The following is a 115,343-nucleotide window of genomic DNA, read 5'->3' as shown; positions in this document are numbered from 1 at the left end:
AAAAATCCAATATTTTTTCCTTTAAACTCCAGCATCGGAATATCCAGCCCTCTGTCTGCAAATACTGAAAGGTTTAACTGGTTTCCATTTTTTACTTCATAAGCGTGTACGCCTTTTGCTTTCCCACTATTATATGTAATATCCCGGATACCATAGAGGGAAGATAAATCTCCTGCTTTTTTCAAATATTTACTTTTTTCACTTATTTTCATTCTGTTTCTCCCTTATGACATTAAATCACACCTTTTTGCAGCATAATGTTGGCATAATGGGCTGTCGTGGCAGTCTGTACAATGACATAGGCCTTTTCTGCCTCCTTATAAAACTGATATCTTTCCAGCATTCCAAAATTTTTGAATTCTTCTGTGGTACTGTTTTTCTCTATGATTGTTTCATATTCTTTCCAGATTTCGGGAACGGGCTCATCCGGCAAGTGCTTCATCAGTTTTGCAGATTCATTCACATAACAGTCCAGCGGATAATACTTCAGCATTACCTCCAGAAGCTCTGTGATTTCTACTCCTTCCAGCTTTAGGTATCTCCTTGCATGGGAGACAGCAGGAAAATTGGCATCTGCCAGAACCAGCACATCACTGTGTCCCATCTCCATCATATATTTCATTAATTCCGGGGAAATAATCCCGGGTATCATTTTCAGCATATTCACTCCTCCGGCAAAACCCCGCAGACTTAAAATCGGCTGCTGCCACTGCCTGCGGGGTCCATCTATTTCTTCTAATAATCGAAGTCTTCCACATTATCCTTGGTAATTACAAGCGGATCACCCAAAAGTACCTCTCCGTCTGTAATCAATGACGAACCAAGACGGTCCGTTGCAATCTCTGACGCATCCGCTGCCACATCGCCGTTAACAAGCTGGTATGCCGCCTGTACCGCCAGATATCCAAGATCCATGCTGTTCCAGAGGACTCCTGTTTTAAAAGGATTCTCATCATTTAAAATGTAAGATTTTAATGCATTCGGTGTAGCAACTCCTGTCAGGACAATTTCATCCGCATCCGGCTTGTTTGTCGCAGCCTCATATTGTGAAGCAAGTGCAGGTGCGGTCATAGATGTAATTCCAAATGCACACTGAATCTTGTTTTCTCCCTTTCCCATCCTGGAAATTAAAGTCCCGGCCTGTGTCTGCACCTCTACTTCATCAGCTCCCGGATAATAGATATCTGAATCCTTATTCTGCAGCTTCATCCAGTTGTATTCCTCAGTCTCAATCAGCTTCTGCACATTACTGTTCCATGCCTCTACGTTGGTATCTGTTTTCGTCTGTCCCATAATAGCAACATTTGCCGGATGGTCAGGACCATACCCTTTTTCCTTCAACTGTGCTGCAGCATTCTCTACCAAAGCTTCTGCTACACCTTCATATGATGCCTGGTTAATAAATAAATCTCTGGCATCCGCTTCAGAATCTGAGTCAAATGTGACAATCTTAATTCCTTTTTCCCTGGCTTTCTTTAAAGTCGGTGAAATCGCACTGGCATCCACACAGCCGACGGCAACCGCATCTACTCCCTGAGCAATCCATCCCTCCAGCAAGTCGACCTGTTTCTGGTTTGTAGCCTGATCCTGGGGAGGCCCGTCATAAAGCATCTCTACATCTACTCCCGCATCCTGCAATTCTTTAATTGCATCTTCAGCACCGGTCTGGCATGCATCCCAGTAATTTTCACCTTTCATTTTGGGCAGAACTGCAATTTTAATTTTTCCATCTTCTTTTCCCTTGTCAGTTCCTGCAGATGTTGTCTCTCCGGCCTTTGTACATCCTGTCATACTCCCGATAACCATAAGACCTGCCAATAAAGTTGCCAATACTCTTTTTTTCATGTGCCTTTTCTCCTTTTCCTTTTTATAATGAAATGTACCGCCCGGGCTTCATTTCCTAAAGCAATGTTTCAGCCTATGCACCACTCTTTATAAAATTTTCTTTTACCATTTTCATCTTTTTTACTTTTGTTTTTCTGTTCACCAGTTCATATGCAATCAAGCTGATAATCAGTATGGTACCATGCACAATTGTCTGCACATCCACGGGAATGTTCAATACTGTCAGACCGCTGTTCAGCACACCTATAATCAGTGTTGCAATCACTGTGCCTTTCATATCTCCCACACCGCCTAGAATGCTTGTGCCTCCCAGTACCACAATTGTGATAACCTTCAGATTAATGTTGGTCCCGGCGTCGTACCTCAGGCTGGAAAATCGCCCCAGCATAATCAGGGCCGCCAGTGCACACAAAATTCCCGAAAGTACATAAATCCAGATAATCATTTTCTCAATCTGTACTCCGCAGTACCTTGTTGCGTTCTCATTCAAACCAATTCCATAAAGCCTTCTCCCAAAAGTCGATTTTGCAAGCAGAATACAAAAAAGCACTGCACATAGAATAAAAATCAGAATCTGCACAGGTATTCCCGCAAACAGCATTCCACCGACAGATTCTGCACCGGTGTAAGCATAGACGCTATCCCCCCCGGTCATTCCTCTTGTAAGGCCGAGAAATAAGAACATAGAAGCTAATGTCGTAACCATTGCAGGTACCTTTATTTTCGCAATAATAAATCCATTGAAGAATCCACAGAGCGCTCCTGCCAGAAATGTTACCAGTACTCCCGCAAAACTTCCTGCTCTTTCTGCTGCCATTGCTCCCAGCACTGCCGAAAGAACCATAATATTCCCTACGGAAAGGTCAATCCCTCCGGTAATAATGACCAAGGTCATTGGAAGTGCAATCAGCCCAAGTTCCACTACATTCCGCAGAACTACGTTCAGCATATATTCCGGGGACAAGAAGACCGGATTTGAAATTGATACCACAGCAAAAACAATTACCAGAATCAGGAGCAACGCTTTATTAAATGTAAATTTTATCTTTTTCATTTTTTCATTCTCTCCTCTTCTTATGCTGCCTGTATCCGGCGCTTTTTCTTGATTTTTACCGCACTGACTACTACCGAGACAATGATGATGGCTCCCATGATCGCATCAGACCAGTCCGGGCTGATTCCAAGATAATTGATTGCCGGTGATACCAAAGCCAGTATAAACGCACCAATTACTGTACCTATCAGTCTGCCGCTGCCGCCTGCAGTACTGGTCCCCCCAAGCACAACCGCCGCAATAAATGTCATTTCTTTTCCGTTTGCCATCGTTGTTGTTACACGCTGGCTGGCTGTTGCTATAATGACAGCCGTAATCCCGTACAATACTCCTGCCAGAGCATAAGCAATTACCACTACTTTATCTACATTCACACCTGCCAGCCTGGCTCCTTCTTTATTATTTCCAATTGCATACAGCTTCTTAGAGAACTTAGAATACTTCATAAACAACAGGAAAATCACTGTTACCGTAAGCATCAGAACCGTACTGGCCGGAAAAACACCAAATATTTTTGCTTTGTACGCCAGCCATGTAAAATTCTCAGGCAAATCATAAACCGACCCATTTACAACTAACGGAAGAACCCCCTGAAACAGCTGTGTTGTCGCCAGTGTTGCTACAATTGCCGGAATTCTCATTTTTGTAATAAACAGACCGTTTATAAGGCTCAGTATACCTCCGATTACCATAACAGCAGGCAGGAAAAGCCAGATGCTCATCCCCCCCTTTCCAAGAAAGGCCGCCACAATACACAATACAGAAACCAGTGCCCCCGCCGATACATCAATGTTGGAAGTAATAATAATCAGATTCATTCCTATGGCAGCGATTAGGGTATAGTTAAAACGGTTCAGAAGATTCATCAGATTACTGATATCATAGAATCCCTTTGCAAAAACCGCGAGGAACAACATGGCTGCAACTAAAAACAAAAGCAGGTAAAACTCTGTCGTCAGGATTTTTTTCCACGTGTCATTTTTTTCACTACTCACTTCTTTCCCCTCCTTCCAGAGCTACTTTTAGCACTTTATCCTGCGTTGCTTCTTTACGGTCAAAACATCCTGCAATTTTGCCTTCCTTCATTACATAGATCCGGTCACACATGCCCAGAAGTTCCGGAAGTTCACTGGATATCATTAAAATAGTCAATCCCTGCCCGGTCAGTTCACTGATGATTTTATGTATTTCTGCTTTGGCATTTACATCCACGCCCCGGGTCGGTTCATCCAAAATCAAGAGTTTCGGCTCTAATGCCAGTGCTTTCGCGATGGCTACCTTCTGCTGATTTCCTCCCGAAAGATTATTAACCTTAAACTCTGCTCCCGGCGCTTTGATTGCAACAGACTTCATATATTTCTCAGCAACATCCTTTTCTTTCTTTTTGTTAATAATAAATTTATTTGAAAAATTCTGAAGCTGCGGCATAGAGATATTTTCCTCAATACTCATATCAACAACAAGGCCATACTTTCCCCTGTCCTCAGATACGTATACAATGCCCTGTTTCATTGCTTCCGTATAACGGGAAATTGTAATTTTGTTTCCCTCCAGCTCCACTTTTCCCTGGGCCATGGGCGCCAGCCCACACAGCGCCTCCATCAATTCCGTACGTCCTGCACCTGCCAGTCCTGCAAATCCCAGAATCTCTCCCTTTCTTACAAAAAAACTGATATCATCCAGAACCCCCTCATCATAAAAGCCATTCACCTGAAACACAGTATTTCCCAATTCTGTTTCTGTCTTTGGATAATAACTGCCCATCTGACGTCCTACCATATCCGCCACCAGTTCATCCTTATTTGTTTCACTCACATTTTTTGTAGAAATATATGTACCGTCACGCAATACTGTGACCCGGTCGCATATATCAAAAATTTCTTCCATACGATGGCTGATATAGACAATTCCAATCCCTTCTGATTTCAGATTTTCTATAATTTCAAACAGCGCTTCCACTTCTCTTTCCGTAAGAGATGCTGTCGGTTCATCAAAGATAATAATATCTGCATCAAAAGTCAGGCTTTTTGCAATCTCTACCATCTGCTTCTGCGCCATCCCAAGTGTTTTCACTTTCGTATCCAAATCCATCTTTGTATTCAGGCGTTCAAAAATCTTCTCCGCCTTTTTACGCATCATCCGGTAATCCAGAACAGGCAGTACTCCTAAAATTTTCTTATCCTCTTCATGTCCGAGAAACATATTTTCAAGTACTGTCATCTCCTCAAAAAGACTTGTTTCCTGAAAGATAATTGATACTCCTTTTTTATAAGACTCCATCGGATTTTTAAAAACCTGCTGTTTCCCTTTTACATATATTTCTCCGGAATCCGGCTGATAGACCCCGGAAATCACTTTCATCAATGTGGATTTTCCGGCTCCGTTTTCTCCGCACATAGCATGTACTTCTCCGGCTTTTAAATGAAAATTGACTTCACTTAAAGCCAGTACTCCAGGAAAGGTCTTTACAATATTTTTCAATTCCAGAATGGTTTCCCCCATATCCCTTCCTCCTGTTCTTTTCTGATTTTTGCATTGCTGTTTTCTTCTTACTCCAAAGCCAGGTCCGGATTATCGGAAAAGTGCTTCAGAATAACAATCGGGTCTGTAGAAGAGTGATTTTCAATCTTAATTCCTTCTTTTGCCGCCTTTTCTGTCACAAAAAATTCATCTTGTGTAAGCTGTCCATAACGGATTAACGCCGGTGATTCTATTTCCCATACCCCAAAGGTCCCATGCCCTTCCAGGCAGATAAGTCCATATGGTGCATTGTCCCTGATTACAACAGTCTGACCCGGCAGGACTGTCAGACGTTTTGCACTTACACAGTCACACTTATAGCAGATCCATTCTTCCACGTACCCTTCATTCATCATTTCTTCCAGCGGGCGCACAGGCTTCGGAGTCATATAGTTATGCTTATGGAAATCAGGATCTATATTTTTCTCCCAGTCAATTACATCCAGCAGATATTCATAATTTCCTTTTTCTTCCTCCGGACAATTCTTCCAGAGAAGGTCTTCTTCCACTATCTGGCCGTTTAAGAGGACTGACTGATACATGGCATATACATCAGATGCGAACTGAGGCTCGTATGTACACAGAGACCCCGGAGCATGCATTACCCCCGGATCCACATGGAATCCTGTATCCGCTTCAAGCTTATAAGCTCTGGAAAGTGATAATATATTGTTGTCACCCTTTGTAAAATTCCTCAGGCTTTCCAGCACCTCTTCCTTTGTGGTCTCCGGAGTAAATCCAAAAAATGTAAACGGAAATTCTCCCCCATGGTTATTCAGCTGCGATGGGAAAAAATACATTTCCGGTTTTCCATCTGCCCCGACCCTGGCCGCGTGTTCTTGCCGGTGGTGGATATGATGGGGAAGTGGTCCTGCATTATCAAAAAACTTAGAAAACATGGCCCAGCGATGATATTTATTCCAAAGAGTTTCCCCAATAATTTCTGCTCCCAGTAGTTCCACCGCGTCTCGTAAAAGTACTTTCTCTTTTCCTTCCCCGTCAATTACAATATAGCTGAGACCTTCATCCTCGGGGGTTCCTGGTCCGTTTTCTGCCCATGTTGTAGAGGAAAGCCATCTTTCATCAATTCCTCCTCTTGTTCCCAAAACCGAATAATCATCCGGATGTAATTTAATTCTTTTTCCAGGTCTGCAAAAAGCTCTTGGTACCCATGTAGGTGCCAGTCTGAATACTCCTTCTCCCTGCTCTAATGCTTTTTCAGCCAAACCTTTCTTATTCATATTTGCCTCCTTGTTCGCTGATATTTATGAATTTTTAATGTTACGTTGTGTTTAGATTATCATTCCAGAAAACGTTCGTCAACCTTTTGTCATATTTTCAGCTTTTTACACATTACAAACACCTTATTTTATTATTTTTAAACAAAAAAACAGCGAACACCGAGAAACATTTTTCAGTGTTCGCTATTTTTTAATTAGTTTATTCTTATCTTAACTACGGCATATTACCAGCCAAATAATTCCCACTCACTTGCCGCCAGTTTATTTGTAGATTTCCGTACAATCAGATTGCACGGAAGCTCTATGTTCTTTTCCTTTGCGTCAGAATCTGTCAGCATCTTTACCGCAATTCTCCCCATTTGGTATGTGGGAACATTAATCGTTGTCAGCGACGGCTCAATCATGGAAGAAACACTCAGATTATCAATTCCCGTCACCGCAAATTCATCCGGTATCTTTTTTCCCTCCGAATGCACTGCCTTAACCGCCCCTATCGCCATCTGATCATTTGCCGCAAATATAGCGGTCATCCCGCTGTTTCGGATAATTAACTCCTTTGCCATCATATATCCACTGTTGGGAGTAAAGTCCCCCTCCGCAACCAGATCTACTGAATATGGTATATCAAATTCGGCAAGGGCCCTCTTATACCCCTGAAGCCGGAACAAAGAAAGTGGGTTATCCATTCTTCCCGCAATATGCCCGATATGCCTGTGCCCCCGCTCAAGCAGCTGATGTGTTGCCATATAAGCATTTTTCTCATGATCCACATATACACTGCCGAAACCAGCTTCCCCAGCCTTTTTCTCAAGCATGACAACGGGAATCTGCCTTTCCAGAAATGTTTGTTTTATGTATCCGAAATATTCCTTTTCCTCTGTAACCGGGCACACTGTATCTATAAGAATTCCGCACAGAGCCTGCTTCCGGATCATTTTCATGAACTTCTTCTCTTTTTCAAAATTAAAATCTGAATTTCCCACAACAAGGATATATCCATTTTCAGCAACTGTATCCTCTATTCCATTCAACAGATTGGAAAAAAATGTACTTGCAATATGCGGCAGTACTACCGCCATGATTTTATCTTTTTTCTTACGTCTCTCTGGCAGCCTATATCCCAATTCCCGGGCGGTTTCCATAACTTTTTCCCTGATTTCTTCACTGACATACTTTCCGCTGTCACTTAGTACTGCAGAAACTGTAGATAAAGATACCCCTGCCCTTTTTGCCACTTCCCGCATTCCCGGCATCTTTGTATCCTCCTCAAACATTTTTTCTTTTTTATAGTACCTTCTCAGCAAACGTTTGTCAATTTTAAAAAACCACCTTTTACGGACAGGTCACCGTTTTTTATCTCTCTTCCCTGAAATAGTTCCGTCCACAACTCTTAGGCTGTGCATGTTCTTTACTTTGCCTCATACTTGTCACAATCAGCACAACAATTGTTGCTACGTAAGGAAACATGTCATAAATCTGGGCCGGAAGTCCTGGTATATTTACGTACATACGCATAATGGTCAAACCGCCAAATACCAATGCTACAAATACTCCCTTGGCAGGGTTCCATGTTGCGAAGATTACAAGTGCAACAGCAAGCCATCCATACCCTGTGACACATCCATGTACCCACACACCAGAAGTCGTAACCATGCTCATATACATACCGCCGATTCCGCAGATGCCTCCGCCCACAATTGTAGCCGTATACTTATATCTGGCAATATTGATACCTGCGGCATCCGCAGTGGCCGGGTCTTCTCCCACCGCTCTGAGGTTCAGTCCAGTGCGGGATTTATTGAAAAACCACGTCATCAATATAGCAATAATAATCGCAAAATATACCAGCCAGTTATATTGAAACAGAAGCTTTCCCAAAACCGGAATATCTGACAGCACCGGAATACGCAGGCTGGAAAACGCAGCTTTTGTCGTGCCGCTTACCGCAACATAACCTCCTGCCTTCAGTCCGATATATTCTCCAAAAAAGTTACCAAATCCAGTACCGAAAATAGTCAGGGTCAAACCAGTTACATTCTGATTTGCACGCAGGGAAATTGTAAGGAAACTGTATATCAATGCCCCGAAAGCCCCCGCTAAAAATGATACAAGAAGTGCGATAACCGCTGACAAAATCCCGCTTGGTGCACCGCCTGATTTTGTGACGGCCTGCTCATAATAATAGGAGCCTGCGAGTCCGGTAATCGCCCCCATGAACATCATACCTTCCACACCCAGGTTCATATTTCCTGATTTTTCTGTCAGAATTTCCCCCAATGCTCCAAGAAGCAGCGGAGTTCCCGCAAGCACTGCTGCTACAAACAAGCTACTTAATGTACTAGCCATGATGTTCCTCCTTTCCTCTGAGAATCAGACGGTACGTAATAAAGAATTCACATCCCAACATGAAGAACAGGATAATTCCTATCAGCAGATCCGATGCAGACGCTGGTATTTTGAAATTTGTCTGAATAGTATTTGAACCTCGCTCCAGCATAGCGATAAATATGGAAACAACCAACATTCCATAGGGATTCATCTTGGCAAGCCATGCCACAGTAATTGCGGTAAATCCGACTCCTCCGGCGGTCCCTTCTGTAATTGTGTAATCTGCTCCCGAAAACTGAAGCATTCCCACAAGCCCGCACAGAGCACCGGACAAAAACATGGTACGCATAAATACTTTACTCACATTAATACCAGCATAGCGGGCAGTATCGTTGCTTTCACCTACAACAGCAATTTCGTATCCCTGTTTTGTTTTGTTAAAATAAAAGTAGGCGGCCACAACCAGAATTAAAGCCAGTATCCAGCCCCAGTGTACTCCCAGTACCTTCGTGAGTCTGGCTCCCGGCACCAGCATAGCAATCTTTGGGAAACTGCTTCCCGGAGCCTTCCATGGGCCATTCATTAAATATTTGATAAACGCCAAAGCAATATAGTTCAGCATCAAAGTAAACAGTGTCTCGTTAGTTCCCCATTTCGCCTTACAGACTGCCGGAAGCAGACCATATAGTCCACCTGCTGCCATTCCTGCCAGAAGCATCAGAATAACCAACGGAAGCTTTGGGAAAATATGTGCGGTAAACAAGCCAAACGCACCTGCTGCCACAGCACCCACCAGTATCTGCCCCTCCGCTCCGATATTCCAGAACTTCATCTTAAATGCAAAAGAAATACCAATTGCAGTAATCAAAAGCGGCACTGCAAGTTTTACCGTCTCATACATTACTGTCTTGGATCCCCATGCTCCTATAACCATTGACTTATATACGGATAGAGGATTGTGTCCCAGAACCAAAATCAACAGCCCTCCCGTTACAAGGGAAAGGAGAAAGGCAATTGCACGGATTTCCCAGGCTTTTTTAGGGGAAACTGCATCCCGCTTTACCATACGGATCAGAGGTTCTTTGATCTGTGTTGACTTCACTTTCATACGTCCTCCTCCTCTTTCTGTTCATTTACCTGTATCATCATCAGACCGATATCTTCCTTCGTTACCTTCCTTGGGTCTACGATTCCACTGACCCGTCCTCCGCATAGAACCATAACGCGGTCTGACAGCTCCATCAGCACATCCAGGTCCTCTCCGATAAAAATAACGGCTACCCCTTTTTTCTTCTGCTCATTCAGCAAATCGTAAATTCTGTATGAGGAATTGATATCCAGCCCACGCACAGGGTATGCTACAATCAGAACCGAAGGACTAAGTGCAATTTCTCTTCCAAGCAGCACCTTCTGGACATTTCCGCCTGACATTCTTCCTACCGGTGTTTCAACTCCAGGGGTAACAATCTCCATCTCTTCAATTAACTGCTCTGCCACCTTTTTCGGTGTTTTCCTGTCTACGAACAGACCTTTGTTATTTTTGTAGCTCCTCAGCATGACATTATCCGTCATATCCATCCCAGCCACAAGCCCCATGCCAAGTCTGTCCTCAGGTACGAATGCCATAGAAATACCTTTTCCTACAATCTGGTCCGGTGTCAGGCCCAGAATAGATTCTTTAACCGGACCATCCTCACGTTCATCAGTATAAAGAACAGCACCGCCTATTGTAGGATACAATCCTGCAATAACCTCACAAAGCTCCTTTTGGCCACTTCCTGCAATCCCGGCAACACCCAATATTTCACCACTGTAAGCAGAAAAAGAAACATTATCAAGGGCTTTGATTCCATCTCCATTGAGACAGGTTAAATCAACCACTTTAAGCCTTTTCTCCCCCCGCTCTAACTGGGGTCTCTCGATTTCAAGGCTGATTTGCCTTCCTACCATCATCTCTGTAAGCTGATCCTGGTTCGTTCCGGATGTCTCAACAACACCTATGTACTCACCCTTCCTGAGGATTGCCACCCGGTCTGAAATAGAAAGCACCTCATGTAGCTTGTGAGTAATAATGATAATCGATTTCCCATCTGCTTTCATATTGCGGAGCACCGCAAATAATTTCTCCGTCTCCTGAGGTGTAAGTACTGCGGTCGGTTCGTCCAGTATGAGAATATCAGCCCCTCTGTACAATACTTTCAAAATCTCTACAGTTTGCTTCTCAGACACCGCCATATTATAAACCTTCTTAGACGGATCAATTTCAAACCCATAGCGGGAAGCCAGCTCTGCTACCTTTTTATTAAGCTCTTTCCGGTTTACCGTGACCTTTCCATCAAGACCAAGCACAATATTCTCTGCAGCCGTCAGGACATCCACCAGTTTAAAATGCTGATGGATCATTCCAATCCCCAAGTCAAATGCATCCCTTGGCGACCGGATTGTCACCGGTGTTCCATGAATGTGTATCTCGCCGTAATCTGGGAAGTAGATACCAGAAAGCATATTCATCAGTGTGGTTTTACCACTTCCGTTCTCTCCAAGAAGCGCCAGTATCTCTCCGTTTCTCAACTCCAGGTCAACATCCTTGTTGGCAACAACTTTTCCGAATGTCTTCGTAACATGATGCATCTTTACAGCATAATCTGTAGTCTCACCCAAGTCTTTACCCTCCTTCTCCTCTTGCTGTTCTGGAAATTACAGGAAACCTCTTATAATCCCCAAAACAGAGCCGTTAAACAACGGCTCTGTCAATGAACTGAACTTATCCTCCCAGGAACCTAACGTACCTTTTCTGAACAGATACAATCTAACTATTCAACTACGTTACATCCATCAATAATATAATTCCAAGCTGGTGCAGATGCGTCAACCTGTTCTTTAAAGTAATCGCCTTCTGCAACTTCAATTTTCTCGCCATCCGGATTTACACCCTTTAAAGGACCTGCAAATACATGAAGTTCGCCAGCTTTGATTGCCTCTGCTGCTTTATCAATTGCTTCCTGAGTTCCCTCCGCAGCAATGTCTTCATTCAGAGGTGACAGATAAACTGCGTCGTCCGCCAGTCCTTTGCACCAGTCAACCGGAATTTCCTTACCCTCAATCACATTCCGTACTGCTTCTGTTACATAAATACCCCAGTCAATACGTGCGGAAATCAGAGAAGCCTTAGGAGCTGCTTCAATCATATCATTGTTGTATCCAACCTGATATGCACCGTACTCTTCTGCTGTTGTTGCAGGAGCTGTAGAGTCAGAATGCTGGGAAATCACATCACAGCCGCGCTCAATCAGAGCTTTTGCAACCTGAGACTCTACGGTTGGGTCGTTCCATGAATTTGTATACATAATATCCATTGTCACATCCGGATTTACACTCTTAGCACCAAGGTAAAATGCTGAGTATCCGCTGATTACCTCTGCAAATGGAAACGCAGCAACATAACCAAGTTTATTTGATTCTGTCTTCAGACCTGCTGCAATACCTGCTAAATAACGAGCTTCATAAATAGATGCAAAATAGTTGTGCATATTGCTCAGCCCTGAACTTGCCGCCTGGAATCCAGTAGCATGACAGAACTGTATGTCCGGATACTCTGCTGCAACTTCTTTTACATAATCTTCAAATCCAAAGCTTGTTGCAAAAATAATGTTGCATCCTGCATCCACCAGCTCTCTTAAAGCGGTATCACATTCTGCACCTTCAGGAACATTGAACTTGTTGATGATCTGGTCATCACTTATCCCTAACTCCTCCTGCATCTCTTTTGTTCCCAAGTCATGGTTGTAAGTATACCCCATATCACTTGCATCAGAAACATGTACAAATCCAATTTTGATGTCTTCTGCTGCAATCCCTTCTGATGCTTCTGTCTTTGTATCTTCAGAATCAGAACCGCCTGTTTCTGCCGCCGGCTTCGCGCCGCATCCAGCCACCATAGTGATGACCATTGTCGCACACAGTAATGCGCTTAAAATTTTCTTTTTCATAACTTTCTCCTCCTGCAAAAAAACTGGCTACCCGTATCAGAAATGTATTCCGTCATTGGATAGCCTTTTTTATAGTTGAATTTTACACCGACACAGGAAATAAGTCAAGCTCTCTGTTCTGTTTTCTAAATATCTGTTCTGTTTTTTAAATATTTGTTCTGTTTTTTAAATATTTTTTACAATTCCGCTATGAAAATTTTCACTTTTCTCTACCAGCCCTTGTAGAAAAAAAGAAATGATCCGATTCCTTTTCCAATTGCTATACTTAATATAAAAATTGAAATATAACGCACAATTTTCAGCCTTCGTAAAAAAATTGGAAATAGATTTAATATTTCAGCCAAAGCCATGGCCCAGCACCCGACAAAGACACCGGACAGTGTTCCAAATACAGGAAGCAGCCATGCACCATACGGAATGTGTATCTGAAACACGAAAACCAGATTTCCTGCAATCCCTCCCAGTGCCACACAATCCTCATACAGCAGTATTCTATCTGCCGTATTGGTCCGGTCTGCAAAATCTGCTGCGATTCCAAGTCCTATGATAAATGCAAACAAACCCCCCGCGACTACCAGTCCTCCGCTAATTCCGATGACTGCTAATATGATTTGATTTACCCACATCCAGCTCCTGCTCCCTTCTTGATGCATCCTCTATCAAAGTGGTCTGGATATCATTTTCATAAAGCCGCATCTGTACCTCCATTGGAGTCGGGTCTACTGTAAAGCGCTTTTTTCCGAAATGATTGAAGAACACAAGAATGCCTATGGTAATTCCTATAGAATACGTGACTTCCAGTATGGTGAATCCATCCGATGTACTTCCCGTCACATATTCATAAATCTGGGAAAAGAGCTTTGCTGTAGCTACATCATTATTAAATGCCATAATAGAAAAAGCAGCACCGCAGAATGTAATCAAAGCTACACAGGCTGTTTTTACAACATGCATGAACATTGGAGGTGTCTTCTGCTCCTCATAAGTGATGATGATATCCTGCTCACCCATATTTTGAATCTCCAGACCAGGATATTTTTCATGGATACAGGCAATAATTTTTAATATAGAAATAACAAAACGCTGCTTCCCCTGATTTGGTATCTTCAGAATTTTCAGCGTTTTTAGTTTGGGAATAAGCTCCTTATTGCTGCACTCCATTGACACAATATCCCCCAGAGTAACATCCATTTTTTGTACCTCTACATTTCTGTCACCTTTGAGATACACCGTATCATGATTAACAGCCATAATATTCCACCTTCGGTCCCTGAATTAAAGTACCCTCATTACTTCTGGCCGGAATGCTTCCGCTGAAATAATAATAAAAAATACCAATCACAATTGCCACCAGCACAATGGTAAGCAGACAAATACGGATTTTCCTTCTTCCATCTTCCATGACTGCACCTAACCTTTCTTTAAATACTAATAATGCTGGTTTACCTTATGGCAGACCAGCATTATTTTAAAGTTAGTATTTGGAATTCCCCGAAAAATATACAAAAACTTTTTATCACAGTTCAGTCATGCAAATGCCCGATGACATTTCATCCCGTTTTCCGTTAAAAGCTCCCCAGTTTCCGCAGATTTTCAATAATCCGCTTCTCCATCCTGGATACCTGAACCTGGGAAATTCCCATCTTCCTCCCTACCTGGGATTGTGTCTCATCCGCAAAATACCGCAGGTAAATCAACTGCCGCTCTTCTTTATCCAGGCTCTCCAGCAGTTGAGCAAGCAGCATGTGATCCAGTATTTTTTCTTCCTTCCTCTCTTTTTCCTCCAGCTTATCCACAAGGCGGATTTCATTTCCTTCTTTTTGGTGAATAGGCTTGTACAAAGAATCTACCTCGCCGCCTGCTTCCATAGCCTGTACAATTTCCTCCCGGTCTACTTCCATGATTTTCGCCAGCTCGTCCAGCGTAGGCTCACGTCCCAGTTTGGCTATAAGTTCTTCTCTTTTCTGAAAAATTTTATATGACAATTCTTTTAAAGAACGGCTTACTTTTATCATACCGTCATCTCTAAGAAAACGTTTAATTTCTCCCGATATCATGGGGACTGCATATGTGGAAAATTTCACTTCATAGGACAAATCAAATTTATCAATGGCTTTGAGCAGTCCGATACTTCCAATCTGGAACAAATCTTCTGCTTCTGTCCCTCTTCCATAAAATCTTTTTACTACACACCATATCAATCCTACATTTTCTTCTACTAATTGTTCTCTCGCTTCTTTATCTCCATCGTGTGATTTTTTAATTAGAGCGATTGTGTGGTCCATAACTCCCTTCCTTTTCCGATGGTTTTTTTCATCTTTACCGAAGTTCCTTTCCCCAGTTCTGACTCAACTTCTACCTGGTCCATAAAGGCTTCCATAAAGGCAAATCCCATTCCGGAACGTTCCAGCTCAGGCTTACTGGTATATAAAGGTGTCATGGCCTGTTCCACGTTCTCTATCCCTATGCCGCTGTCTCTTACTTCCACCGTAAATTGCTGTCCTTCTATTTTGCAGCGGATGGAAACCTTATGTATTTTACTCTCATAACCGTGAATGACTGCATTTGTCACTGCCTCAGATACCGCCGTTTTTACATCCGAAACTTCCTCCACCGTAGGATTCAATTGGGTCATGAATGCTGCCACTGCCACTCTTGCAAATCCTTCATTGGATGAATAGCTGTCAAAAATGATCTCCATTTCATTTGTGTTTTTCATGCTTCGTCCTCCTCATATATCTGCATTATTTTTGTCATCCCTGACATAGTCAGTATTTTTTTTATTCTGGCATTGGCGTGCACCGCCCAGATCTCCCCGCCCAGCAGACGGATAATCCTGTACCTTCCCATAATAATTCCAATTCCTGAGCTGTCCATAAAATCTGTGTTTTCAAAATCAAAAATTACAAATTTAATGTGATTCCGCTCAATCAATGCATCCGCATTTTTTCTCATATCTTCCGCATTGTGATGGTCTACCTCTTTAGGCAGGTAAATTGTCAGGCAGTTTTCCTGCACCTGATACTTCATATTACTCCTCCTCTATTTTGCATTATACTGTTCCAGGCTTTGATGCGCTCCCCGCCCGCCTGTCCTCTTCTTCATGTATTATATCTTTTTCTCCATTAGAAAAAGGATATGTAATTTTTACATATCCTCATCTTTCGTACGTTGTTAATCCTCATCTCCGCCTTCGGAAATTGTATCCAGACTATTCTGGGCTTCCTGTGCATTCTCTGTATCCGGGAACAATTCAACCACACGCTTCAAATATTTTCCAGCATTGTCGTTATCCCCATTCCTTTGATATGCAAGCCCCAGGTTCAGCAGAGCACCTCCGCTGTCATAGTTTTCATCCATTTGTACCACCTTGCCAAGGGATGATATAGCAGTATCGTAATTCGCCACATCAAAAGATTCCATTCCACCTGAATACAAGGTCTCACATGCTGCGGGAAAGATATCTCCTGAAAGCTGGTCATACAATGTCTGTCCGCCCTCTCCCAAAGCATCTCTATTTACATTCAAAAGAGTATCCGCCATAACGTCAGATGTATAACTTCCAGAGTTGAACTGGCTGGATACTGTCATCAGATTTTCATAACTTTCGGAAGTGCTGGCTGCATTCTTGGCAGAAGCCTCAGCATCTGCATCATTTTGCCGGTACTGGTCCAGGGTCCTTGTCTGGGCACTGACCTGAGCTTCCAGCCCATTAATACGCTCACTGTATTCTACAATTTGCTTATTCACACTATCCGCTTTTGCCTCATTCACAGCCGGTGTTATTAAAAACCATACGATTGCGGCTCCAATCACCGCACCCACCACAATGTTCATCACCGTGAACTTCGCTGCCAATGCCTTGAGTCCTCCGTATTTGGGCTGGATAATTGTTTCATTGCCCAGGCTGTATTCTACGGCGTCTTCCGTCTTAGACTTTTCATCCTTCGCTTTTCTTCCGCGAAGATTCGCCATCTCGTGCATATAACGCAGGGTCATGTCATTGGTTGTATCCATCTTTCTGGCAATCCGCAGTACCTGTCTTGCCTTGGCGTATTGCTCCGTATGAAGATAAAGCAGTGCCAGAAGCTGATATGCCTTTAAAAACCTGGGATGTGCCGTCACAATCTTCTTTAACTGGATAATCGCCAGATCTTCGCCATTCTGGCTGCAATATACAAGACATTGATTGTATCTCTTTACAGCCTGGTCAATAATCTCCAATTCACTGGCAGATTCCTGAACCTTACTTATAAAATAGTCGGCCATGTTATCTCTGGGCCTCAAGTTCTTACTGATAATCCACTCAACCAGCCCCTCCGCTACTTCTCCGCGTCCATAATAGACAAGACCCAAAAGATTTCTGGAGGCAATATTTTCTCTATTGTATTGTAAGCTCCGCCTAAGAGAGACGATTGCACCGGACATATCCCTTATCTGTGCTTTCCTCAGGCCATCGTTATACCAATAGTTAGACTGGTATAAGATTTTCTTCGTATAGTCCATCTATGCTCACCATTGTCTTTCTTTATTTCGTCTGATCCATAACTTCTCTCAGAAGGTCCGTCATATCCGACAAGTCTTCCTGATACACCGCATCTTCGATGTCTTCCACTTCCAGGCTTGGTTTGAACTTCTTGAGTTCTTCTTCGTAGTCCAGCATTACGCAGCCTCCTTTTACCTAATAACAGTTAATCAATGCTTTCATCATCCCTGCCAGATAAAGAGACCCCAGGCAATATATTTCCCTGTGCTGCTGATTCTCCAATACGAATTGAAGTGCTTCCGCTAAAGACTCTCTTATAAAAACAGGTTTGTCTGTATATTTTCTGAAAATATGCTGCAATTCTTCCATGGGTGCAGCACGCTCATCCTCAATCGGGATAAGTACATAAAAGTCTGTTTTCAGATTCCTGCACAGGCAGGCAATCATTTCCTCGTATTCCTTATCACGTACCGCAGAAAACAAAATAATATTTCCTTCTTCTTTGTCCGGCACACTCCTGACAAAATTCTCTACTGCACTAATGTTGTGTGCACCATCTACATAGACACCGGGCAGAACCTCTTCCATGCGCCCTTCCCATTTTACTTGAGACAGGGCTTTTCTCCAAAGGTCCGTCAAACCGTCCCTGTCAAAGATTAAACGCATAATCTCCATTGCCAGATAAGCATTTCCCGGTTGATAAATTCCAATGTTATTTAAAGTCCATGCTGTATCTCCATAATACGCATTTACACAGGAAAAAGCAATATGTTTATCCTGGATTCCCAGAATTTCGTACGCGTCTTTCCCTATTTTTTTACACGGTGCCCCAAGCTTGGACGCCCTTTTTTCAATCACATGGTTGCTCTTTTCACAGGTATCGGAGTAAAAAACAGGCACTCCTGGTTTTATAATTCCCGCTTTTTCAAAAGCAATTTTTTCCACCGTATCACCCAGAATTGCAGTATGGTCCAGCCCTATGGAGGTAATTGCAGTCACAAGGGGTTTTTCAATGGAATTGGTGGCATCCAGACGCCCTCCAAGACCGGTCTCCAATACAATATATTCCACACCTGCCCTTCCAAATGCTGTCATAGCCATGCCAAATAAAAATTCAAAAAAGGTAGGATGAGGCAGTCCCTCTTTCTGCATTTCTTCCACTTTTTCCATGACACATTCAAATAGCCCGAGAAATGTCTCGTCGGAGATTTGCCTGCCGTTTAGAATAATTCTCTCATTCATCTTTACAAGATGGGGAGAAACAAACAGCCCCACTGTCTTTTTTTGCGCCAAAAGCATGGTACTGAGATAAATACAGACGGACCCTTTCCCGTTGGTTCCCGCCACGTGAAGAACCTTGCGCTCCTTCTCTGGGTTTCCCAGGTAAGTCAGAAACCGGCGGGTATGTTCCGGCTTATTCTTTTTCGTAAACCTGGGGATTTTTAAGATATAATCTACTGCTTCTTCATATGTCACTTCTTATCACCCTCATCAGGCTCCACAAATGCGTTCCTTCCCGGTTCAACATCATTCCACTTAGGGGGAAGTTCTGTAAGTTTTCCATCCTTATATTCATACTCTCTGGATGTACGGAAAATCGTATCACTGGACCCAACCTGGTTCACCTGCACAATATCTCCGTCCTCCAGCTTCGAGCCCTTCAAATCAATTCTTGTATTATTTAGAAACGTACTGGTTTGTTTTTCTCCATTTATATAGATTTTGCTCTGTTTCGTAAAATTTTCACCATAAATACTGTAGGTTCCGTCCAACTGGGATACCAGTTCCGTAATAGTCGTATCTTTCACGCCCATTGCCATGTGTCCCTCTGTAATCGGCTTTCCACTGTCCTCATAGACATATTGCTTACCATATAAAATATCATACTGCAGAATCTCCAAGTCAGACAGATAATTCTTTGTCTGCCTTCTCTGCTGGTGGTAATTGAATACTGTACCGGAGTGAATGTCCAGCCTCTCGAATACGTCGGCCATAATCTGGTAGGAAGCAACATTTCTGTCTTCCTTTTCAAGTCCGATATTATCCCATATAACATAATTCGTATTATAAAGATATCTTCCCTTTAAATCCTTGGCCTCAAGCCCCATCGTCGGCAAATGGTCCCCGTAAAATACAATGACAGTGGGCTCCCCGCGCTCCTTTACTGCCTCTACAAGGCTGCCTGCAAATTTATCCATTTCATGTACTTCGTTTATATAGTACTCCCACGCGTTGCGCTGTCCTTCATCCTCTACACCGCTTACTGTGATTTCCGGATTTTCAATCATCTTTTCCGTGGGATATTCTCCATGTCCCTGTACACTGACCGCAAACACAAAATCCTGCTGTTCCGTGGTATCCATGGATTCCAAAATATTCGGGACCAAAATATCATCTGTCGCCCAGCCCTTTGGTGTAGTCTGAAGGATATTCATGAACTCCTTGCTCGTAAAATGGTCAAATCCCATGTGATTGAAAACCTGGGCGCGGCTATAAAAATTACCACCGTTATTGTGAAGTGCTTCTGCTCCATAGCCAAGGCTTCCCAAAGCCGTAGCTGCACTTTCCAGCACATTTGTCTTCGCATAGGTCTTATATGGATATTCCCCCGGTCCAAAGAACCGCATACTCATCCCCGTCAGCACCTCAAACTCTGTGTTGGCCGTCCCCGCACCTACAGAAGGAACCTTAAAATATCCATTGGAATGTTCCTGGTACATCTTCCTGAGATTTGGAATCGGATCTTCCGAAAACTGCAGCCATTCCACCTCTGTAGGGTCAAAATAGGATTCAAGCTGTACGAAAATGATATTTGGAAGTTCCTCTTCCTCCATGCCGGTCCCGCTCTTTGCAATGTCACCGTTATTACTGATATTTCTCATGGTTTCTTCGCCATATCCTGATGGTTCCGATATACCAGTATTAAAAATGCTTGCTGTAAAACAATACGGAAAACCATAGTCTTCGTATGCAAAAGCAATGTTTCCAAAGTAATTAGAAACGACACGTTTATCAATCGCCACATTTGTAAGGAAAACATATGCTCCCATCCAGAACACTACGCCAATCAAGGAGATAATCCGATACATTCTGCCGGTATACTGTCCTCCTCTGCGCCACATGGAAATAACCCAGAGTACAACTGCCGCAATACCAATAACCAGTAAAATCAACTCAAAGGGACTGAAATAATTCCCCGTTAATTCCAGTGCATCTGAAAGCACCTTTAAGTCCTGGGCATTAAAAGGAGTCACCCGCTTCAGAAGCAGATATCCATTACAGGTTCCCAAAAACAGCCAGAATATGCTCAGCAGGATTCTGGCGAAAACCCTCCGCCTGACCAGAAATACAATCGAAAATGTAGCAAATACCAAAAACGTATTAAATAAAAATACCTTAGGCGCCCCCAGCATATAATCCCATGCCTCAAATAAGGAATGCCTTGATATTACTTCTATAAAAAAATTCAGTACACTTGCAAGCAGGAAATGAAGAATAAGAGATATCTTATTCATAAACCTGTATACGGGCTGCATCTTCTGAGCAAAACGGCTGTTGCGGCGCTGCTCGAGAACCTGCTGGCGCCGCTTTCTTTTTGCTGTCCAATACGCTTTGATATCTTCCTGATTTAAGTTTTTAATTTTATGAAATAAGCCTTTTATATCAGGTTTCCTGATTTGAATGTGTTTCATTTATGACCTCTCTTATGATGGATTCAAGCCTGTCATTCTCTCCTGCACTTGCTTTAGCATCTGAGCGTACTTCTCCAGTTTTTGTCTTTCTTCCTGTACCTTCGCCTCCGGAGCTTTGCTGATAAACCGCTCATTGGCAAGCATTCCCTCTGCTCTTGCAATCTCCTTTTTCAGCTTTTCTTCTTCTTTTTTCAGCCGCTCCATCTCCTGCTGGAAATCAACCAGGTCTTCCAAAGGAAGATAAACTGTAATCTCCGGAACAACAATAGAAACTGCATCTTCACCCACACCCTCTTTCCGGGTACTGATGAAAATCTCTGCCGCATTCATAAGAGGTTTTACAAAATCCGTAAGAGTCTCCATGCCGCTGCACAGTCCTTGATCTTCACTTATAATAAACACCTTTGTTTTACGGCTGTTCTCTACATTCATCTCTGCCCGGATATTACGGATACCACGAATAACTTCTTTCATATGGTCCATAAGATTCTCAGAGGATGCAAAATTCCACTCCAGATTATATACAGGCCATTTTGAAATCATCAAAGATTCTTCTTCAGGAACAAGAGCACTATAAATTTCTTCTGTTACAAAAGGCATGAATGGGTGGAGCATCTTCAGTGCCTGACCCAGTACCGTTTTCAGAGTCCACAGGGCACAGTTAGCCGCCTGGGGATCTTCTTCCTTATGGTAAATGCGGTATTTCGCAATCTCGATATACCAGTCACAGAACTCATCCCAAATAAAATCATATACCTTCTGTACTGCAATACCAAGCTCAAATTTATCCATATTTTCTGTCACGTCTTTTGCCAGAGTATTTACTTTGGATAAAATCCATTTATCCGCTTCAGTCAGCGTACTAACATCGGGCTGTGTCAATTGTTCATTTTCAATATTCATAAGGATGAAGCGTGAAGCATTCCATACCTTATTTGCAAAGTTCCTGCTTGATTCTACCCTTTCATGGTAGAAACGCATATCATTTCCAGGTGCATTTCCTGTTACCAGCGTAAGCCGGAGTGCATCTGATCCATACTGGTCAATGACTTCCAGGGGATCAATTCCATTTCCCAGGGACTTACTCATCTTGCGCCCCTGTGAATCTCTCACAAGCCCATGAATCAGAACTGTATGGAACGGAGATTTTCCCGTATGCTCATATCCTGAGAACACCATGCGGATTACCCAGAAGAAAATAATATCATATCCTGTTACCAATACATCCGTGGGGTAGAAATAATCTAAATCCTCTGTTTTGTCCGGCCACCCAAGTGTGGAAAAAGGCCACAGTGCAGAGCTAAACCAGGTGTCCAGTGTATCTTCATCCTGAGTAAAATGAGTTCCTCCACAGTATGGGCATGTATCAGGCATCTCTCTTGCCACTACAAATTGCTTACATTCGTCACAATAATAAGCCGGGATTCTGTGTCCCCACCAGATTTGTCTGGAAATGCACCAGTCTTTGATATTCTCCAGCCAGTGCAGGTAAATTTTATCAAAACGTTCCGGCACAAATTTAAGTTCTCCGGTCTTTAATGCATTGATTGCCGGCTTTGCCAGCTCTTCCATCTTTACAAACCACTGCTGTTTAATAAGCGGTTCTACTGTTGTAGTACATCTGTCATGGGTTCCTACATTATGAGAATGAGGTTCTATTTTCACCAGGTATCCCTGTGCTTCCAAATCCTCTACAATTGCTTTTCTTGCTTCATAGCGTCCCATACCTGCATATTTGCCGCCCTTTTCGTTTATGGTAGCATCATCATTCATAACATTAATTTCTTCCAGGCTATGACGCTTTCCAACTTCAAAATCATTAGGGTCATGAGCAGGCGTAATCTTTACAGCACCTGTTCCAAATTCCTTATCAACATAGTAATCGGCTACAATTGGAATTTCCCTGTTTACAAGAGGAAGTACTGCTGTCTTTCCTACAATGTCTTTATAACGCTCATCATCCGGGTGTACTGCAATTGCAGTATCTCCCAGCATTGTCTCAGGCCGTGTAGTAGCAATCTCTAAAAACCGGTCTGTGCCCATAACCGGATACTTGATGTGCCAGAAAAAGCCATCCTGCTCCTCATGCTCAACCTCTGCATCAGATAAAGATGTCTTACAGACCGGACACCAGTTGATAATTCTGGAGCCTTTATAAATATATCCTTTTTCATATAACCGGATGAATACTTCTTCCACTGCTTTAGAACATCCTTCATCCATGGTAAAACGCTCTCTGTCCCAGTCGCAGGAAATTCCCAATTTCTTCAACTGGTTCTCAATAGCTCCGGCATATTCTTCCTTCCACTGCCAGGTTCTCTCAAGAAATCCTTCTCGGCCCAATTCCTTTTTATCAATGCCTTCTTCCTTTAGCTGATTAGTAACTTTGACTTCTGTAGAAATCGCAGCATGGTCCGTTCCCGGTATCCACAGTGCATTATATCCTTCCATCCTTTTATAGCGGATTAAAATATCCTGAAGAGTATTATCCAGAGCATGTCCCATATGCAGCTTTCCCGTAATATTCGGCGGCGGCATTACAGTTGTAAAAGGCTTTTTGCTCCTGTCTGCCTTTGCATGAAAATATTTGTTCTCACACCATTTTTCGTACAGCTTTTCTTCAATTTCTTTCGGATTATAAGTTTTTGCCAGTTCCTTCCCCATCATTTCCTCCTTTTATATGAAAAAGCCCTTTACAATATGTAAAGGGCGTAATCTACGCGGTACCACCTTAATTTTATGCCTTCCTTAACTAACGGACCAAAGAATATTCCTGGCGGCCAGTCAACGGGACATCTCTAAAGTCCTGTAACGCGGACCATTCCGGGATATCCTACTCGTCCATTCAGATATCCGGTTCAGAAGCTACCTTCCATAATACTTTTCTGAAACCGTCTTTCAGCCAGCGGACGGTTCTCTCTGACATGAGTTATTATGTACTCCTCTTCCTCAGCACCTTTATATATTAATAAAATGTTAAGTTTATATGAACTACAAACTATGATAGCTTTCAGATGCTGATTTGTCAAGGTTTTTAGTAAATCTTAATAATTCAGACTTTTCTAAAATAGAAAAAATCAATGGTCTCTTTTGTAATGGTCATATAAGGATTTCCTAATCTGCCTCTAACCTGTTCTGTAACCTCCTTATAAGCATTCCAGTATTCCGCCTCACTTTCTATCTCAACAGGGCTCCTTGTACTTATAACTGAAAACATTACACTACCTGAAATGTCGCCTTGTGTTTCTGGTGTAACAGAATGACCTGCATAAATACTTCCCGAAACATAGATATTGCTCTCCTCATATATCTTATCTGCCGTTACCTCCCAGATATTTGCAATAGCTTCTGCTGTATAGTACTCTGCATCAAGTCCAAAAAATGATGTTGCATAACGTTCTGTAATCATAGCTCACCATTCATATATTTTTATAACAATATATGTATTTCTCGCGGAATTATGAAATACTAGTTCCTGAAAATCAGAGTGGAATTCAGAATTAAGAACTGAGAAAGTCTGGTTTATATCTCATATTATTTTTCCATCCTCCATTTCAATTATTCGTGTACTGTATTTACTCAGCACAATATCATGTGTCACCATGATAACTGCAACTCCCTGCTCATGCAGCCTCCTTAGTGTTTGCATCACAATAGCACCATTCTTCTGATCCAGACTCCCTGTAGGTTCGTCCGCCAAAATAACCGCAGGATTATTTGCAATTGCTCTTGCAATTGCAACTCTTTGTTTTTCTCCCCCTGAAAGTTGTGAAGGATATTTTTTTACTTTCTCTGTTAAGTCTAAATCTTCTAATAGTTTTAGAGAAACTTTTTCCCGCTCCTTCTTCCCGATACCAGCATAGCCGAGAGGAACACATACGTTTTCGACTACATTTAATTCCGGTATTAAATGATACTCCTGAAATATAAATCCAAACTTTTTATTCCGCAGCTTTGCAAGATTACTTCTGCTTAAGCCAGCAACATCAATCCCATCCAGCTCATAGCTCCCTCCGGTGGCGTTATCAAGTAGCCCTAATATATTCAATAATGTGGTTTTTCCACAGCCTGATTTCCCCAAAATACATACAAACTCCCCTTGTTCAATTCTCAAGTTAAGTTTCTTTAAAACCTGTGTCTCCACACCTTTCCCATAATATGTTTTACTAAGCTCTTTTACACATATCATAACACTCCTCCAGCCTAACATTTATCCTGGATTAATTCCATTGTTCTTTTAAAATAAAATTTCTGTATCGTAGCAGTAGATACAATAACCGTAATCATCATGCACACAATAGCACTTATTCCCACTGTCTGCCAATGCCCTGTCATTTTGACTATTCCTGTTAAAAATGAAGTAAAATTGTACGTCAGCACAAAGCCGCCCACACAACCTAATGCTGTTCCTCCTAGACAGACAACAAATACTTCCACAGCAATTTCCATCATAATTACAGGAATCCCCGCACCACATGCTTGACATATTCCAAGCTCTCGTTCCCGCTTCCCCAATAACATCCTGAAAATAGAGATAGAGGCCACTAAAAGTGTTGCCAGCATTAACACTCCTATTTTATTTATGGCGTTAATATCAAGCTTTGTTTGATAAGTATCATTCTGCAACTCAGCAGTGGGCGAATAAAACTTATAGCCATAGTAATCACCATGCCTTTCAGAGAGATGCTGAATAATGCCATCCAGTACATACTCCACATTGGCAATATGTTCCGACTTAATCCCTAATTGAAATCCTCCCATATGAAACGGCGTCCTGTCAAGTAATGATTCCATTTCCGTGATGGGAAACAAAATAGCCTTAGTAAATGCAATACCTTCATCTCTTTTCTCGAATTTAAGTGTTTCACCGTCTAGTTGAGCTGATAAATCTTTTATTTCAAAATACTTTTGCTGATCCATTTCTGTATTTAAAACAATCCTTGTTTGCTCAAGTAATATTTGCCCTATACCAAGTCGGGCTCCATCATTTCTTATTTGGTTTTTAATGTATTTTCCCATATAAACATATTTCGGGTTCAAACCATATTTTTGAAAGTCAACAAAGAGAAGGTCATACTCGACTATATGATCTTTCTCAATAATAATATCTGGTATATCTATGAAAAAAAATGCATCATCCCCTGCAAGCATTTGGATATACTCATAATCCTTTAAATCGATGGGTAGGTTCGTCAGGGTAGTCTCTTCTCCTGTTTCAGATATCCGTAAAAGATAATCTGTTTCCAATGACCGCCAACCATCTTCCTTCTTTTGTATAGAATATGACAGATTACTGGAATACACATACAGACTCATACCTACCGCCATCTCGACAATAAGCAGCAGATAAATTGCTTTGTGGCGCATCAGCATAAAACCTGCCTTTCTAAAGACGTAACTCATCACACTTCCTCCAATGTAAACATGCCGCTGATTTGGTGCCTTTTCAAATTATGTATCACTGCAAAAGCAATCATTGTGCTGGTTCCGAAAGAACCAATCAAGGTCACTATCACTACAAAATGGTCAAAAAGAATAATTTTATCCAAAAAAAACATCTTAGCTAAAGGGCTAATAGTAAGAAACACAAGTAAATCTGCCGCCAAAGTTATGCACATGGTTTCTATTAAGTAGCAGATCCCAACTTCACGAGCACTAATTCCAAGAGCCATTTTAATCCCAATCACTTTCCGTTCCCTTTGCATTTTGCCTATAATAATAATCGTTTCATTTATTAAAAAAAATAATACTGCGCCAAGGGCTATAATCGCCCTGAGAGTTTTCCAGCGTGCCACGGAATGAATTGCCTGTTGATACAGTTCTTCCCCCGTAGTCGTAAAAAGTATTTTCGCCTGTTCATCCTTCGCTTGTATCATAGCTGAAACATCTGAAATAAATTGGTCTTTATCCTGATTTTCCTTCAGCATAAATGTTCCAGAATACTGCATTTCCATTCCACTTTGTCCATATATCTTTTCCATCATAGTCAACGGAATTATGATATGACTTCTGACCACAGTATCTGCAATCACCCCCACAACCCTTAATTCATGGTTGTTTATTCGAACCACATCTCCTACACCACAATGATATTTCTTTGAACTCTCCATGTCCAGCAGACACACTGCATCCCCCCGTTTCAATTCTTTGTGAGTAATTACTCTGCCTCTTACGTGGGGCATATCCTCAAAATGGTTTTCGTCCCTGCCTACAATCGTTAACGGAAGACTATCCCAGTCCAGAACAACTTCTTGATACATTCCTTTTACGGAATATACACCCGGAACATCAAAACCGGTCGTCTCAAAAGATGAACTAAGCCAGTCTATTTGCACAGTATTCTCCATTCCCTCGAATAAATAGACCTCCAGAAAAGTATCTATAAATCGATAATTTGCAACACAGAGCACCGGCAGCAGCAACCCAATATAAAAGGACACCACATATAACAAGTAACGCTTTCTCAAATGTATCATATGTTGAATCGTCTGATGTCCCAAATAACCCATTTTTTTCATGGCATTTCTCCATTTGTTAAATTTACCCGTTTATTCCTCTGGAGAGCATCGAAAAATAATCCCATTTTTCGGCGATGTCACATAATAGTCCCCAGCACTGCTTACAGAAAAATTTGGAATTCCGCTTATTCCCAAAACCTCTTCATCAAGTCCTTCCATAATAGCCACTGTCGATGTGTATCTTCCATCCATTTCAAAGGTAAATAAGCTTGCATTACCTACCGACAAGGCTACAATCCCGGCTTCATTGATAAGAAAACTGGTCGTGTCTGTCATTGACATAACACTGCATTTTAATTCAAAATCTCTTATCTCATCATTCACTAAAAACAGATAGTTGTCTCCTCCGCCACGATAGCTCAAACTATCATCTTTTTTAAGGTATGTTTTAATTGAAGTATTCATAGCATATATCTTTTCCTGATAATTATAAAGTGGCCCATAAAAATTTTTTCCAATTACTATAGGCTCTGTCGTGCCCGCTGTATACAAATGTACCTGATCACTAGTAAACGAAAAGCCATTCAAATAAATCCCCTTTTTGCTAATTGCCATATTTTGGTATACAAAGTGGGGATCATTCGGATCCGCATGTTTCGTCTTTATTTCCTCTACATAATTCAAATTCTCATCCAGTATCTGGACTCTGTAATTTTTTTCATCAAGAATATAAACTTTATTCTCATATCTTATAATTTCTCCAGGACTCATAAATTCAAGCGGACCATTTCCGGTTTCACCTATTTTGCGAATCACATTGCCTTCAAAATCCGTTACTACAAGCCTGTCATTCTCCCTATCCGTTATAAGAATATCCTGCTCTCGGCACAAAATTCCAACAGGATTGTCCACTCCATCAATTTTTAACTTTTCTACTTTGTAGTTATCTTTATATATATGTGTAAACTTCGAAAGGTCTTCCTCTACCTTTCTATCTATTTCCTTGGCATCCTCGATTGGCAGAATATAATCTTCAGATTCTTTTATCATTTCTTTATATAACTCTGAGCCTGAATTACAGGCAGACATAGAAAAAATAATCATAATCAAAAGGCATAACAATATTTGTTTTCTCATATGCAAATCCTCCCTGATTTAAATTCCTGTAAAACTGTTGAGAAAATAATTATAGTTTTCGTCAAGTGTTCCAATTCACATACACGCCCTATTTATGCTTTATTTAGTTAAATTTACTTATGTTCAGTATTTTACTATTATAAACAACTACATGAAACAAATACACGTTGTTGATGTGTCTCTGTGTAAGTAGTGCCGTTATCGCGAACACACGTTCTTTTGTAATATTCCATTTGGTATTTTCTATAATATCCGCCTGGGCAGAGATCAATTGAACAATATGGTGCTCCTGAGTATTGATATATCCACCCGCTACATCCAGCCATTGGTTGAACGTCATTCTGAATGTCACTTTGTTTCATGCCTACTTCTCCCGAGGCACTTTCGCCCGCTGCAAATACAGTCATACTCGTTGCCATAACAGCAATAACAAGCATGCATGCAAAACTGTTTTTCCTTAGTCTCATTTATCAATACCTCCTTATGTATATTGTATATGTGACTGGAACACTCAACATCATCTAACCCAAATCAGGAAAATGGTATTTCGGCGCATCTATAAAAGTATCTGCTTTAAATCTTCCAGTGTGTTCTCTCCAACAAATTTGTACTCATCCTGTTCTAAAATTAGGAAACTCGGATACCATTCGATATCATAAATTATACCAAACACGTTGCTTACATCCACATATTCATGTTCACCATATGACTCCTCCGTATACACAGTCAATATATTATACTTTTCTTGTATATGATTATCCCATAACATTTCCTCTGCCTTTTCGCAATCCGGACACCCCTCCATTGCAAAATATATCAATATCGGCTTGTTATTTCCCTCTACCTTTACTGAAAGATAACTGTTTGTCCTATCAATAATATGTTCTTTAGAAATGTCCTCAAAACTCAATATTTTTTTCATAACTTTTTCAACATTATCAGTCATCAACACAATTTCATCTTTATCATCCAATATAAAATAAGTAGGATAAGGATTTGATAACTTTATATTGTCCAACACATATTGATTATCACTGGGAACGCCTGCCTTTTTTTCAATATTTGTACTTGGTCTCTGTCTCCACAAAATATTTACACTTATATCCTCACTTAAAATAGAACTCATCCGTTCGGCAACGGTAAAACTCTTTATACAGCTTTCGCAATACGGATCAATATAAAATACAATTTTATATTTTTGAGCGCTATTTTTTTTTTCCTTTTCATTATTTAATGCTACACAGGATACACTCGAAAAAGAATCACCATACTGTAAAAATACTTCATTATCTGGTTTCTCTTTAACCTTAAGTATTACCGCTCCAATTCCTAACACACATAACATAAGACCAAAAATTATTTTTTTCTTCATTTCTCCACCATCCTAGTCTCCATTAGGTACATAATTTGACTGAATCCTCTTCTGCACAGCACAACACGCTTTTCTGTTATTCTCTATTTGTTTCCACTTACTATAGTAATTATATGTCTTTTTAATTAACTCGTCAATGACAACTATTAACTTTTTTAGTTAATAGTTGTCATTGATAGATTTGGAGGAAAATTCCTCCCACTTTTATGCGGAATGGAAATTACTTCTGAAAATCTGTGGAGTAGAAATTAACTTGAAAGTTGATAAAAAATGTCGGATTTGTATAACCCATGAGAATTACAAAACTTCTATGAGTCGCGTCCTGATCTCCCCCGTTACAATGATTGACTCCGTTGAAAGCACAAAAGGTGAAAAGTTCCTTTTGATAATCCACTTTGTAAAAGCAGAATATAAGTGGGAATATCCCAAAGAGGACCCATTAAGAAACTAACAAAATCAGTCTCCTAATATGGTTTTGCACCTCTATTTTACCATATCTGAGTCTAATTTTGTTAGTTTATCAACAGGTCCAACTTGAAATTCTCTGATAAGTATAGCTTACTTTGAAATTTAACCAATAGTTGTGGTTTTCAGCGCATTACAGTAAATAGTTTTCACACTAGTAACTGTCATTACACATTAATCCATTCCGAATCCACCCAATATCCACGAGTCTCATTCCACCTACGATATTGAAGTTGTCCATTATGAACCCTGTATTTCTTAACAATTGAATCTGCATATGGCACAATACCTGCACCTTCATTAATTGTCTTAGTAATCGTGACAGCAGCTGCATCCACATCTACTATAGGAGTTAAAAAACTCAACCCCATTACCAATAATAAAAACCATTTATTACCCCTTCTCATACTATTTTCCACTCCTTACGTCAAAACCTTCTTCTACCATTTCTTTTGCCACTTCTTTATCAATTATTTGCTCATATCCACTTTCATGAATCAATAAATACTTCCCATCACTTCGCTGTATAATAAAGGAGTTGTCCTCTTTTATCTCAAAAGTATTATCATCAGTCACAATTTCTTTTTCAGGTGCAGAATATTCCGATTGAATTATAAACGAATAAGATGCTAATATTATACAAAAAAAACTCACATACCAAAGAATTTTTATACTTAACCTGTCCATACCTTTTTTATCATTTGATACGATTCTAAAGCGCTCTATCAGATTAGCCCCTGAATTCCCCCCTATAATTGAAACCGACTCAAAACCATATGGGCTTCCGCAACTCTCCTGCCCCTTTATTATATGTACAATTGTTGATAAGTAACTAATTTTTTTCTTTTTATCCATATTAGCTATAACGGCTAAATCACACTTGATTTCCAATACTTGTTCCAAATCTTTACGCAATAAGTATACAATTGGATTCCACCAGAAAATGTAACAAAAAAATTGTATTAGTATTTTAAAAGGTATATCTTTATTTAAAAAATGAGTTATTTCATGTAACAATATGTAGAACAAATCCTCCTCAGAATAATTTTGAGCCGGAAGAAGTACCGTTTTTTTCAATATGCCAATGCCTAGCGGGGATTTAATCATCGGAGATGTTACTACTCTAACATTAACTTGTTTTCCCAATGTATCAACAACTTTTTCCAACACTATATCCGCTTGTCCATTATAGAGTGTTTCAAAATTATTAATCTTAGATATTGTATTAACATATTTAATAATAAATAACATACTCAATAAAACAGTTCCTGCCAGCCATATCCAGAGCAAAAAATCAACTCTTGTAAAAGTTTCTCCTATAAAATTTATTTCGTTTATACATAGATATGTATAGAATTTGTTCCACAAATACACATTTACAATTTCTTTTGTAAATAAAAACTCCACCGGCATCAGCATTCTAACCATGGAAAAAATATATAGCAGCAGGACACTTGAAATCCCAAACATCATAATAAAATATCGTTTTTTTATAAAGATGTACTGAATCAATATGATAACCGAACTCCACATTACAGCCATGAATAGAGAAAATATTGTTATCTGCATAATCCCCTCCATCAATTACTCTGTTTTCAACTTTTCAATTATTTCTTGTAACTGGGAAATCAGTTCTTTCTTATCTACATTTTCTGAGCTCTTAGCTAAAGCAACAGTTACTTGAGAAATGGAATCTATTAAGCCTTTCGACAAAAGTAAATTTACTCCGTATTCCGCTTTTGTAACCGCCGGCTCAAATTGCCTGGCATACTGATTTCCATACTGAAGCATTCCGCAAACTTTAATCATTCCTTTTTTTTGTAAAGATCTCAACATCACATGAAGATAGTTCCCATTCCATGAATGCTCTTTTGTTATTTCAAGTATTTCTACACTTGTTAGCGGAGTTTCATGTTGCCAAAATATTTCCATTAAATCTTCTTCACTTTTTGTAAGATGTGTATCCTTCATGTTAATATATCCTTTATAATCTTTTAATATTAATAGTTAATTTAAATTATAATCAGTATACTAAGCATTGTCAATTGTTGAATGTGTTTTAATTATTATTATATACTACAACGTAAATTAAATAACTGGCGCATCCACTAAGTATAATTATTTACAACATAACATCTCCATAAAGCAAAAAAATATCGCTTCTCACCAAATTATGAAATGCCAATTATTTTAAAGCCTTTAATTTTGAAATCATATCTACGATAGAATATCCATACTGGTCTGCCGTGGCCCAGCCGTGGCCCTCCGGGTTCTCCTGCTGCCCCAGCCATTCCACGTAAGGAGCAGATCCTTTTGTTACATATTCATACCGGTCATCCACACACTCCTGCTTTAAGGCATCCGCCGTGGCATAAGCTTTTAAATGCTGTATCTGTGCACGGATTCCTGTCCTGACATCAGAGTAAGAATTTCCCGGCACACCCCCGCCTGTAGTTCCAAGTCCCGCAAAATTAAACTGCTCAATGGAAGCATCTCCGCCGTACTGCAGCCATCCTGTCTCCTTCATAGTCTGTACAAAGGCCACTTCCGGACGCACACCTTCTGCAATGGCTTCATCATAATACAGCTGGCAAAAAGTCTCAATACTGTCCGCACCGCCCTTTTCCAGTATCTCTGCCGGATATTTTTCACCGCTGGATTCAAAATATTTCACCATCTGCTCCACCGTCACAGAACTTTTTCCCATAATTGGATATTGTCCCTGGGCAATCACTTCTTCTGTCTGCTCTGTGGCTTCCTTATCCTGTGCCGCCTTTTCTGTCTCCGCTTTCCCGCTGTCTTCCTGTTTTGCCGCAGCATTTTCCGCTTCCGCCTTCTCGAGCGCTTCTTCCCGGGCACTCTGTTCTACTCCCGACTTTTCATTCTTTTTCTCGAACGCGCCTCTATTCCCGGCAATTCCGATGACAAGAACCAGCAGAAGAGCCATCCCCAGTTCCAGCCAGATTTTTATCTTATTCTTATTAAAATCTTTAAACTTCATACCCATCACCCTTGTCCAAACTTACATTGCTTCTAATACTTTACAATATATGCCCGGACGATGGCAATATGCAAAAAGAATCTAACTCCCAATATTTTATTTCTGCCTTCCCTTTCACTAACTCAAAGCTGCTTTTTCCTTCCTCTGGATAGAAACGGCTGGTAAATACTTCTTCCCCTCCGTTTAAATAAATTTCAAGGCAGGAGGTATCTGCCAGCATACGCATAGACCTGAATTCCTCCAGGTATACGGCTCTGCTTTTCCTTCCGTACCCCAGATTTTTCTCTAAATCAAAGGAAAGGGTAAATCTCCTGTCTGCTTTTATATAATGAAGCGTAACAGCATCACTAATTTTGACAATGACATCTGAATCATCCGAAATGGCCATTTCCACATCATACATTTTCATTTCTTTGGATATGCTGTCAGGTTCCAGTGTCTGCTCTTTTTTCCGCAGCTTCAGCATTTCTTCTACTGGATACTGCATAACTTTTTCATCCTTCAAAAAGACTGTACGGGGTACGGTCAGAGCATTCTGCCATCCTTTCTCTACTGTGGGATTACTCTGGGATGAATCATCGGGCATCCCTATCCATCCTATCAATATTCTCCTTCCCTGTTCGTCCAGAAAACTCTGAGGGGCATAAAAATCAAAGCCTCTGTCCCACTCTTTAAAGTTCTTCAACCGGTAATCTCCATCAAAAGAGCCCTCCAGTTCATAATAACCCGACTGGTAAAGATTTTGATAGTCTATCCCTTTTGGTTCCACTCCCTGAGGAGAAACGCTTAGTATTTTTTTATCACCCAGCAAAAATGCATCAGGGCACTCCCACATGTAGCCAAACTTTTCTTCTGCCCTAAGTATATTTTTCAGCTCCCAGCGCTCCAGTCCGGTACTTCCATATACCAATATCTGGCCTTCATCTTCCTTTGTTCTTGCCCCCAGGAACATATAACAGCCGTCATCCCCAATACCAATGCTTTTTCCAGTCACCACCTTGGGGTCCCGTACATGGCAGGTCACATGATCCGGGTAATCTGCGTTTGTCAGAAGAAGCTTTTTCCCGCCGAATGTTCTGCCGTCCTCACTGAACGCAGATACGGTATTCCCCTGGCGTCCGTCTGTAATATAGTTGTAATTTCCCTCTAACTTTACATTTCCTGTATAATACAGGTTCATCCGCCCCTCTGCAATTAAGGCAGAGCCGGAATACACTCCATGGCGTTCAAATGATTCCTCCGGTGAAAGCGCAATTCCTTCATATGTCCAACTTAAAAGGTCAGAGCTTATATAATGGCCCCAATACTTTCTTCCTCCATTTGGATTATCCGGGGTATATTGAAAGAAAACATGATATACACCTTTGAACTGGCATAATCCGTTAGGGTCATTGAGCCAGCCTGTGGGCGGCATCAGATGCAGCCCCAGCCTCCAGCAATCTGTCTCATTCATTTCTAACATAAACATACTCCTCCATGAAAGCAGACATTTTCAATCCGCTGTTATTGTCTCTGTACAATTTCAATATCTTCATAATCACCAGGATTTGTCACAATGATTGGACTAACCGTCTCAAACCCTGCTGCTTTTATCTTTTCCATATCAAATTCCGCCAGCATTTCTCCCGCTTTTACCTTCTGTCCTGTCTCCACATGTACGGTAAAAGGTTCCCCGTTTAAACTCACCGTATCCAGCCCTACATGAATTAAAAGCTCCACACCATCCTGAGTCTCAAGACCGATGGCATGCTTTGTATCAAACACAGTGGCTACAGTGCAGTCAAAGGGTGCATAGACCTTTTCTTCCACTGGATTTACTCCAATCCCATCGCCCAGAACCCCGGAGGCAAAGGTTTGGTCCGGCACTTCCGATAACTGAATCACTTCTCCCTTAATAGGGCATACAAGACTCAGGCTTCCTCCCTTTTTCTGAACCACCGGTGCATCTGGAATCTCTGTGTCAGCCGGAACCTCCCCAACAACCGGAGTTTCTGCAGCAGCCAGAGCTTCTGTATTTTCGGTATCTTCTTTGAATCCTAATATTCCTGTCAGTACAAAAGCTACTCCAAAAGCAATTGCCATAGCAATGAAATAGTTCAGCGGGCTGTGCAGATGCAGAAGAATTCCAAAGATACCTGTTACACCTGTTCCGGTAGCTCCCAAATGTACAATTGATGCATACAGTGCTCCACATGCTCCACCGATAGCTGCGGCAATAAATGGCCTTACAAGACGAAGATTAACACCGAATATTGCTGGTTCTGTAATTCCCATACATGCGCTTAACGCTGACGGAAGTGCTACAGATTTCATTTTTTTATTTTTGCTCTTTAATGCTACTGCAAATGCAGCTCCGCCCTGGGCCACATTTGCTGCCGATGCAAGGGGCAGCCAGAATGTAAAGCCGAATTTCGCCAGCTGTCCCAAATCAATAACTGTATACATATGGTGAATACCAGAAACAACAGTAGTTGAATATACTCCGCCCATAATAAAGCTTCCAATTCCAAAGGGCAGTGTCAGCAATTTCTGGATTCCATCCAACAGGCCATTTTCAAGAAGTACAAATACCGGCCCGATTGCAGCCAGGGTAAGATAACCAGTTACGAAAACACTGACCAGCGGTGTTACAAACAAATCAAACATAGGAGGAACAATCTTATGCAGTCTTTTTTCAATGCTGCTCAAAACAAAAACCGCAATGATAACAGGAATCACATGCCCTTGATATCCTACCATATCAATTTTCCAGAGTCCGAAAAATACTTCCTGTGTCTTCTGCACCCCTTCCGAAGCAACCGTCCATGCATTCTGTAAGTTCGGATGAATCATAATCATTCCGATGACAGCACCCAGAAATGGATTCGCACCAAATACCTTTGCTGCACTGAACGCAATCAGGATTGGAAGGAATATGTACGCCACATTACTGAATAACACCGCAAACTGATAAATAGAGCCATTTGTATTAATATCCAGAAATCCGTTGTTTACCATGAAATTCAGTGATTCCATAAGTCCCATCAGGAATCCGCTTGCCACAATGGCTGGAATAATAGGAACAAAAATATCACCTATTGTCTTAATTACTCTTTGGAACAGGTTTCCCTTTTTTGCCGCTTCTCTCTTTACATCTTCCTTACTTGCCTCAGAAATGCCGGCAATTTTAATAAATTCATCATATACCTTATTTACCGTACCGGTCCCTAATATAATCTGCATTTGTCCGGATGCAAAAAATACTCCCTTTACTCCGTCAATGTTCTCTGCCGCTTTACTGTCACACCTGGCATTGTCAGCTACAACAAGACGCAGTCTCGTGGCGCAATGCGCTGCTGAAATCAAGTTTTCTTTCCCGCCTACTTTTTCTAAAATCTGTCCGGCTATTGAATGATAGTCCATAATGACCTCCCTCATGATAACGTTATCAGTAATATTATATATTATTTACTGATTTATTTGTTATTTTGCATCTTTATATATGAAATCGATTTCATATATTGATTACATTTTAACATATTTTTTTTATCTGTAAATAGGTAGATAATACAAATTTGCAAGTTATTTTTTGGCTATATTTTACAAACTTTGTATAACACAAAATTGAGCAGGAATATTTATTATAATCAAGAAAGAATCTCGCTTGCGAGATTCTCCGCCTGGGTTGAGTTGCGATAGCAACATCTTCCTTGACGCCGCAGTGCGATCCCCCGGAGGTTTTTATACAATAGGAAACACGCAGTTTCCTATTGTATAAAAAAAGCAGAGAATATGTGGAACTGCCACAATACCCTCTGCCTTTTCTTAAATTTTTATACGCTTTCAGCTCGTATAACCTCATATCCCAGTTTTGTCTGCCTGCAAATATTATCCTGATGATCTATCATCTCTAAAAGCAGATTTGCTGCCTCTATCCCACTTGTCCGGTAAAAAAGATGTGCTGTGGTAAGCCTGGGTGTCACCACTCTGGATACCCGGTTATGTCCGATTCCTGCTACCGCAACTTCGTCCGGCACCTTACGTCCCATATCCTTTAGGCAAGTCAATGCTCCTACTGCTAAAGTGTCTGTCGCACAGAACACTCCATCCAGCCTGGGACATTTTCTCAGGAGCTTCTGCATACTCTCGTACCCTGCATCCATGGTAAATCCGGCAGTTACCATCATACTGGCAGACACTTCCATTCCATATTCTCTCATGGCATCCTTGTAGCCTTCTGTCCTGCTCTTTCCTGCCGCCTCATCACTTTGGATGACGCCCATGTGTGCAACCTTCTTTTTCCCACTTTCAAGAAGCAGCTTTGTCATTGCCTTTGCCGCACCATAGTCATCATGATAGACACAGGCAAACCCATCAAACTGCTGGCTGATGACCACTACAGGTATATTCAGCTTTTTCAGCGATTCCTGGTGCATCTTATCATAAACCGATGCCGAGAACAAAATCCCATCTACCGGGTTATTCTGCAGGAGATTCAGATATTCAATCTCTTTCTTGGGATTATTCTCCGTACTTGCCAGAAGCATCTGATACCCCGCTTTCGAAAGTACCGAGCTGATGCCGTCAGCTACCCTGGCAATGGATTCCGAACTGATTTTGGGCAGGATTACTCCAATTACCTTTGATTTTTTCGTCCTTAAAATCTGCGCCTGCTTAGATGGCTTGTATCCCGTTTTATCAATAACCGCTTTAATCTTTTTTCTTTTCTCATCGCTGATATACCCGTCATTCAGGTATCTCGAAACGGCAGATACAGAAACTCCTGCCATCTTTGCAATCTCTGTGATTGTCATAACCTATGTTCCTCGTTTATCTCTAATGTTATATATAACGATGATATCATATTGGCAATTAAAGTTCTACTGACATTTTATTTTGTTATTCGGCCACCACACCTTTTTGCAGCATAATATTTGCATAAAGTGCTTTTTCACTTGTAGCAACAATTGCATAAGCTGTCCTTGATTCATCATAGAACTTGAAGCGTTCTATGTTTCCGACAGCTTCCGCACCTCTTTCATCATATTTTGAAACGATTTCCTTATATGTGTCCCAGATAGGTGTCTCTACATGGTCTCCCGGCATAACTTCCATTAGATTCATTGGTTTTTCAACATAAGTATCCAATGGAAAAACCTTGAGGATTGCCTCCAGTATTTCCGGCACACCATGTCCGTCGCAGCGGATTACGATTGCATCCCGGCCCATAGATTCTGACGGAAAATTCCCGTCAGAGATAACAAGTCTGTCACTGTGGCCCATCTCGCATAATACTTTTAATAATTCAGGTGATAAAATTGATGGAATTCCTTTTAACATATTTGCCTCCTTATGTAAGACAAGGTTGAAAGATTCTCTTTCAACCCTGCCCTCTTAAAAATAATATATACTATCTGATGGATTTGTACAGCGGTCCATATGCCTGGCACGCTCTGTAATCCTGGCCTTCCTTATCCTGTCCGAATGCGTTCCAGGATGTAGGTCTGAAGATTTTCTCCTCCGGAACATTATGCATTGCTACCGGAATTCTCAGCATAGAGCAAAGTGTAATCAAATCAGCTCCAATATGTCCATAGCTGATTGCACCGTGGTTAGCCCCCCAGCTATTCATTACATCATAAGCAGATGTAAATGCACCCTTACCTGTCATTCTTGGTGCAAACCATGTACATGGCCATGTATAGTCTGTTCTCTTCCAAAGTACATCTGTTACCTCATCCGGAAGTTTTACGGTCCAGCCTTCAGCAATCTGAAGCATTGGTCCTAAGTTCTTCACAAGGTTCAGACGAATCATTGTTACAGGCATCTCTGCTTCTGTCACAAATCTGGAGGAATATCCGCCTCCTCTGAAATATCCAAGGTCTGCATAGTTCCATGTTGTAGCATTCAATATTGCTTCCTGGTCTGCTTCTGTCACCTCATACCATGGCTTCATGCATCCGTTTCCGTCTGCATCTTTTGCCTGTCCGTTTGCATCCAGACATGCTGCACCTGAGTTAATCAGATGGATGAATCCGTCAGATTCTTTTGCATAGCCTTCCAGCTCATAACCTCCTGCTGCCTTCTTTACAGCATCCGGGCTCCAATAAGTACGAACATCCGCAAAAATAGGTGCAGAGTTGGTAAGCAGCTTTGTGAACATCATTCCAAGTCCGTTCAGAACATCGTTCTCCGTTGCCAGAACATAAGGTTCTCTTGCTCCGTTCCAGTCAAAGGATGTAGCAAGCATAGCCTCTGCAAAATCGCAGTTCGGATAGAAGTCTGTCCACTGCCTCTGTCCCTGGAAGCCTGCTGCCAGAGCATTGTGTCCTACTCTTTCTTCCTCGGCTCCATCCGGCAGGTTTGGATTGCCGTTCATCATATCTTTGATGATGCACATCATTTTTACTACGAATTCCCAATCAGAGTCTTTCTGCTCTCTGGTTTTTTGACGCTCTTCAGGATTCTTGTCAAAGCCTTCCTTGCATTTTTCTTTTGTCCATGCAAGAGCTTTTTGATATTCTGCTTCATCATAGATTCCTTCTGTCATACGGCGGATGATTTCTACTTCATCTACAGATTCCACACGCATACCAAGATATTCTTCGATAAATGCAGGATCAATAATAGACCCGCCGATTCCCATACAGATAGAACCAATCTGCAGATAAGATTTACCTCTCATTGTTGCTGCTGCAACAGCAGAACGTCCGAATCTCAATAACTTTTCTTTTACATCACAAGGAATTTCTGTGTCATCAGCTTCCTGAACATCATGGCCGTAGATCCCAAATGCCGGAAGTCCTTTTTGTGTATGTGTAGCCAGTACGGAGGCAAGATAAACTGCACCCGGTCTTTCTGTTCCGTTGAATCCCCATACAGCCTTGATGGTCTGCGGGTCCATATCCATTGTCTCTGCACCATAGCACCAGCAAGGTGTTACAGTGACTGTAATGTCAACGCCTTCTTTTCTGAACTTATCTGCACATGCAGCAGCTTCTGCAACACGTCCAATTGTGGTATCAGCAATAACAACCTTTACAGGTTCTCCGTTTGAATACTTCAGATTTTCTTCAAATAACTTTGCAGCAGATTTTGCCATGTTCATGGTCTGCTCTTCCAAAGATTCGCGTACTTTAAGTACTCCTCTTCTTCCGTCAATAGTAGGTCTGATACCGATTACCGGATAGCTTCCGATAAGCCTTGATTCTGCCATGATTTGTTTCCTCCTTATTTTTGAATAATTTTTTTAAATTTTTCATATGCTGCATCCCACTTTTCGCTGTCCTTGGGAATGTACTCATACGTTTTTTCTGAATTTGCAATAATCTGCCTTGCCTCACTCATGTCCTTAATTTCTCCAAGAGACATAAACTGCACTGCAATATTTCCAAGTGCCGTTGCTTCTACCGGTCCTGCAATCACTTTACGTCCGTTGGCTCCTGCAGTCATCCGGCACAGCAGCTTACTCTGGATTCCTCCGCCAATCATATGGATGGTCAGATAATGCTTTCCGGTACATGCTTCAATCTGCTCCAGTGCATATCTGTATTTCAGCGCCAGACTCTGATTAATACAGCACATAATCTCACCCACTGTCTCCGGAACTTTCTGTCCTGTCCTTTCACAGAATTTCCGGATACGCTCCGGTATATTTCCTGCTGGAATAAATTCCGGCGCATCAGGGTCAACAAAGCTCTGGAAAGGTTCAGCCTGCATAGCCATCTGCTCTAACTCCCCAAAGGAATATTCCTGGCCTTCCCGGATCCACTGTCTTCTGCTTTCCTGCGCAAGCCACAGCCCACTGATGTTTTTCAATAATGTGGTGGTATTACCGTAGCCGCCTTCATTGCTTACATTGCACTCCAGAGATTTTTCTCCGATAACCGGTGCCCTTAGTTCGGTTCCAAACAGGCTCCATGTTCCGCAGCTTATGAATATGAAATCTTCCTCCTGTGTCGGTACAGCTACTACAGCACTTTGCGTATCATGACTTGCAACCGCAATTACTTTTGCCGGCTGTACACCAAGCTCTTCACATATATCCTCACTCAAAGCACCCACTACTGTACCACTGGGGACAATCTCCGGGAAAATGTCTGTTGGAATCCCAAGTCCATTCAGAATCTCAGCAGACCACTCCTTATTCCTTGCGTCCATGAGCTGCGTGGTTGTAGCCATGGTGTACTCTGCCTTCTTCTCTCCTGTCAGGAAGTAGTTAAATAAATCCGGTGTCAGCAAAAACTTGTCCGCCCTCTCCAGAATCCAGGGTCTCTTCTGTGCTAATGCATAAAGCTGAAATACCGTATTAAAATTCTCAAACTGGTTTCCTGTCATATCATATAATTCAGCTTTGGGAACTTTCTTAAATACTTCCTCCTGCATTCCAAGTGTCCTGTCATCCCGGTAATGTATGGCGCTTTCCAGCAATACCCCGTGTTCATCCAAAAGACCAAAGTCGACACCCCATGTATCAATTCCAATACTTTCAAAACCACCCTGTTTTTTTGCTTTAATAATACCCTGTTTTATCTCAAAAAACTGTCTCAATGTGTCCCAGTACATTGTCTTTCCAACGATAACCGGGTCATTTGAAAAACGGTGTACCTCTTTCATGCATATTTTCCCGTCTTCCAGGGTTCCCAGAATGGCACGTCCGCTAGAAGCTCCAAAATCAAATGCAAGCACCTGTTTCTTGTCATTATTCACCCTTCTTCCTCCTTATCAACGCATGCAAAGCGGATATTTTCAATCCGCTTCGCTGGTTATTCGTATCATTGGTTATATTTTACCATTGTCCCTCAAAAGATACTTGTGCTATAATGGTAAAAAATATAACAATATTCACATAAAGGAGATTTATGCAATATGTCAATTACCGGGAAAGCTGGCAGAGGGGCACTGCTGACTTTCCATTGGAATTTCATCATATTTCCCCCACACATCCGCAATACATTATGTCCTTCCACTGGCACGTGGAATTTGAAATCATCCGTATTTTAAAAGGGACTTTCCACCTTTCCATAGATGATCAGGAATACACTGTTTCACAGGGATCTTCTATTATTATTCCTGCAGGTGCCCTTCATGCCGGAGCTCCAAGAGACTGTACTTATGAATGTATCGTCTTCGATATGAATATGTTAATGAATAAAAATGACTCCTGCTGCAAGCTCATCCGCCAGATTATTGACCATGAGGTGGAGCTTATTTACGTTTACCCGGAGACTTATAACGATATCCACCAAACAGTCTGGTCCATGTTTGATGCCATCACTTCCAAAAGAGAGGGATATCAGTTGTCTGTACTGGGCACCCTGTATCAACTGATTGGAATTATTTTTTCCAAAAATTATTATAATCCGGCTCCTGCAAGCCCTCCCAGAAACCACCGGCGTATCATCCAGCTTAAAACTGCGCTGGAATTTATGGAGTCTTCCTATCACACCCAGCTTTCACTGAAAGAGATGTCAGATATTGTTCATATGTCCCCCAAATACTTCTGCCGCTTTTTTCAGGAAATGACACACCGCACACCTGTGGATTACCTGAATTATTACCGGATAGAACGTGCCTGCTATCAGCTTCTCACAACGGACCAGTCTATCACCGAAGTGGCATACAATTCCGGCTTCAATGATCTGAGCTACTTTATAAAGACCTTTAAAAAGTATAAAGGTACAACTCCAAAACAATATCTGAAGGCCTGACATTGTTTTGGAGCTGGACCTTTCTTTTTTCCGGATACCTTTCATCCATTTGCGGTCACACAGCTTTGTCATGCCCGTTCATACGCCGTACTTCCTTAGTACAGTTCCTCAACCATCCGGTATCCTACTCCCATCTCCGTTAAAATATATTTAGGTACACCGGGATTTGACTCAATTTTCCTTCGGATATTTGCCATATTAACGCGAAGTGTGTGGCTGTCTCCGGCATACAATCCCCATACTTCCCTCATAATATAGTCATGGGTCAGAACCTTCCCTGCATTTTTGAATAGAAGGGCCATGATTTTATACTCAACCGGCGTCAGATGCACCGCCTTTCCTGCAAGAAAAACCGACCGTTTTCTGTAGTCAATTTCAAGCTCCCCAACAGTTATTTTCTCCTCACCCCGGGCTTCAGTTCCCATGCTTTGAGGACTATGACGCAGTGCTGTCCGGATTCTGGCAAGAAGCTCTGAGGTGCCAAAGGGTTTTACAATATAATCATCAGCTCCTAAATCAAGCGCTTCTACTTTTTCCCGCTCGTGTCCCCGCGCGGAGACTACCACAACCGGTATCTTAGACCATTCCCGGATACTTTTTAGTACCTCCACACCGTCTATGTCAGGCAGGCCAAGATCCAGAAGAATCACATCCGGAGAATAAGATGCCGCAATGGAAATCCCTTCCTTCCCTGTATTAGTCTTAATGACCTGATATCCATTTGAGTTCAATATTGCTGTTATAAAATTGCAGATTGCTTCTTCATCCTCGATAACGAGAATCATTGGTTTCATCATAGTTATTCACTTCCTTCCAGCGGCAGTGTAAATTTAAATACAGCACCGCCCTCTTTGCGGTTACCGGCTTCCATTGTCCCATTGTGTGCCTTTATGATGGTCATACAGATGGACAGGCCAATTCCCATTCCCCGGGAAAAGTCCGGGCTCTTATTGCCGTTGGGAACATAACTTGTAAAAAGATAAGGAAAATCCTCGTCCGCGATTCCCTTTCCATAGTCAAGCACCTCAAATACGGCTAAATTTTCGTTCTTTTTTAAAATAACCTCAACGGGAGCAGTGCTGGGGGAGTGCTTGATTGCATTTTCAAGCAGGTTAATCAACACTTGTGCAATTAAGGTACCGTCCATAGGAACTTCCAGCAATTCATCCGGCACAGAAACATCAATTTTGTGATCAGGAAACCTTTTTTTAATCCGGCTGACTGCCTCCGCCACTACTTCTTCCGATGCCTCAGGACTCTTGGTAACCTTGGATTCTCCCTCATTTATTCTGGTCACCGACAGGAGATTTTCTACCATTCGTATAAGCCATTGAGCTTCTTCCTGTATATCTGTATTCAGCTTATCACGTGTATTTTCATCCAAAGTATCCTTATTCTCACGTATTGCCGAACTGGCTCCAAGAATTCCAGAAAGAGGCGTACGCAGGTCATGGGCGATGGCCCGCAGCAAATTGCTTCTCATTTTTTCTTTTTCCGCATCCACCATAATACTGCGCTGCTCATCTGAAAGGCGCTGCCGTTCCAGCGCCATTGCCACCTGTGAGGCAATCATACGCAGAAACTGCCGGGTATTGTGGCTGAGGGGCCCTTTCCCGCAGGAAATTCCCAAAACGGCAAGTACTTTTCCCTGGGATATAACCGGCATATAAAACCCAACAGAACCCCTCAGTGTATCAGTTCCGGCTCCCGCCCGCTTTTGATTCACAAATACCCAATGTGCCACAGCTTTTTCCTCTCCGGAGTTCAAAACTATCCCCTCCACATCCCCGGCTGCCTGCATAGCGCTGCCCTCTGTTCCCGATTCAGGATCTAAGGAAAAGAAGACAACAGAGCGTTCAAACAGATTCACCACATATTTATTGGTTAATGAGACAATGTTTTCAAGGCCCCTTGTAGCAAGCAGCTTCTTGTTAATTTCATAGAGTACCTCTGTACGGCGTTCTCTTTGCACCGCCAGCTTTGCCTGTGTCTTCATTCTTACGGTCAGTGTGCTTGTGATTAAAGCTACCAGCAGCATAATCAGAAATGTTATGGGATAACCCACTCGAATCGCATCAAATGAATATAACGGTTCGGTAAAAAAGAAATTAAAAATCAAAACACTGGCAACTGACGCAAGGATACCATAAATATGCCCTCTTGTAATTCTGGATATAATGAGCACCGATAGAATGTAAGTCATAATGATATTCTGATCGCCGATTCCTATCATTTTGAGGCAAAAAGATATAAGCGTGGTACCTGTCACAAGGCCGGCCGTTTTTATACAGTCGCTCCATGAAAAATTCAGGTTTCCCTTTTGAATTGCTTTCCGCCGTTTTTTATAGTCCCGGCGGACCTCAGGGTCAGGGATAATATGAACCTCTATACTTGGCAAAAGAGAAATGAGCTTATCCTCAAAATCCATTTCAAATAGATTCATGGGGGTTTTCTTATTACGGCTTTTCCCCACCACGATGTTTGTGATTCCGGATAATTTTGCATACTCGGATACGGATACCGCGATGTCGGGGCCTGTGATTGTAGCGACTTCCGCCCCCAGCCTCTCTGCCAGGTCCATGTTCTCTCTCAGCATTTTCTGCTGTTCAAGCGTTAACTGACCACTTGCAATGCTTTCCACATAAAGGGAAACCCAATGTGCGTGAAAGGCCTCTGCAGCGCGGGCTGCCCATCGGATACATTTCGCTGAGGACGGCGAGGGCCCGACACAAACCAGAATTTTCGTATTCACCATTTTTTCTGTGGTGCGGCGTTCATTTTGGTTTTCGTTGCTGATTCTGTCCGCAGCCTTACGCATGGCAATTTCACGCAAAAGCTTGAGATTTTCCTGGGTAAAAAAATGATTCATGGCAGTCTCAGCCCGTTTAGGCTCATAAATCTTCCCATCTTCAAAACGTCTGAGCAGCTCATCCGGCTCAATATCAATCAGTTTTATTTTATTGGCCCCGTCAAAGATATAATCAGGCACAGTCTCTTTCACCCGGATACCGGTTATGTTTTCAACCACATCATTAAGGCTTTCAATATGCTGGACATTTACAGTTGTGTAAACATCAATTCCTGCATTCAAGAGCTCCTCGATATCCTGAAAACGTTTTCGGTTTCTGACACCTTCAGCATTCGTATGTGCAAGTTCATCTACCAGGATTAATTCCGGTTTCCGCTTAAGTGCCTCATCCAGATCAAATTCTTTCAATTTAATATTACAGTAGAGAACTGTCCTGGGCGGCAGGGAAGGAAGCCCCTGTAAATGCTGCATCGTTTCCGGCCGGGTATGAGGCTCCACATAGCCAACCAGTACATCTTTACCGCAGCGGTACTGCTCCTGCGCATCATCCAGCATGGCATAGGTTTTGCCTACGCCGGCAGCATATCCGAAAAAAATTTTTAATTTCCCCAAGCCGCCCTGCTGTGTTTTTATATCTGCCAAAAGTTCATCAGGATCAGGGCGTTTGCCAAATTGATTCATTTTGCTTCACCACCTCTTATATTTAACAATCATATCACAATTATTTTTTATGGCAAGGTATCATATATGCCAGAAGGCCATACGTAAACGTATGACCTCTAAGGCTAAAATACTGCGCGGCTCACAGTAGTCCATCCAATGCTAAATTGACCTTCAGAACGTTTACCGCCGGCTCACCTAAAAATCCTAAAAACCGTTCTGTGGTATATTTTTTAATTGCTGCTCTCACATCATCCTCGCCCATTTCCCGTTCTTTGGCGATGCGGGCTACCTGATACTCTGCAGCCTCCGGCGTGATATTAGGGTCCACACCGCTGCCGGATGCCGTCACCAAATCCATAGGAATATCAGCCGTATTCTCCGGGTCAAGGGACTGCAGCCATTGAATACGTTCCTGAACAAGCGCTTTTTGCTCACTGCTTACCGGTGAGAGATTTGTGGTTCCCATCGGTCTGCCAATCAGATATTCCGGCCTCGTAAATTCCTGGGCAATGAATGCAGAGCCGTATTCCTTCTGTGATCCGTCTTTTAATGTAACCGTTATAATACTTCCGTCGGCCTGGCTGGGAAATATGAGCCGGGCAATTCCTGTTACCGCCACTGTATAAAGTATGCCACATAATATTGTCATAATAAGAAAGCACATAAATGCCGGACGTAATATTTTCATTGTTTTAGTCATTTTGATCCTCCTTATACAATGCCGCAGGCAGTGAGCAGCATATCAATACCCTTGATGGCAATGAATGGCGCTGCAATGCCGCCCAGGCCATAAATCAGCATATTTTGCCCCAACAGTTTTCCGGCGGGAAGTTCCCGGTATTTTACCCCCTTGAGGGCAAGCGGAATGAGCGCGATGATAATCAGCGCATTATAGATGATGGCTGAAAGAATCGCAGTTGTGGCACTAGTGAGCCCCATAAAATTTAGGACAGCAAGCTGGGGGTAGATTCCAAAAAACAGTACCGGAATAATCGCGAAGTACTTTGCAACATCATTTGCCACACTAAAGGTTGTCAAAGCACCCCGGGTCATCAGAAGCTGCTTTCCAATGCGTACAATGTCAATGAGCTTGGTAGGACTGGAATCAAGGTCTACCATGTTGCCTGCTTCCTTTGCCGCCTGCGTACCGCTATTCATTGCAACGGCCACATCTGCCTGTGCCAGCGCCGGAGCATCGTTAGTGCCGTCACCAGTCATAGCGACCAGATGTCCTTTGGCCTGATAATCCCGGATGAGCTCCAGCTTTGCTTCCGGCGTCGCTTCCGCCAGAAAATCATCTACCCCTGCCTCTGCAGCAATTGCTGCGGCAGTCATGGGGTTGTCACCCGTAATCATAATGGTTTTAATGCCCATTTTGCGCAGGTCTTCAAACCGTTCCTTAACACCATTTTTTACAATATCCTTTAAATAAACAACCCCAAGCACCCGGTTGTTCTTTGCTACTACCAGCGGAGTACCGCCCACTCCGGCGACATGTCTTACAATCTGTTCACATTCTTCGGGATATACACCGCCATTTTCAAGCACAAATGCCTTTACCGCTTCTGCTGCACCTTTGCGGATTTGAATATCCTGATAGTCAATGCCGCTCATTCTTGTTTTTGCCGTAAATTCTACGAAGCTGGCGTTCAGCTTTGAGAGCTCCCGCCCCCGAATACCAAAGTTCTCTTTTGCCAGAACCACGATGCTTCTACCCTCAGCAGTTTCATCAGCCAAAGAGGAGAACTGCGCGGCATCTGCCAGTTCCTGTTCCGTGACGCCGCTGACCGGCAGAAATTTGCTTGCCTGACGGTTCCCCAGGGTAATGGTTCCAGTCTTATCCAGCAAAAGCACATCTACATCTCCTGCTGCTTCAATAGCGCGTCCGCTCATGGCAAGTACATTGGCCTGATTGAGACGGCTCATACCGGCAATCCCAATAGAGGATAAAAGCGCTCCAATTGTTGTAGGGGCAAGGCAGACCAGAAGGGCGATGACGTTTGTAAGGGAAATTGCCGAGCCGGCTTCTGCCTGACTGCTCGCAAAACTTGAAAAGGGAAGCAGTGTGGCCGTAACAACCAAAAATATGATTGTCAGTGTAACCAGCAGGATTTGCAGCGCAATCTCATTGGGCGTCTTTTTTCTGGATGCACCCTCCACCATAGAAATCATCTTATCCAGGAAGCTTTCTCCAGTCTCAGCCGTTATCTCAATCACAAGCCAGTCAGATACCAGTGTGGTGCCTCCGGTAACTGCGCTGCGGTCACCGCCGGATTCCCGGATAACAGGTGCGGATTCTCCTGTAATCGCACTTTCGTCCACAGAGGCGGCTCCTTCTATTACCTCGCCGTCCATTGGGACTTGCTCTCCTGCTTTTACATAGACGATATCCCCCTTTTTTAGCTGGGCGGAGAACACTTCTGTATAGTCGTTCACGTTATTGGCAGACTTAAGCTTTTTTGCCCTGACATCCTTACGTGCCTTGCGCAGTGTATCAGCCTGAGCGCGTCCGCGTCCTTCCGCAATGGCCTCTGCAAAATTAGCAAATAACACTGTAAACCATAAGATAAGAGAAATTGCAAGGATGTATCCGCTGCTTTCATCTTTCACCCCGGCAAGAGACAAAAAATACAGGACAGTGGTCAGAACCGCACCTAGATAAACCACCAGCATAACAGGATTTTTCACCTGAATACCAGGAGCAAGTTTTGCAAAGGACTGCCTCAGCGCATCCGCGAAAATACTTCTATTCATACTTTTCCTTTCCATTTAAATCACCTCGTTCTATCGCATTGTAAAATAATCGGCAATAGGGCCCAAAGCCAGTGCCGGTAAAGAGCTCAGTGCACCGACAATCAGAATGATACCAATTAAAAGTCCGACAAACATAGCATTCGTTGTCAGTAAGGTTCCCTCACTGACTGCAACCGCCTTTTTCTTCGCCATATTTCCTGCAAGGAAAATAACTGCCGTCATAGGGATAAAACGGGTCAGCAGCATAATGATTCCGCCGGCTACATTGGTAAATACGGTGTTTGCATGAAATCCGGCAAAAGCGCTTCCGTTGTTATTGGCCATGGAAGAGAACCCATAAAGGATTTCAGAAAACCCATGTGCCCCCGAGTTTGTCAGCCATGAGCCGGCATCCGGTATCAGAACCGCGGCTGCAGTTCCGAGAAGTGTGAACATCAGGGGAGCAAGCACAATCAGGCAGACCATTCTCATATCATAAGGCTCTACCTTCTTGCCCAGATATTCCGGTGTACGTCCTACCATAAGCCCTGCGATAAATACAGTCAGCAGTACAAAGGCCAGCATTCCATATAATCCACTGCCTGCGCCTCCAAAGACAATTTCGCCAAGCTGCATCAAAAACATGGGAACCATTCCTCCTAATGGAGTGAAACTGTCATGCATAGCATTTACGGAGCCATTGGATGCCGCCGTGGTAGCTGCCGCCCACAATGCGGAAGCGCCTACGCCATGCACGACCTCTTTCCCCTCCATGCTGCCAGAAACAGCAACACCTTCAAAAGAAGGTCCCATATACTGCTCACTTACCGTTGTAACCCCAACGCATGCAATAAACAAAATCATCATTGCAAGATAAATTGCTCTTCCCTCACGGCTGTCCTTTACCGCTTTTCCAAATGTAATGCAAAGAGCAGCGGGAATCAGTAACAGTAACAAGCATTCTATTAAGTTTGAAAATGATGTGGCATTTTCCAGCGGGAAGGCAGAGTTAAGTCCGAAAAAGCCTCCGCCATTTGTTCCCAGCTGCTTGATTGCAATCTGACTTGCTGCCGGCCCAAGCGGAATGGTTTGCGCGGCTCCACTTTCAAGCATAGCTACTTCTTTATAGGGGGCAAAGGTTTGTACGATGCCCTGTGAAACAAGCAGTAGTGCTGTTACAAAAGAAAGCGGCAGCAGAATATATAGTATTATTTTTGTTAAATCCACCCAGAAATTTCCAATCTCCTCTTTTTGCTTTAAAATAAATCCTCTGATCAGAGCAAATAGAACAGCAATTCCCGTTGCTGCTGATACAAAATTTTGAACAGTAAGCCCCAAAAATTGTGTCAGATACGATAATCCGGTTTCTCCGGAATATGCCTGCCAGTTGGTGTTAGACACAAAGCTTGCGGCAGTATTAAATGCAAGATGCCAGCTTGTGCCTTCAATTCCTGCCGGATTAAACGGCAGCAAGCCCTGCAGTATCTGCACCAGCCACACAAAGACCAAACCGATTGCACTAAATACCAGAACAGAAAGAGCATATTTTTTTGCTCCCATTCCTTCACTGCTCCTGACCCCCATTATTTTATAAATTTTGTTTTCAATAGGGGCAAGCGCCCTGGATAAAAATACCTTTTGACCGGCCAGTACCTTGTACATATAGATTCCAAGCGGAATGGATAATCCGACCAGAAGAACAAGGTAGATAATGTCCTGTAAAATAATCATATTCATAATTCCTCACCCCGAAACAATACGTAAAATAAGTAAATCATTAAGGCAAATCCAATGATTCCTGTAATTGCCAAAACTACTTCCATATTTTCTCATCTCCTCTTCACTTGATCTGCTGTAAAAATTTTTGTATTATTCACAGCTTTTCAGTTTTTACTGAAACACTGCTCTTTACGCTGCTAATCATAACAAAAAAGAGGTCAACGAGGTGTCAATTCGAGCTGGATAGATGTCAAGAAAATGTCTAGATTCCAATTTCCTTTGGTTATTAAATCAGACTATAAAGTCCCCCAATAAAGATTACTTACAATTCATCTGTAATCGTTTTGCCGTCATGCAAAACAACAATGATTTTGTAAACATCTTTATTGGAGGACTCTAAAAGTTCTCTCTTTCTATTCCCAGTTTATATCAGCTTTGATAACAAATCCGGGTTTCTGGTATCAAGATTTAGTCATATAAGTTTTGAGCGATTTCTGCGTCTTCCATGTTGTCTGCTGTGTACCACTGGCATCCTGTGTCAACGTCAGAAACGGACTCGCCATTAGCAGCTTTTACGCAAAGCTCAACAACTGTTTCACCCATTTTTACCGGAGCCTGTGTGATAGCACCAATAAATTTACCTGTTTTAACTGCATTTTTAATAACTTCACCAGAGTCAAATGCAATACCTACAACCTGATCATCCTCTTTTCCAAATTTGTTCAGGTTTTCATCACCTGTTACCATAGCCTCACCAGAGTGCTGGTTAGAACCATAAATACAGATTATATCTTTTTTGTTCAGCAGTGTCTGGCAGTCCAGAGAAGAAAGCTCAGATGTTACCTGTGCCGGTACTGCTATATCAATAATAACGTCAGCGCCGTCTGTTTTTTCAACTTTACAGTCAGATACGTATCTGTCATTTCCTTCAACAGAAACTGTCTTACCATCAGCTTCACACAGTTCAGCAATTTTATCAATAAATCCAAGACCACGGTTTACAACGGATTCAGATGTTGCATCCTGTCCCATGACACCGATTCTTACCGGCTCTTTTGCATTTGCGATTCTGTCTTTCAGGACCTTGTATCCTTCTTCTGCCGCCAGTTCACCTGCAGCATAGTTATCTGTAGAAGCGTTCGCTACGATTGCGCCGTCCGGAGCTCCCGGAACACCGGAGTCAAATCCAACAATTGGGATTCCTGCAGACTGAGCCTGTGTTATAGCATCCAGACAAGCTTCTGTATCAAGAGCTGCCAATGCAATTGCACCTGGCTGTGCATTGATGGCGCTCTGCAGCATCTGTACCTGGTCTGCAATATCTGATTCTGAGTTAGGTCCTACGAAGTTAATCTTAACGCCTAATTCTTCTGCTTTCTGTTCAGCTCCCTTGAGAACTGCCTGCCAATACTGGTGCTGGAATCCTTTTGATACGATTTCAATGCTCAAGTCCCCTCCAGAAGCCTTCTCTTCTGAGGATGTCTCGTCAGTCTTTGCATCTGAGGATGAATTGTCAGCTTTTGAACCACATCCAATCACCAGGGTTCCTACGAGTGTTGCACATAACAATGCGCTTAAAAGTTTTTTCTTCATTGCTTTCTTTCCTCCCTATGGAATTTGATTTTTTATTAAAACTGCCAGCTCCGGCAGAGTTAATCCTAATCAGGATATTTGTAAATCTCCTTGTGACTAAACCTGTTTACTGTTTTTTAATACATCAATCAATACGGCTACTATGAGGATAATACCTGTAATAATCTGCTGCCAGTTCGCCTGCAATCCGATAAACGGAAGCCCTGTCTTAAGCAGTGACATTACAAATACACCGAGCAGTGTTCCCGCAATTGTTCCGTAACCACCTGTCATGGAAGTTCCGCCGATGATTGCTCCGGCAATGGCATCCAGCTCAAGGCCGGCTCCTGTTCCAGGTGCTACAGCCTGGAAGGTTGCAGAATAAGCAACACCTGCGATTCCAGTAAAGATACCGGAAATGATATATGCCAATGACTGCCATTTTACAACGTTGATACCGGAAAGTCTTGTAGCTTCCTTATTGCTTCCGATAGCAATGATGTAACGCCCTGGTCTTGATTTGTTCAAAAATGTAGACATCAGGATAACAACCAGGACTACAATCACAAACCCCAAAGGAAACTTCATGGTACCTATACTAATCTTAAAGATACTCCGAAACCATCCCTGTGGAACACTTGCAGCAGGCCATGTAATACTCATGCCCCCTGTCAGAATAGAGCCAAGCCCTCTGGCAATCATCATAGTACCAAGGGTCCCAATAAACGGCGGCAGATCCATCACTGCAATAAGCAGTGCATTGAACAGCCCAAAGCAAAGTCCCACTACTACGGAAGCAAGTATACCGACCCCAACCGGTACTCCCTGATGGGTAATCAGATAACCTCCTATCAGACCGCTGGCAATCATTCCGGTCCCGATGGAGAGGTCTACTCCTCCGGTAATCAAAGCAAAAGTAACACCAATTGCCATAAAACTGATGTAGTATGAATAATCAAAAATACTGACCACTGTTGCATACTGGCGGAACGCCGGACTCATAACACTGAAGAAAAGAGCCAGCAGGACAATCACCAGGACTACAACTATTTTCTGGGTTCCAATCGCTCTTACCAATGGGTTATTGGTAAATACGTTTCCCTTTTTCTCGTTCTTTCCCATTTTCTCATCTCCTCCTAATTTCTCAGTGTTGCAGCGTGCATAATTTTTTCCTGAGTTGCCTCCTCAATGGACATCTCGCCAGTCTTCCTGCCTTCACACATTACAACAATACGGTCACTCATTCTAAGAATTTCTGTCATTTCGGAGGAAATCATGATAATTGATTTTCCTTCCGCTACCAGTTCATTCATCAGGTGATAAATCTCACTCTTTGCCCCAACATCTATTCCTCTGGTAGGTTCATCAAATATCAGGATATCACAGTCTTTTACCAGCCATTTTGCGATAACCACTTTCTGCTGGTTCCCGCCTGACAGGTTCACAACCAACTGTTCAACAGACGGTGTCTTGGTCTTCAAAGACTCTACATATTTTTGAGCCACTTCCGCTTCTTTTTTCTTATTAATGAAAATGCCATTCATATAATTATCCAAGGAGGCAAGGGTGGAGTTTTCTGAAATCGTTTTCTGTACCACGATTCCATAGCGCTTTCTATCCTCAGACAGGTATCCGATGCCTTGTTTTACTGCATCCATCGGACTTTTGATCTCCACTTTTTCGCCATTGACATAAACATCCCCGCTTTCTTTCGGGTCTGCACCGAACAACGCTCTTGCTGTCTCAGTACGTCCTGCCCCCATGAGGCCTGAGAATCCCAGGATTTCACCTTTACGCAGTTCAAAGCTGACATCCTTTACCATCTTGCCTGCACTCAGATGCTCCACTTTCAGGACAACCGGTGCGTCCGGCGCAACATTACTCTCTGTTTTCGGGTCCTCATAAATGACACGTCCTACCATCATGTTAATGATGTCATCTTTTGTACAGTCTTCTGTGATTAAAGTCCCTACATAACTGCCGTCCCTCATAACTGTTACACGGTCTGTGATTACTTTAATCTCATCCATTCTATGAGAAATATATACAATACCCAACTGCTTTTCTCTCAGGTCACGGATAATCTTAAACAGCTCATCGATCTCCGCTTCCGTCAGGGCTGCTGAGGGCTCGTCGAAAACAATAACCTTGGCATCATGGGAGATTGCCTTTGCAATTTCACACATCTGCTGTTTGCCGACTGTCAGCCGCCCCATTTTCTCCGTAGGATCAATATCAATGTTCAGCTTATCAAACAGCTTTTTTGCCTCTTCATTCATTTTCTTGTCACTGATAAGCTTTCCTGACATCATCTCCCGCCCGATAAAGATATTCTGTGCAACGGTAAGATGATTCATCATGTTCAGCTCCTGATGCACGATTACAATACCTGCTGCCTGTGCATCCCTAGGATTCGAGAATTCGACTTCTTTTCCTTCATATGTAATTGTTCCTTCATCCTTTGTATAGATTCCGGTCAGCACTTTCATCAACGTAGACTTTCCGGCTCCGTTCTCTCCCATCAGGGCATGAACCTCACCTTTTTTTACTTCCAGATTAACATGGTCAAGCGCATGTACTCCGGGGAAAGACTTATCAATACCATTCATTGTTAAAATTACTTCTCCCACGTTCTCACCTTCCTATTCTTAATCTCAAATTAATTCTTTCTCTTGCGGCTGCGTACATCGGCATATACTGCTGCAAGCACAATCAGTCCGGTAATCACGTACTGCCAGTCTTTCTGGAATCCCATTGCCAGAATACCTTCCTGGAGAAGGGAGATAATCATGACACCAATAAATGTGCCGCTGATGGAAGCAATCCCGCCTGCCATAGACGTCCCCCCCATAACACAGCCCGCAATTGCATCATTGTTAAACGTATCGCCAAGTCCCGGCTGAACAGTTGTATAAGCACCTACATAGGCGATAGAAGCAATACCTGCCAAAGTTCCGCAGATGATGTATGCCAGCATCTCCCATCTCCTTACATCCACGCCGGAAAGGCGGACAGCTTCTTTATTGCTGCCTAAGCATAGTATGTATCTTCCGATTTTTGTCTTATTCAGAATGACCGCACATATGACTGCAACCACCAGCAGAAAAATCAATCCTGTAGGAATTTGTGAGCCGCTTGCTGTGGTAACCTTAACCAGCATCCTGAATCCGCCGTTTTCCTGTGAGGACTGAGGCCAGCTTATACTCTGTGTTTTCGTAAATACAGAACCTACACCTTTTGCAAGCATCATACTTGCCATGGATGTGATAAAAGAAGGCATCTTCCAGTAAGCAACCAGATATCCGTTCACAATACCAAATATGGTACCTACCAGGATTGAAACAAGTAAACATACCAAAAGCGGCACACCTGATTTTGTAAGCAAGGATCCACTGATCAAAGCAGCGCAGAACATAACCGGTCCGATAGAAAAATCAATTCCTCCCGTTGCAATAACAAATGTAACTCCCAATGATAAGAACCCTAAAAAGTAAGCATAATTTAATGCACTCAAGATTCTGTTATAGCTAAGAAATGTGGGGCTTAAAATGGCAAATACGATGTACATCAGTATCAGCACACAGAATAAGACTACTCTGTTAAAGCCAACCTTCTTAACCAGTGCGTTGTTTTTAATCTTCTCCACTTCTCATTCCTCCAATTCTAAAGTGTATAGCACCCTTACTTATGTTACTTAGGCTTGGTACTTTCAAGCCTTAGTTACAAAGTACATCCTGTCGACTTGCTTATACTACTTAGTGAGGCTTTTTAGAACTTAGTAGTAAAGCACAACCTGCTGGCTTAGTGAGGTTCTTTCGAACTTAGCAGCATGGTTGTTTCCTTAGTGACATGGATGTTTCCTATTGATGGTATAATATTTCTGGGTTTTTTGAAATTGAAAATCTTACTAAAAAAGGTTAAAAAATTACAGCCTGTAATTTTTTAACCTTTTTGCGACAAAATTCTATTTTTTATATTTATTGAACTACTAACGTTTCAGAATGTATACTAAAATCTACTGCTGCCCGGTAAAGGGATAAAGAAGCCTCTGGTTTTCTTCTTCATACATATTGTCTTTTGTAATCATCTTGCTGCCGGAATCCAGGTTTTTTTCTACCTGCTTCCCGTCCAAAATCTTCACTGCCTGCTCCACTCCAAGATATCCCATGTTGAATGGTTTCTGTATGATAATACCATGGCAGACACCTTCCTCCAGAAATTGAATCTCTTCAATGGAATTGTCGAAGCCTACCACCTTAACCTTCCCCGCAAGTCCCAAAGCCTTTATCGCTCTGGCAGCTCCTACCGTCGACCATTCATTTGTCCCCATAATAACTTCTATCTTAGGATACTGCTTCAGCATGTCCACAGTCAATGAATATGCCTTGTCATAAGAAGAACCACAGAATACAATATCCCTCACCTGAGACTCATATGTTCCCAGCCCTTCTCTCATACCTTTCTCCCGTTCTATTGCTGTAGAAGTACCTTTTACATGACCTACGATCCCAATTTCCGAATTCTCTGTCAGCAGCGTCTTTGTAAACTCTCCCAGTTCTTTTCCTGCCAGATAATTATCTGTGGCAACAATACTTTCGGAAATATCTTTATCTATCACAGAATCAATCAGTATCAGTTTAATTCCGCTGTCCACAACCCCCCGCAGGGTCTCTGTCATTTCGGAGTAGCTACAGGGTGCAACCAACATGGCATCGGGTTTCTTTTGGATACTTTCCTTTATACGCTGTATCTGCCCTTCCACATCCTCTTCGTAGTTCCCTCCTGCAATCTCAATATCTACATTAAACTCCTCGGCTCCTAATCTGGCGCCTGCCATCAGATAGGTCCAGAATCCATTTGCATTATCAACCGTCTTTGGTATTAAAATGATTTTATATACCTTCTTTTCCTGGTCCTGTGGATACAGCAGGCTGAATGTAATCAGGAAAATCACAGTAAACATACCAGCGAAAAATATTCCAGTTATAATTTTTTTACTTGTCTGCTTTTTCATCATCCACCCCTGACTCCAGCGGCACTGTAACTGTTGCCACTGTCCCGGCCCCCTTCCTGCTTACATAAGAAATCCCATATTCTCCGCCATAATAAAGCTGCAGCCTTTTCTGCACGTTGGTTACTCCTACGCCATTAAACTTATGCTCTTTCCGGGATTCATCAAAAATATGGCATAATGTCTCTTCATCCATCCCCACTCCATCATCTTCTATGGTAATATAGGCCTTTTTTTCACGGCGAAAACCTCTGATGTTCAGGTTTCCCTTTGTTTGCTTATACTTCAGACCATGATAAATGGCATTTTCCACAATAGGCTGGAGGGCAAACTTGATGATCATAACATCTTTAATTTCGGGATCTACTTCTATGGAATATTCCAGTTTATCCTTATAACGCATTTTCTGAATTGTCAGATAGCTTTGCACATAATCCATCTCCTCTGCAATGGATACCTGCTCCTTGTCATTGCTGATACTTTGGCGGAGAAGTTTTGCAAGAGCGGAAGTCATAAGGACAACCTCCTCATTTCTCTCAGCTTCTGACATCCAGATGATAGAATCTAGTGTATTATACAGAAAATGCGGGTTTATCTGGGCCTGAAGTGCTTTCAGCTCACTCTTCCTCTTCTGCTTCTGTTCATATACATTCTGTTCCATCAATGTATGAATGCGCTCTGTCATAACATTAAATGATTTACTGAGGCTTCCAACCTCATTTGCCGCTGTAACTGCCACATTCGCCTTATCAAATTTCCCCTTCTCCACCATACTCATGGAATCACGGAGCTGCCGGATTGGTTTGGTAATTTCCCTGGATATGATGCTGGATACTGCCGTTACACCCAGCAAAAGTACTGCGGCTACTAAAAGGTACAACATCTGAGCCTGCTTATTATTTTTCAGCAGCTCTGATGTGTAAACCGCTCCAACTACTGTCCAGCCTGTCATATCGGATTTGGAAATCGTATATAACTTATCTCCCTCTTCCGTAAGAAAATGATTAGACTTGCTTGACATAATCTGTTCTATGTTTTCTGTCATCAGGCCTCCGTACATCAGCTGCTGCTTGGGATGGTAAATAATATTTCCATTTGCATCCAGTATAAAAATATAGCCCCTGTTTCCTATACTATTGTTGCTGCACAGTTCACTGATAGCGCTGTAATTCAAGTCTACGAAAAACACGCCCTCATTCTTCCCCGTTTTATAGTTTATCAATGCTCTGCTCAGTGTAATCACCCATTTATAACTGCTTTTTATCGCATTTTGGACATGGGAAGAGGAAATGGCAATTCCTTTCTCGGAAGTCAGGGCAGCCATATACCAGCTCTGGTTCTTAATATTAATATATTCCGTAAACGCATCATTTCCGTCGTTCAGTATGCTCCGCCCATTATCTGCAACTGCAGCTATATTATAAATATCACTCCTGCTGTCCCGGATTGTTGCGAATTGAGATAATATACGCTCCCGCTCCTCTTTCAGTTCTTCTTCTGTCTGTTCCTCATTATATAAATACTGGGAAACATCGCTGCTTTTGGCAATAATAGATGAAATATTCAGCAGATAATCCATGTAAGAGTCAATATCATAATTCACCTGTTTAATTATCTGAGAGGTGTAATCAACTGAATTCTCATAAATTGTGCTTTTTGTAAAGTTCAATGCAATAAACAGAAATATGAGCACTGCAATTACCATAAGTACTGAAAATGAAACCAGCATTGTACTCTGAATGCTTTTGAATCTGCTGAATATTGTCCTGAATTCTTTGTTCCTTTTCATGTCTTAATTCTCCCTGGCATAGGCCTTTGGGGTTTTTCCGGTCATTTTCTTAAATGCGATATTAAAGTAGTGCGGGTCACTAAAGCCCACCTTCTCCGCAATCTCATAATTCCTCAGGCTTGTCTGCCTAAGAAGCTGCTTTGCCTTCTCCATACGGATACTTGCCAGTACTTCCATAAATGTTTTTCCTGTAGCCTCTTTAAATATACTGCTGAAACGGCTTGTGCTGATATTCAGGTAATCGCAGATATGGTTAAGACTCAAATCGGGATTACTATAATTCTCTTTAATATAATCCATAGCCAGCATTGCCTGCCGCTCTCCGCTGGACTGCCCTGCGGCAGACATCACTGCTATTCCCCTGTCTGCATATTTTCGAATCAGGAACATTGCTTCTTTTAGATTCCCTGCGTCTGTAATGCCGGAAATATCCGAATCCCTCAGTAAGAAACTCTCATCCGTTTCGTATACCGTTTCATATAGAACCCTGAGTACCTGATGCAGATAAGCGGCAGCTCTGTTGTGGCCCACATATTCTGATTTCATCTGATTCTCCACTGAGTTAAGAGCCTCCTTCAAAAGTACTTCGTCCTTTGCTCTCATCGCAGAAGCTATTTCTTTCAAACTCTTCTCCAGCTCCATTGGATTCTTTGGGATTGAGACCTCCTCAGAGTCAAAAATAACCCCACTCCCTTTTGTGTATCTGTATCTTAAAATCTCTGTGGCAGAATCATAAGATTTGGAAAGCTCCTGAAGCGTATTCACAGAAATCCCGATTCCCATAGAAACACTCAGTTTCATAGCCTGATAAACCATATCCTGAATCTCCCGGCATATGGCACCTGTCTCCTGCATAAATTCCTTAGGTTTATTTGTAGAAAACAGAATATAGATACGATTGTCAGAATCCCGGTATGCCAATCCCGCTTTATGGTTATTCACAATTTCATTGCTGATATTCTCCACCACAAAGGACATCAGGGCACTTTCCTTCTTCACTTCATCCTCAATCTCATACAGGCCGGAATACACATCAATATCCACTGCCGCCACCCTGTAAGCGAGTCCCTTAACAGAAATACCAAAATCCTCCAGCTCCTGCCGGCTCTTTTGGACATCCTGGGTTCCCCTGACCAGGCGTGTAAGTATCCTGGAAACAATCAGCGACTCATTTTTCGTATAGCTGTGATACACCTTTGTCAGCTCATCCAGCTTTTGTTCCTGCTTCCGCTCACTATCCAGCTTCTCTCTGATCCGTATCAATACTTCTGACAGCTCCTTCGCGGTCACTGGCTTCAAAATATATTCCGCCACCTTATACTGTATTGCCTGCTTTGCATAATCAAAGTCACTATACCCGCTGAAGATAATAGTTGTTGTCTGAGGGAGATTTTCATAAATATATTTACTCAGTCCCATCCCATCTACATATGGCATACAAATATCCGTCAGCACTACATCAACGGGTGTCTCCTTCAAAAACTCGATTGCATCTTTCCCGTTCTCACAATCTCCAGCCAATTCAAATCCCAATTGTCCCCACTCAATCTTGGCACCAATTGTCTCCCGGACTAAAATCTCATCATCTACCAGTAAAACTTTATACACGATTTATGCCTCCCTTATAACCTTATCTTCCACTTACTACATCTGCGGATATTATACATCAAGATTACCAATTGTAAAAGAAATAAAGCAGGAATTGAGGGAAATGTGATTCCCCATCACATTCTTGGCTCTCCTCATTTCCTGCCCTATTTCTTTTAAAAGCCCTTAGCGGTTCAGTTTACAGAGTTACAATCACTCCGTCCTCATCCCACAGGTCATGCCAGTCTTTTGCACCTTCCCACAAGAATACCTGCCCTTTTACGAGTCTGTTATTCCTTTCCAGGGTTGCAATTTTTGCCATCTCTTCCTCTGTAAGAGGATCTTCTGTCAGACACTTCAGGTTCGTTACATACTTTTCTTCTTTTACAGAGAAAGGAATAGAAATCTGCCCTCTCTGGTGTCCCCATTTCAGTGCTATCAGAGCGGGGTGCACACCATGTGCCTTTGCAATCTCCTGCATTTCTGGCATCTGTAAGTCTTCCACGTCATCCGGGAAGATATCTCTCTCCGGTCTTCGCGGAGAACCCAAAGGCATATAGCCTACAGGCTGAATATTATGGGCATTGAGATAATCAAACAGCTCTTGCTGCTGGAAAGATACATGAAGCTCCAGCTCACATGCCGCGGGCATAATCTTCATCAAAGGCAATACTGCTTCCATCTTGGGAATTGTCATATTGGAAAGCCCAATATGGCGTACCAGCCCTTTTTCCACCAGCGTTTCACACTGTCTGTATGTATTCATAAACTCTTCCACACTAAAAGGCCTGGAAGCCGGGTTGCGGGAATCTCCATCACATCCAGGTGCATGATAATTAGGAAATGGCCAGTGGATAAAGAACATGTCGATATAATCACACTGTAAGTCCGCAATACTCTTTTTGCAGGACTCTTCCACTCTTTCATGCATATTATTCCATACTTTTGTCATGATATAGAGATCTTTTCTTTCTACAACGCCTTCATCAAAAGCTTCTTTAAAAACTTCCCCAATCTGTGTTTCATTCCCATAACATGCAGCACAGTCGAACATGCGGTATCCACAGCGGACTGCACCTGCCACAGCAGCAGAAACCAGTTCCGGTGCGTTCCTGTCGGAACCAAAGGTTCCCATTCCCACACAGGGTATTTCCTCTCCCGTATAAAGCTTTACTTTCGGCACATCCGCCGGGTTAATAAATTCACCCATCATCTTGCCTCCTTTTTTAGTTTACAGCGTATTCATAATCCATTACAAATTGCAAAACTCCGTCTTTAGCAAGCACTCTCGGGTCCGCTTCAATCTGCCCGCTCATCACCTTTTCATACTGCAGTGGCATGCAGCGGTGGAGAATGCTGGCCGGAATTTTCACCTCTGATAAGTTGTGTAATAACTTATCAATTGCATCCGCTACTTCTTTTTCTCCCATATAATACCGGGAACGGTCAGAAAAACTATATTTTCTGGCAAATGCTTTTTCCTCCTCTGTTCCGGAATAATGTTTCTGCCAGTTATTTGGCTTCTCAACCATCACACGATCCAGAGTTTCTGCAAAATGAGATCTTTTCTCCTCTGGAATCAACGCATTCTCTATCGCTTCCAATGCATATAAAGCACCGCATAATCCGAAGGTTAATGCAGGACCCACTTTTAAGATTGCAATTCCGTCTTCCACCATCTCCCTTAAAGCTTCTTTTGTCTGATAATCGGTAGAGTGGCCCTCAAATACAATACCCGGATATTTTGACAGTCCGCCGCAAAGAGATGCTGCCTCAGCCCTGTCATACAAAAATACCTGTGCATCCCCGAACTCAACACCTGGCTGCACCACGACTGCAATCACATCATTCCACGCATCTGCCAATCCATTTTCTTCAAAGATACGCTGATATGTACTTACAGTACCATCAAAGTCTTCCACTTTTGTAACACTGATACCTTCTTCGGCTTCCTGTGCCCCTCCTGGAATGGGAACTTCACTTCCAATAACGAAAACAGGTCTCATCGCATCCGGCTTATTTTTCTTTAATTCTTCATAAGCTTCGATGCAGACTTTATATAATTCCACACCGCGCCTTGCAATAACCTCTGTCGCCAATGGCTCAGAAACACTGTCATCCCCCAGCTTCATGCTGGTGTCCAGATGGATTTTCGTAAAACCGGCCAGAACAAAGAGCTTCACAAGTTCTCTTGATTTTTCCATAGCAGATGCTTCTGGTTCATTTACCCAGGTTAAGGGGCCTAAATGGTCCCCGCCTAATATGAGTAATTTTTCATCCACTCCGATTTTATCTGCAATCTTCTTGATAAAGTTCATGAAATCTTGCGGAGTCATACCTGTATATCCGCCAAACTGGTTAATCTGATTTGCGGTAGCCTCGATTAATACCGGCTCGCCTGTCTCTTTTGCATGTTCGAGAATCGCCTCAAGTGCCAATTCATTTGCTGTACAATAAGAAGGGATTCCACACATTTCCCCGTTTTTTCTCCGCTCTATCATTTCCTGTAATGGATGCATCATAATATTATCTCCTTGCTTCTAATCTTCATTAATCAACAATATTTTCCCCTGTACAAGTCCCGGTGTTTTAAACATCTGGAACGCTTCCTGTGCCTGACTCATAGGCATTGTTTTGTAAATGAATCCAGGATCAATTTTCAATTGTCCTGTAGCAAAGTAATGAGCAGTCAATTCCCACTCTTTTCCAGGGAATGGGGCACTGTATGACATCCAGGAACCTGTTAGCTTGAACTCTTTGCGGTTCATATTTTCCCACATTGCAGGAGTAAAGGTCAGATCCACATGAGGTGTGCCAATGAAGCATACCTGCGCCTTATTGGCTGCCAGCTCAAATGCCATATACATGGTAGGAGCCTGACCTGCAGTCTCATATACATATGCATAGCCCTTCTGGCCTGTAATTGCCATAGCCTCTTCCATATAATTTTCCTTCATTGTATTTACAACTTCATCTGCACCCAGGCGCTTTGCCAATTCCAGTCTTTCGTCACTGATATCAAATACAACTACTTTTTTCGCTCCGAAGATCTTGGCCCACTGCATAGTGAAAATTCCAATTGTGCCGCCGCCTAAAATTGCAACATATTCTCCGCCCTGGTAATCATTCTGAAGAAGTCCGTGAATTGCTACAGTGGAGGGTTCAAACATGGCACCGTGTTCATAGGGAATACTCTTATCAAACACAACTGTATTCTGTTCTGGTATGACAACATAGTCCGCATTACTTCCTTGCTGTCTGGAACCAATAAAACTATAGTGTTTGCAAAGTGCAAAATTACCATTCTGGCAGTTATCACATTTCATACATGGAATAAGAGGTGCTCCAGTTGCTCTGTCCCCTACTTTTACCTTTGTAACGCCTTCTCCCACTTCAACTACATCCCCTGAAAACTCATGTCCCAGTACAATCGGGTAGAAATGTACTCCGTTGTGCAAAACCCGCGGAATATCTGATCCACAGATTCCAGATGCCTTAACTCGAATCTTAACTTCTCCCGCACCTGCCTTAGGCTCTTCATAATCCAGATACTGCACATCTTCATTTGCACATACAACTGCTGCTTTCATTTTACCTGCCTCCTGTCTTTTTCATTGTTTCTTTTAAATTATGATAAAGTTCCAAATAGACCTGATAATTCTTTTCATACGCCTGCGCATTCTGTAAATTCGGCTCATGTGACCGTTTGTTTTCCACCGTCAGGGCTACTGCTTCCTCAAAGTCCTTATACATTCCAACGCCTACGCCTGCCAGAATAACTGCCCCGAGTGTAGTTGCCGTGTCTGATGAAGGCACAATAATTGGTTTTCCGGTAATATCAGATTTTATCTGTGTCCATAACAGGGAATTCGCTGAGCCGCCCATAGAGCGAAGCACACTGACTTCAGCACCTGCCTCCTTCGCCGCGTCCAGATTATGCTTTAAAGAATAGGCAACCCCTTCCATGGCAGATCTGATAAAGTGGGCTTTTGTCTTACTGAAATCCAGGCCATAAAAGACCCCTTTTGCATTTGGGTCCCAAATAGGAGAACGCTCACCGGACATATAGGGAAGGAACACTAAGCCATCACTTCCCGGCGCCACCATTTCTGCCATCTCATTAAACAGAACAAGAGAATTCTTCCCCTGCCTTTTTCCTTCTTCCCGCTCATAGTCCCCGAACTGTTTTTCCAGCCATCTCATAACACCGCCGCCGCCGGTTGTCCCTCCCTGAAGAAGCCAGTGCCCCGGAATTACGTGATAGCTCAAAATTAGTCTTGGGTCCGCTTTATAGGTATCGGTACAAATGCTCATACCGCCTGCCTGGCCGCCCTGTTCCTGCGTCTCTCCAGGATGGATAACCCCTGCTCCAAGTGTTCCGCATGCAGCATCCAGGCCGCCTGCCACGACTGGAGTTCCCACAGCCAATCCACATTCCCTGGAAGCTTTTGAGGTTACCGTTCCAACGACTTCATGGCATGGATAGATGTCGGGCAGCAGTTCTTTCGGAATACCTAACTTCTTCCCCATGTCCTCATTCCAGGTCCCTGTACGCATGTCAAAACAATGCAGGCCATATCCCTGGGATAATTCCTGGGTGAACTCTCCTGTCAATCTATATGCAATATAACTGTTGGATTGCAGAACCTTATAGGTCCGTTCATATACATCCGGCAGATTTCTCTGATACCAGATGATTTTCGCTGTAGAATAGGATGGCTGTAAAGAGTTTCCTGAAAGCTGGAATATATTATCGGCTCCAATCTTTTCATTCAGCTCCTCACAGATATCCGCAGCTCTTGTATCCATCCAGATAGGAGTATTGGTCAATACATTACCATCCTTGTCCATGGGAATTGCTGACCAGCTCTGTCCGTCAATTCCAACCCCTGCAATTTGCTCCGGTAAAATACTGCCCTTCTGCAAGATCTCTTTTATAGCACCGCATACCGCTGTCCACCATTCATCTGGGTTCTGCTCTGCCCAGCCCGGATGAGGATAATATACCGGATAATCTCCATTTGCCGTTGCAATGACCTCGCCTTCCCGGTTAAATACAGCAATTTTACATGCACTTGTTCCTATATCAATTCCTAATAAATACTGCTCCATTCCTTCCTCCTCGAAACACAGTGGTTTATTCTTTGACAGATTTTCCTTCCACGAAGCTTGTCCTTAGCTTTATGGTCTCTCTTTCGCTCTGATTACCATTCTCCTCCAGTCTTCTCAGCATCAATTCAGATACATGACCTGCAATCTCCTGTGTAGGCTGGATTACAATACTAAGCCTTGGGATATTCGCCTTGGCAAACTCCACATTATCAAATCCAATGAAGGACAACTGCCCCGGAATCTCAATTCCCAATTCATTGATTTCAATAATTGCCCCCATAGTCATCTCGTAATTTGATACAAAAACTGCTGTCATATCAGGGTTCCGGCTGACAAGCTCTTTCATGGCCGCTGCACCGCTCTCAATTGTATAATCCCCATGTGCAACCAATCTATCCTCTGTCAAAAGCCCGGCATTTTCCATTGCGGTACAATATCCGCGGTACCGTTCTTTTGCCGTATAAATATCCTGAGGGCCTGCAATCATGCCAATACGCTTATGCCCCGCAGCAAGCAGTCTCTCTACGGCGTCCCTGGACGCCCACTCATTATCTACCAGCACACAATCACATTCAATCTCTTTTAGCTTTCTGTCTATTAATACCACAGGCTTGCCTGCTCTGGTAAACTTTTTCAAATGTTTCCCCTGCTTTCCCGAGGGCATAATAATCAGGCCGTCCACACGCCGGTGGAACAAAAATTCTACAGCCTCTTCCTCACGCTTCTCGTCACTGCGGCAGTCACATATAATCGTGGCATATCCGCGGCTTCTAAGCAAGTCCTCTACTTCCGTAATAATTTGGGTACAAAAAGCCATATTCAGTTCAGGAATGATAACTCCGATTGTCTTCGTCTTATTTGTCTTGAGCCCTCTTGCTACTTCATTGACTTCAAAATTAAGTTCTTCTATTGCTTCTTCTATCTTAATCCGATTTTTTTCTCTAACATTCCCTCCATTTAGATAGGAGGAAATCGTTGCAAGTCCAAGGCCCGTCTGCTTCGCTATGTCCTTCATTGTTGCTGCCATGATTTCCCCTGCCTTTGCCTGTCTTACTTCTCTTCACAGAAAAGACTATTTTACGTTACAGTTCAGCCATGCAACTTTTCAACGGCATATGTAGAAGAAAGCTTGCTTTCGTATACATATGTTGTTGAAAGTTATATGGCGCTCTGCCAAAGCTAGATTCAGCAGAGCGGAATCTAGCTTATGGCTGAACTGTAACTAATTTACCTTATTATCACATCCGCACACTTTCATACGGTCCATAACCAGAGATTTCACTGCTTCCATTCCTACAATACCCAGCTTCTTGGGATCAATGGTATTAGGAGCCTCAGTGAGAAGTTTCTTGACTGCTTCTGTATACGCTGCACGCAGCTCTGTTGCAAAGTTCACTTTACACATACCGCGCTGTATACATTCTTTTACATCCTCATCACTTAAACCAGACCCCCCGTGAAGTACCAGCGGAATGGATACTACTTTTCTAATATCGGAAACTCTTTCCTTATCTAATACAGGCGTTCCTGCGTAAAAGCCGTGGGCAGTCCCAATTGCTATAGCAAGAGATGTAATACCTGTCCTCTCAACAAATTCCTTCGCTTCCGCCGGATCTGTATTTGTGTCCAGCTCAGCCTCTATATCATCTTCTTTTCCGCCTACCTTGCCAAGCTCTGCTTCTACCGGAATACCACATGCATTCGCCACATCCACAACCTTTTTGCTGACAGCGATGTTATTCTCGAAGTCCTCATGTGAACCGTCAATCATAACAGAGGTATATCCAGCTTTTATTGCCTGAACAGCAAGCTCAAAGCTGCTGCCGTGATCCAGATGCAGGCATACCGGAACAGTAGCCTTCTTAGCCTCCGCAGCCACGATTGCAACATAAGTTTCCATAGAACCGTACTTTATAGTAGATCCTGTAGTCTGCAGCATAACCGGTGCACGCAGCTCCTCTGCAGCAGCGATGACTGCCTTCACCATCTCCATGTTTTCCACATTAAAAGCACCTACTGCGTATCCTCCTGCCTGAGCGTCCTGTAACATTTGTTCTGATGTAACTAATGGCATATATATTATCCTCCTTTAAGCGAAACCGAAACGTTTCGGTTATGTTTATATTTATATAATAATCTCGGTTTCATAAATTGTCAATTGATAATTATAAAACCGAGATTATATTTCTTTCTTCAGTTAGTCTAAATGGAATACAGGGATGAGGTCAACAGCTGCCGGACTATTATCCGGGTTTGTTTCCATAATATCCGCCATGTAATCCCACCATTTGCGGCAAATCTCTGTATCTGCACTCTTGTCCCATTTCTCCGGGTCCTCCAGCTCGATATAGCCGTAAAGGATACTGGTTTCTTTGTCCAGGAATATAGAATAATTGGAACCACCGTATTCATGAATCATATCTCTCATTTCCGGCCAGAGAGTATTGTGTCTCTTTTCGTATTCTTCTTCCATCCCCGGATATAATTTCATTTTAAAGCTTTTTCTAGTCATTTGTTATCTCCCTATGCTTATATTTCCTACTTTAATAAACTCAATATATTCGTAAACATCGTATTTGCAAATTCTAAATCTTTCTTCCATTCAGGATTTCCGGTGTACCAGAATTCAGTAACAAACTTCCGAACTCCTAATTCCCATGCCGTTTTTGCTCCGCTTTCAAAATCTACATGCCCGGTCCCAAAAGGAATCTCCCTGAATTTACCCGGAACAGTTTCTTTGAAGTGCATTGCTACAATATGCCCTCTTCCAAGCTCCAAGTCTTCCAGTACATCATTTTTATAAGCTTCCGCCGCATTGGTAATATTTCCCAGGTCCGGGTATACTCCCAAGTATGGAGAGCCGACCAGAGTCACATATTTCATGGCCTTCTCTACCGTGTTCATAAATTCATTTTCCATAGTCTCAAATCCCATCAGAATTCCCAGCTTTGCAGCCATATCAGCGGATTTCTTTAGGTTTGCAAGGAAACGCTTCTTTGTTTCAAGGTCTGAATCTTCATAATAAACATCGTATCCGGCCAGTTGGATAATCCGTATACCCAAGTCATCTGCAAGGCGGAGAGCCTTTTCCATAATCTCCATGCCTCTCCCGCAGACAGACGGGTCACTGCTCCCCAACGGGTACTTCCGGTGTCCGCTCAGACACATGGTACGGATTGGGATGCCGGTTTCCTGCATCAGACCTGCAAGCCCCAAACGTTCCTCCGTTGTCATATCCAGCCTGGAAAGCTTTTCTTCCGTCTCATCAATACTGATTTCCACAAAATCAAATCCTGCTTCTTTTGCTGCAATCAGCTTTTCTTTCCAGCTCAAATCAGATGGCATGGATTTCTCATACAGGCCAAGTGTATACTCTTTTATCATATCGCTGTTCCTCCTGAAATTCTTTTGCTGCATCTTTTTTTCTCTTTCATATGCGGATAATACTTTTTACATTATAGCATACACGCTGCAAAATGAGGAAGAAAATTCCTCTCCGGAACCTTCTTCCTCATCATACTTGTTTGAGACTATCTGATAATAATATTTTTAGTGGAGTCTGCTTTTTGCTTATTATAAATTCTTAATTTTAATATACATCTTTCCAATCAGCGATGTTAGAAGGTTCAAATTTGAAAGGTGCACCTAAGATGATTTCTGTACCGCCGTCTGCTGCTTCTACTACTTCATAGTCTCCCATGTCCCCAGCAGTAAATTTGTCTCCGGCTTCTCCCGTAATTGTTCCGTCAACCAATGCAATTGAAGTATAAGCGCTAAGGCGTCCTACATCAATTGGATTCCACAGATACATGTACGGGCATGAATGAGCATCATCATCACCAATGTATTCTGCCATTTCTGAAGGCAGTCCAAGTCCTGTCAGTTTTACAGAAGATTTTTCATCCTGAAGAACTTTAGCTGCTGCATTAATACCTACTGTTGTAGGAGCGCAGATTACTTTCAGATCTGGGTATTTAGATAATAAAGCCTGTGTCTGGTCTGTAGATTTCTGTGGCTCATCATCACCATAAGCAACCTCTACCAGCTCCAGCTTAGAGTATTTGTCATCTTTCATGATTTCTTTCATTGAATCAATCCATGCATTTTGGTTTGTAGCCTGGGATGTAGCTGAGAGAATTGCCCACTGTCCTTCACCGCCTGTAATGTCATAAACAGCATCCATCAAAGTTTGACCGATTTGTGAAACACCAGCCTGATTTACAAATGTCTGACGGCTGTCAGGATTTGCTTTGGAATCCAGGCAGGATACTTTAATCCCTGCTGCCATAGCTTCTTCCAATGCTGCCTGAAGAGCATTCTCGTCATTTGCGGCAATAGAAATTGAATCAACGCCCTGAGAAATCAGTGACTGAATTACAGACACCTGTGCATCTGCTGTTGCGGCCTCAGGATGCTTTACGATACACTCTCCGCCTGCTTTTTCAATAACTTCCTGGAATCCTTCTGCTTCCTTCTCATTATAAGGATTTCCTGCTGATTTTGTTACGATAGCATAGACTTTCTTTCCAGAATCCTCTGTTTTAGCTGTGTCTTCCGTTTTTGAGTCTGATGAACTTCCTGAATCACTCTTGCTTCCACAACCAACAGCCAAAGTCGCTGCCATTGCTACACATAACAGTACGCTTAAAACTTTTTTCTTCATGCTTTCTTTCCTCCCTTTGGGAATTTTTTATACAAAGTACCTTCCCGGCACCTGGTATCATTTTAAATAGTCTATTTTGCTACTGCTGCCTTTTTCTTTAATTTAACATCTCCGCCGATATTTGGCAGCAATACTGCCAGAATTAACAGAGCGCCAAGGATAATAAGAATTAACTGCGGGTTCATATTAACCTGACCGAGACCAATCCTCAAACAGATAATAATGAATGCGGAAATAATACCTCCCTGAAGTTTCCCTTTTCCTCCTGCCGTAGAAATTCCGCCAAATACTGCCATTGCAATTGCATCCAGTTCAAATCCGTTTCCTGTTGTCGTATTTGCACCGTAAAGTACGGACGTAAGGAATAAGGCCGCAAGTCCTGCCATAAATCCCATTGCTGTATAAATAATCAAACGGATTTTCTGCACATGGATTCCTGAATAATAAGCTGCCCGGCTGTTAGAGCCTATTGCATACACACTTCTTCCAAATGTGGTCTTGCTTAATATCAAAGTAAAAATAACTGCAAATATGATTACTACAAATAAGATATATGGTATCATACCTACCTTTCCGGCAATCATACGGAATCCATCCGCATTGCTTAAAGAGATAGAACCTCCGCTTCCAAGTGAAATTTCTGCAATTCCTCTGAAGATGATCTGAGTAGCCAGAGTTACAATCATCGGAGGAAGTTCCGTAAATCTTGTAAGAATCATTCCGTTGATGAATCCGCAGGCTGTACCAACCAGCAGTGCGACTATTACCACCATTATAAACGGCAGGTTCTTATTGCATGCCATACACGTCATAGTTGCTGACAGACATACAGTTGCACCTACTGAAATATCAATTTCTCCAAGTATCAGGATGTATGCCATTGAAAGCATCAGAAACACTTCTGTCAGATATTTCGGCATTTCCCTTAAAACATTAGATAACTGGTAACTCTGGGAGATACTTGCGCAAAAAATATTAATTAAGATAAATAATACTACCAACATGCTTTCCCAGCAAAGAAGCCTTTTCTTCCATGATTTTTCAGGCACATTGGCAATGGTTCTTCCTGACTTTCCTGCCATGATTATATCTCCCTTCCTTTCAGATTATTTTTATCCATTACACGCTGTGTTATAACATTCAAAATTACTACTGTCAGTATAATGGCACCTTTTACAGTATTTTGTGCAATAGAATCAATTCCTACAAGAGGAAGTGCTTTTGCGATAATAGCCAAAATCAGAGAGCCTAAAAATGCCCCTGCAACGCTTCCGCGTCCGCCTGTCATACTGACACCGCCAATTACACAGGCGGCAATAACATCCATTTCTTTTCCGTACAGCATATTGGGCTGTGCAGAAGAGTAAACCGCTACCGCCAAGGCACCGCACAATCCTGCCAAAGTTCCCATTACAATGTACACCATAAGTTCTATGTTAGAAGCATTAATGCCTGAAATTGATGCCGCCTCACGGTTACTTCCCACAGCATACACTTTTCGGCCAATCCTGGTCCACTTCATTATAATAAAGAAAACAATATAGCAGATAAGCATAATTAATACTACATTATTAATACCCAGAACTTTACCCAAAGCAAAATTCTTGAAATCCCCAAGATTTTCAGCACTTGCCCACTGGCTGTTTCCTATCATGTATGCCATACCCCGGTATATATACATAAAGCCCATAGTGGCAATAATCGGAAGCACCCTTCCCTTTGCAATAACCAGACCGATAATCAATCCGCACGCTGCCCCGATTCCTATTGCAATCAGGAACAATAAAAATGTATTTTCAATCTTCTGATATTTGAGCAGCATACCAACTGTCATTCCTGAAAAAGCAAGTGTGGATGCAATAGAAATATCGATTCCGCCGATAAGCAGTACTCCCAGCATACCAAGTGTCATTATCATAATAACTGCATTGTTCTTCAACATATCTGAAATAGATTTCAGAGTCAGAAATGAAGGACTTCTAAATGAAATAACCGCACAAAGAATGATCAGAACAATCAGTAAGCTTGCTTCACGGGAACCGGTGATTGTTTTCCAGATAGATTTTTTTTCTTTCATCTTTCCCATTTCCTCCTTACTTTGATTTTTCCATAGCCAGCTCAAGAATTCCCTCCTGAGTTGCCTCATCACGATTCAATTCCCCGGTTACTTTTCCATTACACATCACAATAACTCTGTCACTCATGCCAAGAGTCTCAGGCATTTCTGAGGATATCAGAATAATCGCATAACCCTGTTTTGCAAGATCTCCCATAATTTGGTATATCTCAGCCTTTGCACCGACATCAACACCTTTTGTCGGCTCATCCATGATGACAACTTTCATCTCCTGTCCAAGAGCCTTGGCAACTACAACTTTCTGCTGGTTACCCCCGGAAAGTGAGGATGCAGGATCAAAAATTGTAACAGCCTTTGTATCTACGTCCTCTAAAAGCTTCTTGGCTATATCTCTTTCTTTCTTCTCATTATTGAATCCGCGCTTTGCATACTTGCCCATAGTAGGAAGGGTTACATTTCTGCCAAGCCCCCAACTCATAATCAAACCGTCTCTCTGCCGGTCCTCAGGTAAAAGAATGATTCCCTGCCCCATAGCATCCGAGGGTCTTTTTATATGTACTGCTTTCCCTTCCAGGAACACCTTGCCTTCATCAGGTCTTGTGATTCCACAAATGCTCTCAACCACTTCCGTACGTCCTGCACCGACCAGCCCGGTCAGGCCCACAATTTCACCTGCGCGAACACTGAAAGAAACATTTTTGAAATATCCTACTCTGGAAAGTCCTTCAACTCTTAGAACCTCCGGCCCAATCTGGACCTCCGGCTTCGGAAACAAGTCTTTAATCTCACGTCCTACCATCGCTTTGATCAAATCTGCATTGGTAATTTCATCCACATCATAGGTCCCGATATACTGTGAATCACGGAATACCGTGACCCTGCTTGCCAATCGGTACATGTCCTCAAAACGGTGAGAAATAAAGATAACAGAAACTCCATTCTCTTTGAGCTTGTCAACAATCCTGTACAATTCCTCTGATTCATTCTTTGTCAGCGCCGCTGTCGGCTCATCCAGGATAATAATCCGGGCATTCGTGGAAAGTGCTTTTGCAATTTCAACCATCTGCTGCTGTGCCACACTTAACGCACCCATTTCAGCCGTGGGCGCAAAGTCCGCATTCAGCCGGGACAGTAACTTTGCCGCTTCTTCATTCATTTTTTTCCACTGGATCATACCATTCTTTATAATCTCATGCCCCATGAAAATATTCTCTGCCACCGTCAAATCCGGATACGATGTGGGATGCTGATAGACAGCCGCAATCCCTGCCGCCTGTGCGTCTCTGGGGCCTTTGAAGTTTACCTTCTCTCCATCCAGAAACATTTCGCCTTCTTCTGCTTTATGTACACCAGTTATCACCTTAATGAAAGTGGACTTCCCTGCTCCGTTCTCACCCATCAATGCATGGACTTCACCTTTTTTGAGCTGGAAATGCACGTTGTTCAACGCTTTTACACCAGGAAATATTTTTGTAACACCTTTTAATTCCAAAACATATTCAGACACCGTGTTCTCCTCCTTTTCCTCTCTTAATTAAGTGTAACAATGATAAAATTTTTCTGAAACAGGAAAATATTTTGATTTTGGGTAATTTATTATTGTATTGATTTTTATATAAACTTTGATTAGAATAAAATTATGCGAGGGTAGTTTTGCTATAGCCAGTCAAACGTATGTTTCGCAATTGAAAAGCTGTATAAAAGGAGAGTTTCTATATGAAATTATTGATTGTCGATGATGAGGAATTAACACGGGAAGGCCTGATTGCTTCTTTGGACTGGGAATCTTTGGGTATTACACAGGTTTTTCAGGCTGATGACGGAATCAATGCTCTTAACATTGCCCGCTCCCAAAAACCTGACATCATACTGTGCGACATCCGTATGCCGCGTATGAACGGAATCCAGATGGTAGAAGCACTGGAGAAATTCCTCCCTGACACCAGTGTAATTTTTATGAGCGGCTATTCTGATAAGGAATATTTAAAAGCGGCAATCAAGCTGAAGGCCATTAACTATGTGGAAAAACCCCTGGACCCTGAGGAAATCAAAGAAGCTGTTCTGGAGGCAAAAGAAAGACGACGAAAGAATCTGCGCACACGTCAGAATGAAAATCTCTACTCTATGGAAACGACCTCTCATCTAGCACTTCTTTTCACAAAGCCTTACAAAGAAAATGTTGAGAAAATTATGAGCCTGACAGAAGAACTTTCTCTGCGTCTGATTCCAGGAAGCAGCTTTACCACATACATTGTAAAACTAAAGACAAACGAACCTGACAGCTCAGCTATTAATGAACTCCGCAGTGATTTTTCTGATTTTATTGCCCATTATCACCTTCAGGCATTTTATATTCAGCTTCACGCAATTTACCATGTGTTCCACATTATGGGAAGCAGCAAACCATCCGCGACTGCACTGACTGCCATAGGGCAATATTTCAAAAAGCAGTTCTGTGTATTTGGAGATTTTTTCATTGGACAGGGTGAATCGGTAACTGGTATTGGAAAAGTTTATCAATCCTATGCAACTGCTGTGGTTCTGCTGCAAAGCAGTTTCTTCTTTCAGCCCGGAACCCTTCTTTCTGCCTCCGGCAGGAATGATTTCCACATAAATACAGGCGTAATAAATGACACGGAAAATATTTCAGTTTTATTTACAGAAGCCCTTCTCTCGAAAGATTCTTCCGCCTGTACAGCTATACTCCAAAACCTGTATTCCACTTATTTCCAAAACCATGTTCTGCTGCCTAATCAAGTGAAAGACCTTTATTATAAGCTTTTTATGAACATCAATGACAGCCGCCTGAAGTTAAAACTGAGCCGGGACTTAAGTGAAAACAGTACAGAAGAAAGCATTATAGAGCACCTGGAGAACTGCTTCGCTTATCAGGAACTTCATCAGATGCTTGTTACTAAGACAGAACAATTTTTCCAAAGTATTAACTCATATGTTCCGGAGGATTCTACAATCTTTTTGATTAAGGACTATATAAGTAAGCACTATGCAGAAGATACTCTTTCAATTAAGGAGATCAGTGACCATGTATTTCTTTCTGCCTCCTATGTATGTACGTATTTTAAAAATCAGACGGGACATACTCTAAATCAGTATCTGACTGAATATCGGATGGAAAAAGCAATGCAGCTTCTTTCCGATGCACGTTATCAGATTGCGGACATTTCATCCAAGGTAGGCTATAGTAATGGTAATTACTTCAGTAAGAGTTTCAAAAAGTTCACGGGATTGTCCCCGTCAAAATACAGAGAGAAGATGTTGAAATGAAAATTATATTTCCAGCCATGAGCAAATCCTATAAAGGCCTGAAACTTCAGACCAAATTTACCTTTACCCATCTCGTGATTGCAACAATCCCTATGGTTGTTCTGGCAGTCTTTTTCTATACAAGGCTTTATGACATGATTATTTCAGATACTATACGGACAGAGCAGAGCGCATCTACTCAGACAGCTCCGCTGATTGAGGATACAATTTCAAAAATTCTTGATTTACACAATCAGATTACCAATCAGGATTTTTACAAGCTCTCCCTCAGCTCTAACGGAACAGACTCTTTAAGTCTCCTTGCTGATTCTAAAAGTGCAGAAACTTTCCAGGAGACGATAGAAAGGGCCATAGATGAGGGCCTTGTAACAGATGTAAAAATGTATATGGATATTCCTCAGGATGATCCTGTTTTTTCCGGACGCCCTGTTTCGGATACGCTCCTTCCCATCAATAATGCACGGGGAACCTACTGGTATGGAATTTTCAATGGCTCTCCTTCCCTGAATGAATTGTTCTGTCCTTCCTTTTATCTTGGCTCAAATGAAATTAAGAACAATGGTGATATGGCATATATTACAAAGTCCAGCATGGCATATAACAATGAGTATACCCCCTGTTTTCTTGCAATCTATTTTTCCCAGGAACATTTTGATACTCTGCTGAGAGATAATCTGACATCGGAGAGTAATGTAGCTTATATCATTAACAACAGAGACAATCTTGTTGCTACTACAAACCCTGCTCTGTCCGGTACTTATCATTTCAGTTATGACGAAGTGCAGGAGCACTTCATGTCGTCCAATAACTTTATATTGAAAAATGTGCTGGGTGAAGATGTATACGCCGGATTCTACCGTATAAAAAATACAGACTGGTACATGGTTGTAGCCATGCCCTCCCAGCCTATAATTAATAAAAGTATAAGTATTATGGTTGGCTTTATCCTTGTATATATAGCCTGTATTATTATCGCCTTCCTGATTGCCACACTACTTTCCCGCTCCATTACAAAGCGGTTATCAGCAGTCATCAATCAGATGGCGAAATCCAGAATAGAGCCCCCGGTTGCGCTTCCTGCCGCAGATACTCAGGATGAAATCGGTGATTTGATTTCCACTTATAATTACATGACCCGGGTTATCAACCAATTGATGGAGAAACAGGCAAAAGCCGCAGAGGACCTGCGCATAGCAGAGTTCAATTCTCTCCAGTCCCAAATAAATCCGCATTTTTTATATAACACAATGGATATGATTAACTGGCTTTCCCAACAGGGACGTTCCCGGGAGGTAACTTCCGCTATTCAGAAATTATCCCGCTTTTATAAGCTTACCCTGAGCCGAAAAAAAAGCTTAAGTACTATAGCAAACGAAATCGAACACGTATCCATTTATGTGCAGCTGCAAAACATGCGCTTTCATGATAAAATAGATTTCCTGGTCGATGTTCCGGATCATCTGCTGGAACGTTCTATTCCAAAGTTAACCTTCCAGCCAGTGATTGAAAATTGTATTCTTCACGGTATTCTGGAAAAAGAAACCAAGCAGGGAACAATTGTCCTTACCGGATGGCTGGAAGAAGAAACGATAGTTATATTGATTTCTGATGATGGGGTGGGTATGTCCAAAGAAAAACTGGAAAATATTCTGAACGGACATGGTGTTTCATCAGGCTCCGGTTCTAATATTGGTGTTTATAACACTCACCGGAGGCTTCAGCTCATGTATGGCCCCCAGTATGGACTTACCTATAGCAGCGTCCCGGGCAAAGGTACAGAAGTAGAATTCCGCCTTCCCGCCGTCATCCCCAGTGAATATAAAACCGAAATTCTGGCAGAGAACAGTGGGGATGAATCACTAAAAGAGAGTCACCTTGTACAGGCCCTTAATCTCCTGTCCCGCCCTGAAATTAATCTTTACGAAATCGCGGAGGAATGCGGATATAAAAGCCTGCAGCAATTCTTCACAGAGTTTCAGGAACACTTTGGCTGCTCTCCTGAGGAATATAGACGCCATATACTTTAAAAAAGGGATGTTTCCTGTTTCCATCCTTTAAGAGTTTGTACTGTGTTTGCTTTCCGTTTACCATCCGTTTACTTTCACTTTTTATACTCTACCTGAAACTACCGAAAAGGTATTTTTAGTGCCTATAGAAAGGAAAGAGATATATGAATCAAGCACCAGTAGTACAGCTGCAACATGCAACAAAAAGAATTGGAAATAGGAATATCGTGAATGATCTTTCTTTTGATATTCCAGCCGGGGAGGTTTTCGGCTTTTTAGGCCCTAACGGAGCAGGAAAGACAACCACAATCCGCATGATGGTGGGACTGATAAAAATAAGTCAGGGCGACGTTGTTATCAACGGACACAGCATTACAAAGGATTTTAATAAGGCAATCCGAAATGTGGGAGCCATTGTTGAAAATCCTGATTTATATAAGCATTTGACCGGGTATCAAAATTTGAAGCATTATGCGCGAATGATTCCTGGTGTTTCAAAAACCCGCATCAATGAAATGGTTGAGATTGTCGGATTAAAAGAAAAGATTCACAACAAAGTTAGAACCTATTCACTCGGTATGCGCCAGCGTTTAGGAATTGCACAGGCTCTTCTGCATCGTCCCCCGCTTCTGATTCTGGATGAACCGACGAATGGTCTTGACCCTGCGGGTATTCACGAATTGCGCAATTATTTGAAAAGACTTGCCCACGAGGAAGGCGTGTCCGTTTTCGTTTCAAGCCATCTGCTTTCCGAAATGGAATTAATGTGCGACCGTGTTGGGGTTCTGCAAAATGGAGAGCTGGTCAGTATTCAAAACATACAGGACTTTGTTCATAAAGGCGGGGCTTCCCGTATTTGCGTCACCGTGGAACCTGCACAAATGGAACAGGCGAAATGGTTGATTGCTAATGCAAACAAAACAGCTTTACCGACGGAACATCCAGGACAATTATTTATTCAAATGGATAAAGAAGAAATTCCAAAAATAAATAAACTCTTGATGGATGCGGGTATTCAGGTGTATAGCATCCAAATGAAAGAGCAGACATTGGAAGATAAGTTTTTGGAGATAACGGAGGAGAAGAAATGCGTGGATTAGTTGCTAATGAAAGTATGAAAATATACAACCGGAAACTAACATGGATTCTGCTGTTACTATTAGTTGCTATCACCATAGGTGCATCTGTTATGGGTAAAATAAATAGCACAAATACAGAAAATTGGCGGGCTGAAACAACACAGCTCGTCCAGTTGTATGAAGAACGCTCAAAGATTACAGAGACGCCGCGTACGCCCCGGATTGACAATGAAAACAAATTAAATATCGCTAAATATCGTTTGGAGAACGATATACCCACGCCCCCTGCCAACCCCTGGTCAGCACTGTTGACTACTGCTGGTTTAATCGAGATGGTTATTATTTTTACAATCGTTATTGCCGCAGATGTAGTTGCCGGGGAATATACAGCCGGAACAATGAAGCTGCTGCTCATTCGTCCCCACAGCCGCACAAAAATTCTATTTTCAAAATATATCGCTGCCTCCTTGTTTGCCGTTGTTATGCTGGCATTATTGTTGGTGTGTGGATATGTAACAAATGCGCTGCTTTATGGATTTGGAGATATTCATATCACCGATTTGTTCTTAAATCAACAGGGGCAAATTGTCCAACAGAACGTTGTTGTGCAGGTGATAAAAATGTACGGTTTGAGCATTATTCCTATTCTGAGCTATGTGGCCATTGCTATCGCCATATCTACGGTTTTGCGCAATAGTGCTTTGGCGGTTGGAATCTCGATGTTTATTATGATTGTGGGTAATTCCATGATTGATGCAACGGCAAAATTTGAATGGTTAAAATACCTGCCCTTTGCCAACAGTGACATCAGCCTATATATATTCCATATTCCGGCCAGACCTGAAATGACGGTGGGCTTTTCAATCTCCGTCTTGCTTGTATATATCTCTGCCCTTTCACTGATAAGCTGGATAGTTTTCAAAAAACGTGACGTGTCCATATAATGGCTATTTTTTTTAATTGTTAGATAATAAAAATTATCATACCAGAAAAGGAGGCAGAAGAATGCGTCTGCAAAAAATACTCATTGTCGATGATGAACCCGGCATTGTGAAAATGCTGGAAACGATACTTCGCAAGGAAGGTTATACTTCCATCGGCAGTGCCTTTACAGGGCAGGAAGCAATGGAAAAAATCAACCGGAATCCCTATGACCTGATTGTATTGGATGTGATGCTGCCCGATACGGACGGATTTAGATTATGTCAGGAAATACGGCAGCATACCGCTGTCCCCATATTGTTTCTTACCGCTCGTTCAAGTGATTTGGATAAGTTGACCGGGCTTGGGATTGGAGGGGATGATTATATCACAAAACCCTTCAACCCTTTGGAGGTAGCCGCGCGTATTAATGTACAGTTTCGAAGGCTGAAACAATATCAAAATGCTTCGCAAGCAACAGAGATTTATCATTTCGGTCCTATTGTCATTGATAGAAAAGCCGCACAATTGCGGGTAGACGGGCAAGAAGTGTCTTGTCCGGCCAAAGAATTTGAACTTTTGCTTTTTTTGGCCGACCATCCCAATCAAGTATTTACCGCAGGGCAATTATACGAGCATATATGGGGCTATGACAGTATTGGAGACGAAAAAACGGTTTCCATTCATATTATGCGCCTGCGTAAAAAAATAGAGCGGGATGCAAAGAACCCTTCTCTCATTGTCAATCTAAGAGGAATTGGTTACAAGTTTATCCCCCCTAAGCAAGGTGAAACGGTATGAAAATAAACCTTGTAAACGGTAAGCTGGTTGTCCGCTTTACCTTGAATTTTATACTGCATCAGATATTGATGTTTGTATTTGTTTCACTGCCAGCCATTTTCTACATTATTGTTCTTAAACAACCCGAAAAACTATTTATTGTTAATCTGACAACATGGATAATTATTGCAGTCTACTTGTTATATTGCTTGTTTTACGGCTATTATGTTGCACGGCCAATGGCAGATATTTTAGTGAAAATAAGAAAGCTATCAAACGGAGAGTATTTTAATACCGTCACGAATACACGCTTCCGCTCACCTTCCAGCCGCCTTTACCGTGAGGTCTATGCGAATCTTGAAGCTCTGTCTGCAACCCTGCTGGAAAATGAACGGAAGCGGACAGAGTTTGAGCAGTTGAGGCAGGAATGGGCGGCAGGAATCACCCATGACTTAAAAACCCCTTTGTCTTATATTTCCGGTTATACAGACATACTCTTGGCAGATAAACATGAATGGAGCGAAGACGAAAAGAAAGAATTTTTACAACTTATCAAGGATAAGTCTGCCCACATGGAGGAACTTATCAACGACCTGGGAATCGCTTTTCGGATGGATCACCCCACCGGCATCAAGTTTTCTTCTCAAAAAATCGAACTGATAGAACTAATCCGCAGAGTGGTTGCGGAAGCAGCAAATATGCCTTCTGTTAAAGATAATAGCTTTGAAATACTTGGAGAGGAAGAACCTCTTTATTTAATGGGTAACGCCGGATTGCTCAAAAGAGCTTTTTCAAACCTGCTGGTCAATGCGGTTGTTCATAATCCGGCGGGTACGGCAATTATAGTACAGATACACAATAGTACACATATAGAAATTCAGGTAACAGACAATGGCAAAGGAATGGATGAACAATGTGCCAGCCATTTGTTTGACCGCTATTATCGGGGAACCTCAACTGATATTCCTGCTGGTGGAACAGGGCTTGGTATGGCGATTGTCAAGCAGATTATAACCGCACATCAGGGAACAATAGATGTGAAAAGTAAAATAGGGCATGGAACATCAATTATAATCCGATTGCCACACATGCTTTAATCCAGTGTAACAGATGGTACTTCCAGCAAATCCGCTACCTTCTCATAGAGCAGTCCATGATGCCCGATACTCATGGCAAAGTGATGTGTGGGTGACTCACAAAACCACTCATCCATATAAGAATCCGGGTCTTTTTTAAACTTAACAGGTGTCTGAGTGTTTCCAATTGTCATAACTTCCCTGTCTGTTGATTCAGCCTCTGTTATGATAAACTTCAGTTTACCGTCTATGGTCTGCGTACATCCCAAATTGGTAATCTCTCCGCTGCGCACTTTTGCCTCTACCGATACACCGGTTCCCTGTTTGCCGTGATATAGTCCCATTCCTCTCAAAATTGGTTTTCCTTTTGCTATCTCCAGATGGAATGGTCCGTCATGGCCAAGAAGAATGGTGTTATCCTCGTAATCCACAGTTACAATCTCACAGAAACTGCCGCCCTTTCCTAAAATATCACACACCTTCATTGCCAGGCAGGTTTTTAAATCTCCTTCTCCTGCACATGGAATTCCTTTTGCCGTCAAAAGAGAATGCCCTACAATAAAACCTCCCTGAAGTTCTTCATAATGATTGCCAGGTGCACCATGATAGTAATAAGTCAGTGCATCCAGGTCAAATTCTTTTACTAATTTCTCCTGAGCTACAGCAACCCTGGCGGACCAATCCATTTGTGCATCCGTAGGTTTTTGCGCAAGAGGATCTGCTGCCGCATCCTCACTGATTGTAAAGAATTCCTCTATCTCTTTTCTCATTTCTGCGATTTCTTCTTCCGTTACACTCTGCAGGTGACGGTCCAGATCACACATCTCCAGTACCTGCAAATGAGCTCCCGTCTGGGCCTGGAACATGGTAAAGTCACTGTACATATCCAGCATTCCACTGTATGTGTTACCTAAAAATCCAAATCTTGCCCCTCTTAAATTACATTTTACCTTTGCAGCCAATACCCATTCCTCTATCTTTTTCCATGCACGCTTTGCTTCAGGACGTTCTGCAGTTGCCTCATTTGTCATAGAAATTTCAGGTGTATAATCCAGACCCAGAAGTCCATTCACAACACGGAACTTTATTCCCGCGCGGTTAAATGCATTTGATATTTCCGGTACCGGGCATGCTCCGCAGTGTGCAAGCCATTCTCCCGTTGTTGTCTTTTGATAATTTATCCTTGCTGTTGGCTGAAGATTCAATACTACAGCAGGTGCATTGCAGATTTGATGAACCGGAAGAATAGATGCACTTGTTACATAAGTAGCTGAGTGTGCCAGAACCAGGTCCGCATGTACTTCATTGAAATACTCTCCCGCCTTCTCGCCCTCCTGCTCACAATCAACCAATCCATAATAATATACTTCCGCGCCGAATTGTTCCACTTTCTCAGTTATAAACTTTCCATATTCAATCAGTCTTTCCTGAAGACCCGGGAACTGTGTCCAGTAATGCTTCAATCCCATAGAATAAATTCCAATTTTAGGTTTTTTTAGATTTTTTCTCTCAAACATAACTTAACCTCCTGCTATCCATGCATACATTTAGTTACAGCTCAGCTATAAACTAACTTTGCTTTGTTATTTGTTTACAAATACATTATAATCTTGTAATATAAGAATTGCATCCAAGCAAATTGTTCAAAAATAGCAGAATATTGTGGTGGTATTTATGAAGCAGCAAACACTTTTGGAACGCGGTTTCCACACCTGGAGCGAAGACTCCATCCGTATGATTATTACGTCCGGCAGGACAGCCAAAGCAACATATTTTTATACACAGGAAATTGGATATTTTAAGACCTTTTATCCATATTTTTCTGAACGCCAGAACCTGGACTCCTTTTTGATTATTTATACAGTATCCGGGAAAGGGCATCTGCAGTATGAGGGCCATGACTATACTCTCACGAAAGGACAATGCTTTTTTATTCACTGTGAACAGCATCATCTTTACCATACAGACGAAGAAGAAGACTGGGAAATTCTCTGGATTCATTTTAATGGAAACAGTGCTTTAGGATATTATAAGGAATTTACAAGAAATGAATTCCGCATCCTGAATTGCAGAGACAGCTCCTTTATGGAACGCACACTCTGGAGGATAATTCGGCTTTATAAGAAGAGAGATTTAACCACAGAGCTGGTTACTTCTAATTTGATTAATAGTATTCTGACGGAACTATTGCTTCAAACAGCTACTAACAGTGCAGATACCTTTCTTATTCCTGATTACGTGAAAGAAATTTCCCGGGAAATTAACAAAAACTTCAAATCAGAGCTTTCACTTTCTCATTTTGAAGAGCTTACTCACAGAAGCCGTTATCATATATCAAAAGAATTCAAAAGATACATGGGACTCACAATTAATGAGTATCTCATCGTAACCCGTATCTCTTATGCCAAAGAACTGCTGAAATATTCTGACTTGTCCATTCATGAGATTGCTTTCGAGACGGGTATAAATCATGTGACTCATTTTATTAATCTATTTAAAACACGGGAGGGGATTACTCCTCTTGCATATAGAAAGTCATGGAGGGATAAAATTTAAGATAAAACATGTACCTCTGTACAATGGTTAGAAAAGTGAATAAGGAATAAAAAAGGGAGGGAATTCCTTACTCAGAATTCTCTCCCTCCTTTTTATAAACCAGTATCCTACAGAACGTCAATCCACTCGCTCATATTATCTTTATCAAAGATAAACGGTGTTCCTGCAAGGACGGCTGTTCCATCTCCACTTTGGTATGCTTCGTATGTTGCAGCGTCATAGTCCCGGAATTTATCCATGCTAAATGAAGAACCAACCTTTCCGTCGAATCCATCATTAAGTGTTGCGTCTATAGCGGCTCCTGCCACTGCTCCCAGGTGAATAACATCCCACAGCATCATGTACGGGCAAACAGAATCAAATGCATTGTCATCTGATGACTTAGGCATAAAGGATTGCATTTCAGAAGGAAGCCCCAGACCTGTCAGTCTGATGTCGCTGTTTGCTGACTTAAGTGCCTGACCTGCTGCGGCAATACCTACTGTTGTAGGGGAAATGATACAGTCCACAGAATTTTCTGCAATAAATGCTTGAGCCTGGGTTGTAGACTCTGTCAAGTCATCGTTGCCATATTTCTTGTCAAGGTTCGGACTTACTTTTCCTGTATAGAAATCCTTTGCCAATTCTTTTTCCATTTCTGCAATCCATGAGTTTTGTACCGGTGTGTCTATGGATGCGGAAAGAACGCCCAGCTTGATTTCATCTCCTGAATATTTATCAAGTTCGCTCTTTACTGTTTCTTCCATCTTTCCATCCCCAGGATAATCAACACCAAGTGTGATTAATACGGCTGCCTGGATAAGATAAGACCCAATGTCTGCTGTTTCAGCTTGATTCACGTGGCAGACGCGGTATTCCGGATTTGCCTCGGAGTCGATAGATACAATAGGGATTCCTGCTTCTTTTGCCTTCTTAAATACTTCATCGTAGCCTGCGTCACCATTTGTAGAAATTGTAATAGAAGCCACCTTCTGGGTAATCAGTTCATCCAGCATCTGTACCTGTGCGGCAACTGTTGTTTCAGCAGGGCTTTTATATGCTGTTTTCTGCCCCTTTGTTTCCAAATACTCTGAAAATCCCTCATACATCAAATCTCCAAAAGTATTTCCTGTAGACTTGAACATAAATACATTTGTTCCTTCCAGAGAACCGCCGCTGGAAGCTTCTGCAGTCTTATCCCCTGCTTCTCCCCCGTTTGCCGTTTCACTTTTCGTGGTACTGCATCCTGCCAATGATGCCAGCATCATTGCGCTTACTCCTAATGCTACTAACCTCTTCCAATTTCTCATACTACTTCCTCCTTGTTTTTTATTTTATAAACAGCCTTCCGCTGCCTATATCAAAATACTAGATAAAAATACTGATTGAGTTGCGAATATTCAAGGTTACTTTACTGCAAAACGCTCTCTGGCTTTTCTTTCATCCTCCTTCTGCTCCTGCAGCCATGCTGTGCTCTGTTCTTTGCATTTCTTTTGGAGAGATGCAATCTTATCCTTATACTTTTTAATTTTTGCTGTTTTATCAGACTCGTTTAATGCAGTGTCTTTTTTTATCTCCGCCATCGCATTTTTTAAAGCTTTTACTTCTTCTGCCGTTCTGTTATTTAATGCCTCTACATTTTTATTTCCCTTATAAATCGCTTTTAACTTGATGTTGGCAATGAGCTGTCTGTTTACACTAGGAATCAGGACTGCAATAATCAGGATAAATCCTGTAACAATCTTTCTTGAATTGGCATCTACTTCCAGCAATCCAAGCGTATAAGTAAGGAATGCCATAATGAGAGTTGCGATAACAGGTCCGTAAACCTTTCCTTTTCCACCATTTGTAGATACGCCGCCCAAAACGCAGATTGCAATAGCCGTCATCTCATATCCTGTGCCCATTGTAGAAGACACACTTCCTCCCATTCTTCCTACAAAGAAAATAGAGGCAATTCCGCACATAGCGCCCATAAGGATAAATACAATTAATTTTGTCTTTCTAACATCAATACCTGAATACTGTGCACATGTTGCGTTGTTTCCGATAACATACAGCTTTCTTCCAAATCTTGATTTATGAAGTATAAAAACAAATACTGCACCCATAATCAGAAACAGAATCAATGAAAACGGGATTCCCGCAATATTCACCCATGCAACAGTTGTATAAAAACTTGGAAATACTTTCAGTACATTGACATCAAGTATAATCTTTACAATACCCCTGAACAGCATGGACGTGGCAATTGTCACAATAACCGCGGGCATTCCTATGTATGCCACACAATAACCGTTAAATGCCCCACACAGTGCTCCTGCCAGGATTCCGGCAAAGACACCGATAAAAGCGGGCATACCTGATGCGCAGCACAATCCGGTTACCATAGATGCGAAAATCATGTTGGAAGCTACCGACACATCAATATCTCCCAGCATCAGTATGAAGATCATACCCAGCACAAGAGGGCACACATCCATTCCAGACTGAATAATCGCCTGAATTGTTCCCTGTGAAAAGTAAAGATTTGTTTTTTTGACCATTAACACGATGTTAATCAAAATCAAAATATAGACCAATACCATTTCCCAGCTCACCAAAAACTTTGACAAGTTAAACCCCTGTTTTATTTCCAAATCTCTCACAGGTGGTATTTTCACATTTTTTTCTCCACTCATCAGATTAAAGCACTCCTTTCCTTCAGTGCTCTCCTTTCAGCAGAGCGTTCCATATAAATATTCAGTGCAACTGCAGCAATGATGATTGCTCCCTGGATCGCGTCTGACCATACGCTTAAACCTGGGAGAAGACTGATGAAGTATGTAATAACCGCCATCATCAAAAATCCGATGATGACTCCATCAACCTTTCCTTTTCCACCACTGATGCTTACGCCTCCGAGAATGCAGATTGCAATGGCTGTCATTTCATAACCTTCCCCTATGCTGTAGCTGCATGTCGCATAATTTGCGGTATAAAGCATTCCGCCAAGCCCTGCCAGTGCACCGCAAAGTGTCATAGCAAGAAATACGACCCGCTCCTCCCTGATACCTGCAACCTGTGATGATTCGCGGTTTGTCCCAATTGCATAAATCCTTCTTCCTCTTGATGTATATCCCAGGAAAAGAATTGCCAGGGCAAACACAAGAACCAGAATCCACAAAATTGACGGAATACCCAAGATTCTTAGTGTGGCAAACTTTAAGTACCCTTCTGTAAACTGATGGGGAAACCACCATTGTCCACCGCTGAACAAGAAGGAAAATCCTCTGAATGCATACATGGTTCCAAGCGTTGCAATCATAGGGACCATCTTGAAATAACCTACAAGAATTCCGTTAAATGCACCACACAGTGCGCCAATTACCAGTGCAAGCAGAACCCACACAACTGCCGGCACACTCGGATTTTCCGCCATCAGACGACAGCATACCACACCTGTCAGGGACAGAGTTGCTCCAATAGAGATATCAATACCTGCTGTCAGAATAACCATCATCTCACCAATTGCGAGAAGCCCATATACAGCATTGTTCTGAAGCATGTTAATAATCGAGTTCACCGAATACATCGATGGGGTAATAATTGCTGCAAGAATAAGGAGAACAACAAGTCCAAGAAGCAAACCGAAGTTTCTGTTCCCTGTCATTTTTGCAAGGATTGATTTATTACTTTCTGTAGTTCCCATTCCTAACTCTCCCTCCCATCTTCATGTTTTAAAGATGCTTCCAGAATCATTTCCTGGGTTGTGCCGTCTGTATCGAACTTTCCGGCAATCCGCCCATTTCTCATAACAACAATCCGGTCCGCCATTCCAAGAACCTCCGGCATTTCGGAGGATACCATGATAATCGCATATCCATTTGCTGTCAGTTCATTCATAATTTCATAAATGGAATACTTGGCACCAACATCGATACCCTTGGTGGGCTCATCCAAAATCAGCACTTTCAAATCACAGCTCAGCAATTTTGCAAAGACTACTTTTTGCTGGTTTCCACCTGATAAAGAAGACGGCGGAGCACTGATATCCTTTGCCTTAAGCTGAATCTTCTGGCACAATTCAATGGCATTTTTCGCCTCTGCTGCCACGTCAATTCTGCCGCCTTTTACAAACCTACTCATATCGGCAGAAGATACATTTTGATAAATGGGAAGCTCATTCACAAGTCCCTGGGTCTGTCTGTCTTCCGGCAGCAGGCCAATTCCATAATTTAATGCATCAATTGGACTGTTAATCTTTACCACCTTTCCTTCCAGTTCGAAGGAACCTGAATCTGGCGTCATAATGCCAAAAATATTCTGGCAAACCTCTGTACGTCCCGCCCCAACCAGTCCGGTCAACGCAAGAATTTCTCCTTTCCGTACATCGAAAGACACATTTTTGAAATATCCTTCCTTGGAAATGTCACTTACTTTCAGCACAACATCGCCAATTTGGGCACTCTTGGGAGGATACATCTGTGTCAATTCACGTCCAACCATCTCTGCAATTAATTTCTGGTTGGATATCTTATCCACATCCCAGCAGCCTATGTATTTTGAATCCCTAAACACCGTAACTCTGGTTGCCAGACGGTACATATCTTCAAACTTGTGTGTAATAAAAATAATAGATACCCCTTCATCCCGCAAGTGTTCTGTAATCTGGTACAGCTCTTCACATTCCCTTCTTGAAAGTGATGCTGTAGGCTCATCCATAATCAGGATTCTCGCGTCTCTTGAAAAAGCCTTTGCAATCTCTACCAACTGTTGCTGGGCAACAGAAAGTGTGCTCATTGGTTTAGATACATCAATATTTTTACTCAATGGCTCGATTAGCTCTTTTGCCCTCTGAGTCATCAGTTTCCAGTTATAAATTCCAAACTTATTCTTTATTTCCTGCCCCATGAAAATATTTTCTGTTACCGACAAATCGGGAAAAGCCGTAACATGCTGATATATGGCCGCTATCCCAAGTTTTGCCGAATCTTCCGTAGAACGAAGGGTAATTTTCTCCTTTTCCAGCAGCATCATACCGCTGTCCGGCTGATGAACTCCTGTTATTACTTTGATGAATGTAGACTTACCGGCACCGTTCTCACCCATAAGAGCATGTATCTCACCTTTTTTTAACTGAAAGTGTACGCCGTCCAACGCAGTCACACCACCGAAAGTTTTTACTACATCTTTCAGTTCCAAGATATACTCACTCATTCTGCTTTCCCCTTTCACCTTTTCGTTTTCCTGTTTGACTTCTTTCTCATATCCTCCTATCCATGCACCTAGTATCACTACCTTTCCTCTATTATTCAATATCATAAATTGTTATTTCGTTATCATAAATTGTCATTTTAAAGCATTTGTTATTTTTAATCCAAAATGTTATAATTTTTGTAGCATTTTTACAACATATGGACTGGAGAATACACATTATGGCATCACCTAAGAAAGACTTTCCGGAAAAATTTCATTCTGAAAGCTTCTCTCCAAACCCGATGGGAGATTCTTTTCCTTTTATAATTAAGGAATGTGGTTACTGCAGTGAAAAGAAATTCACTCTTGGGAAACAAAATAATTACAGTGAATACCTTCTTTTATACTCTGTTGAAGGGACAGTGCGCTATACAAAAGACAACAGAACCTTTTATGTCCAGCCTAATTCTGTTATTGTTACCTCCTGCAATACCACGCTGATTTTTACCAGGGTTTCAAAGGAGTGGAGGTATTATTATTTTATCATCAGAGGAAGCCATTCCAAGCTGTTTTATAACATGGTCCGCACCCACGATAATATTGTCTTGTGCAACCCCTTTACAAATGTGCTGGACTCTTTTATGGAGCTTTTCCATATACTGTGTGAACCTGCAGGAAATAATAATGATGGATGGAAATATATACATTCTTCTATGCTGGTACACAATATTTTTACTTCCCTTTATGATATTGTTTACGATTTGCAGGCTATAAAAGAACTGACCCCCGCACAGGAGAGCAGCATCAATGCAGCTTTGAAATATATTTCTTTGAATTATAAAGAAGAATTGAGTATAGAAACGATTTCTAACAAAGTGGGTTTCTCGAAATATTATTTTTGCAAAATATTCAAGCAGCAGATGGGAGTAACTATCCACAAGTATGTGAACGAATACCGGATAAACAAGGCGAAAGAACTACTTGCTTATTCCAAACTTTCCGTCAGCTCAATTGCCAGCAAGGTTGGCTTTAAAACCTCTCTTACCTTTTTGCGGGCCTTTGAACGTTCTGTACATATGACTCCAAGCGAATATAGAGACTATTATTAGAAAAGTGCATTCGGCACCTCAGACCCCAAAATCTGAACTAAATGTATATTGTAGACTTTAAAAAAAGTGCGGGTTCGTAAGATTATTCAAACGAACCCGCACTTCTTCGAGAGTGCGCTTCCTGCCACACTCTCTATTCTGGATAGATACACTCTATCCCCAACTCCTCAAACTTCCGAAGCCATATGTCTCCAGGCTTTTCGTCAGTAACAAGAGTCGTTATATCTTCCAGCATTCCAATTGATGTAAATGCTGTCTTATCAAACTTACTGCTGTCCACTGCAAGAATCTTCTGTTTTCCCGCTTCCAGCATTGTTTTCTTATTATTTGCATGAAGATCATCGGAATCTGTAATACCTGAAGCAAGGTCAACTCCTTTGCACGAAATAATAGTCTTATCTACATGATAGGAGCGAAGCATCCTGTCTGTCTGAGGTCCTACAAGAGCAAAGGAACCCTCTCTTGATACGCCGCCGGTGGACAGCACACTCCAATCCGGCACATCAAACAATTCAATAATGATTTCTATTGAATTTGTAATCAATGTCAAGTTCTTCTTATCTTTTAAGGCTTTTGCAATGTACACTGCTGTTGAGCTTGCATCCAGCATGATGCTGTCCCCATCGTGTATCAGGCTGTTCATCAGTTCTGCAATACGCTGCTTCCCGACTACATTGCGGTTCTTCCTGATATTAAAGGGAAGATCAATGCTCACATTTTCGTTCATTACGGCACCGCCGTAACTCTTAATAGCATAGCCGTCATTCACCAGCTTTTCTAAATCCCTGCGGATTGTTTCCTCAGACACTTCATATAACTGGCTAAGTTCACTTACCACTACACGCCGTTCAGCCTGAAGTTTTTCCAATATTTCATTACGTCTTTCTATTGCAAGCATCACATTGCCTCCCGGTATTACTGGATTTTTAAAGTTACATTACAGTTCGGCCGCAAGCCTGGTTTCGCATGGCTGAACGGTTACAAAATTGCCTCGCGGATCTGATCATCCGGATGTGCGATAATAGATGAGTCCAGATACATCCCATCTTTTGCAGCTGCAGCCTCCGCTTTTTCAATCGCAGCTTCTACAGCTGCAACCTCACCTGTCAGCATCAAATAAGATTTCCCGCACATACCGCGGGCAATTCTAAGCTCAATCAAATCAACAATTGCTGTCTTTGCGGCCTCATCTGCCGCCACGATAATAGACGCTGCATCATATGTCTCCAGTATTCCCAGAGCAGATACTTCTTCAATCTTCGAAGCTCCATAGATTGCCGGAAAAATGGATTCGTGTGGGTTTCCAAGAATAAAACTGTTAATCAGGTGCTTTCCATGCAGTGTTCTGGAAGTTTCAACTGCTGCATTTACCGCACTTAAGTCTCCTGAAATGATTACAATGTATTTTCCCGGACATACCGTTTGGGCCTCAATGATGTTCACATCAGAAGTCTTGACCATAGCATCCGCTGCCACGACACCTGCTGAAACAGTCTTATATTCTGCCATTCCAATTGCCTTACTCATTGCCTGCACGTCCTTCCTGCATTTCTATGATTATAAATCTTTCATTCACTTCACTGACCGTACCGTCAATACTTGCATGAATGCCTACACTTAATCCTTTGCCTGGTTCGGCAATCATCTGTCCTCTTGTCACCTTATCACCCATTTTTACAACCGCAGATGCAGGTGCTCCGATATGCTGGCTCAGCAATATCTTTACTTTACTGATGTGGGCTGATGACTCATCCAGAGGAGCTTCCTTGTCATAGCGGGTCAGGTCCAGCCTTGCCATCAAGCGTTCCATAGGAACTTTACGGTACTCTCTTTCCCCGCCTGCCTTTTTGGGTACAACACCTTGGGGGGGCTTTATTCCATTCGCCCGTAATCCTGCTTTATATTCTGTCATCAAAGACCTTGGTGATAACCCCTGCATGCAGGAATACATTTCACACAGGCCACAGGAAGAACAAAACATTGTATTCAAAAATATGTCCGGCTGCTGTATATCCTTACAGGTTGCTGCCCTCATGAATAAGTGCGGTTCTACAGGGTGACCCAGGAGATTTCTTGGACATAAATCTGTACACATATTACATTGGCAGCAACAGGCCGCCGCACGTTTCAAATCTATCGATGACTTTTCTCTTTTTCTCTGAATAATCAAATGCTCCTCTGGTAATACCAATATCGCATTTGTGGTTTTAGTAACCGGCTGTGAACCACTGCCGATAAAGCCCATCATCGGTCCTCCGATGAAATATACCGGGTTCTTCACCGTAACATGGCCGGCCATTCTCACTACTTCTTCCATTGTTGTGCCGAGAGGTACTCTTACCGTCACCGGATTTTCTACCTCAGCCACAACAGATACCAATTTATCTACAACCGGCAGCTTCTGGCTGACAGCTTTATATACATTATATACGGTCTCAACATTAAATACAGCTACTCCGCTTTCAATGGGGAGCCCACCCGGCTTTACCACCTTACCGGTCACTTCATAAATTAATACAACTTCATCACCCGCCGGATATACCTCATCCAACAGTCCAAGCCTGACCTCGGGGTATTCCCCGATTACTTCATTCAGTGCATCAATTGTTTTAGTATAGGCTTTCTTGATTCCAATCACAACTTCTTTGGCTCCTACAGCCTGCCCTATCATATGAAAGGTTTCAACGATTTCCTGTGCATATTTCTCTAATAATTGCCTATGTAATTTCAGCAGCGGCTCACATTCCGCACAGTTCAGGATAATTGTTTCTGCGCGTTCATCTAACTTCGCGTATGTAGGAAAGCCTGCACCACCTGCACCAACAATACCGGCTTGCTGCAATATGCTGCTCAATTCTTTCATGTCCATATCTGCTACTCCAGTCCTGTTCCATCGTCAATAATACCAACAATCGCCGCATCAACAGGTGCATCCGGCATCCCGGAACCAATTCTGGCCGCGCTTCCCTGTGCCACTAACACATAATCGCCTACACCCGCACCTATTTTATCAATCGCAATGAGTTGTTTTGCTCCTGTCTGCATATGCTCCAAAACATCCACAATCATAAGCTTGTTGCCGACTAAATTTTCACATTTGCGTGTTGAGACAACACTTCCCTTTATCTTACCTATCAGCATAACATCCTCCTTGTGCGGGTCAAAGCAGATATTTGGAATCCGCTTTTCTCTTTATTCTTGTAGGGGATGCCGCGGCATCCCCTATAATCTTAGGTATACTTATTGAACATTAATAATGCAATGAGTATACGATATCTGTACAATACTCTGTCTTATTTGATAATTCTTACTGTATCTCCTGTTACAATCCTGGCTGCATTTGCTTCATCCGTGTCAATATGCATCTCCAAGGTAAAGCTGTCATCTACACGAATCTGAACATGATTGAAAACAGTTCCTCTTTCATTATCCGCTTTTACGGATACGGTATCTCCATCATGTACCCCTGCTGCCATCGCATCCTTCGGTGCCATGTGGATATGTCTTTTGGCTATGATACATCCCTCATTCAGGTAAAGAGCTCCCTTTGGTCCCACCACTGCAACCGCAGCCGACCCGGCAATATTTCCTGACTCTCTGATTGGAGCCTTCACGCCAAGACGGATAGCATCTGTCGCAGAAACCTCTACCTGAGACTTCGTTCTCACAGGCCCTAAAATCCTGACATTTTCAATGGCCCTAAGCTTCAGACCCACAATGGTAACCAGTTCATTTGATGCATATTGTCCGCCCATCAGTTCCTTTTTCTTTGTCAGCTGATATCCTGGGCCAAACAGGACCTCTACATGTTCCTGGGTTAAATGGACATGTCTTGCGGACACTCCAACCGGCACCATGTATCCGGTATTATCAGAAGTCTTTTGCTTATCAATGGCTTCCAATACCATTTTTGTGATTAATTCTACATTGCCGTTATCCATAACTATTTAACCTGAGGAAGAATCTTTTCTACATCATTGTGTGGTCTTGGGATTACATGTGTTGCTACTAATTCTCCCAGTCTTCCTGCTGCTTCTGCGCCTGACTCAACTGCTGATTTTACAGCTCCTACGTCTCCGCGCACCATAATTGTTACAAGTCCGGAACCAATTTTTTCTGTTCCGACTAATACTACATTTGCAGCTTTAAGCATTGTGTCTGCTGCTTCGATTGATGCTACCAAACCTCTTGTTTCAACCATTCCTAATGCTTCCTGTGACATTCTTTTTTCCTCCTTTAATTGAATCTCTTCTACCTGTTCCACCTGCTGCGCCGTCTGCTTTACTCTTTGTACTGTTTTAGCGGGCGCTTTCGCCGTAGTTGTTTTCTTTGTGGATGCAGCTTTTGTTTTACCAGCCGTGCCTTTTACAGCACTGGTGGATTTGGCTGTACTCTTTTTTGCTGCCTCTTCTGGTTTAGAGGTGCCTGGGGCCTGTTCTTCACCGGTTGATTTCTTTTCTTCCGCCATCTGACTGCCTCCTAACTTACTCGGTTTGCACTGTTATTAATGATTTTGATAATCTCTTCATGGGGACTTGCAATTACCACTTGCGCTACGGGTTTCTTAATTCCATTTGCTGCGGCAGTTTCAATGGCTTGCGTTACAGCAGATACATCTCCGCGGATAATAATTGTTACAAGTCTTCCACCTAACTTTTTTTCCCAGGTAACAAACTGCACATCTGCCGTCTTGCACATAATGTCAACGGCAACAACTGCGGCTGTCACACTCGGAATTTCAAAAAATCCATACGCCTGTCCCATGAGACTGCTCCTTTACTGTAGTTCTTATACGGTTGGAAGGATCTTCTCTACATCATTGTGAGGTCTTGGGATTACATGTGTTGCTACTAATTCTCCCAGTCTTCCTGCTGCATCAGCTCCTGCCTCAACAGCCGCTTTTACAGCTCCTACATCTCCGCGTACCATAACTGTTACCAGTCCTGAACCAATTTTCTCTGTTCCTACTAATGTAACCTCAGCAGATTTTGTCATTGCGTCTGCTGCTTCAATTGCTGCTGTAAGACCTCTTGTTTCTACCATACCTAATGCCAGTTGTGCCATTTTAATTTCCTCCTAGACTTCTTCTACAAAAATTTTATTTGGTTTTCCTTTATCTAAACCGCTCAGCTTCAGCATCTTTTCTGTATCCTCTGTTGGTCTTGCAATTTCGTATTCAGCTACAATTCCTGCCAGTTCCTCTGCCTTCCTTTTAGCTGCGTCTAGTGCTGCCTGAACATCGGATACGCTTCCGCGAAACTTAATCATTACAATCAGTGGTACAGGTAATTCATCTGCATTTGCCGGTTTATTTTTATCAAAGGTCTCCAGACGTACATTTCCAGCCTTACATCCGGCATCAGCCGCCGCAAATGCTGTTGAGAGCCCGAATACCTCTAACATGCCTACTGCTTCTCCCATATCAATTCTCCTTTTTGGGATTGCTGCTATTTATTGATAATAGCAATTTTCAGTCCTTCCATTTTCAGGTTGGCCTGATGAGCTTCATTCACCTGCTCCAGCGGGAACTCATGAGTGATGAGGTCATCCATTGGAAGCCCGATTGCCTTTGCTCTCTTTAAGAAATCAAATGTTGTAGCATAATCTCTCAAAGTATATACCCAGGAACCAACCAGTGTGATTTCCTTAGAGCACAAATCAAAGTGAGGATTGATTGTTGCATCTCCTCCATTGATAAAGAATCCTAACTCACAGAGTCCTCCTCCATTGCGGATAAACTTATAAATGTTGGAGTGTGCTGCCGGTGAACCTGTACACTGGAATGCAAAATCTGCGAGATGTCCGCCAAATGCATCCTTTACACCTTCTGCAAGAGCTTCAATTCCTTTGAAGTCTTTGAAGTTTACAGACTTTTCTGCGCCCATTCTCTTGGCAAAATCCAGTCTCTTCTGTTCTCCGTCTACAGCAACAATATTTTCAATACCCATAGTACGAAGGATTGAAATACAAATCAAACCGATAGGTCCGCATCCCTGTACTACTACTCTGCTGTTGAACCTTAAAATACCTGTGGTTTTTGCCCGTTCTACCGCATGAATAAGAACTGCACACGGCTCAATGAGAATTCTGGATTTCAAATCAAGGTCACTTACATTGAAAACTGTGGAACCCTCACGAATGAGTATGTAATCTGAAAACCATCCGTTTAAATGAATGTCATCATCCGGAAGCAGTCCATATACGTCAGCGCCGCCCACGTTCTGCTTATTCAGATCATACATTGTAATGTCCGGGTCATCTTTAAAAATCATACAGGTAACAACTTTGTCCCCAACCTTCAGCTCTTTTCCGGCGCTGTCGATTTTCACATTCTTGCCCATTTTTACAATTTCGCCAGTACCTTCATGTCCTAGAACAACCGGAATCAGGCTGAATGGGTCTCTCTTGAACTCATGAGCATCTGTGCCGCACACACCGCATCCCTCTACTTTTACCAGGATGTCTCCGTCCCCAACTTCCGGTATCGGATATTCTTTTATATCATAATGCTCAAGAGCTGTCAACATAGCAACACGTGCAGTCTTAGGTACTGCTCCGCTTCCTGCTGCTGCGCCTGCCGCCGGAGTAATCTGTTTTTCCAGCATACTTTCCAGCACCTGCTTTACAACTGCTTCTACACTTGCGGAATTCATTTCCATTTTATTTCCTCCTGTTTTACCTAATGCATAAACTCTCTGCCATTACGCAGCGTCTTCTCTTTGTAAATGTACTTGCACTTGTGAGCCCCTCACCTGTTCTGCTGGCAATGGTGAATGTGCAGAAGCCTTCGCCCCCGAATCCCAGTGCCGCGTAAGATGGACCGTTCTTTACAAGAATCGCTGTATCCATTGCTTTTGCGTATTTTGTGATATTGTCTACATTTTTTGAATGGATATGTGCAGAGTGTCTGTTGCCATGCTCCAGCCAGAGTGCCTGCTCTATCGCATCATCGAAATCCTTTGCTCTGACAATACCCAGAATCGGCATCATCAGTTCTTCTTCAATTAATGGATGCTCCTTAACTCCCTCAAATATGATACACCTGATATTGCCCGGAACGCTTATTCCAATCATTCCCAGCAAAGTCCTGGCATCCTTTCCCACACACTTTCTGTTCAATCTGCCATTCTGCAAAACAACTGCTGTCAATGCATCCTGTTCCTCTTTAGTTGCCAAATAACATCCCTGTTCACTGACCATGTAGTGAATTAATTCTTCTACGACGGAAGTTACAGCCACAACTTCCTTCTCAGCAATACAAGGCAGGTTATTGTCAAATGTACATCCATTTATAATATCTTCTGCCGCTTTGCGGATATCCGCAGTCTCATCCACAAGTACCGGAGGATTACCTGCACCTGCACCGATTCCCCTCTTACCAGAGGATAAAACAGCTGTTACAACACCTGGTCCTCCTGTTGCAGCAATCAACTGGATGTCTTTATGCTTCATCATAATATTACTGGATTCCATGGTCGGTTTCTCAACGGTACATGCGATGTTATCCGGACCGCCTGCTTCTATAGAAGCTTCATTTAACATATTTACTGCATAAATAGATGTTTTAGTTGCTGCCGGATGTGGATTAAATACTACCGTATTGCCTCCCGCCAGCATCCCTATTGTATTACAGATAACTGTCTCACTTGGATTTGTACATGGTGTAATCGCACCGATAACACCAAACGGTCCCATCTCTACCAGCGTCAGCCCTCTGTCTCCTGACCATGCAGTTGTTGTGATATCTTCCGTTCCTGGTGTCTTTTCCGCAACCAACTGATGTTTTAAAATTTTATGGCCCACATTACCCATGCCTGTCTCATGTACACCCATACGTGCAAGAATCTCGGCATTTTCTACTGTCTTTTTTCTAATATTAGAAATAATTTTTTCTCTTTGATCCATGGACATTCTGCTGACAATCTTCTGTGCCTTTTTTGCAGCATCTATTGCTTCGTCCATTCCGGCAAATACGCCGCGGCTTTTGGATACTTCGGATGCAATCTGCATTTTTGCCATAACTTCCTGAACTATATCCTGAATCACCTGTTCACTTACAGACACGCTAATACCTCCTCAAAAATTTCTTTGCCATAAGCAGCAATGGCGGTATCTTCTTCGGCCGTCCCGCCGCTGACCCCTAAGGCTCCGATTATTTTACCATCTGCTTCCAACGGTTCCCCGCCGCCAAATATAACAATCTTTCCTTCATTTGTGAATTGAATTCCATATAAAGGCTGGCCCGGCTGGCTTAGATGACTAAGTGCTTCTGTCGACATCTTGAGGCTCGCTGAAGTAAATGTTTTATTTACTGCAATGTCAAAACTTGCTATGTAGGCACCATCCATAGACTGGACGGCCACAGGTCTTCCGGCCTGGTCAGAAACAGCAATTACAATACTGACTCCCATCTTAGCCGCCTTTTCCTTAACCTTCTCAATCAAGGCGTTAGCTGCCTTCAATGTCATCTTATGCTGACTGCACCTGCATACATGTCCGTTTTCCGGATGAGAACCTTTTTCTTTCATTTGATCTAACACTGCTTTCACAGCATTGGTAATATCCCGTTCGTTCATAGCAGTCCTCACTTCTAATTTTTACAATCCGAGCTGAGCCATTACTTTCTTCGTGATGGATGCAACTAAGTCTGCATCTGCAGAAGCATCAGCCGTACCTGTGCCGCATGAACTTCCGCAGCTATGGCAGCTTGGCTTGCCTTCTTTAGCGTTAGGGCATACGTTTGCAGGGTGTTTTCCCGGAAGACCAAACTGTCTTCTGATTTCATATAGTTTTTCTACCTGCTCTTTGGACAGTTCCTGTGGTCCGCCCAGCATATTTGACTGGTATAACAGACGTGCATAGAATTCCAAAGATTCCATCTTATGATAAGCATTCAGCAAGGAGTCAGAATAGGAAAGCGCTCCGTGATTTTCCAGTAATACCGCATCAAAATACTGTAAGTGCTCAGATATTGCATCTGGAATTTCTACAGTAGACGGTGTTCCATATTTTGCAATAGGAACGCATCCTAAAGCGATAACAGCCTCCGGCATGATTGGTTGTGTCAGAGGAATTCCAGCTATAGCAAATGTTGTAGCATACAGCGGGTGAGCATGTACCACAGAATTAACATCTGGTCTTTCTTTATATACACGCATATGCATTTTAATCTCTGAAGATGGCTTGAATCCCTTATTTGCCTGGATTACGTTTCCTTCTGCATCCACTTTACAAATATATTCCGGTGTCATAAAGCCTTTGCTGACACCTGTAGGCGTACATAAAAATTCATTGTCATTCAGTTTTACAGAAAAGTTACCATCATTTGCAGCAACCATGCCACGGTTGTAAACTCTCCTACCAATTTCACACATTTCTTTTTTGATTTCGTATTCGTTTTGCATCCTATTTTTCCTCCTTGGACTCTTAAAACAAAACTAAACATTTGTTTCTTGTTGTTTCTAACTCGATATTACCACACAAACCCACATCAGTCAACTTATTTTTATGTTGTTTTTATTGTACTTTTGCCGTTTTTACCTCTTTCTTCCATTTCCCAGGGAAGTACATCCCCCTCCTCCTTCAGATACTCCAGAATCTCGGGAACTCCTTCGTAATTTTTAGAATCTACATGGAAGATTTTTTTACATCCGGCAAGTTTCAGCCATCTCTCTGCCCGGTTTACATCTGCCTTCTCATCGTAGATTTTTGTCACAATCCCAATTACCTCACGGTTACACATGGCAGTACAACAGGGCGGATACAGAGAATACGGTTCCACCGCGGACAGCAAAAGCCCTACTACATCTGCTTCATAAGCGTAAAGAGCAAGAGCATATCCCAGATGCTTTGTCTGGGCATATTCGCCCGGAGTATCTATGATAACATCAAAGTTATTTACATATTGAGTTTTATGATATTGAATTTCCTCACCTTTTAACGCCTGGGTTAATGTAGTTTTTCCACATTCACTCCGGCCCATAAGTACAATTTTCTTCATAGTAAACTAAGTCCTTGTTATTTCACATACAGAAAAGCCCATCTTCTGTTTGATATATTCCAAAACTGCACAGATGGCAGCTTCTGTCTCGGAAATTGTACCCGTTATAATTAAAGTACCGCTGAATCTGTCCACAAATCCCAGTTCAATTCCTGCTGCCTTAATTGCCACATCGGCTGCAATAATTGTTGTTTCTGCCGGGCTGATAGTCAGTATACCAATCGCTGATTTACTGTACTCCGCCCCTGGATCAAGTCCCAGTTTTTCATACAAAGTGATATCAGGATTTGCAATCAGGTGGGCAATCGTAATTTCCTTGCCCGGAACCAGTTCCTGTACAATTCTTTCAGGTATTTGCTCATAATTCATCTGCCTTAACCTCCTATCTGGCATTCCATTTGGGATGCCTGCCCTGCAGCCTGCAGCAACAATTCCATCTTTTCATTTGACGGCGGCTCCACATCTTTCATCAGGTATTCTCTGCCAAGACCTTCATACTTATCCTGGCCAAGCCTGTGATACGGAAGCAGATGAATCCGCCTGACGTTACCGAGTTTCTTTGTATATTCTGCAATATCACGTATTTCCTGAACTGTATCGTTGAATCCCGGAACCACTGGTATTCGTATACTTAATTCCGGCCCGGCCGATTGTGCTATCTTCATGGCATTTTCCAGCATCAGTTCGTTGGAGCGTCCTGTATATTCTTTGTGCTTCTTTGGATTCATATGCTTAATATCCAGTAAATACTGATCCAAGTAGGGAAGAAGTCCCTCAATCACTTCATAGGGCGCACATCCCATGCTTTCCAGTGCCGTATTAATACCCACCTCACAGGCTGCTTTTAGAAGTGCTGCAGCAAACTCAGGCTGACAGAGACTTTCACCGCCCGACAGAGTAAGTCCGCCTCCGGTCTTTCTATAGTAAGTACGGTCCTTTTCCACCGTCTCCATCACTTCTTCAACTGTAACATCCCTTCCAATTACCTTGGGCTCACCCTGTACCAACATCGTTTCAATTTCATACCGCTGTGACTCAGGATTGCAGCACCAGCGGCATTTTAAAACACATCCTTTTAGAAATACAATTGTCCTGATCCCGTCTCCGTCATGTATAGAATACCGCTGTATATCAAAAATGCGGCCTTTCGTTTTCAAATAGTCATTCATGCTGCGGTTCCTTTCTCCAGGTTAGAAGCCCTGTTCCGTCCTTTGTATAATATCATCCTGAAGTGACTTGGACAGTGTGGTAAACAATGCACTGTATCCTGCCACTCTGACTACCAGATGCTTGTACTGTTCCGGGTTCTTCTGTGCATCCTGCAAGGTTTCACGGCTTACTACATTAAACTGCATGTGGCTCCCTTTCTGCTCAAAGTAAGAACGGATCAGTCCCACAAAATTCTCAAGCCCCTTTCTGCCGCTCAGTGCAGAGGGATGGAACTTTTGATTGAACAAGGTTCCGTTAGATGCAATATAATGATCCAGCCTGGATACTGAGTTTGCAGCAGCGGTAGGCCCGTTCACATCTTTTCCTGCCGATGGTGAGACCCCGTCGGCAACTGGAGTATATGCCAGACGCCCGTCAGGAGTTGCCCCAGTTTGTGCACCCAAAGGTACGTTTGCCGATACAGGGTACAACCCTGCCTGAAAAATACCTCCTCTTGGGTTTCTGTAATTTTGAAGCGGTCTTGTGTATGTATATGCCACATCCCTTGCAAATGCATCCACTTCCAGGATATCGTTTCCAAACTTAGGCACTTCTTCAATCAACTTCAAAATTCTTTCACCCTTTTTCTTTACCTCTGGTGCCTCTGAAGCGGCAACTACCGTCTTCAGAATTGCGGAAATCTCCTGCTCACCTACAGTCTGTCCCGCCGCTTTCATACTGCCGGCTATTTTCGCCGTCAAAAATGCAACATCTTCTTCGCTTAATCCCTTACCATAATTCGCCGCCAGTGCTTCCTTCATTTCTTTCATAGTCACTTTTTGTTCATCATAAACCAGCTTTTTCACTGCATACAGTGAATCTGCCATGTTTGCGACTCCAAAGCCCTGGGGACCGGTGAAGTTATACACCGCGCCGCCTTCCTGGACCGTTTTTCCGTTCGCTATGCAATCGTCTACCATTGAGGAAAGGAAGGGCAGCGGACATCTTTCGGCATGTGCCACATCAATAGCATTGTCCGCATTGACCAGCAGCTTAATTGCATAATCCATCTGTGCCTTATAGGCGCCGTAGAATTCTTCAAATGTCTTCATCTCTTCTACTCTGCCCGTCTTTGGTCCTATCTGAATCCCTTTATCCATTCCATTGCTAAAAACCAATTCCAGCGGACGGCACATATTAAAAAATGCAGCGTCATGCCATCCTTCTGTTTTTCCTGATTTCTGCGGCTCCACACATCCGATGATATTATAATCCCTAGCATCCTGCAAAGTCAGCCCTCTGCTTACAAGGGAGGGGATGATAACCTCATCATTATAATATGCAGGAAATCCAATCCCTGTACGGGTCAGCTCCGCAGCCTTTATCAGGAATTCATGGGGTGTCTGATTCCATACTCGGACTGACAGTGAAGGCTGGGGAAGAAATACATGCATAGTGGCTTGAATACTCATAAATGATAAATCATTTGTCACATCAACCCCGTCTTCATTCTGTCCTCCGGCAATCAGGTTCTGGAACAAGCTGTACCCTGCAAATCCTTCTGCGGAAACAGCATCCCGGCACTTATTCAAATCATTTAGCTTCACCCAGATACAGTCCATCAGCTCCTGAGCAAATTCCCTTGTTATCTTACCATTGTCAATATCTTCCTTATAATAAGGATACATATACTGGTCAAATCTTCCCGGTGAAATAGAATGTCCGCTGGACTCAATCTGAAGTAACTGCTGTACAAACCAGAAAGACTGGCATGCTTCATAAAAATTTGATGCTCCCTTCTCCGGAACATTCGCACAATTCTGTGCAATCTGAAGCAGTTCTTTCTTCCGTGTCATATCCGGGCACTTCTGGGCTTCCTCCAAAGCAAGCTTTGCATAACGCTTTGCATATGTAACAGCAGCATCACAGCTAATCATTACTGCTTCCAAAAATCTTGACTTCTGCTGGTAATCACCGTCCGTCAGGTTAAGCTTCGCCTTCTGGCACCTGGCCTTCTCTTTAATCCCCGAAAAGCCTGTCTTCAAAACCTCACCATATTTTACTGTCACATGTCCCACACCATTATAAAAATAATTTCCAGGTGTAAATATACCGTGCTCTATTGCAAGCAAAGTTTCAGACTCCATATAAGTCGTAGCAAGCTCACTTGTTGTCTTGCCCTTCCAATACCTATTTACCCGTCTGAGTTCTTCTTTCGTTTTGTCCGATATATAAAAAGGGTCCGCAGATCTGGTCTCTACTGTATCGAACTCTTCCTCCAGCCACTGGTAAGAAAATTCCGGATAAGTCTGGCATCCCCGGGGAGCTATTGTTGTACTGCCAACAATCAGTTCCAAATCACGAATGACAATTGGGATATTCTCCAAAATATGTCGGAACGCCTTTGCACGGCGGATAATAACAGGCTCGTCTTCTGTTTGTTCGTAAGATTCCGTAAGCAGCACGGCTCTGGCCGACTCGATTTCCGGCATCCTGGCATACAGGTTCTCAACAAGCTTTGGGATACGCTCCGATTTCGGTATGTCAGTACTGTTATAAGTATACAATCCCATCAGTTTCTTTGCTCCTTCCCTATGTATAAATGTTCTATATTTAGTGCAGGGCCGCATTCACAAGCTGAGACTGGATACGCCATTACACCAATTGTCATTATTATACTTCAACGCCATATACAAGTCAACAAAAACAACATATATCCATTGATTTTTACACTCAATTCCAACGAATCTCAATATTTATTTGTTTGCTTTTATTGGTTTTCCGAGTTTTTATTCTGGTTTTTTATTGACAAACCTATGTAAATCCAGCATACTATATAAAGAGGAAAGCTAAAATCTACTTTGCGGCTTCTTCATGACCTTACAGCGGCTTCGTTTCCGTAAGGTTATATTAAATTTTTATAAGGGAAAAATTTATTTCTAGACAGAAAGGCACAACGACTATGTCTTCTTTTGAATTGGATATACATACTCATACAATTGCCAGCGGTCATGCCTCTGCTGCAACAATCACAGATATGGCCAAAGCTGCGGCCGCCGGGAATTTAAAACTGCTCGGCATATCAGACCACGGCCCTGCTACCCCTGGCGGAGGAAAGCCTTCTTACTTCCGCAGTCTGGCACATGCCCAAAAGCAGCGTTTTGGTGTGGAAATGCTTTATGGAGTTGAGGTAAACATTCTAAATAATGACGGAAAGCTGGATTTGGAAAATTCTATTCTTGAAAAGCTGGATTATGCGATTGCCAGCATTCATAAACCAGTTAAAAAACCTGGTACTCTGGAAGAGAACACCAAGGCTTACATTGCCGCTATGAAAAACCCAAATGTACGCATAATCGGACATTGTGACGATGTAAAATATCCTGTAGATTATCTTGAGATTGTCAGAGCGGCAATGAAGTACAATGTACTGCTCGAAATTAATAACAGCTCATTAAGTCCTGATGGATATCGGGGAGACACCCGGTTCAATGACTTGATGATATTAAATTTGTGCAGGCACTTTCATTACCCCGTAATACTGGCAAGCGACAGCCATGGCACCAGGCATGTTGGTGACTTTTCCCATGCGCTGGAGCTTATAGCCCTTGCCGGAATGCCGGAATCACTGATTATGAATTATTCAGTGAAAGCATTCAAGTGCTTTTTAGAGAGGTAAATGAAAGGGCCAAAGGATTACTCAGAGTACAAAACGCATCCCGTACATCAGCACTCTTATATTCTGACTCCCTTCTTTTTCACAGAAGCCATTGGGAAGATGCTCTTCCTGATTCACGATCAGCTCATCCAATGGCATGGACACGACCTGAGCCAGCGCGTAAAAATTATCCAGGGATGGGAGTGTCCTCCCACAAAACCATGCATAAATTGACTGGGGCGATCCCAGCCCCATGTATTCACAAAGCTTTTTCACAGAAATCTTCTTCACTCTGCATACGTAACGCAGCCAGCTCCCTGTTCTCTCCATATTTATTCCAGGATACTGCTTTTTTTCCATACAGCCCACTCCCTTCATGCTCTTAATTTCTGTACAGCATATCCATATCCGTTTAGCTTTTTATATCCTTATCATAGCACAGGTGCATAATATTTATCTACTGGTTAATATGTCAAGCAGTTTGTACTTGCATGACACATCTTGCTTTACCCGGTACAATTGAAATATTCCATTTATATTTACCACATGTCCAAAATACCTTATCAGATTACGCCCAATAAAAAATGGCCCAACCAGGCAGGTTTAAGCCATTTTTCTTTATTGCAAAATCTGATTATGCCCTCTTAGAAAGCACTTCTGTTTCATAACGCTGTACTTCTTTAAACCAATCAGCTCTCTCCGGCACATTGTTAACTTCGCAGAAATAATTCCATACATCACCGAACGGATAACATTTCAACTCTTCCTGCACTGCCATCAATTCTGTAAACTGTTGTGTATCCTGCAGTTCCTTGAGCTTTTCACTTGGACTTAACATGGCTAGCATCAATGCCTTCTGCATATTTCTCATACCAACTACCCATGCAGAAATCCTGTTGATGCTTGCATCAAAGAAATCCAGTCCGATAATCACTCTGCTCAGAGCATCATTTCTTACGATTTCCTTTGCAATCTCTTTTGTCTCATCATCAAGCAGCACAACATGATCACTGTCCCAGCGGATTGGCCTTGTTACATGAAGCGCAATCTTGTCATTGAATAACAGCATAGAAGAAATCTTGTCAGAAACCACTTCTGTAGGATGATAGTGACCATTGTCCATCAAAGGCACAATGCCCTTATTCATTACATAATTCATTGTAAATTCCGCAGAACCTGCTGTATAAGCTTCCAGTCCGATACCAAAGACTTTAGACTCCAGGCATACAAGAACTTTTTCCTTATCATAATCTATTCCCAAAATCTGATCCAGAGAATCTTTATATCTTGCCCTTGGTCCCATCCTGTCGGCCGGAACATCCTTGAATCCATCAGGAATCCAAATGTTCATCAGACAAGGAGTTCCCAACTCCTCAGCAAAATACTGGGAAATACGGATACAAGCCTTTCCATGTTCAATCCAGAACTTGCGGATATCCTCATCAGGACTCGTCAATGTATATTCTGCTGCCTTTGGGTGTGAAAAATAAGTAGGGTTAAAGTCCAGTCCAAGACCTCTCTCTTTCGCAAACTCTACCCATTTCTTAAAATGCTTAGGCTCCAGTTTATCACGGTCAGCCCATTCACCTTCTTCAAAAACAGCATAACTTGCATGTACGTTAATTCTATGTGTTCCTGGAATCAGACTTAACGCCTTATCAATATCAGCCATCAGCTCTTCCGGTGTACTTGCCTTCCCCGGATAATTTCCCGTAGCCTGGATTCCCCCAGTAAGAGCACCCTCACGGTCAAATCCACCTACATCATCCCCCTGCCAGCAATGCATAGAAATCGGCACAGATTTCAAAGTCTCCAACACCTTGTCAGTATCAACACCAACACTTGCATAAATTTCTTTCGCTGATTCATATCTTTCTTTCGTTGTCATAGTAATATCCTCCTTTTTCAAAGTTCCGAAGGGGCCTGACCCTTTTGAAAAGGGTCTGACCCCTTTGAGTTCCATTTTCAGAATTGTTTTCCATTTTCATCGTATTTCTTTATATCAAATGATTCCCCAATGCATGCCCTTGCTTCAGGAAGGTTTGCAAACACCCCGTCATGCAGCATCTGTACAACGATATTCCCAATTGCTGTGGCCTCTGTAGGTCCTGCTGATACTTGCTTTCCTGTATACTTTGCGGTCAGTTCATTCAGATACCCGGCATTCGCTCCGCCGCCTACAACATAAACTGTATCATACGTATTACCGGTAATTGCCTCAATTCCTTCGATGGTGTCACCATAGCATTTTGCAAGACTGTTGTAAATAACTGCTGCTATTTCGCCCACACCATCTGGTATCTGCTGATTTGTTTTTTTACAGAAGTCCTGCACAGCCTGAATCATACTATCAGGAGCCAGGAAACAGTTATCATTGCAATCCACAATAGATGGGATTGCCTCCTGTGATGCTCTTGCACAAATCTCGCCGTAGGACAGATCCTCTTCAAATTCCTTCTTGACAGATTGAATCATCCATAATCCCATAATATTTTTCAAATAACGGAATCTGTGATCATAGCCGCCTTCATTTGTAAAATTGGCCTTCATGCTGTCCATGGAACAATCCGCTTCTTTTCTTTCAATTCCCATCAATGACCACGTGCCTGAACTAATATATATTGCATTGTCGTTATTCGTAGGGACTGCCAGTACAGCAGAACCAGTATCGTGTGTCGCAGGCAGCACAACCTTGCAGTCAAATCCAACTTCTTCCTGTATCGCTTTCGAAAAATTCCCTACCACTGCGCCAGGCATAGAAACAGGCTGGAACATCTTGGAAGGATACCCTAACATATCCATCAGCTCATAATCCCAATCATTTGTCACAGCACTGATTAACTGTCCCGTAGTTGCATTGGTGTATTCCATTTTCTTTACACCAGTCAGTAAGAAATGAAAATAATCCGGTATCATCAGAATAGCTTCTGCCTGTTCCAAATATTCAGGATGTGTCTCCTTTACTGCCATGAGCTGGTAAACCGTGTTGAATATCTGCTTTTGGATTCCGGTTCTCTTGTATAAATCCTCCAGAAAAATCTTTTCATATACCTTCTCGTCCATCCCCGTTGTGCGGCTGTCACGATAACCAACAGTATCTCCCAAAATCTTATCATCTTTATCAAGCAATACATAATCCACACCCCATGTGTCAATTCCCATGGAAGCCGGAATCTTGCCAAGCTCTTTACACTTCTTCAGACCATTCTTAATTTCGGAAAACAGACGGTCCACATCCCAACACAATGTACCATCCTTATTATCCATGCCATTCGGAAAACGGTACACTTCTTCAAGATGCATCTTTCCGTCCACCATGGATGCAAGCATGTGACGCCCGCTGGATGCCCCGATATCAACGGCCAAATAATACTTCTCCATTTTGTGCCTCCTTCGTACTTTTTCGATTCTACACTTATTATAATCAGAAAAAGCATACAAAAAAAGGACGTTATTTATTTAATAGACCGTCCTTATTTGCACTTTTCTTCATGACATTGACAATAATATATTCACCCAGGGAGCCGTTGGGATGTTATAACCCTTGTTATAGCGATTTTTAAACACAAAAAATAGCGCCCCTGTCCTAGCAAGATAAGGCGCTATTTTAAGACTTAATCTTACCGGCGGTCAGGTGGTGTACGCTGACCAACGGCTCCCTTGTTAAGTGTATTATAGTCAATATTATAGAAGATGTCAATTATCTTCTAATCAAATAGTTCTTTGAGATTGAGGAACCCCATGTTGATTCTGTCTGTTTTCCTCCAAGCTGTCTACTGCTTCTGTTTCAGATAGGCTGCTCTGCCATCTTCATACAGGTTATTGCCTTCACTGTCGATAATAACTACCAATGGCATATCTTCTACATATAATTCCCGGAGCGCTTCTGCACCCAAATCTTCGTATGCCACTAATTTTGCACTTTTAATACATTTAGCCAGCAATGCTCCTGCTCCGCCAATGGCTCCGAAATACACACCGCTGTGCTTCTTCATTGCCTCTACAACTTCAGGCAGACGTGCCCCTTTGCCAATCATTCCCCTGGCACCCACCGACATCATCGTCGGTGCATATGCATCCATCCGGCCGCTGGTCGTCGGACCGGCTGAACCAATTACCTGACCCGGTTTAGCCGGTGTCGGGCCAACATAATAAATCGTTGCATTTTGCGGGTCAAAAGGAAGTTTTTCACCGCGCTCCAGCGTTTCACACATCCGTTTATGTCCGGCATCACGGGAGGTATAAATGGTCCCGGTTAAATATACGGTGTCACCGGCGTGCAATGTCTTAGCTAATTCTTCAGTTAATGGCAGTTGAATATATTTTTCCATCTATATCACCTCCGACTTATGACGCGTTACATGACAATTGATATTGACTGCACACGGCATTCCGGCAATATGCGTCGGCAGCGTTTCAATATTCAATCCAATCGCTGTCGTACGGCCTCCAAAACCCTGGGGTCCAATGCCGAGCTGATTCACTTTTTCCAGCATCTCTACTTCCAGCTCCGCATAATAGGGATCTTCATGAGCAGTATCAATGGGGCGCATCAGTGCTTTTTTAGCTAACAATGCCGCTTTATCAAAAGTGCCGCCGATGCCTACACCGACCACCATGGGCGGACATGGGTTAGGTCCTGCTGTTTCAACGACTTCCAGGATAAAGTCTTTGATTCCCTGAAGTCCGGCCGAAGGCTTGAACATCCGGATCATACTCATATTTTCACTGCCAAATCCTTTCGGTCCCACTGTAATCTTTAATTGATCTCCCGGCACAATTTCGGTATAGATCATAGCCGGCGTATTATCACCGGTATTACCGCGGCGGACCGGGTCACCAACAACCGATTTCCTGAGATATCCTTTATCGTATCCGCGGCGGACACCTTCATTGACTGCATCTGTTAAGTCGCCCCCGGCAATATGTACATCCTGACCAATTTCCAAAAATACGCAGGCCATCCCGGTATCCTGGCAGATTGGAACATTCTGCTGATCAGCAATTTCATAGTTTTCAATAATCTGATCCAGTACGCCCTGTGCGATATCCCAATCTTCACAGGCACGACAAGTCTGAATTGCATCTTTTACATCACCCGGCAGATGTTCATTCGCTTCGATACAAAGCCGCTCAATCACATCTGTTATCTGGCTTACCTGAATTTCTCGCATTTTTTTCCTCCTGCTTATGCTACTTATACTTATTGAACTACTAATGTTCAATAAGGTAGGTCTGGTCTTTTCAGACCTTACTCAGCAAGTACATCCTGGTTTCCTTGCTATCTTTCATGACGGGCATATTGCGGCAGTAACAATGGTGATATATTGTCCGCTTCAACACCGGCTTTTTTAAGTTCCTCTGCATATTGTACTACATGATCCAGATTAAGTGTACCTAATTTTGTTTTCTTCGCTTTTTGAGCTGCTGCCTTTCCGGCATTGCGTCCAAATACAATGATGTCAAGGAGAGAATTTCCCATCAAACGGTTTTTACCATGGATTCCTCCAACTGCTTCACCGGCTACCAGGAGATTATCAATAGCTTTTGTAAATCCTTCGCCGCCGATTTCCAATCCCCCGTTTTGGTAATGCAGGGTTGGATAGATAAGAATCGGTTCTTTGCGCATATCAATGTCATAGTTTAAATACATCCGCAGCATCGCCGGAATTCGTTTTTCAATTGTCCCTTCGCCACCAAGTATTTCAATCATCGGAGTATCCAGCCACACACCGCTGCCCAGCGGTGTCTCCACACCTTTGCCGCGGTCACTGCACTCACGTATAATGGAAGCAGCTGATACATCACGGGTTTCCAGCGGATGCATAAATGCTTCTCCATCCGCGTTAATAAGCATTGCGCCAAGAGAGCGGACTTTTTCGGTTACCAGCGCACCAAAGATCTGTGACGGGTAGGCAACACCGGTGGGATGATATTGAATGGTTTCCTGATAAAGCAGGGTTGCTCCGGCCCGGTATCCCATAACCAGTCCATCTGCGGTCGCCCCGTAATGATTGGAGGTAGGGAAATTCTGATAGTGCAGACGTCCGGCTCCTCCAGTGGCAATAATCACTGTTTTTGCTTTTGCCACCATATAATCTCCGGTCTCCATATTCAGCAAAACTGCTCCCGCTGCCTGGCCTTTGTCATCTTTAATCAGCTCTACTGCTGCAGTAAATTCAACAACCGGAATATCACGGTTCAGCACCTCATCACGCAGGGTCCGCATAATCTCTGCACCGGAATAATCCTTACAGGCATGCATCCGTTTCCGGGAAGTTCCACCGCCGTGAGTAGTAACCATTCTACCGTCAGCATCTTTATCAAACATAACGCCCAGTTCATTCAGCCACTTGATTGCATCCGGCGCTTCCATCACCAGACGCTTCAGTAGTTCCGGACGCGCCGCAAAATGACCGCCGCCAAAGGCATCCAGATAATGCTGAACCGGGGAATCGTTTTCTTTATCAGCGGCCTGAATCCCACCTTCTGCCATCATCGTATTGGCATCACCGATTCGCAGCTTGGTTACCATTATCACATTGGCTCCGGCTTCGTGAGCTTCAATTGCTGCCGATGCACCGGCACCGCCGCCCCCGATGACCAGAACGTCGGCTTCATAATCCACTTTGCCAAGATCGATCTTTTCATTTAAGATGCGGCTGTTGGAATTCAATAAGTTGCCCAATTCAGCAGGTACTTTCTGTCCTTTATTAGGTCCGATTTTAATATCTGCAAAACCATTTTCACGGTAATCAGGATGATACGCCTTGAGAAGGGTATCTTTTTCTTCCGCGGTCATACGTTTCGGCTCAACACCCATACGCTCGGCACGGGTTGCTTCTACATTTTTCATAGACTCGCGCATTGCTTCTGTAATCATAAAAAAATCCCCTCCCTATTTTTCAATCTCTCTGGTGTTATAAAGTTCTTTCATCTCAGTAATGGGCTTCTGCATAATCTGCTCAATCAGTTCATCAAAAGCACCCTCGCGAACCTCTTCGACACGCTTTTTCAAATGAGCGGTCTCCGGCGCAATATACTTACCGGTCAATCTGCGCGCCAGCACACCGACCATGGGATGAGAGATTCCGGCCGGACATCTGGTGGAGCAGCAGCCGCAGCCAACACAGTCAAAGGATTCTTCAGCACATGCCTCAAAATCACCCCGCTGGGCATAAGCAATATACTGCATCACATCCAAATCCTGGGTACAAGCCTTGGTACAGGCATTACAGCCGATACAGCTGTAGATTTCCGGATAAAGCTCCATCATAATCTGTTCAGTCGGCTTAATCTGTTCAATATCATAGGTCCGTTTGTCCGTTGGGAAAAATGGGATACTGGCAACATACATTCCTGCTTCCACCTGAGTCTGACAGGCCAGACAGGTCTTAAGCTCATTCTTTCCCTTTACTCTGTAAATCGTCGCACACGCACCGCAGAATCCATGACGGCAGCCGCAGCCGCGGCTCAGGGTATAACCGGCATATTCCATGGCGGTCATAATGGTCAAATCCGCCGGAACGCTATATTTTTTACCAAAAAAATATACATCTATCATTTCTTGCATTTTCCTACCAGTCCTTTCTAATATTCATCCGGTAACTCATCTACCTCGTCACAGCGGAACACCGGACCATCTTTACATACATATTTGGAACCGATATTACAGCGCCCGCATTTTCCAACACCACACTTCATCCTAAGTTCCAAAGTCGTATACACCTGATCCTTACTGAATCCCAGTTCCTCCAGAGCTGCCAGAACAAATTTGATCATAATCGGCGGTCCGCATACCAGGGCTGTTTTATCAGTAGTAAAGCCCAGTTCTTTCAGATAAGCCGGAACAAACCCAACATTTCCGTCCCATCCTTCCTCCTCACAGTCAACCGTCAGATGAACATTCACGCCTTTGGTATTCATCCAGACTTCCTGAATCTCCTTTAACTGCACCAAGTCATTTGCTGTCCGGGCGCCATAAAGGATATCTACCGTACCGTAATTATCACGGTTATCCAGAACGTAGTTAATTACCGAACGAAGCGGAGCCAGACCGATACCACCGGCAATAAATAATAAATTTTTCCCTTTTAGTTCCGTCTCAACCGGAAAGTTATTGCCATAAGGACCACGGACGGTAATCTCGCTGCCCGCTTCCAAATCATGCAGATAGTCAGTTAAAATCCCACACTTCTTAATACTGAATTCCTGGAACTCTTTATTGGTCGGTGAAGATGTAATGGAAAACATTCCTTCACTGATTCCAGGCACACATACCATCGCACACTGTCCCGGCATATGTTCAAAAAGCTTTCCGCCTTCGGGTGCATTGACCCGAAAGGTCTTTACATCCGGTGTTTCCTGACGGATATCGGTGACGACTCCCACCTGCGGGATTAAAGTATCGAGTTGATAGTCTTTCTTACAGGTACATTCACTCATTACTGTTCACCTCCCTGATTCTGAAATGCTTTTACCACTTTAACGATATTCAGTGATGACGGGCATTTTGCCACACATCGTCCACACCCGACACATGAGTACATCCCATCGTTATTAGCCGGGAAATATACCAGTTTATGCATAAAGCGCTGGCGAAAACGCTGCATCTGATTGGTCCGGTTATTCCCGTGAGCCATCATCGTAAAATCAGAGTACATACAGGAATCCCAGCAGCGGTAACGCTGCACTCCATTCCCGGTATCATAATCTTTAATATCATAACACTGGCATGTCGGACAGACAAAAGTACAAGTTCCGCAGGCCAGACAGGGTTTATATAGTTCATCCCACAATTGGGAATTAAACTTCTCGTCCAACGCTTCACCATTCCAGCCGTCTGTAGACAAGTCAGAATACGGCAGTTTTGCAATAATCCGCCGGATATTAGTCTTCACTTCTTCGACTGCCTCTTCACTGCCATCATCCAGTAATTCCCTAACCATTTCGGTAAGGGCTTCACCTTTTTCAGTAAGTGGCTCCCAATATAATTCTGCCCCCGCCATCCAGGTTGCAACGTCGGCACTTGGTTCTGCTGCATCTATTCCAAAAACCTTGCAAAAGCAGGTTTCCTCGGGTTCATTACAAGCCATCGCAACAATCGTTCCATGATCGCGGCGGGCCGCATAAAAGGTATCCAGCGGATCTGCCAGGAACACTTTATCAAGGACTTCAACACCTTTCAAATCACATGGTCTCATACCAAAGATTACGAAATCCTGACTTTTTAATTGTTCCGGTTCAATGGTAATCTTCTTGCCATCCCGTTTACAGGCATACAAAGTCTCACTCTGCGGAAAAAAGGCATCCTTTGGTGACTTTACCGTATTAAGCACATTCAGATCCACCTCGGCCTCATCACTCCAGTTTGCATAATTGACTTGACCGGCATTACGGACCGGTAAATAAAGTTCCTGATAACCGGCAATTTTTTGGAATAATGCCGTTAGATTTTCAGTTTTGATCTTATACATACATTATCCCCTTTCTGCCACCACACCCGGCTCTGCATCTTCAAATGTAAAGTCAGTCAGCGGTCCTTTTGTCTCAGCA

The 115,343-nt window shown here is 42.6% G+C and carries 107 protein-coding genes and 1 other annotated feature (2 of these 108 cut by a window edge); of the genes, 10 read left to right on the top strand and 97 right to left on the bottom strand.

Translation table 11 applies throughout. The annotated features are described in order from the left end of the window. From A8805_RS12095 to A8805_RS11910, 40 genes are all read right to left on the bottom strand, one after another. On the bottom strand, window positions 1-212 hold the start of the coding sequence (locus A8805_RS12095) for an aldose 1-epimerase family protein (protein ID WP_109711460.1). Its footprint begins 871 nt before the window's first position; 212 of the gene's 1,083 nt are visible here — the first part of the coding sequence; its start codon is at window positions 210-212; the stop codon falls past the left edge of the window. A 20-nt stretch (window positions 213-232) separates the two neighbouring features. Next, window positions 233-661 (bottom strand): RbsD/FucU family protein, encoded by a 429-nt coding sequence (locus A8805_RS12090; protein WP_109711458.1) that lies wholly within the window; start codon window positions 659-661, stop codon window positions 233-235. A gap of 74 nt (window positions 662-735) precedes the next feature. Continuing rightward, entirely contained in the window at window positions 736-1,845 is a 1,110-nt protein-coding gene (locus tag A8805_RS12085) for an autoinducer 2 ABC transporter substrate-binding protein (protein ID WP_109711456.1), read from the bottom strand. 73 nt (window positions 1,846-1,918) lie between these two features. Then, entirely contained in the window at window positions 1,919-2,899 is a 981-nt protein-coding gene (locus tag A8805_RS12080) for an ABC transporter permease (RefSeq protein WP_109711454.1), read from the bottom strand. 20 nt (window positions 2,900-2,919) lie between these two features. Continuing rightward, window positions 2,920-3,894, bottom strand: a complete 975-nt coding sequence (locus tag A8805_RS12075; RefSeq protein WP_242992368.1) for an ABC transporter permease — start codon at window positions 3,892-3,894, stop codon at window positions 2,920-2,922. Beyond that, window positions 3,887-5,401 carry a sugar ABC transporter ATP-binding protein gene (locus A8805_RS12070; RefSeq protein ID WP_109711452.1) on the bottom strand — a complete coding sequence of 505 codons (1,515 nt, stop codon included), beginning with the start codon at window positions 5,399-5,401 and terminating at the stop codon, window positions 3,887-3,889. Before A8805_RS12070 ends, A8805_RS12075 begins: the two co-directional genes overlap by 8 nt. Window positions 5,402-5,448: 47 nt before the next feature. Further along, entirely contained in the window at window positions 5,449-6,660 is a 1,212-nt protein-coding gene (locus A8805_RS12065; protein WP_109711450.1) for a hypothetical protein, read from the bottom strand. A 224-nt stretch (window positions 6,661-6,884) separates the two neighbouring features. Continuing rightward, on the bottom strand, window positions 6,885-7,913 hold the full coding sequence (locus A8805_RS12060) for a LacI family DNA-binding transcriptional regulator (RefSeq protein ID WP_109711448.1): 1,029 nt from the start codon (window positions 7,911-7,913) through the stop codon (window positions 6,885-6,887). Window positions 7,914-8,013: 100 nt separating this feature from the next. After that, entirely contained in the window at window positions 8,014-9,006 is a 993-nt protein-coding gene (locus A8805_RS12055) for an ABC transporter permease (protein WP_109711446.1), read from the bottom strand. Then, window positions 8,999-10,096, bottom strand: coding sequence for an ABC transporter permease (locus A8805_RS12050; protein ID WP_109711444.1), 1,098 nt, complete (start codon window positions 10,094-10,096; stop codon window positions 8,999-9,001). The genes A8805_RS12055 and A8805_RS12050 overlap by 8 nt, the downstream gene beginning before the upstream one ends. Next, window positions 10,093-11,619, bottom strand: coding sequence for an ABC transporter ATP-binding protein (locus A8805_RS12045; protein WP_181392819.1), 1,527 nt, complete (start codon window positions 11,617-11,619; stop codon window positions 10,093-10,095). Before A8805_RS12045 ends, A8805_RS12050 begins: the two co-directional genes overlap by 4 nt. 182 nt (window positions 11,620-11,801) lie before the next feature. Beyond that, window positions 11,802-12,977 (bottom strand): BMP family ABC transporter substrate-binding protein, encoded by a 1,176-nt coding sequence (locus A8805_RS12040; RefSeq protein ID WP_109711440.1) that lies wholly within the window; start codon window positions 12,975-12,977, stop codon window positions 11,802-11,804. Window positions 12,978-13,186: 209 nt separating this feature from the next. After that, the gene (locus tag A8805_RS12035) at window positions 13,187-13,603 is read right to left on the bottom strand and encodes a stage V sporulation protein AB (protein ID WP_109711438.1); all 417 of its coding nucleotides are present in this window, start codon (window positions 13,601-13,603) and stop codon (window positions 13,187-13,189) included. Beyond that, window positions 13,563-14,228: a stage V sporulation protein AA gene (locus A8805_RS12030; RefSeq protein ID WP_109711436.1), complete on the bottom strand. Its 666-nt coding sequence runs from the start codon at window positions 14,226-14,228 to the stop codon at window positions 13,563-13,565. Before A8805_RS12030 ends, A8805_RS12035 begins: the two co-directional genes overlap by 41 nt. Beyond that, a complete protein-coding gene (locus tag A8805_RS22135) occupies window positions 14,218-14,379 on the bottom strand; it encodes a hypothetical protein (protein ID WP_181392816.1) in 162 nt (53 codons plus the stop codon). The genes A8805_RS12030 and A8805_RS22135 overlap by 11 nt, the downstream gene beginning before the upstream one ends. Window positions 14,380-14,542: 163 nt before the next feature. Next, window positions 14,543-15,262: an RNA polymerase sporulation sigma factor SigF gene (gene sigF, locus A8805_RS12025; protein WP_109711434.1), complete on the bottom strand. Its 720-nt coding sequence runs from the start codon at window positions 15,260-15,262 to the stop codon at window positions 14,543-14,545. Continuing rightward, window positions 15,241-15,696, bottom strand: coding sequence for an anti-sigma F factor (gene spoIIAB / locus A8805_RS12020; RefSeq protein ID WP_109711432.1), 456 nt, complete (start codon window positions 15,694-15,696; stop codon window positions 15,241-15,243). The genes sigF and spoIIAB overlap by 22 nt, the downstream gene beginning before the upstream one ends. After that, the gene (locus A8805_RS12015; protein ID WP_109711430.1) at window positions 15,693-16,007 is read right to left on the bottom strand and encodes an STAS domain-containing protein; all 315 of its coding nucleotides are present in this window, start codon (window positions 16,005-16,007) and stop codon (window positions 15,693-15,695) included. The genes spoIIAB and A8805_RS12015 overlap by 4 nt, the downstream gene beginning before the upstream one ends. A 144-nt stretch (window positions 16,008-16,151) precedes the next feature. Beyond that, window positions 16,152-17,483 (bottom strand): tetratricopeptide repeat protein, encoded by a 1,332-nt coding sequence (locus A8805_RS12010; protein WP_109711428.1) that lies wholly within the window; start codon window positions 17,481-17,483, stop codon window positions 16,152-16,154. Between the two features lie 22 nt (window positions 17,484-17,505). After that, entirely contained in the window at window positions 17,506-17,640 is a 135-nt protein-coding gene (locus A8805_RS22770; RefSeq protein WP_009003938.1) for a hypothetical protein, read from the bottom strand. Window positions 17,641-17,658: 18 nt separating this feature from the next. After that, on the bottom strand, window positions 17,659-18,939 hold the full coding sequence (locus tag A8805_RS12005; protein ID WP_109711426.1) for a bifunctional folylpolyglutamate synthase/dihydrofolate synthase: 1,281 nt from the start codon (window positions 18,937-18,939) through the stop codon (window positions 17,659-17,661). Continuing rightward, entirely contained in the window at window positions 18,936-21,155 is a 2,220-nt protein-coding gene (locus tag A8805_RS12000) for an LTA synthase family protein (RefSeq protein WP_109711424.1), read from the bottom strand. The genes A8805_RS12005 and A8805_RS12000 overlap by 4 nt, the downstream gene beginning before the upstream one ends. A gap of 12 nt (window positions 21,156-21,167) precedes the next feature. Further along, on the bottom strand, window positions 21,168-23,819 hold the full coding sequence (locus tag A8805_RS11995; protein WP_109711422.1) for a valine--tRNA ligase: 2,652 nt from the start codon (window positions 23,817-23,819) through the stop codon (window positions 21,168-21,170). Between the two features lie 38 nt (window positions 23,820-23,857). Further along, window positions 23,858-24,117: a binding site (T-box leader), on the bottom strand. 90 nt (window positions 24,118-24,207) lie between these two features. After that, the gene (locus tag A8805_RS11990) at window positions 24,208-24,564 is read right to left on the bottom strand and encodes a hypothetical protein (RefSeq protein WP_109711420.1); all 357 of its coding nucleotides are present in this window, start codon (window positions 24,562-24,564) and stop codon (window positions 24,208-24,210) included. A 120-nt stretch (window positions 24,565-24,684) separates the two neighbouring features. Then, window positions 24,685-25,344: an ABC transporter ATP-binding protein gene (locus tag A8805_RS11985; RefSeq protein ID WP_109711418.1), complete on the bottom strand. Its 660-nt coding sequence runs from the start codon at window positions 25,342-25,344 to the stop codon at window positions 24,685-24,687. A gap of 14 nt (window positions 25,345-25,358) precedes the next feature. Continuing rightward, window positions 25,359-26,558 (bottom strand): FtsX-like permease family protein, encoded by a 1,200-nt coding sequence (locus A8805_RS11980; RefSeq protein ID WP_109711416.1) that lies wholly within the window; start codon window positions 26,556-26,558, stop codon window positions 25,359-25,361. Continuing rightward, entirely contained in the window at window positions 26,558-27,673 is a 1,116-nt protein-coding gene (locus A8805_RS11975) for an ABC transporter permease (RefSeq protein WP_109711414.1), read from the bottom strand. Before A8805_RS11975 ends, A8805_RS11980 begins: the two co-directional genes overlap by 1 nt. Before the next feature lie 30 nt (window positions 27,674-27,703). Further along, window positions 27,704-28,750, bottom strand: a complete 1,047-nt coding sequence (locus A8805_RS11970; RefSeq protein ID WP_109711412.1) for a 6-bladed beta-propeller — start codon at window positions 28,748-28,750, stop codon at window positions 27,704-27,706. Between the two features lie 103 nt (window positions 28,751-28,853). Then, the gene (locus A8805_RS21955; protein ID WP_146199444.1) at window positions 28,854-29,090 is read right to left on the bottom strand and encodes a hypothetical protein; all 237 of its coding nucleotides are present in this window, start codon (window positions 29,088-29,090) and stop codon (window positions 28,854-28,856) included. A 216-nt stretch (window positions 29,091-29,306) separates the two neighbouring features. Next, window positions 29,307-30,122, bottom strand: coding sequence for a thioredoxin family protein (locus tag A8805_RS11960; protein ID WP_109711409.1), 816 nt, complete (start codon window positions 30,120-30,122; stop codon window positions 29,307-29,309). A 632-nt stretch (window positions 30,123-30,754) separates the two neighbouring features. Beyond that, a complete protein-coding gene (locus A8805_RS11955) occupies window positions 30,755-30,994 on the bottom strand; it encodes a hypothetical protein (protein WP_109711407.1) in 240 nt (79 codons plus the stop codon). A gap of 1 nt (window position 30,995) precedes the next feature. Continuing rightward, a complete protein-coding gene (locus A8805_RS11950; protein ID WP_181392815.1) occupies window positions 30,996-32,156 on the bottom strand; it encodes a M56 family metallopeptidase in 1,161 nt (386 codons plus the stop codon). 15 nt (window positions 32,157-32,171) lie between these two features. Continuing rightward, complete coding sequence (locus A8805_RS11945) at window positions 32,172-32,558, bottom strand: BlaI/MecI/CopY family transcriptional regulator (protein WP_109711402.1); 387 nt, start codon at window positions 32,556-32,558, stop codon at window positions 32,172-32,174. A gap of 214 nt (window positions 32,559-32,772) precedes the next feature. After that, window positions 32,773-33,588 carry a glucosaminidase domain-containing protein gene (locus tag A8805_RS11940; RefSeq protein WP_181392814.1) on the bottom strand — a complete coding sequence of 272 codons (816 nt, stop codon included), beginning with the start codon at window positions 33,586-33,588 and terminating at the stop codon, window positions 32,773-32,775. 40 nt (window positions 33,589-33,628) lie between these two features. Beyond that, the gene (locus A8805_RS11935; protein WP_109711398.1) at window positions 33,629-35,050 is read right to left on the bottom strand and encodes a glycoside hydrolase family 32 protein; all 1,422 of its coding nucleotides are present in this window, start codon (window positions 35,048-35,050) and stop codon (window positions 33,629-33,631) included. A 41-nt stretch (window positions 35,051-35,091) separates the two neighbouring features. Beyond that, window positions 35,092-36,990 (bottom strand): PTS beta-glucoside transporter subunit IIBCA, encoded by a 1,899-nt coding sequence (locus A8805_RS11930; protein WP_109711396.1) that lies wholly within the window; start codon window positions 36,988-36,990, stop codon window positions 35,092-35,094. A 410-nt stretch (window positions 36,991-37,400) separates the two neighbouring features. Then, window positions 37,401-38,381, bottom strand: coding sequence for a LacI family DNA-binding transcriptional regulator (locus A8805_RS11925; protein WP_109711394.1), 981 nt, complete (start codon window positions 38,379-38,381; stop codon window positions 37,401-37,403). Window positions 38,382-38,466: 85 nt separating this feature from the next. Continuing rightward, window positions 38,467-38,907 carry an RbsD/FucU family protein gene (locus A8805_RS11920; RefSeq protein ID WP_109711392.1) on the bottom strand — a complete coding sequence of 147 codons (441 nt, stop codon included), beginning with the start codon at window positions 38,905-38,907 and terminating at the stop codon, window positions 38,467-38,469. 70 nt (window positions 38,908-38,977) lie between these two features. Next, window positions 38,978-40,783 (bottom strand): L-fucose isomerase, encoded by a 1,806-nt coding sequence (locus A8805_RS11915; protein ID WP_109711390.1) that lies wholly within the window; start codon window positions 40,781-40,783, stop codon window positions 38,978-38,980. Window positions 40,784-40,797: 14 nt separating this feature from the next. Further along, complete coding sequence (locus tag A8805_RS11910) at window positions 40,798-42,276, bottom strand: rhamnulokinase (RefSeq protein WP_109711388.1); 1,479 nt, start codon at window positions 42,274-42,276, stop codon at window positions 40,798-40,800. 152 nt (window positions 42,277-42,428) lie between these two features. Between A8805_RS11910 and A8805_RS11905 the strand changes: the two genes are divergently transcribed. Continuing rightward, window positions 42,429-43,277 (top strand): AraC family transcriptional regulator, encoded by an 849-nt coding sequence (locus A8805_RS11905; protein WP_109711386.1) that lies wholly within the window; start codon window positions 42,429-42,431, stop codon window positions 43,275-43,277. Window positions 43,278-43,372: 95 nt separating this feature from the next. Here the strand turns inward: A8805_RS11905 and A8805_RS11900 are convergent, their stop codons facing one another. The 25 genes from A8805_RS11900 to A8805_RS11780 form a co-directional block, all read right to left on the bottom strand. Further along, window positions 43,373-44,074: a response regulator transcription factor gene (locus tag A8805_RS11900; protein ID WP_109711384.1), complete on the bottom strand. Its 702-nt coding sequence runs from the start codon at window positions 44,072-44,074 to the stop codon at window positions 43,373-43,375. A 2-nt stretch (window positions 44,075-44,076) separates the two neighbouring features. Further along, complete coding sequence (locus A8805_RS11895; RefSeq protein WP_109711382.1) at window positions 44,077-46,767, bottom strand: sensor histidine kinase; 2,691 nt, start codon at window positions 46,765-46,767, stop codon at window positions 44,077-44,079. 121 nt (window positions 46,768-46,888) lie between these two features. Beyond that, window positions 46,889-47,449 (bottom strand): K(+)-transporting ATPase subunit C, encoded by a 561-nt coding sequence (gene kdpC / locus A8805_RS11890; RefSeq protein WP_109711380.1) that lies wholly within the window; start codon window positions 47,447-47,449, stop codon window positions 46,889-46,891. An 11-nt stretch (window positions 47,450-47,460) separates the two neighbouring features. Then, window positions 47,461-49,518 carry a potassium-transporting ATPase subunit KdpB gene (gene kdpB, locus A8805_RS11885; protein ID WP_109711378.1) on the bottom strand — a complete coding sequence of 686 codons (2,058 nt, stop codon included), beginning with the start codon at window positions 49,516-49,518 and terminating at the stop codon, window positions 47,461-47,463. 15 nt (window positions 49,519-49,533) lie between these two features. After that, window positions 49,534-51,219, bottom strand: coding sequence for a potassium-transporting ATPase subunit KdpA (gene kdpA / locus A8805_RS11880; protein WP_109711376.1), 1,686 nt, complete (start codon window positions 51,217-51,219; stop codon window positions 49,534-49,536). Then, the gene (kdpF, locus tag A8805_RS11875; protein WP_109711374.1) at window positions 51,216-51,305 is read right to left on the bottom strand and encodes a K(+)-transporting ATPase subunit F; all 90 of its coding nucleotides are present in this window, start codon (window positions 51,303-51,305) and stop codon (window positions 51,216-51,218) included. Before kdpF ends, kdpA begins: the two co-directional genes overlap by 4 nt. A gap of 364 nt (window positions 51,306-51,669) precedes the next feature. Beyond that, on the bottom strand, window positions 51,670-52,794 hold the full coding sequence (locus tag A8805_RS11870) for a substrate-binding domain-containing protein (RefSeq protein WP_109711372.1): 1,125 nt from the start codon (window positions 52,792-52,794) through the stop codon (window positions 51,670-51,672). 96 nt (window positions 52,795-52,890) lie between these two features. Then, window positions 52,891-53,895: an ABC transporter permease gene (locus A8805_RS11865; RefSeq protein WP_109711370.1), complete on the bottom strand. Its 1,005-nt coding sequence runs from the start codon at window positions 53,893-53,895 to the stop codon at window positions 52,891-52,893. 14 nt (window positions 53,896-53,909) lie between these two features. Beyond that, window positions 53,910-55,403 carry a sugar ABC transporter ATP-binding protein gene (locus A8805_RS11860; RefSeq protein WP_109711368.1) on the bottom strand — a complete coding sequence of 498 codons (1,494 nt, stop codon included), beginning with the start codon at window positions 55,401-55,403 and terminating at the stop codon, window positions 53,910-53,912. A gap of 29 nt (window positions 55,404-55,432) precedes the next feature. After that, window positions 55,433-56,419: an ABC transporter permease gene (locus tag A8805_RS11855; RefSeq protein WP_109711366.1), complete on the bottom strand. Its 987-nt coding sequence runs from the start codon at window positions 56,417-56,419 to the stop codon at window positions 55,433-55,435. Between the two features lie 369 nt (window positions 56,420-56,788). Further along, entirely contained in the window at window positions 56,789-57,790 is a 1,002-nt protein-coding gene (locus A8805_RS11850) for a substrate-binding domain-containing protein (RefSeq protein WP_109711364.1), read from the bottom strand. After that, a complete protein-coding gene (locus A8805_RS11845) occupies window positions 57,768-59,573 on the bottom strand; it encodes a sensor histidine kinase (protein ID WP_109711362.1) in 1,806 nt (601 codons plus the stop codon). Before A8805_RS11845 ends, A8805_RS11850 begins: the two co-directional genes overlap by 23 nt. A gap of 3 nt (window positions 59,574-59,576) precedes the next feature. Next, on the bottom strand, window positions 59,577-61,181 hold the full coding sequence (locus A8805_RS11840) for a helix-turn-helix domain-containing protein (protein WP_109711360.1): 1,605 nt from the start codon (window positions 61,179-61,181) through the stop codon (window positions 59,577-59,579). A gap of 178 nt (window positions 61,182-61,359) precedes the next feature. Beyond that, window positions 61,360-62,370 (bottom strand): aldo/keto reductase family protein, encoded by a 1,011-nt coding sequence (locus A8805_RS11835; protein WP_109711358.1) that lies wholly within the window; start codon window positions 62,368-62,370, stop codon window positions 61,360-61,362. 16 nt (window positions 62,371-62,386) lie between these two features. Next, window positions 62,387-63,682, bottom strand: coding sequence for a class II D-tagatose-bisphosphate aldolase, non-catalytic subunit (locus tag A8805_RS11830; RefSeq protein ID WP_109711356.1), 1,296 nt, complete (start codon window positions 63,680-63,682; stop codon window positions 62,387-62,389). Between the two features lie 18 nt (window positions 63,683-63,700). Beyond that, the gene (locus A8805_RS11825; RefSeq protein WP_109711355.1) at window positions 63,701-64,750 is read right to left on the bottom strand and encodes a galactitol-1-phosphate 5-dehydrogenase; all 1,050 of its coding nucleotides are present in this window, start codon (window positions 64,748-64,750) and stop codon (window positions 63,701-63,703) included. A gap of 1 nt (window position 64,751) precedes the next feature. Beyond that, window positions 64,752-66,272, bottom strand: a complete 1,521-nt coding sequence (xylB, locus tag A8805_RS11820; RefSeq protein ID WP_109711353.1) for a xylulokinase — start codon at window positions 66,270-66,272, stop codon at window positions 64,752-64,754. A gap of 25 nt (window positions 66,273-66,297) precedes the next feature. After that, the gene (locus A8805_RS11815; RefSeq protein ID WP_109711351.1) at window positions 66,298-67,299 is read right to left on the bottom strand and encodes a LacI family DNA-binding transcriptional regulator; all 1,002 of its coding nucleotides are present in this window, start codon (window positions 67,297-67,299) and stop codon (window positions 66,298-66,300) included. A gap of 195 nt (window positions 67,300-67,494) precedes the next feature. Continuing rightward, a complete protein-coding gene (locus tag A8805_RS11810; RefSeq protein ID WP_109711349.1) occupies window positions 67,495-68,346 on the bottom strand; it encodes a class II fructose-bisphosphate aldolase in 852 nt (283 codons plus the stop codon). Window positions 68,347-68,469: 123 nt separating this feature from the next. Further along, window positions 68,470-68,784 carry an L-rhamnose mutarotase gene (gene rhaM, locus A8805_RS11805; RefSeq protein ID WP_109711347.1) on the bottom strand — a complete coding sequence of 105 codons (315 nt, stop codon included), beginning with the start codon at window positions 68,782-68,784 and terminating at the stop codon, window positions 68,470-68,472. Between the two features lie 26 nt (window positions 68,785-68,810). Beyond that, window positions 68,811-69,656, bottom strand: a complete 846-nt coding sequence (locus A8805_RS11800; RefSeq protein WP_109711345.1) for an L-ribulose-5-phosphate 3-epimerase — start codon at window positions 69,654-69,656, stop codon at window positions 68,811-68,813. Window positions 69,657-69,861: 205 nt separating this feature from the next. Beyond that, complete coding sequence (locus tag A8805_RS11795; protein WP_109711343.1) at window positions 69,862-70,935, bottom strand: rhamnose ABC transporter substrate-binding protein; 1,074 nt, start codon at window positions 70,933-70,935, stop codon at window positions 69,862-69,864. Between the two features lie 71 nt (window positions 70,936-71,006). Further along, window positions 71,007-72,017 (bottom strand): ABC transporter permease, encoded by a 1,011-nt coding sequence (locus A8805_RS11790; RefSeq protein ID WP_109711341.1) that lies wholly within the window; start codon window positions 72,015-72,017, stop codon window positions 71,007-71,009. 2 nt (window positions 72,018-72,019) lie between these two features. Next, window positions 72,020-73,012 carry an ABC transporter permease gene (locus A8805_RS11785; protein ID WP_109711544.1) on the bottom strand — a complete coding sequence of 331 codons (993 nt, stop codon included), beginning with the start codon at window positions 73,010-73,012 and terminating at the stop codon, window positions 72,020-72,022. A 16-nt stretch (window positions 73,013-73,028) separates the two neighbouring features. Then, window positions 73,029-74,519, bottom strand: coding sequence for a sugar ABC transporter ATP-binding protein (locus tag A8805_RS11780; protein ID WP_109711339.1), 1,491 nt, complete (start codon window positions 74,517-74,519; stop codon window positions 73,029-73,031). 209 nt (window positions 74,520-74,728) lie between these two features. On the opposite strand from A8805_RS11780, the gene A8805_RS11775 reads away from it, so the two are divergent. From A8805_RS11775 to A8805_RS11750, 6 genes are all read left to right on the top strand, one after another. Continuing rightward, complete coding sequence (locus A8805_RS11775) at window positions 74,729-76,297, top strand: response regulator transcription factor (RefSeq protein ID WP_109711337.1); 1,569 nt, start codon at window positions 74,729-74,731, stop codon at window positions 76,295-76,297. Further along, window positions 76,294-78,324 carry a histidine kinase gene (locus A8805_RS11770; RefSeq protein ID WP_109711335.1) on the top strand — a complete coding sequence of 677 codons (2,031 nt, stop codon included), beginning with the start codon at window positions 76,294-76,296 and terminating at the stop codon, window positions 78,322-78,324. The genes A8805_RS11775 and A8805_RS11770 overlap by 4 nt, the downstream gene beginning before the upstream one ends. 143 nt (window positions 78,325-78,467) lie before the next feature. After that, window positions 78,468-79,403, top strand: a complete 936-nt coding sequence (locus A8805_RS11765; protein WP_109711333.1) for an ABC transporter ATP-binding protein — start codon at window positions 78,468-78,470, stop codon at window positions 79,401-79,403. Then, window positions 79,391-80,326, top strand: a complete 936-nt coding sequence (locus tag A8805_RS11760; protein WP_109711331.1) for an ABC transporter permease — start codon at window positions 79,391-79,393, stop codon at window positions 80,324-80,326. Before A8805_RS11765 ends, A8805_RS11760 begins: the two co-directional genes overlap by 13 nt. 61 nt (window positions 80,327-80,387) lie before the next feature. Next, on the top strand, window positions 80,388-81,104 hold the full coding sequence (locus tag A8805_RS11755) for a response regulator transcription factor (protein ID WP_109711329.1): 717 nt from the start codon (window positions 80,388-80,390) through the stop codon (window positions 81,102-81,104). Next, window positions 81,101-82,180, top strand: a complete 1,080-nt coding sequence (locus A8805_RS11750) for a sensor histidine kinase (RefSeq protein ID WP_109711327.1) — start codon at window positions 81,101-81,103, stop codon at window positions 82,178-82,180. The genes A8805_RS11755 and A8805_RS11750 overlap by 4 nt, the downstream gene beginning before the upstream one ends. Here the strand turns inward: A8805_RS11750 and A8805_RS11745 are convergent. Continuing rightward, the gene (locus tag A8805_RS11745; protein ID WP_109711325.1) at window positions 82,177-83,676 is read right to left on the bottom strand and encodes an L-fucose/L-arabinose isomerase family protein; all 1,500 of its coding nucleotides are present in this window, start codon (window positions 83,674-83,676) and stop codon (window positions 82,177-82,179) included. The two genes, A8805_RS11750 and A8805_RS11745, sit on opposite strands and share 4 nt — an antisense overlap. Before the next feature lie 157 nt (window positions 83,677-83,833). Here A8805_RS11745 and A8805_RS11740 point away from each other — a divergent pair, with 157 nt between their 5' ends. Then, a complete protein-coding gene (locus A8805_RS11740; RefSeq protein WP_109711324.1) occupies window positions 83,834-84,715 on the top strand; it encodes a helix-turn-helix domain-containing protein in 882 nt (293 codons plus the stop codon). 107 nt (window positions 84,716-84,822) lie between these two features. Here the strand turns inward: A8805_RS11740 and A8805_RS11735 are convergent, their stop codons facing one another. From A8805_RS11735 to A8805_RS11720, 4 genes are all read right to left on the bottom strand, one after another. Beyond that, window positions 84,823-86,004: a substrate-binding domain-containing protein gene (locus tag A8805_RS11735; RefSeq protein ID WP_109711322.1), complete on the bottom strand. Its 1,182-nt coding sequence runs from the start codon at window positions 86,002-86,004 to the stop codon at window positions 84,823-84,825. 96 nt (window positions 86,005-86,100) lie between these two features. After that, window positions 86,101-87,375 (bottom strand): ABC transporter permease, encoded by a 1,275-nt coding sequence (locus tag A8805_RS11730; RefSeq protein ID WP_109711320.1) that lies wholly within the window; start codon window positions 87,373-87,375, stop codon window positions 86,101-86,103. Then, a complete protein-coding gene (locus A8805_RS11725; protein ID WP_109711319.1) occupies window positions 87,375-88,385 on the bottom strand; it encodes an ABC transporter permease in 1,011 nt (336 codons plus the stop codon). The genes A8805_RS11730 and A8805_RS11725 overlap by 1 nt, the downstream gene beginning before the upstream one ends. A gap of 2 nt (window positions 88,386-88,387) precedes the next feature. Beyond that, entirely contained in the window at window positions 88,388-89,893 is a 1,506-nt protein-coding gene (locus tag A8805_RS11720; RefSeq protein ID WP_109711542.1) for a sugar ABC transporter ATP-binding protein, read from the bottom strand. A gap of 218 nt (window positions 89,894-90,111) precedes the next feature. Here A8805_RS11720 and A8805_RS11715 point away from each other — a divergent pair, with 218 nt between their 5' ends. Beyond that, the gene (locus A8805_RS11715) at window positions 90,112-90,981 is read left to right on the top strand and encodes a helix-turn-helix domain-containing protein (protein WP_109711317.1); all 870 of its coding nucleotides are present in this window, start codon (window positions 90,112-90,114) and stop codon (window positions 90,979-90,981) included. A gap of 133 nt (window positions 90,982-91,114) precedes the next feature. Here A8805_RS11715 and A8805_RS11710 read toward each other — a convergent pair whose 3' ends face one another. From A8805_RS11710 to A8805_RS11630, 17 genes are all read right to left on the bottom strand, one after another. Further along, window positions 91,115-91,879: a DeoR/GlpR family DNA-binding transcription regulator gene (locus A8805_RS11710; protein WP_109711315.1), complete on the bottom strand. Its 765-nt coding sequence runs from the start codon at window positions 91,877-91,879 to the stop codon at window positions 91,115-91,117. Window positions 91,880-91,959: 80 nt separating this feature from the next. Next, window positions 91,960-92,508 carry a BMC domain-containing protein gene (locus A8805_RS11705; RefSeq protein WP_109711313.1) on the bottom strand — a complete coding sequence of 183 codons (549 nt, stop codon included), beginning with the start codon at window positions 92,506-92,508 and terminating at the stop codon, window positions 91,960-91,962. Then, window positions 92,501-93,850, bottom strand: coding sequence for a 4Fe-4S dicluster domain-containing protein (locus A8805_RS11700; RefSeq protein WP_109711311.1), 1,350 nt, complete (start codon window positions 93,848-93,850; stop codon window positions 92,501-92,503). The genes A8805_RS11705 and A8805_RS11700 overlap by 8 nt, the downstream gene beginning before the upstream one ends. A gap of 5 nt (window positions 93,851-93,855) precedes the next feature. After that, complete coding sequence (locus tag A8805_RS11695; RefSeq protein WP_109711309.1) at window positions 93,856-94,122, bottom strand: EutN/CcmL family microcompartment protein; 267 nt, start codon at window positions 94,120-94,122, stop codon at window positions 93,856-93,858. 152 nt (window positions 94,123-94,274) lie between these two features. Next, the gene (locus tag A8805_RS11690; protein ID WP_109711307.1) at window positions 94,275-94,922 is read right to left on the bottom strand and encodes a phosphate propanoyltransferase; all 648 of its coding nucleotides are present in this window, start codon (window positions 94,920-94,922) and stop codon (window positions 94,275-94,277) included. 2 nt (window positions 94,923-94,924) lie between these two features. Further along, on the bottom strand, window positions 94,925-95,203 hold the full coding sequence (locus A8805_RS11685; protein WP_109711540.1) for a BMC domain-containing protein: 279 nt from the start codon (window positions 95,201-95,203) through the stop codon (window positions 94,925-94,927). A gap of 257 nt (window positions 95,204-95,460) precedes the next feature. Next, the gene (locus tag A8805_RS11680) at window positions 95,461-95,745 is read right to left on the bottom strand and encodes a BMC domain-containing protein (RefSeq protein ID WP_109711305.1); all 285 of its coding nucleotides are present in this window, start codon (window positions 95,743-95,745) and stop codon (window positions 95,461-95,463) included. A gap of 24 nt (window positions 95,746-95,769) precedes the next feature. Beyond that, on the bottom strand, window positions 95,770-96,045 hold the full coding sequence (locus A8805_RS11675; RefSeq protein WP_109711303.1) for a BMC domain-containing protein: 276 nt from the start codon (window positions 96,043-96,045) through the stop codon (window positions 95,770-95,772). Window positions 96,046-96,057: 12 nt separating this feature from the next. Next, window positions 96,058-96,402, bottom strand: coding sequence for a BMC domain-containing protein (locus A8805_RS11670; RefSeq protein ID WP_109711301.1), 345 nt, complete (start codon window positions 96,400-96,402; stop codon window positions 96,058-96,060). Between the two features lie 26 nt (window positions 96,403-96,428). Next, entirely contained in the window at window positions 96,429-97,640 is a 1,212-nt protein-coding gene (locus tag A8805_RS11665) for a zinc-dependent alcohol dehydrogenase (protein ID WP_109711299.1), read from the bottom strand. A 16-nt stretch (window positions 97,641-97,656) separates the two neighbouring features. Further along, a complete protein-coding gene (locus tag A8805_RS11660; RefSeq protein ID WP_109711297.1) occupies window positions 97,657-99,045 on the bottom strand; it encodes an aldehyde dehydrogenase family protein in 1,389 nt (462 codons plus the stop codon). Continuing rightward, a complete protein-coding gene (locus A8805_RS11655; RefSeq protein ID WP_109711295.1) occupies window positions 99,036-99,557 on the bottom strand; it encodes a GlcG/HbpS family heme-binding protein in 522 nt (173 codons plus the stop codon). The genes A8805_RS11660 and A8805_RS11655 overlap by 10 nt, the downstream gene beginning before the upstream one ends. A 21-nt stretch (window positions 99,558-99,578) precedes the next feature. Then, window positions 99,579-100,385 (bottom strand): class II aldolase/adducin family protein, encoded by an 807-nt coding sequence (locus A8805_RS11650; RefSeq protein WP_109711293.1) that lies wholly within the window; start codon window positions 100,383-100,385, stop codon window positions 99,579-99,581. Window positions 100,386-100,486: 101 nt separating this feature from the next. Beyond that, complete coding sequence (locus A8805_RS11645; protein ID WP_109711291.1) at window positions 100,487-100,981, bottom strand: EutP/PduV family microcompartment system protein; 495 nt, start codon at window positions 100,979-100,981, stop codon at window positions 100,487-100,489. Window positions 100,982-100,987: 6 nt separating this feature from the next. Further along, a complete protein-coding gene (locus tag A8805_RS11640) occupies window positions 100,988-101,350 on the bottom strand; it encodes a BMC domain-containing protein (RefSeq protein WP_109711289.1) in 363 nt (120 codons plus the stop codon). Window positions 101,351-101,355: 5 nt separating this feature from the next. Then, window positions 101,356-102,150 carry a glycyl-radical enzyme activating protein gene (locus tag A8805_RS11635; RefSeq protein WP_109711287.1) on the bottom strand — a complete coding sequence of 265 codons (795 nt, stop codon included), beginning with the start codon at window positions 102,148-102,150 and terminating at the stop codon, window positions 101,356-101,358. 21 nt (window positions 102,151-102,171) lie between these two features. Further along, window positions 102,172-104,703 carry a glycyl radical protein gene (locus tag A8805_RS11630; RefSeq protein ID WP_109711285.1) on the bottom strand — a complete coding sequence of 844 codons (2,532 nt, stop codon included), beginning with the start codon at window positions 104,701-104,703 and terminating at the stop codon, window positions 102,172-102,174. 389 nt (window positions 104,704-105,092) lie between these two features. Between A8805_RS11630 and A8805_RS11625 the strand changes: the two genes are divergently transcribed. Further along, on the top strand, window positions 105,093-105,809 hold the full coding sequence (locus A8805_RS11625) for a phosphatase (protein ID WP_109711283.1): 717 nt from the start codon (window positions 105,093-105,095) through the stop codon (window positions 105,807-105,809). 21 nt (window positions 105,810-105,830) lie between these two features. Here the strand turns inward: A8805_RS11625 and A8805_RS11620 are convergent, their stop codons facing one another. The 10 genes from A8805_RS11620 to A8805_RS11575 all read right to left on the bottom strand — a co-directional run. Next, window positions 105,831-106,148, bottom strand: a complete 318-nt coding sequence (locus tag A8805_RS11620) for a helix-turn-helix domain-containing protein (RefSeq protein WP_109711281.1) — start codon at window positions 106,146-106,148, stop codon at window positions 105,831-105,833. Between the two features lie 274 nt (window positions 106,149-106,422). Then, window positions 106,423-107,676: an L-rhamnose isomerase gene (locus A8805_RS11615; RefSeq protein ID WP_109711279.1), complete on the bottom strand. Its 1,254-nt coding sequence runs from the start codon at window positions 107,674-107,676 to the stop codon at window positions 106,423-106,425. Between the two features lie 77 nt (window positions 107,677-107,753). Next, complete coding sequence (rhaB, locus tag A8805_RS11610) at window positions 107,754-109,169, bottom strand: rhamnulokinase (RefSeq protein WP_109711277.1); 1,416 nt, start codon at window positions 109,167-109,169, stop codon at window positions 107,754-107,756. 392 nt (window positions 109,170-109,561) lie between these two features. After that, window positions 109,562-110,119 carry a Fe-S-containing hydro-lyase gene (locus A8805_RS11605; protein ID WP_109711275.1) on the bottom strand — a complete coding sequence of 186 codons (558 nt, stop codon included), beginning with the start codon at window positions 110,117-110,119 and terminating at the stop codon, window positions 109,562-109,564. After that, complete coding sequence (locus A8805_RS11600) at window positions 110,120-110,962, bottom strand: fumarate hydratase (protein WP_109711273.1); 843 nt, start codon at window positions 110,960-110,962, stop codon at window positions 110,120-110,122. Between the two features lie 107 nt (window positions 110,963-111,069). Further along, window positions 111,070-112,671: an FAD-dependent oxidoreductase gene (locus A8805_RS11595; RefSeq protein WP_109711271.1), complete on the bottom strand. Its 1,602-nt coding sequence runs from the start codon at window positions 112,669-112,671 to the stop codon at window positions 111,070-111,072. 15 nt (window positions 112,672-112,686) lie between these two features. After that, window positions 112,687-113,361 carry a 4Fe-4S dicluster domain-containing protein gene (locus tag A8805_RS11590; RefSeq protein ID WP_109711269.1) on the bottom strand — a complete coding sequence of 225 codons (675 nt, stop codon included), beginning with the start codon at window positions 113,359-113,361 and terminating at the stop codon, window positions 112,687-112,689. Between the two features lie 17 nt (window positions 113,362-113,378). Then, the gene (locus A8805_RS11585; RefSeq protein WP_109711268.1) at window positions 113,379-114,233 is read right to left on the bottom strand and encodes an FAD/NAD(P)-binding protein; all 855 of its coding nucleotides are present in this window, start codon (window positions 114,231-114,233) and stop codon (window positions 113,379-113,381) included. After that, on the bottom strand, window positions 114,233-115,264 hold the full coding sequence (locus A8805_RS11580) for a 4Fe-4S dicluster domain-containing protein (protein WP_109711266.1): 1,032 nt from the start codon (window positions 115,262-115,264) through the stop codon (window positions 114,233-114,235). Before A8805_RS11580 ends, A8805_RS11585 begins: the two co-directional genes overlap by 1 nt. Window positions 115,265-115,267: 3 nt before the next feature. Next, window positions 115,268-115,343 carry the 3' portion of a 4Fe-4S dicluster domain-containing protein gene (locus A8805_RS11575; RefSeq protein ID WP_109711264.1) on the bottom strand. It continues 884 nt past the right edge of the window, so the window shows 76 of its 960 coding nt (coding positions 885-960); its start codon lies off the right edge, out of view; its stop codon occupies window positions 115,268-115,270.

This window comes from Faecalicatena contorta (genome assembly GCF_003149105.1).
In the GTDB taxonomy this organism is placed as follows: domain Bacteria; phylum Bacillota; class Clostridia; order Lachnospirales; family Lachnospiraceae; genus Muricomes; species Muricomes contortus_C.
The sequence above is the reverse complement of the archived record's forward strand: the minus strand, read 5'-3'. Positions and strand labels throughout refer to the sequence as shown.

What these genes read in the sequence shown, in the direction of transcription:
- A8805_RS12090 (WP_109711458.1), bottom strand. Translation starts at nt 661, where the DNA reads ATGCTGAAAATGATACCCGGGATTATTTCCCCGGAATTAATGAAATAT.
- A8805_RS12085 (WP_109711456.1), bottom strand. Translation starts at nt 1,845, where the DNA reads ATGAAAAAAAGAGTATTGGCAACTTTATTGGCAGGTCTTATGGTTATC.
- A8805_RS12080 (WP_109711454.1), bottom strand. Translation starts at nt 2,899, where the DNA reads ATGAAAAAGATAAAATTTACATTTAATAAAGCGTTGCTCCTGATTCTG.
- A8805_RS12070 (WP_109711452.1), bottom strand. Translation starts at nt 5,401, where the DNA reads ATGGGGGAAACCATTCTGGAATTGAAAAATATTGTAAAGACCTTTCCT.
- A8805_RS12065 (WP_109711450.1), bottom strand. Translation starts at nt 6,660, where the DNA reads ATGAATAAGAAAGGTTTGGCTGAAAAAGCATTAGAGCAGGGAGAAGGA.
- A8805_RS12060 (WP_109711448.1), bottom strand. Translation starts at nt 7,913, where the DNA reads ATGCCGGGAATGCGGGAAGTGGCAAAAAGGGCAGGGGTATCTTTATCT.
- A8805_RS12055 (WP_109711446.1), bottom strand. Translation starts at nt 9,006, where the DNA reads ATGGCTAGTACATTAAGTAGCTTGTTTGTAGCAGCAGTGCTTGCGGGA.
- A8805_RS12050 (WP_109711444.1), bottom strand. Translation starts at nt 10,096, where the DNA reads ATGAAAGTGAAGTCAACACAGATCAAAGAACCTCTGATCCGTATGGTA.
- A8805_RS12045 (WP_181392819.1), bottom strand. Translation starts at nt 11,619, where the DNA reads ATGCATCATGTTACGAAGACATTCGGAAAAGTTGTTGCCAACAAGGAT.
- A8805_RS12040 (WP_109711440.1), bottom strand. Translation starts at nt 12,977, where the DNA reads ATGAAAAAGAAAATTTTAAGCGCATTACTGTGTGCGACAATGGTCATC.
- A8805_RS12035 (WP_109711438.1), bottom strand. Translation starts at nt 13,603, where the DNA reads ATGTGGGTAAATCAAATCATATTAGCAGTCATCGGAATTAGCGGAGGA.
- A8805_RS12030 (WP_109711436.1), bottom strand. Translation starts at nt 14,228, where the DNA reads ATGGCTGTTAATCATGATACGGTGTATCTCAAAGGTGACAGAAATGTA.
- A8805_RS22135 (WP_181392816.1), bottom strand. Translation starts at nt 14,379, where the DNA reads ATGGAAGATGGAAGAAGGAAAATCCGTATTTGTCTGCTTACCATTGTG.
- sigF (WP_109711434.1), bottom strand. Translation starts at nt 15,262, where the DNA reads ATGGACCACACAATCGCTCTAATTAAAAAATCACACGATGGAGATAAA.
- spoIIAB (WP_109711432.1), bottom strand. Translation starts at nt 15,696, where the DNA reads ATGAAAAACACAAATGAAATGGAGATCATTTTTGACAGCTATTCATCC.
- A8805_RS12015 (WP_109711430.1), bottom strand. Translation starts at nt 16,007, where the DNA reads ATGAAGTATCAGGTGCAGGAAAACTGCCTGACAATTTACCTGCCTAAA.
- A8805_RS12010 (WP_109711428.1), bottom strand. Translation starts at nt 17,483, where the DNA reads ATGGACTATACGAAGAAAATCTTATACCAGTCTAACTATTGGTATAAC.
- A8805_RS22770 (WP_009003938.1), bottom strand. Translation starts at nt 17,640, where the DNA reads ATGCTGGACTACGAAGAAGAACTCAAGAAGTTCAAACCAAGCCTGGAA.
- A8805_RS12000 (WP_109711424.1), bottom strand. Translation starts at nt 21,155, where the DNA reads ATGAAACACATTCAAATCAGGAAACCTGATATAAAAGGCTTATTTCAT.
- A8805_RS11995 (WP_109711422.1), bottom strand. Translation starts at nt 23,819, where the DNA reads ATGGGGAAGGAACTGGCAAAAACTTATAATCCGAAAGAAATTGAAGAA.
- A8805_RS11990 (WP_109711420.1), bottom strand. Translation starts at nt 24,564, where the DNA reads ATGATTACAGAACGTTATGCAACATCATTTTTTGGACTTGATGCAGAG.
- A8805_RS11985 (WP_109711418.1), bottom strand. Translation starts at nt 25,344, where the DNA reads ATGATATGTGTAAAAGAGCTTAGTAAAACATATTATGGGAAAGGTGTG.
- A8805_RS11980 (WP_109711416.1), bottom strand. Translation starts at nt 26,558, where the DNA reads ATGAGTTACGTCTTTAGAAAGGCAGGTTTTATGCTGATGCGCCACAAA.
- A8805_RS11975 (WP_109711414.1), bottom strand. Translation starts at nt 27,673, where the DNA reads ATGAAAAAAATGGGTTATTTGGGACATCAGACGATTCAACATATGATA.
- A8805_RS11970 (WP_109711412.1), bottom strand. Translation starts at nt 28,750, where the DNA reads ATGAGAAAACAAATATTGTTATGCCTTTTGATTATGATTATTTTTTCT.
- A8805_RS21955 (WP_146199444.1), bottom strand. Translation starts at nt 29,090, where the DNA reads ATGACGTTCAACCAATGGCTGGATGTAGCGGGTGGATATATCAATACT.
- A8805_RS11960 (WP_109711409.1), bottom strand. Translation starts at nt 30,122, where the DNA reads ATGAAGAAAAAAATAATTTTTGGTCTTATGTTATGTGTGTTAGGAATT.
- A8805_RS11955 (WP_109711407.1), bottom strand. Translation starts at nt 30,994, where the DNA reads ATGAGAAGGGGTAATAAATGGTTTTTATTATTGGTAATGGGGTTGAGT.
- A8805_RS11950 (WP_181392815.1), bottom strand. Translation starts at nt 32,156, where the DNA reads ATGCAGATAACAATATTTTCTCTATTCATGGCTGTAATGTGGAGTTCG.
- A8805_RS11945 (WP_109711402.1), bottom strand. Translation starts at nt 32,558, where the DNA reads ATGAAGGATACACATCTTACAAAAAGTGAAGAAGATTTAATGGAAATA.
- A8805_RS11940 (WP_181392814.1), bottom strand. Translation starts at nt 33,588, where the DNA reads ATGAAGTTTAAAGATTTTAATAAGAATAAGATAAAAATCTGGCTGGAA.
- A8805_RS11935 (WP_109711398.1), bottom strand. Translation starts at nt 35,050, where the DNA reads ATGTTAGAAATGAATGAGACAGATTGCTGGAGGCTGGGGCTGCATCTG.
- A8805_RS11930 (WP_109711396.1), bottom strand. Translation starts at nt 36,990, where the DNA reads ATGGACTATCATTCAATAGCCGGACAGATTTTAGAAAAAGTAGGCGGG.
- A8805_RS11925 (WP_109711394.1), bottom strand. Translation starts at nt 38,381, where the DNA reads ATGACAATCACAGAGATTGCAAAGATGGCAGGAGTTTCTGTATCTGCC.
- A8805_RS11920 (WP_109711392.1), bottom strand. Translation starts at nt 38,907, where the DNA reads ATGTTAAAAGGAATTCCATCAATTTTATCACCTGAATTATTAAAAGTA.
- A8805_RS11915 (WP_109711390.1), bottom strand. Translation starts at nt 40,783, where the DNA reads ATGGCAGAATCAAGGCTTATCGGAAGCTATCCGGTAATCGGTATCAGA.
- A8805_RS11905 (WP_109711386.1), top strand. Translation starts at nt 42,429, where the DNA reads ATGCAATATGTCAATTACCGGGAAAGCTGGCAGAGGGGCACTGCTGAC.
- A8805_RS11900 (WP_109711384.1), bottom strand. Translation starts at nt 44,074, where the DNA reads ATGATGAAACCAATGATTCTCGTTATCGAGGATGAAGAAGCAATCTGC.
- A8805_RS11895 (WP_109711382.1), bottom strand. Translation starts at nt 46,767, where the DNA reads ATGAATCAATTTGGCAAACGCCCTGATCCTGATGAACTTTTGGCAGAT.
- kdpC (WP_109711380.1), bottom strand. Translation starts at nt 47,449, where the DNA reads ATGACTAAAACAATGAAAATATTACGTCCGGCATTTATGTGCTTTCTT.
- kdpB (WP_109711378.1), bottom strand. Translation starts at nt 49,518, where the DNA reads ATGGAAAGGAAAAGTATGAATAGAAGTATTTTCGCGGATGCGCTGAGG.
- kdpA (WP_109711376.1), bottom strand. Translation starts at nt 51,219, where the DNA reads ATGAATATGATTATTTTACAGGACATTATCTACCTTGTTCTTCTGGTC.
- kdpF (WP_109711374.1), bottom strand. Translation starts at nt 51,305, where the DNA reads ATGGAAGTAGTTTTGGCAATTACAGGAATCATTGGATTTGCCTTAATG.
- A8805_RS11870 (WP_109711372.1), bottom strand. Translation starts at nt 52,794, where the DNA reads ATGAAGAAAAAACTTTTAAGCGCATTGTTATGTGCAACACTCGTAGGA.
- A8805_RS11865 (WP_109711370.1), bottom strand. Translation starts at nt 53,895, where the DNA reads ATGGGAAAGAACGAGAAAAAGGGAAACGTATTTACCAATAACCCATTG.
- A8805_RS11850 (WP_109711364.1), bottom strand. Translation starts at nt 57,790, where the DNA reads ATGATGAAAAAGCAGACAAGTAAAAAAATTATAACTGGAATATTTTTC.
- A8805_RS11845 (WP_109711362.1), bottom strand. Translation starts at nt 59,573, where the DNA reads ATGAAAAGGAACAAAGAATTCAGGACAATATTCAGCAGATTCAAAAGC.
- A8805_RS11835 (WP_109711358.1), bottom strand. Translation starts at nt 62,370, where the DNA reads ATGGGTGAATTTATTAACCCGGCGGATGTGCCGAAAGTAAAGCTTTAT.
- A8805_RS11830 (WP_109711356.1), bottom strand. Translation starts at nt 63,682, where the DNA reads ATGATGCATCCATTACAGGAAATGATAGAGCGGAGAAAAAACGGGGAA.
- A8805_RS11825 (WP_109711355.1), bottom strand. Translation starts at nt 64,750, where the DNA reads ATGAAAGCAGCAGTTGTATGTGCAAATGAAGATGTGCAGTATCTGGAT.
- xylB (WP_109711353.1), bottom strand. Translation starts at nt 66,272, where the DNA reads ATGGAGCAGTATTTATTAGGAATTGATATAGGAACAAGTGCATGTAAA.
- A8805_RS11815 (WP_109711351.1), bottom strand. Translation starts at nt 67,299, where the DNA reads ATGGCAGCAACAATGAAGGACATAGCGAAGCAGACGGGCCTTGGACTT.
- A8805_RS11810 (WP_109711349.1), bottom strand. Translation starts at nt 68,346, where the DNA reads ATGCCATTAGTTACATCAGAACAAATGTTACAGGACGCTCAGGCAGGA.
- rhaM (WP_109711347.1), bottom strand. Translation starts at nt 68,784, where the DNA reads ATGACTAGAAAAAGCTTTAAAATGAAATTATATCCGGGGATGGAAGAA.
- A8805_RS11800 (WP_109711345.1), bottom strand. Translation starts at nt 69,656, where the DNA reads ATGATAAAAGAGTATACACTTGGCCTGTATGAGAAATCCATGCCATCT.
- A8805_RS11795 (WP_109711343.1), bottom strand. Translation starts at nt 70,935, where the DNA reads ATGAAGAAAAAAGTTTTAAGCGTACTGTTATGTGTAGCAATGGCAGCG.
- A8805_RS11790 (WP_109711341.1), bottom strand. Translation starts at nt 72,017, where the DNA reads ATGGCAGGAAAGTCAGGAAGAACCATTGCCAATGTGCCTGAAAAATCA.
- A8805_RS11785 (WP_109711544.1), bottom strand. Translation starts at nt 73,012, where the DNA reads ATGAAAGAAAAAAAATCTATCTGGAAAACAATCACCGGTTCCCGTGAA.
- A8805_RS11775 (WP_109711337.1), top strand. Translation starts at nt 74,729, where the DNA reads ATGAAATTATTGATTGTCGATGATGAGGAATTAACACGGGAAGGCCTG.
- A8805_RS11770 (WP_109711335.1), top strand. Translation starts at nt 76,294, where the DNA reads ATGAAAATTATATTTCCAGCCATGAGCAAATCCTATAAAGGCCTGAAA.
- A8805_RS11765 (WP_109711333.1), top strand. Translation starts at nt 78,468, where the DNA reads ATGAATCAAGCACCAGTAGTACAGCTGCAACATGCAACAAAAAGAATT.
- A8805_RS11760 (WP_109711331.1), top strand. Translation starts at nt 79,391, where the DNA reads ATGCGTGGATTAGTTGCTAATGAAAGTATGAAAATATACAACCGGAAA.
- A8805_RS11755 (WP_109711329.1), top strand. Translation starts at nt 80,388, where the DNA reads ATGCGTCTGCAAAAAATACTCATTGTCGATGATGAACCCGGCATTGTG.
- A8805_RS11750 (WP_109711327.1), top strand. Translation starts at nt 81,101, where the DNA reads ATGAAAATAAACCTTGTAAACGGTAAGCTGGTTGTCCGCTTTACCTTG.
- A8805_RS11745 (WP_109711325.1), bottom strand. Translation starts at nt 83,676, where the DNA reads ATGTTTGAGAGAAAAAATCTAAAAAAACCTAAAATTGGAATTTATTCT.
- A8805_RS11740 (WP_109711324.1), top strand. Translation starts at nt 83,834, where the DNA reads ATGAAGCAGCAAACACTTTTGGAACGCGGTTTCCACACCTGGAGCGAA.
- A8805_RS11735 (WP_109711322.1), bottom strand. Translation starts at nt 86,004, where the DNA reads ATGAGAAATTGGAAGAGGTTAGTAGCATTAGGAGTAAGCGCAATGATG.
- A8805_RS11730 (WP_109711320.1), bottom strand. Translation starts at nt 87,375, where the DNA reads ATGAGTGGAGAAAAAAATGTGAAAATACCACCTGTGAGAGATTTGGAA.
- A8805_RS11725 (WP_109711319.1), bottom strand. Translation starts at nt 88,385, where the DNA reads ATGGGAACTACAGAAAGTAATAAATCAATCCTTGCAAAAATGACAGGG.
- A8805_RS11720 (WP_109711542.1), bottom strand. Translation starts at nt 89,893, where the DNA reads ATGAGTGAGTATATCTTGGAACTGAAAGATGTAGTAAAAACTTTCGGT.
- A8805_RS11715 (WP_109711317.1), top strand. Translation starts at nt 90,112, where the DNA reads ATGGCATCACCTAAGAAAGACTTTCCGGAAAAATTTCATTCTGAAAGC.
- A8805_RS11710 (WP_109711315.1), bottom strand. Translation starts at nt 91,879, where the DNA reads ATGCTTGCAATAGAAAGACGTAATGAAATATTGGAAAAACTTCAGGCT.
- A8805_RS11705 (WP_109711313.1), bottom strand. Translation starts at nt 92,508, where the DNA reads ATGAGTAAGGCAATTGGAATGGCAGAATATAAGACTGTTTCAGCAGGT.
- A8805_RS11700 (WP_109711311.1), bottom strand. Translation starts at nt 93,850, where the DNA reads ATGGACATGAAAGAATTGAGCAGCATATTGCAGCAAGCCGGTATTGTT.
- A8805_RS11695 (WP_109711309.1), bottom strand. Translation starts at nt 94,122, where the DNA reads ATGCTGATAGGTAAGATAAAGGGAAGTGTTGTCTCAACACGCAAATGT.
- A8805_RS11690 (WP_109711307.1), bottom strand. Translation starts at nt 94,922, where the DNA reads ATGGATAACGGCAATGTAGAATTAATCACAAAAATGGTATTGGAAGCC.
- A8805_RS11685 (WP_109711540.1), bottom strand. Translation starts at nt 95,203, where the DNA reads ATGTCACAGGAAGCATTAGGAATGGTTGAAACAAGAGGTTTGGTAGCA.
- A8805_RS11680 (WP_109711305.1), bottom strand. Translation starts at nt 95,745, where the DNA reads ATGGGACAGGCGTATGGATTTTTTGAAATTCCGAGTGTGACAGCCGCA.
- A8805_RS11675 (WP_109711303.1), bottom strand. Translation starts at nt 96,045, where the DNA reads ATGGCACAACTGGCATTAGGTATGGTAGAAACAAGAGGTCTTACAGCA.
- A8805_RS11670 (WP_109711301.1), bottom strand. Translation starts at nt 96,402, where the DNA reads ATGGGAGAAGCAGTAGGCATGTTAGAGGTATTCGGGCTCTCAACAGCA.
- A8805_RS11665 (WP_109711299.1), bottom strand. Translation starts at nt 97,640, where the DNA reads ATGGAAATGAATTCCGCAAGTGTAGAAGCAGTTGTAAAGCAGGTGCTG.
- A8805_RS11655 (WP_109711295.1), bottom strand. Translation starts at nt 99,557, where the DNA reads ATGAACGAACGGGATATTACCAATGCTGTGAAAGCAGTGTTAGATCAA.
- A8805_RS11650 (WP_109711293.1), bottom strand. Translation starts at nt 100,385, where the DNA reads ATGCAAAACGAATACGAAATCAAAAAAGAAATGTGTGAAATTGGTAGG.
- A8805_RS11645 (WP_109711291.1), bottom strand. Translation starts at nt 100,981, where the DNA reads ATGAAGAAAATTGTACTTATGGGCCGGAGTGAATGTGGAAAAACTACA.
- A8805_RS11640 (WP_109711289.1), bottom strand. Translation starts at nt 101,350, where the DNA reads ATGAATTATGAGCAAATACCTGAAAGAATTGTACAGGAACTGGTTCCG.
- A8805_RS11635 (WP_109711287.1), bottom strand. Translation starts at nt 102,150, where the DNA reads ATGAATGACTATTTGAAAACGAAAGGCCGCATTTTTGATATACAGCGG.
- A8805_RS11630 (WP_109711285.1), bottom strand. Translation starts at nt 104,703, where the DNA reads ATGGGATTGTATACTTATAACAGTACTGACATACCGAAATCGGAGCGT.
- A8805_RS11625 (WP_109711283.1), top strand. Translation starts at nt 105,093, where the DNA reads ATGTCTTCTTTTGAATTGGATATACATACTCATACAATTGCCAGCGGT.
- A8805_RS11620 (WP_109711281.1), bottom strand. Translation starts at nt 106,148, where the DNA reads ATGGAAAAAAAGCAGTATCCTGGAATAAATATGGAGAGAACAGGGAGC.
- A8805_RS11615 (WP_109711279.1), bottom strand. Translation starts at nt 107,676, where the DNA reads ATGACAACGAAAGAAAGATATGAATCAGCGAAAGAAATTTATGCAAGT.
- rhaB (WP_109711277.1), bottom strand. Translation starts at nt 109,169, where the DNA reads ATGGAGAAGTATTATTTGGCCGTTGATATCGGGGCATCCAGCGGGCGT.
- A8805_RS11605 (WP_109711275.1), bottom strand. Translation starts at nt 110,119, where the DNA reads ATGGAAAAATATATTCAACTGCCATTAACTGAAGAATTAGCTAAGACA.
- A8805_RS11600 (WP_109711273.1), bottom strand. Translation starts at nt 110,962, where the DNA reads ATGCGAGAAATTCAGGTAAGCCAGATAACAGATGTGATTGAGCGGCTT.
- A8805_RS11595 (WP_109711271.1), bottom strand. Translation starts at nt 112,671, where the DNA reads ATGATTACAGAAGCAATGCGCGAGTCTATGAAAAATGTAGAAGCAACC.
- A8805_RS11590 (WP_109711269.1), bottom strand. Translation starts at nt 113,361, where the DNA reads ATGCAAGAAATGATAGATGTATATTTTTTTGGTAAAAAATATAGCGTT.
- A8805_RS11585 (WP_109711268.1), bottom strand. Translation starts at nt 114,233, where the DNA reads ATGAGTGAATGTACCTGTAAGAAAGACTATCAACTCGATACTTTAATC.
- A8805_RS11580 (WP_109711266.1), bottom strand. Translation starts at nt 115,264, where the DNA reads ATGTATAAGATCAAAACTGAAAATCTAACGGCATTATTCCAAAAAATT.